The 113,470-nt window shown below is 66.5% G+C and carries 99 protein-coding genes, 1 tRNA gene, 1 other RNA gene and 2 pseudogenes (1 of these 103 cut by a window edge); 63 read left to right on the top strand and 40 right to left on the bottom strand.

Translation table 11 applies throughout. The features are described from left to right. Positions 1-644: the final stretch of a SulP family inorganic anion transporter gene (locus tag QO207_RS00520; RefSeq protein ID WP_301478818.1), read on the top strand. Its footprint begins 994 nt before the window's first position; the window shows 644 of its 1,638 coding nt (coding positions 995-1,638); its start codon lies beyond the left edge, outside the window; it ends in the stop codon at positions 642-644. Between the two features lie 115 nt (positions 645-759). Here the strand turns inward: QO207_RS00520 and QO207_RS00515 are convergent, their stop codons facing one another. From QO207_RS00515 to QO207_RS00485, 7 genes are all read right to left on the bottom strand, one after another. Then, positions 760-1,554: an ABC transporter ATP-binding protein gene (locus QO207_RS00515; protein ID WP_301479391.1), complete on the bottom strand. Its 795-nt coding sequence runs from the start codon at positions 1,552-1,554 to the stop codon at positions 760-762. A 41-nt stretch (positions 1,555-1,595) separates the two neighbouring features. Further along, a complete protein-coding gene (locus QO207_RS00510; protein WP_301478817.1) occupies positions 1,596-2,357 on the bottom strand; it encodes an ABC transporter permease in 762 nt (253 codons plus the stop codon). Further along, positions 2,354-3,112: an ABC transporter permease gene (locus tag QO207_RS00505; protein ID WP_301478816.1), complete on the bottom strand. Its 759-nt coding sequence runs from the start codon at positions 3,110-3,112 to the stop codon at positions 2,354-2,356. Before QO207_RS00505 ends, QO207_RS00510 begins: the two co-directional genes overlap by 4 nt. 3 nt (positions 3,113-3,115) lie before the next feature. Then, positions 3,116-4,327: an MFS transporter gene (locus QO207_RS00500; RefSeq protein WP_301478815.1), complete on the bottom strand. Its 1,212-nt coding sequence runs from the start codon at positions 4,325-4,327 to the stop codon at positions 3,116-3,118. Then, positions 4,314-5,369 (bottom strand): ABC transporter substrate-binding protein, encoded by a 1,056-nt coding sequence (locus QO207_RS00495; protein ID WP_301478814.1) that lies wholly within the window; start codon positions 5,367-5,369, stop codon positions 4,314-4,316. Before QO207_RS00495 ends, QO207_RS00500 begins: the two co-directional genes overlap by 14 nt. A 78-nt stretch (positions 5,370-5,447) precedes the next feature. Continuing rightward, positions 5,448-6,503 carry an ABC transporter substrate-binding protein gene (locus tag QO207_RS00490; protein ID WP_301478813.1) on the bottom strand — a complete coding sequence of 352 codons (1,056 nt, stop codon included), beginning with the start codon at positions 6,501-6,503 and terminating at the stop codon, positions 5,448-5,450. A 17-nt stretch (positions 6,504-6,520) separates the two neighbouring features. Next, positions 6,521-7,675 carry an LLM class flavin-dependent oxidoreductase gene (locus tag QO207_RS00485; RefSeq protein WP_045213251.1) on the bottom strand — a complete coding sequence of 385 codons (1,155 nt, stop codon included), beginning with the start codon at positions 7,673-7,675 and terminating at the stop codon, positions 6,521-6,523. 339 nt (positions 7,676-8,014) lie between these two features. Between QO207_RS00485 and QO207_RS00480 the strand changes: the two genes are divergently transcribed. Further along, positions 8,015-8,746, top strand: a complete 732-nt coding sequence (locus tag QO207_RS00480; RefSeq protein ID WP_301478812.1) for a class II aldolase/adducin family protein — start codon at positions 8,015-8,017, stop codon at positions 8,744-8,746. Positions 8,747-8,902: 156 nt separating this feature from the next. On the opposite strand, the gene QO207_RS00475 is transcribed toward QO207_RS00480, so the two are convergent. The 7 genes from QO207_RS00475 to QO207_RS00445 all read right to left on the bottom strand — a co-directional run bounded on the left by QO207_RS00475 (position 8,903) and on the right by QO207_RS00445 (position 19,664). Next, positions 8,903-9,247, bottom strand: coding sequence for a type II toxin-antitoxin system HicB family antitoxin (locus QO207_RS00475; protein ID WP_301479389.1), 345 nt, complete (start codon positions 9,245-9,247; stop codon positions 8,903-8,905). Positions 9,248-9,539: 292 nt separating this feature from the next. Further along, positions 9,540-10,739 carry an MFS transporter gene (locus QO207_RS00470; protein WP_301478811.1) on the bottom strand — a complete coding sequence of 400 codons (1,200 nt, stop codon included), beginning with the start codon at positions 10,737-10,739 and terminating at the stop codon, positions 9,540-9,542. 32 nt (positions 10,740-10,771) lie between these two features. Beyond that, on the bottom strand, positions 10,772-12,181 hold the full coding sequence (locus QO207_RS00465) for an aldehyde dehydrogenase family protein (protein WP_301478810.1): 1,410 nt from the start codon (positions 12,179-12,181) through the stop codon (positions 10,772-10,774). A 10-nt stretch (positions 12,182-12,191) separates the two neighbouring features. Continuing rightward, a complete protein-coding gene (locus tag QO207_RS00460; protein WP_301478809.1) occupies positions 12,192-13,787 on the bottom strand; it encodes a GMC family oxidoreductase in 1,596 nt (531 codons plus the stop codon). A 46-nt stretch (positions 13,788-13,833) separates the two neighbouring features. Then, a complete protein-coding gene (locus QO207_RS00455; RefSeq protein ID WP_301478808.1) occupies positions 13,834-16,125 on the bottom strand; it encodes a TonB-dependent receptor in 2,292 nt (763 codons plus the stop codon). Between the two features lie 234 nt (positions 16,126-16,359). Next, the gene (locus QO207_RS00450; protein WP_301478807.1) at positions 16,360-17,433 is read right to left on the bottom strand and encodes an ABC transporter substrate-binding protein; all 1,074 of its coding nucleotides are present in this window, start codon (positions 17,431-17,433) and stop codon (positions 16,360-16,362) included. A 14-nt stretch (positions 17,434-17,447) separates the two neighbouring features. After that, the gene (locus QO207_RS00445; RefSeq protein ID WP_301478806.1) at positions 17,448-19,664 is read right to left on the bottom strand and encodes a TonB-dependent receptor; all 2,217 of its coding nucleotides are present in this window, start codon (positions 19,662-19,664) and stop codon (positions 17,448-17,450) included. Positions 19,665-20,091: 427 nt separating this feature from the next. Here QO207_RS00445 and QO207_RS00440 point away from each other — a divergent pair, with 427 nt between their 5' ends. The 4 genes from QO207_RS00440 to QO207_RS00425 all read left to right on the top strand — a co-directional run bounded on the left by QO207_RS00440 (position 20,092) and on the right by QO207_RS00425 (position 23,987). Next, a complete protein-coding gene (locus tag QO207_RS00440; protein WP_301478805.1) occupies positions 20,092-21,489 on the top strand; it encodes a CHASE2 domain-containing protein in 1,398 nt (465 codons plus the stop codon). Beyond that, positions 21,422-21,787 (top strand): hypothetical protein, encoded by a 366-nt coding sequence (locus QO207_RS00435; protein WP_301478804.1) that lies wholly within the window; start codon positions 21,422-21,424, stop codon positions 21,785-21,787. Before QO207_RS00440 ends, QO207_RS00435 begins: the two co-directional genes overlap by 68 nt. Beyond that, positions 21,784-23,142: a M48 family metalloprotease gene (locus QO207_RS00430; RefSeq protein ID WP_301478803.1), complete on the top strand. Its 1,359-nt coding sequence runs from the start codon at positions 21,784-21,786 to the stop codon at positions 23,140-23,142. Before QO207_RS00435 ends, QO207_RS00430 begins: the two co-directional genes overlap by 4 nt. 107 nt (positions 23,143-23,249) lie before the next feature. Continuing rightward, complete coding sequence (locus tag QO207_RS00425) at positions 23,250-23,987, top strand: metallophosphoesterase (protein ID WP_301478802.1); 738 nt, start codon at positions 23,250-23,252, stop codon at positions 23,985-23,987. Between the two features lie 16 nt (positions 23,988-24,003). Here the strand turns inward: QO207_RS00425 and QO207_RS00420 are convergent, their stop codons facing one another. After that, entirely contained in the window at positions 24,004-24,438 is a 435-nt protein-coding gene (locus tag QO207_RS00420; RefSeq protein ID WP_301478801.1) for a CBS domain-containing protein, read from the bottom strand. A 176-nt stretch (positions 24,439-24,614) separates the two neighbouring features. Between QO207_RS00420 and QO207_RS00415 the strand changes: the two genes are divergently transcribed. Beyond that, the gene (locus QO207_RS00415; protein ID WP_301478800.1) at positions 24,615-24,809 is read left to right on the top strand and encodes a hypothetical protein; all 195 of its coding nucleotides are present in this window, start codon (positions 24,615-24,617) and stop codon (positions 24,807-24,809) included. Positions 24,810-24,878: 69 nt separating this feature from the next. Further along, positions 24,879-25,604, top strand: coding sequence for a hypothetical protein (locus tag QO207_RS00410; RefSeq protein ID WP_301478798.1), 726 nt, complete (start codon positions 24,879-24,881; stop codon positions 25,602-25,604). A 33-nt stretch (positions 25,605-25,637) separates the two neighbouring features. Here the strand turns inward: QO207_RS00410 and QO207_RS00405 are convergent, their stop codons facing one another. Together QO207_RS00405 and QO207_RS00400 are read right to left on the bottom strand one after the other, a co-directional pair. Beyond that, positions 25,638-26,231 (bottom strand): hypothetical protein, encoded by a 594-nt coding sequence (locus QO207_RS00405; RefSeq protein WP_301478796.1) that lies wholly within the window; start codon positions 26,229-26,231, stop codon positions 25,638-25,640. A gap of 179 nt (positions 26,232-26,410) precedes the next feature. Continuing rightward, positions 26,411-26,487 (bottom strand) — tRNA-Arg (locus QO207_RS00400). A gap of 657 nt (positions 26,488-27,144) precedes the next feature. Here QO207_RS00400 and gabD point away from each other — a divergent pair. The 3 genes from gabD to QO207_RS00385 all read left to right on the top strand — a co-directional run bounded on the left by gabD (position 27,145) and on the right by QO207_RS00385 (position 31,542). Next, positions 27,145-28,596 carry an NADP-dependent succinate-semialdehyde dehydrogenase gene (gene gabD / locus QO207_RS00395; protein ID WP_081518737.1) on the top strand — a complete coding sequence of 484 codons (1,452 nt, stop codon included), beginning with the start codon at positions 27,145-27,147 and terminating at the stop codon, positions 28,594-28,596. A gap of 201 nt (positions 28,597-28,797) precedes the next feature. After that, on the top strand, positions 28,798-30,078 hold the full coding sequence (gene gabT / locus QO207_RS00390) for a 4-aminobutyrate--2-oxoglutarate transaminase (protein WP_045213232.1): 1,281 nt from the start codon (positions 28,798-28,800) through the stop codon (positions 30,076-30,078). Positions 30,079-30,345: 267 nt separating this feature from the next. Further along, complete coding sequence (locus QO207_RS00385; protein WP_301478794.1) at positions 30,346-31,542, top strand: HDOD domain-containing protein; 1,197 nt, start codon at positions 30,346-30,348, stop codon at positions 31,540-31,542. Positions 31,543-31,546: 4 nt separating this feature from the next. On the opposite strand, the gene QO207_RS00380 is transcribed toward QO207_RS00385, so the two are convergent. Further along, complete coding sequence (locus tag QO207_RS00380) at positions 31,547-32,260, bottom strand: hypothetical protein (RefSeq protein ID WP_301478792.1); 714 nt, start codon at positions 32,258-32,260, stop codon at positions 31,547-31,549. 12 nt (positions 32,261-32,272) lie between these two features. Continuing rightward, a complete protein-coding gene (argH, locus tag QO207_RS00375; RefSeq protein WP_301478790.1) occupies positions 32,273-33,667 on the bottom strand; it encodes an argininosuccinate lyase in 1,395 nt (464 codons plus the stop codon). A gap of 233 nt (positions 33,668-33,900) precedes the next feature. On the opposite strand from argH, the gene QO207_RS00370 reads away from it, so the two are divergent. The 6 genes from QO207_RS00370 (at position 33,901) to QO207_RS00345 (ending at position 39,898) form a co-directional block, all read left to right on the top strand. Continuing rightward, entirely contained in the window at positions 33,901-34,971 is a 1,071-nt protein-coding gene (locus QO207_RS00370) for a sensor histidine kinase (protein WP_301478788.1), read from the top strand. 4 nt (positions 34,972-34,975) lie between these two features. Further along, entirely contained in the window at positions 34,976-35,722 is a 747-nt protein-coding gene (gene algR, locus QO207_RS00365) for an alginate biosynthesis regulator AlgR (RefSeq protein WP_017521347.1), read from the top strand. Between the two features lie 113 nt (positions 35,723-35,835). Then, complete coding sequence (gene hemC / locus QO207_RS00360; RefSeq protein ID WP_301478785.1) at positions 35,836-36,774, top strand: hydroxymethylbilane synthase; 939 nt, start codon at positions 35,836-35,838, stop codon at positions 36,772-36,774. Next, complete coding sequence (locus QO207_RS00355; protein ID WP_301478779.1) at positions 36,771-37,529, top strand: uroporphyrinogen-III synthase; 759 nt, start codon at positions 36,771-36,773, stop codon at positions 37,527-37,529. Before hemC ends, QO207_RS00355 begins: the two co-directional genes overlap by 4 nt. A gap of 27 nt (positions 37,530-37,556) precedes the next feature. Continuing rightward, positions 37,557-38,669 carry a uroporphyrinogen-III C-methyltransferase gene (locus QO207_RS00350; RefSeq protein ID WP_301478778.1) on the top strand — a complete coding sequence of 371 codons (1,113 nt, stop codon included), beginning with the start codon at positions 37,557-37,559 and terminating at the stop codon, positions 38,667-38,669. After that, the gene (locus QO207_RS00345) at positions 38,666-39,898 is read left to right on the top strand and encodes a heme biosynthesis HemY N-terminal domain-containing protein (RefSeq protein WP_301478776.1); all 1,233 of its coding nucleotides are present in this window, start codon (positions 38,666-38,668) and stop codon (positions 39,896-39,898) included. The genes QO207_RS00350 and QO207_RS00345 overlap by 4 nt, the downstream gene beginning before the upstream one ends. Before the next feature lie 47 nt (positions 39,899-39,945). Here the strand turns inward: QO207_RS00345 and QO207_RS00340 are convergent, their stop codons facing one another. Next, positions 39,946-41,031 carry a sorbosone dehydrogenase family protein gene (locus tag QO207_RS00340; protein WP_301478774.1) on the bottom strand — a complete coding sequence of 362 codons (1,086 nt, stop codon included), beginning with the start codon at positions 41,029-41,031 and terminating at the stop codon, positions 39,946-39,948. A gap of 116 nt (positions 41,032-41,147) precedes the next feature. Here QO207_RS00340 and QO207_RS00335 point away from each other — a divergent pair, with 116 nt between their 5' ends. From QO207_RS00335 to QO207_RS00325, 3 genes are all read left to right on the top strand, one after another. Then, a complete protein-coding gene (locus QO207_RS00335; RefSeq protein ID WP_301478771.1) occupies positions 41,148-41,633 on the top strand; it encodes a disulfide bond formation protein B in 486 nt (161 codons plus the stop codon). A gap of 256 nt (positions 41,634-41,889) precedes the next feature. Next, positions 41,890-42,357: a sigma D regulator gene (gene rsd, locus QO207_RS00330; protein ID WP_301478769.1), complete on the top strand. Its 468-nt coding sequence runs from the start codon at positions 41,890-41,892 to the stop codon at positions 42,355-42,357. A 669-nt stretch (positions 42,358-43,026) separates the two neighbouring features. Further along, a complete protein-coding gene (locus QO207_RS00325) occupies positions 43,027-44,262 on the top strand; it encodes an AlgP family protein (RefSeq protein ID WP_301478765.1) in 1,236 nt (411 codons plus the stop codon). Between the two features lie 3 nt (positions 44,263-44,265). Here the strand turns inward: QO207_RS00325 and QO207_RS00320 are convergent, their stop codons facing one another. Continuing rightward, complete coding sequence (locus QO207_RS00320) at positions 44,266-44,730, bottom strand: TIGR02444 family protein (RefSeq protein WP_301478763.1); 465 nt, start codon at positions 44,728-44,730, stop codon at positions 44,266-44,268. A 47-nt stretch (positions 44,731-44,777) separates the two neighbouring features. Here QO207_RS00320 and QO207_RS00315 point away from each other — a divergent pair, with 47 nt between their 5' ends. The 6 genes from QO207_RS00315 (at position 44,778) to QO207_RS00290 (ending at position 51,488) form a co-directional block, all read left to right on the top strand. Continuing rightward, positions 44,778-46,688, top strand: coding sequence for an ATP-binding cassette domain-containing protein (locus QO207_RS00315; protein ID WP_301478761.1), 1,911 nt, complete (start codon positions 44,778-44,780; stop codon positions 46,686-46,688). Next, positions 46,688-47,251, top strand: coding sequence for a mechanosensitive ion channel family protein (locus tag QO207_RS00310; protein ID WP_301478759.1), 564 nt, complete (start codon positions 46,688-46,690; stop codon positions 47,249-47,251). Before QO207_RS00315 ends, QO207_RS00310 begins: the two co-directional genes overlap by 1 nt. A 15-nt stretch (positions 47,252-47,266) precedes the next feature. Next, positions 47,267-48,025 (top strand): TerC family protein, encoded by a 759-nt coding sequence (locus QO207_RS00305; RefSeq protein WP_253442201.1) that lies wholly within the window; start codon positions 47,267-47,269, stop codon positions 48,023-48,025. 258 nt (positions 48,026-48,283) lie between these two features. After that, entirely contained in the window at positions 48,284-48,913 is a 630-nt protein-coding gene (locus tag QO207_RS00300) for a LysE family transporter (RefSeq protein ID WP_301478757.1), read from the top strand. 128 nt (positions 48,914-49,041) lie between these two features. Beyond that, on the top strand, positions 49,042-50,943 hold the full coding sequence (locus QO207_RS00295; protein WP_301478755.1) for a cytochrome c/FTR1 family iron permease: 1,902 nt from the start codon (positions 49,042-49,044) through the stop codon (positions 50,941-50,943). 74 nt (positions 50,944-51,017) lie between these two features. Continuing rightward, the gene (locus QO207_RS00290) at positions 51,018-51,488 is read left to right on the top strand and encodes a YaiI/YqxD family protein (protein ID WP_301478753.1); all 471 of its coding nucleotides are present in this window, start codon (positions 51,018-51,020) and stop codon (positions 51,486-51,488) included. 142 nt (positions 51,489-51,630) lie between these two features. Here the strand turns inward: QO207_RS00290 and elbB are convergent, their stop codons facing one another. Beyond that, positions 51,631-52,284, bottom strand: a complete 654-nt coding sequence (gene elbB, locus QO207_RS00285; protein WP_301478751.1) for an isoprenoid biosynthesis glyoxalase ElbB — start codon at positions 52,282-52,284, stop codon at positions 51,631-51,633. Positions 52,285-52,437: 153 nt separating this feature from the next. On the opposite strand from elbB, the gene QO207_RS00280 reads away from it, so the two are divergent. Beyond that, complete coding sequence (locus tag QO207_RS00280) at positions 52,438-53,676, top strand: sterol desaturase family protein (protein ID WP_301478749.1); 1,239 nt, start codon at positions 52,438-52,440, stop codon at positions 53,674-53,676. Positions 53,677-53,689: 13 nt separating this feature from the next. On the opposite strand, the gene QO207_RS00275 is transcribed toward QO207_RS00280, so the two are convergent. Continuing rightward, a complete protein-coding gene (locus QO207_RS00275; RefSeq protein WP_301479388.1) occupies positions 53,690-54,250 on the bottom strand; it encodes a DedA family protein in 561 nt (186 codons plus the stop codon). Positions 54,251-54,483: 233 nt separating this feature from the next. On the opposite strand from QO207_RS00275, the gene hemB reads away from it, so the two are divergent. Continuing rightward, entirely contained in the window at positions 54,484-55,503 is a 1,020-nt protein-coding gene (gene hemB / locus QO207_RS00270; protein ID WP_301478748.1) for a porphobilinogen synthase, read from the top strand. 20 nt (positions 55,504-55,523) lie between these two features. Continuing rightward, positions 55,524-57,731 carry a polyphosphate kinase 1 gene (gene ppk1, locus QO207_RS00265; RefSeq protein ID WP_301478746.1) on the top strand — a complete coding sequence of 736 codons (2,208 nt, stop codon included), beginning with the start codon at positions 55,524-55,526 and terminating at the stop codon, positions 57,729-57,731. Positions 57,732-57,943: 212 nt separating this feature from the next. Here ppk1 and ppx read toward each other — a convergent pair whose 3' ends face one another. Further along, positions 57,944-59,446, bottom strand: a complete 1,503-nt coding sequence (ppx, locus tag QO207_RS00260) for an exopolyphosphatase (RefSeq protein ID WP_301478744.1) — start codon at positions 59,444-59,446, stop codon at positions 57,944-57,946. 190 nt (positions 59,447-59,636) lie between these two features. Between ppx and trxA the strand changes: the two genes are divergently transcribed. The 4 genes from trxA (at position 59,637) to QO207_RS00240 (ending at position 64,111) form a co-directional block, all read left to right on the top strand. Beyond that, positions 59,637-59,963: a thioredoxin TrxA gene (gene trxA, locus QO207_RS00255; RefSeq protein ID WP_015475045.1), complete on the top strand. Its 327-nt coding sequence runs from the start codon at positions 59,637-59,639 to the stop codon at positions 59,961-59,963. A 238-nt stretch (positions 59,964-60,201) separates the two neighbouring features. Then, positions 60,202-61,464, top strand: a complete 1,263-nt coding sequence (rho, locus tag QO207_RS00250) for a transcription termination factor Rho (RefSeq protein WP_184586340.1) — start codon at positions 60,202-60,204, stop codon at positions 61,462-61,464. Between the two features lie 105 nt (positions 61,465-61,569). Then, positions 61,570-63,036 carry a 4-hydroxy-3-polyprenylbenzoate decarboxylase gene (gene ubiD / locus QO207_RS00245; RefSeq protein ID WP_301478742.1) on the top strand — a complete coding sequence of 489 codons (1,467 nt, stop codon included), beginning with the start codon at positions 61,570-61,572 and terminating at the stop codon, positions 63,034-63,036. Positions 63,037-63,142: 106 nt separating this feature from the next. Further along, the gene (locus tag QO207_RS00240; RefSeq protein WP_301478741.1) at positions 63,143-64,111 is read left to right on the top strand and encodes a CDP-6-deoxy-delta-3,4-glucoseen reductase; all 969 of its coding nucleotides are present in this window, start codon (positions 63,143-63,145) and stop codon (positions 64,109-64,111) included. Between the two features lie 108 nt (positions 64,112-64,219). On the opposite strand, the gene QO207_RS00235 is transcribed toward QO207_RS00240, so the two are convergent. Continuing rightward, a complete protein-coding gene (locus tag QO207_RS00235; protein WP_301478739.1) occupies positions 64,220-65,149 on the bottom strand; it encodes a LysR substrate-binding domain-containing protein in 930 nt (309 codons plus the stop codon). A 259-nt stretch (positions 65,150-65,408) separates the two neighbouring features. Between QO207_RS00235 and QO207_RS00230 the strand changes: the two genes are divergently transcribed. The 7 genes from QO207_RS00230 (at position 65,409) to QO207_RS00200 (ending at position 73,847) form a co-directional block, all read left to right on the top strand. Next, complete coding sequence (locus QO207_RS00230) at positions 65,409-66,527, top strand: ABC transporter ATP-binding protein (RefSeq protein WP_301478737.1); 1,119 nt, start codon at positions 65,409-65,411, stop codon at positions 66,525-66,527. 12 nt (positions 66,528-66,539) lie between these two features. Continuing rightward, positions 66,540-67,466 carry an ABC transporter permease gene (locus QO207_RS00225; protein ID WP_301478735.1) on the top strand — a complete coding sequence of 309 codons (927 nt, stop codon included), beginning with the start codon at positions 66,540-66,542 and terminating at the stop codon, positions 67,464-67,466. Further along, positions 67,466-68,272 carry an ABC transporter permease gene (locus tag QO207_RS00220; RefSeq protein WP_174824627.1) on the top strand — a complete coding sequence of 269 codons (807 nt, stop codon included), beginning with the start codon at positions 67,466-67,468 and terminating at the stop codon, positions 68,270-68,272. The genes QO207_RS00225 and QO207_RS00220 overlap by 1 nt, the downstream gene beginning before the upstream one ends. A 21-nt stretch (positions 68,273-68,293) precedes the next feature. Beyond that, positions 68,294-69,328 carry an extracellular solute-binding protein gene (locus QO207_RS00215; protein ID WP_301478733.1) on the top strand — a complete coding sequence of 345 codons (1,035 nt, stop codon included), beginning with the start codon at positions 68,294-68,296 and terminating at the stop codon, positions 69,326-69,328. A gap of 176 nt (positions 69,329-69,504) precedes the next feature. Further along, positions 69,505-70,965 carry an amidase gene (locus QO207_RS00210; protein WP_301478731.1) on the top strand — a complete coding sequence of 487 codons (1,461 nt, stop codon included), beginning with the start codon at positions 69,505-69,507 and terminating at the stop codon, positions 70,963-70,965. A gap of 29 nt (positions 70,966-70,994) precedes the next feature. Next, entirely contained in the window at positions 70,995-72,314 is a 1,320-nt protein-coding gene (locus tag QO207_RS00205; RefSeq protein ID WP_301478729.1) for a malonyl-CoA decarboxylase, read from the top strand. Positions 72,315-72,323: 9 nt separating this feature from the next. Beyond that, on the top strand, positions 72,324-73,847 hold the full coding sequence (locus tag QO207_RS00200) for a malonyl-CoA synthase (protein ID WP_301478727.1): 1,524 nt from the start codon (positions 72,324-72,326) through the stop codon (positions 73,845-73,847). Positions 73,848-74,449: 602 nt separating this feature from the next. Here the strand turns inward: QO207_RS00200 and QO207_RS00195 are convergent. After that, positions 74,450-75,427, bottom strand: a complete 978-nt coding sequence (locus QO207_RS00195; RefSeq protein WP_301478725.1) for an NADPH:quinone oxidoreductase family protein — start codon at positions 75,425-75,427, stop codon at positions 74,450-74,452. A 213-nt stretch (positions 75,428-75,640) separates the two neighbouring features. Between QO207_RS00195 and QO207_RS00190 the strand changes: the two genes are divergently transcribed. The 4 genes from QO207_RS00190 to QO207_RS00175 all read left to right on the top strand — a co-directional run bounded on the left by QO207_RS00190 (position 75,641) and on the right by QO207_RS00175 (position 81,180). Further along, positions 75,641-76,003 (top strand): flagellar basal body-associated protein FliL, encoded by a 363-nt coding sequence (locus QO207_RS00190; RefSeq protein ID WP_301479386.1) that lies wholly within the window; start codon positions 75,641-75,643, stop codon positions 76,001-76,003. A 230-nt stretch (positions 76,004-76,233) separates the two neighbouring features. Beyond that, positions 76,234-77,307 (top strand): HlyD family secretion protein, encoded by a 1,074-nt coding sequence (locus QO207_RS00185; protein WP_301478724.1) that lies wholly within the window; start codon positions 76,234-76,236, stop codon positions 77,305-77,307. After that, positions 77,304-80,054, top strand: coding sequence for a ribosome-associated ATPase/putative transporter RbbA (gene rbbA / locus QO207_RS00180; RefSeq protein WP_301478722.1), 2,751 nt, complete (start codon positions 77,304-77,306; stop codon positions 80,052-80,054). The genes QO207_RS00185 and rbbA overlap by 4 nt, the downstream gene beginning before the upstream one ends. A gap of 1 nt (position 80,055) precedes the next feature. Next, on the top strand, positions 80,056-81,180 hold the full coding sequence (locus QO207_RS00175; protein WP_301478720.1) for an ABC transporter permease: 1,125 nt from the start codon (positions 80,056-80,058) through the stop codon (positions 81,178-81,180). Between the two features lie 167 nt (positions 81,181-81,347). Here the strand turns inward: QO207_RS00175 and QO207_RS00170 are convergent, their stop codons facing one another. Next, positions 81,348-83,207 (bottom strand): diguanylate cyclase, encoded by a 1,860-nt coding sequence (locus QO207_RS00170; RefSeq protein ID WP_301478719.1) that lies wholly within the window; start codon positions 83,205-83,207, stop codon positions 81,348-81,350. A 44-nt stretch (positions 83,208-83,251) separates the two neighbouring features. Next, positions 83,252-83,713, bottom strand: coding sequence for an EVE domain-containing protein (locus QO207_RS00165; protein ID WP_301478717.1), 462 nt, complete (start codon positions 83,711-83,713; stop codon positions 83,252-83,254). A gap of 339 nt (positions 83,714-84,052) precedes the next feature. Here QO207_RS00165 and QO207_RS00160 point away from each other — a divergent pair, with 339 nt between their 5' ends. After that, positions 84,053-84,187 (top strand): hypothetical protein, encoded by a 135-nt coding sequence (locus tag QO207_RS00160; RefSeq protein WP_128082560.1) that lies wholly within the window; start codon positions 84,053-84,055, stop codon positions 84,185-84,187. Between the two features lie 34 nt (positions 84,188-84,221). Here the strand turns inward: QO207_RS00160 and QO207_RS00155 are convergent, their stop codons facing one another. The 4 genes from QO207_RS00155 to QO207_RS00140 all read right to left on the bottom strand — a co-directional run bounded on the left by QO207_RS00155 (position 84,222) and on the right by QO207_RS00140 (position 85,607). Further along, entirely contained in the window at positions 84,222-84,851 is a 630-nt protein-coding gene (locus QO207_RS00155) for a 5-formyltetrahydrofolate cyclo-ligase (protein ID WP_301478715.1), read from the bottom strand. A 9-nt stretch (positions 84,852-84,860) separates the two neighbouring features. Next, positions 84,861-85,039: non-coding RNA, 6S RNA (ssrS, locus tag QO207_RS00150), on the bottom strand. Positions 85,040-85,071: 32 nt separating this feature from the next. Then, positions 85,072-85,401 carry a cell division protein ZapA gene (locus tag QO207_RS00145; RefSeq protein WP_301478713.1) on the bottom strand — a complete coding sequence of 110 codons (330 nt, stop codon included), beginning with the start codon at positions 85,399-85,401 and terminating at the stop codon, positions 85,072-85,074. Continuing rightward, positions 85,398-85,607: a TIGR02449 family protein gene (locus tag QO207_RS00140; protein ID WP_017521390.1), complete on the bottom strand. Its 210-nt coding sequence runs from the start codon at positions 85,605-85,607 to the stop codon at positions 85,398-85,400. Before QO207_RS00140 ends, QO207_RS00145 begins: the two co-directional genes overlap by 4 nt. Positions 85,608-85,788: 181 nt before the next feature. On the opposite strand from QO207_RS00140, the gene QO207_RS00135 reads away from it, so the two are divergent. The 6 genes from QO207_RS00135 (at position 85,789) to QO207_RS00110 (ending at position 91,938) form a co-directional block, all read left to right on the top strand. After that, complete coding sequence (locus QO207_RS00135; protein WP_192432290.1) at positions 85,789-86,343, top strand: UPF0149 family protein; 555 nt, start codon at positions 85,789-85,791, stop codon at positions 86,341-86,343. Positions 86,344-86,351: 8 nt separating this feature from the next. Next, complete coding sequence (gene pepP / locus QO207_RS00130; protein ID WP_301478710.1) at positions 86,352-87,686, top strand: Xaa-Pro aminopeptidase; 1,335 nt, start codon at positions 86,352-86,354, stop codon at positions 87,684-87,686. Position 87,687: 1 nt separating this feature from the next. Further along, positions 87,688-88,872: a 2-octaprenyl-6-methoxyphenyl hydroxylase gene (ubiH, locus tag QO207_RS00125; RefSeq protein ID WP_301478708.1), complete on the top strand. Its 1,185-nt coding sequence runs from the start codon at positions 87,688-87,690 to the stop codon at positions 88,870-88,872. A 19-nt stretch (positions 88,873-88,891) separates the two neighbouring features. After that, positions 88,892-89,374, top strand: coding sequence for a DUF4442 domain-containing protein (locus tag QO207_RS00120; protein ID WP_301478706.1), 483 nt, complete (start codon positions 88,892-88,894; stop codon positions 89,372-89,374). A 50-nt stretch (positions 89,375-89,424) separates the two neighbouring features. Continuing rightward, positions 89,425-90,642 carry a 2-octaprenyl-3-methyl-6-methoxy-1,4-benzoquinol hydroxylase gene (locus QO207_RS00115; RefSeq protein ID WP_301478704.1) on the top strand — a complete coding sequence of 406 codons (1,218 nt, stop codon included), beginning with the start codon at positions 89,425-89,427 and terminating at the stop codon, positions 90,640-90,642. A 294-nt stretch (positions 90,643-90,936) separates the two neighbouring features. After that, positions 90,937-91,938 (top strand): extracellular solute-binding protein, encoded by a 1,002-nt coding sequence (locus QO207_RS00110; RefSeq protein WP_301478702.1) that lies wholly within the window; start codon positions 90,937-90,939, stop codon positions 91,936-91,938. A gap of 14 nt (positions 91,939-91,952) precedes the next feature. Here the strand turns inward: QO207_RS00110 and QO207_RS00105 are convergent, their stop codons facing one another. After that, positions 91,953-92,291: a hypothetical protein gene (locus tag QO207_RS00105; protein ID WP_301478700.1), complete on the bottom strand. Its 339-nt coding sequence runs from the start codon at positions 92,289-92,291 to the stop codon at positions 91,953-91,955. A 176-nt stretch (positions 92,292-92,467) separates the two neighbouring features. Between QO207_RS00105 and QO207_RS00100 the strand changes: the two genes are divergently transcribed. The 4 genes from QO207_RS00100 (at position 92,468) to gcvP (ending at position 98,690) form a co-directional block, all read left to right on the top strand. Beyond that, positions 92,468-94,087: an iron ABC transporter permease gene (locus QO207_RS00100; protein ID WP_301478699.1), complete on the top strand. Its 1,620-nt coding sequence runs from the start codon at positions 92,468-92,470 to the stop codon at positions 94,085-94,087. Positions 94,088-94,199: 112 nt separating this feature from the next. Continuing rightward, positions 94,200-95,282: a glycine cleavage system aminomethyltransferase GcvT gene (gene gcvT, locus QO207_RS00095; protein ID WP_301478697.1), complete on the top strand. Its 1,083-nt coding sequence runs from the start codon at positions 94,200-94,202 to the stop codon at positions 95,280-95,282. Positions 95,283-95,348: 66 nt separating this feature from the next. Beyond that, complete coding sequence (gene gcvH / locus QO207_RS00090; protein WP_184590601.1) at positions 95,349-95,738, top strand: glycine cleavage system protein GcvH; 390 nt, start codon at positions 95,349-95,351, stop codon at positions 95,736-95,738. Between the two features lie 75 nt (positions 95,739-95,813). After that, positions 95,814-98,690 (top strand): aminomethyl-transferring glycine dehydrogenase, encoded by a 2,877-nt coding sequence (gene gcvP / locus QO207_RS00085; RefSeq protein WP_301478694.1) that lies wholly within the window; start codon positions 95,814-95,816, stop codon positions 98,688-98,690. A 370-nt stretch (positions 98,691-99,060) separates the two neighbouring features. Here the strand turns inward: gcvP and QO207_RS00080 are convergent, their stop codons facing one another. The 6 genes from QO207_RS00080 to QO207_RS00055 form a co-directional block, all read right to left on the bottom strand. Further along, positions 99,061-99,384: a DUF2388 domain-containing protein gene (locus QO207_RS00080; RefSeq protein WP_184590598.1), complete on the bottom strand. Its 324-nt coding sequence runs from the start codon at positions 99,382-99,384 to the stop codon at positions 99,061-99,063. Between the two features lie 111 nt (positions 99,385-99,495). Next, positions 99,496-99,813: a DUF2388 domain-containing protein gene (locus QO207_RS00075; RefSeq protein WP_301478692.1), complete on the bottom strand. Its 318-nt coding sequence runs from the start codon at positions 99,811-99,813 to the stop codon at positions 99,496-99,498. Between the two features lie 74 nt (positions 99,814-99,887). Then, positions 99,888-102,242, bottom strand: coding sequence for a tetratricopeptide repeat protein (locus tag QO207_RS00070; RefSeq protein WP_301478691.1), 2,355 nt, complete (start codon positions 102,240-102,242; stop codon positions 99,888-99,890). Between the two features lie 232 nt (positions 102,243-102,474). Continuing rightward, the gene (locus QO207_RS00065) at positions 102,475-103,755 is read right to left on the bottom strand and encodes a cytochrome c (protein WP_301478690.1); all 1,281 of its coding nucleotides are present in this window, start codon (positions 103,753-103,755) and stop codon (positions 102,475-102,477) included. After that, complete coding sequence (locus QO207_RS00060) at positions 103,752-105,341, bottom strand: GMC family oxidoreductase (RefSeq protein WP_301478688.1); 1,590 nt, start codon at positions 105,339-105,341, stop codon at positions 103,752-103,754. Before QO207_RS00060 ends, QO207_RS00065 begins: the two co-directional genes overlap by 4 nt. A 2-nt stretch (positions 105,342-105,343) precedes the next feature. Beyond that, positions 105,344-105,850: a sugar dehydrogenase complex small subunit gene (locus tag QO207_RS00055; protein ID WP_301478687.1), complete on the bottom strand. Its 507-nt coding sequence runs from the start codon at positions 105,848-105,850 to the stop codon at positions 105,344-105,346. A 218-nt stretch (positions 105,851-106,068) separates the two neighbouring features. Between QO207_RS00055 and QO207_RS00050 the strand changes: the two genes are divergently transcribed. The 3 genes and pseudogenes from QO207_RS00050 (at position 106,069) to QO207_RS00035 (ending at position 108,782) form a co-directional block, all read left to right on the top strand. Then, positions 106,069-106,863: a thymidylate synthase gene (locus QO207_RS00050; RefSeq protein ID WP_045213093.1), complete on the top strand. Its 795-nt coding sequence runs from the start codon at positions 106,069-106,071 to the stop codon at positions 106,861-106,863. Positions 106,864-107,182: 319 nt separating this feature from the next. Next, positions 107,183-108,337: pseudogene (locus tag QO207_RS00045) on the top strand (iron-containing alcohol dehydrogenase); the annotation flags it as partial. Between the two features lie 10 nt (positions 108,338-108,347). Then, positions 108,348-108,782, top strand: coding sequence for an acyl-CoA thioesterase (locus QO207_RS00035; RefSeq protein ID WP_367620471.1), 435 nt, complete (start codon positions 108,348-108,350; stop codon positions 108,780-108,782). Between the two features lie 418 nt (positions 108,783-109,200). On the opposite strand, the gene QO207_RS00030 is transcribed toward QO207_RS00035, so the two are convergent. Beyond that, a complete protein-coding gene (locus tag QO207_RS00030; RefSeq protein ID WP_301478685.1) occupies positions 109,201-109,881 on the bottom strand; it encodes a helix-turn-helix transcriptional regulator in 681 nt (226 codons plus the stop codon). Between the two features lie 199 nt (positions 109,882-110,080). Here QO207_RS00030 and QO207_RS00025 point away from each other — a divergent pair, with 199 nt between their 5' ends. From QO207_RS00025 to QO207_RS00005, 5 genes and pseudogenes are all read left to right on the top strand, one after another. Next, positions 110,081-110,437 (top strand): helix-turn-helix domain-containing protein, encoded by a 357-nt coding sequence (locus QO207_RS00025; RefSeq protein ID WP_301478684.1) that lies wholly within the window; start codon positions 110,081-110,083, stop codon positions 110,435-110,437. Between the two features lie 2 nt (positions 110,438-110,439). Next, positions 110,440-110,874: a hypothetical protein gene (locus QO207_RS00020; protein ID WP_301478683.1), complete on the top strand. Its 435-nt coding sequence runs from the start codon at positions 110,440-110,442 to the stop codon at positions 110,872-110,874. Then, positions 110,874-111,188, top strand: coding sequence for a hypothetical protein (locus QO207_RS00015; protein WP_301478682.1), 315 nt, complete (start codon positions 110,874-110,876; stop codon positions 111,186-111,188). The genes QO207_RS00020 and QO207_RS00015 overlap by 1 nt, the downstream gene beginning before the upstream one ends. Next, positions 111,130-113,250 (top strand): DNA-binding protein, encoded by a 2,121-nt coding sequence (locus QO207_RS00010; RefSeq protein WP_367620470.1) that lies wholly within the window; start codon positions 111,130-111,132, stop codon positions 113,248-113,250. Before QO207_RS00015 ends, QO207_RS00010 begins: the two co-directional genes overlap by 59 nt. 14 nt (positions 113,251-113,264) lie before the next feature. Next, a pseudogene (locus QO207_RS00005) lies at positions 113,265-113,470 on the top strand (ATP-binding protein); the annotation flags it as partial.

Below are 113,470 nucleotides of genomic sequence, written 5' to 3'. Positions count from 1 at the left end.
TGATCCTGCTGTTCCTCGCGCCGCTGGCGTCGAACATCCCGCTCTGCGCGCTGGCAGCGATCCTCTTCGTGGTGGCCTGGAACATGAGCGAGGCGCGGCACTTCCTGTTCATGCTCAAGCGCGCGCCGCGTGCCGACGTGACGATCCTGCTGGTGACCTTCCTGCTCACCGTGTTCAGCGACCTGGTGATCGCGGTGAACATCGGCGTGATCCTCGCCATGCTGCACTTCCTGCGGCGCATGGCGTCCTCGGTGGAAGTGCATGCCGACGACGGCCCGGAGTTGGAGGTGGAACTGCGCGGCCGCGGCCTCGGTGAGCTGCCGCTCGGCGTGCTGGTCTACAGCATCGAGGGGCCGCTGTTCTTTGGCGCCGCGGAAACCTTCGAACGCGCCCTGGCCAAGACCCACACCGACCCGAAGGTATTGATCATCCGCCTGCGCCACGTGCCGTTCATGGACATCACCGGCCTGCAGACCCTGCAGGAAGTGATCGAGCAGCTGCAGCGGCGCGGCATCGAAGTGCGCCTGTGCGAGGCCAATGCGCGTGTGCTCGGCAAGCTGCGCAAGGCGGGAGTGCTGGAGGAGATTGGCGCGGGGTATCACCCGGATTTCCCGGCGGCGCTGAGCGCGAGTGTCGAGCCCTGATCGAGCTTGGGTGCTCGCTACGGACTAACAGACGGCGTAGGAGCGGACTCCGTCCGCGATAGGTTCGCCACGCGCCTGAAGCCAATCGCGGACGGAGTCCGCTCCTACGCCACGTTCACCCCTGCATCAGCTCCGCCAGCAGTTCATCCTTGAGCCTGGCCAGCCGCGCATGCCCACGCTCCCGCGGATGCGGCAGATCGACCCGCACCTCATGGCGGATCCGCCCCGGTCGCGCGTCCATGACGATCACCCGGTCGCCCAGGTACAGCGCCTCTTCCACGTCGTGGGTGACCATGATCATGGTGCTGCGCTGCTGCACCCAGATGCGCTGCAACTCGTGCTGCAGGCGCACGCGGGTGAGGGCGTCGAGGGCGCCGAAAGGTTCGTCGAGCAGCAGCACCTTGGGCCGGGTGATCAGCGCGCGGGCAATGGCGGCGCGCTGCGCCATGCCGCCGGAGAGCTGGTGCGGGTAGGCCTGCTCGAAGCCGGTCAGGCCCACCAGTTCCAGGTGCTCGGCAACCCGCTCGCGCTTCTCGGCGCGGCTGAGCTTCTGCTGCTTCAGCGCCAGGGCGACGTTCTGCTCCACGGTCTTCCAGGGGAACAGCCGGTGGTCCTGGAACACGATGCCGCGCTCCAGGCCGGTGCCGGTCACGGCCTGGCCGTCGAGGAGGATGCGCCCGCTGTAGTCGTTCTCCAGGCCGACGATCAGCCGCAGCAGCGAGGATTTGCCGCAGCCGCTGGCGCCGACGATGCTGACGAACTCGCCGGGGCGCACCGCCAGGTCGATGTTCTCCAGCACCGGCAGGCTGCGGCCGTCGATGGAATAGGCCTTGCTCAGGCCCTGGATGGCCAGCGCGCCGTGTTGCGCCTGCTGGGCCGGAAGGAGGGCGGGATCGAGGATCGCGTTCATGGTCTGGGCACTCATAACGAATAGGCCGAATCTGGAAAGCGCTAGCGCAGGTTGCGCCAGCGCAGCAGGTGGCGCGCGGCGCGGGCGAACAGCTGGTTCATGGCGTAGCCGAGCAGGCCGATGCTGAGCACGCCGATCACCACGATCTCCATGCGCGAGCCGGTCTCGGCGTTCATCATCAGGTTGCCCAGGCCCATGCCGGTGGAGAGGAACAGCTCGCAGCCCACCGAGCTGACCCAGGCGAAGGCCAGCGCGTGCAGCACGCCGTTGCTCAGGCTGGGCAGCGCGCCGGGCAGCAGCACCTCGCGGAACTGCTGCCAGGGGCCGAAGGCATACAGGCGGCCGACTTCGCGGTAGCGCTTCTCCACGTCGCGGAAGCCCTCGAAGGCGTTCAGCGTCATCGGGTAGAAGGCGGCGAGGCTGACAATCAGCACCTTGGACGGCTCGCCGCTGCCGAACCACAGGGCGATCAGCGGGATCAGGCCGAGGATCGGCACCTGGCGAATGGTGTGGTAGAGCGGCGCGAACACCCGCTCCAGCGGCCGCGACAGCGCCATGCCGGCGCCCAGCGCGAAGCCGGCGAGCACGCCCAGCAGCAGGCCGAGGCAGGTGCGTTGCAGGCTGGCGGAAACGCTCAGCCACAGTTCGCCGGTCCTGATCAGCTCGACGAAGCCGGCGCCGATGCGCTCCAGCGGCACGAAGGCATAGGCCGCGCTGGCGCCCTGCTGCGACTGCCAGTGCCAGGCGGCGATCAGCAGCGCCGGCAGGACCAGCCCGCGAAGACTCTTGAGAATGCGGATCATGGCGTCGGTCTCCAGCGCAGCAGGCGCTTCTCCAGCAGGCGGAAGGCGAAGTCGAGGACGAAGCCAATGGCCCCGGTGACCACCACGCCGACCATCACGATGTCGATGCGCAGCATCTGCCGGCTCAGCTCGATCATCTGCCCCAGGCCGCTGTCGGCGGCGAGCAGTTCGGCGGCCACCAGCACCATCCAGGCGCGGCTCAGGCTGATGCGCAGGCCGGTGACGATGGGCGGCGCGGCGGCGGGGAAGGCGACGTCGCGCAGCAGGCTCCACAGCGGCAGGCGGTAAACGCTGGCGACCTCGAAGTAGCCACGCGGAATGCCCTTCACGCCTTCGCTGGCGGCCAGCGCCACGGGGAAGAACGCAGCCTTGGTGACGATCAGGATCTTGAAGGTCTCTTCGACGCCGAAGAACAGGATGAACATCGGGATCAGCGCAATCGACGGCACTTGGCGCAGGGTCTGGAACAGCGGCGCGCAGTAGGCTTCCACGGTCTTCGACAGGGCCATGGCGGTGCCGAACAGCAGCCCGCCGACGGCGCCGATGGAGAAGCCGATGGCCAGGCGCGACAGGCTGTTCACCACATGCTCGCGCAGTTCGCCGCTGGCCAGCAGGTCCTTGAAGCTGGCCCAGACCTCCGCCGGCGGCACCAGCAGTTGCGGCGGGAACCAGCCGGCGCGGGCGGCGACGAACCAGGCCAGCAGCAGGAGCAGCGGCGAGGCGAACCAGCTCAGGCGATCAAGGGTTCTGGTCATGTCTCAACCCTCCTGGCCGAGCAGCGGCCCGGCGTTCTGGCGGCGCTGCTTGCGTTGCCAGCAGAACAGCGCGGCCAGCAGCACCAGGGGAATCCAGCAGAGGAACAGGTTGCCCAGCCCGACGAAGTGGCTGATCGCCCCACCCAGCAGCGCGCCGGAAAAACTGCCAGACATGGAAGCGAGGTTGAACAACCCGGAAATCTTGCTCTTGTCCATGGCGTGCTCGCCCAGCTGGGCCATGTTCACCAGGTGGATCAGCGCCGCCGCGGCGCTCAGCAGCACGCCGCCCAGGGCCAGCAGCCAGTAGTCGCGGGCGACGCCAAGCAACAGCAGGGCGGCCAGCGCTGCGCTGAGGCTGCCGACGTAGGCCAGACGCCGGCCGCTGCGTTCGATCAGGTAGCCGAAGCCGAAAAGGCCGAGCACCGAGGCCAGGCCCTGGATCATCACCAGGCTCACCGCCTGGCCCTGGGAGAGGCCGGCGACTTCCATCGCCAGCAGCAGGATGAAGGTGCCGAACAGCGCGCTGGTGGCGGCGCTGAGCAGCTCCACCAGGCAGCTCTCGGCGATCTCGACGTTGGCCAGCATGGCGCTGACCTGTTGCAGCAGCCCGCCGCTGGCGGCGGCCACCGGCAGGTCTTCGCTGGGCGCCTCGCCTTCCCAGAAGCCGAGGCTGTAGAAGGCCATCAGGCCGAAGCACAGGCCGATGGCGGCAAAGCCCCAGGTGAAGCTCGCCGCGCCGCTCAGCCAGTTGCCCAGCAGCGGGCCGAGCAGGCCCATTCCCAGGGTCAGCGAGCCGCGGTACCAGCCGGCCTTGTCGTTGCCGATGCGCTTGAGCTGACGGAGGAAGGCGCTGTTCATGGCGACAATGCGGAAGGGGATGCACAGGCCGATCAGCAGTCGGGCGAAGGCCAGCCACAGCCAGCCGCCGAACAGTGGGATGGCCAGGTTCAGCAGCATCGGCCCGAGGCTGGCGAGGAAGTACACCCGGCGCGCGCCGAAGCGGGCGATGACGAAGCCGGCCGGCAGGGTGAGGATCACCATGCCCAGTGCCTCCATGGCCGAGATGATGCCGATCTGCATGGCGTTGGCGCCGATGCTGATGGCGTACAGCGTGGTGACGATCTTCGCCATGCCGATGGTGGCGCCGCTGAACGCCGCCAGCAGCATGAAGTTGAGCAGGAAGGCGGCGGGCCGCGCCGGGCTAGATGGCGACATCGATCTTCCCCAGCAGGGCTTCCAGCGGGCGCGGGTCGATCCAGTCGTCGACGCTGAAATCGGCGCCGATGAACTGCCAGCGCTGGAGGAACGCGGTGAGGTCGCGCAGGGCGTTGACCGAGCGCTCCGCCAGGTTGGTCTGCAGGCGCAGGTGGGCGTCCTCGCCGTAGGCGCTGGCGACCCAGAACTCGCTGGTGTTCAGCTCACGGGCGAGGAAGCGCCGGGTCTCCTCGGGGTGTGCCCAGGCCCATTGCTCGGCGCGCAGCACGGTATCGAGCACCAGCACGGCGGCATCGAAGTGTTCATCCAGCAGCTTCTGGTCGACGGTCAGGGTGCGCGGCGTGCCGATGTTCGCGCGCACCAGCGGCTCGGGGTGCGAGCCGACGTCCATCACCACGTGCAGGCCGAACTCGTGGGCCAGTTGCAGGCCGTGGGCGCCCTTGAGGAAGATGGCGTCGATGTCGCCGCGCAGCAGGCCGATCAGCTCGTTGTTGCGCTGCACCACGCGGTTGCCCTTGAGCGCCACCTGGGCGCCGAACAYGTGGCGCACCGGGTCGTCGCTGAAGGTGCCGCCGTAGGGGTAGTCCACCAGCTCGACGTCGCGCACCTCCAGGCCTTCCAGGCGCAGGGCGTTTTCCAGGCCGCGCAGGGACTGGGCGCGGGTGAAGTCGATCTGCACGTTGGCCCACTTCGGCAGGCCGAAGCGCCGATGGCGCAGGTCGCGGATGCTGCGCACGCCGCTGTCCGGGGCGCTGACGATGAGCTGCACCTCGTCGCTCCAGGACAGCCCGACCACCCGCGTGCGCGCGCCGCTGGCGCGGGCCCAGATGGCCGGGATGTTGCCGCCGTGGCGCACGGAGTAGGGCAGGTGATGGTCGAAGTGCGCCTCGCGCACCTCTCGTTCGGACGACTCGCGCAGCGACTGGATGCGCGTGCCGAACGGGCGGAAGGCCTGGGCCAGGCGCCCGGATTCGACGGCGATGCCGAGGCCCGTGGGAACGGGACTGTGGGTGTACCAGAGGGTTTCCAGCGGTGTGCTCATGGGGACTCGGAATTCGATAACTCCCCTCTCCCTTCAGGGAGAGGGGCTGGGGGAGAGGGCTCGCCCTCGTGACGTTGCTCAGCCAGTCTTCTGCGCGAGGCGGCTGCGCAGGGCTTCCAGCGGGCGCGTATCGATCCACTCGCGCACGTCGAAGCGCGCCGGGATGAAGTTCCAGCGCTGCAGGAAGTCGGTGAAGTCCTGCAGGGCGAGGATCGAGCCTTCGTCGAGGTTGGTGCGCAGGCGCAGGTGGGCGTCCTCGCCGTAGGCGGTGGCGACCCAGAACTCGCTGCTGTTGGTTTCCCGCGCCAGGTAGCGGCGGGTGTCGTCCGGGTGCTGGTGCGCCCAGTCTTCGGCACGCAGTACCGAGGCGAGGATCGCGGTGGCGGCGTCGGGGTGCTGTTCCAGCAGGTTGAGGTCGACGCTCAGGGTGCGCGGCGTGCCGTTGTTGGCGCGGATCAGCGGCTCCGGGTGCGCGCCGGTGTCGATCACCGTGTGCAGGCCGAACTGCTGCGCCAGCTGCACGGCGTGGGCGCCCTTGAGGAAGATCGCATCCACTTCGCCACGCAGCAGGCCGACCAGTTCCGGGTTCTGGCTGCGCCGACGGCTGCCGCCGTGGCCGGTGATGCCAACGATGTTGCCCGGCGTCTCGTCGCTGAAGGTGCCCTTCAGGCCGAAGTCCACCAGCTCCAGGTCGCGTACTTCCAGGCCTTCCAGGCGCAGGGCGTTCTCCAGGCCGCGGATCGCCTGGGCGCGGGTGAAGTCGATCTGCGCACCGCTCCAGTCCGGCAGGCCGAAGCGCCGACCCTTGAGGTCGCGCACGTTGCGGATGCCGCTCTCGGCGGTGGTCAGGATCAGCTGCGCCTCATCGGCCCAGGACAGGCCGATCACGCGGGTCTCGCGGCCGCTGGCGCGGGCCCAGATGGCCGGGATGTTGCCGCCGTGGCGTACCGAGTTCTGCAGGGTGTGATCGAAGTGCGACTCGCGCACCGCCTGGTCGGCGGACTCGCGCAGCGACTTGATCTGCGTGCCCTGCTCGGCGAGGGATTCTTCCAGCCAGCCTTTCTGCACGGCGATGCCGAGGCCGGTGGGGACGGGGCAGCGGGTGTACCAGAGGGTATCGAGGGGACGGGACATGTTCAGCTCCTTGTGGCTCAGGCGCGGGCCTTGAGTTCGTGGACGTCGGCGCGTTTTCCCTGCACCAGCGGCAGGACTTCCTGGCCGATGCGCAGGGCTTCTTCCAGGTGCGGGTTGCCGGCGAGGATGAAGGTGGAGAAACCGGCGTCGCGGTATTCGGCGAGGCGTTCGGCGACGTTCTCGTGGCTGCCCACCAGGCCGATTGTCGGCCCCGGCTTGGCCTTGCCGAAGCCGGCCCAGAGGTTGGGGCCGAGGATCAGGTCGTCGAAGCGCTCGACGTTCTGGTGGTAGGCGGTCTGCCGCGCGGCGCCGACGGAGTCCGAGCCGGTGGCGAAGTTCTTGATGAAGGCGCTGGTGCGCGCGTCGATGCGCTCGTACTGGCGGCGCAGTTCGCTCCAGGCGGCCTCTTCGGTCTCGCGGGCGAACAGGTCGATACGGATGCCGAAGCGGATCTCGCGGCCCTGCTTGTCGGCCAGCTCGCGCACCCGCTCCAGGTGCGGCTTGAGCTTGTCGATGGGCTCGGCCCAGTTGAGGTAGACGTCGGCATGTTTCGCCGCGACGTCCAGCGCCGGATCGGAGAAGCCGGAGAAGTACACGCCGGGTTTGCGCACGTTGCGCAGGGCGATCGGCAGCGAGCCGTTCTCCAGCTGGTAGATGTCGCCCTGGTAGGAGAACTGCTCGTTCTTCCACAGGCCGTCGATGATGTCGAGGAACTCGCCGGTGCGCTGGTAGCGCTTGTCGTGTTCGAGGAAGTCGCCGTTGGCGCGCTGGCTGGCGGGGTTGCCGCCGGTGATGATGTTCCACTCCAGGCGATCGCGGGACAGGTGCTGGAGGATCGCCGCCTGCTGCGCGGCGTAGGCCGGCAGGGTCCAGGCGGCCTGGAAGGCGATCAGGAACTTGATCCGGCGGGTCTCGCGGGCCAGCGCGGCGGCGGCGATCCACGGCTCCGGCCCGGTGGGCAGCAGCGCGCCCTCGAAGCCGGCGATCTCGGCGGCCTTGGCCACCTGGGCGATGTAGTCGATGTAGGTGAAACCGTCCGGCTCGCCGTTGGGCAGGCGGCCCGGGGCGATGTTGCCGGGGCGCTCGATATGGCTGCCACGGTTGTTCTTGTCCGAGGCGAGATAGGGACCGTCGCTGCCCAGCGGCAGTCGCCAGAAGAATTCGGTGCTCATGGCCGTGCTCCTTTGCTTTGCGGGGGCAGCGTCGTGCTGCTCGTGCAAGGTCTTGAGCAAGGGCTGTGCCCAAAGCCTGCAGGCCAGGCGGGGCGGGGCTTCCAGGCTGGCGTGCTGCTGTGGCAGCAGGGCGTTTGTCTGTACAGCAGCAGTGGGTCAGCAGGGGATGCTGGGCGGGCAGCAATTTCGCCCGTTCAGGCCGGGTTGGCGGCCTGCTGATGATGTTATCGTCTTCTAACATGTTGATTCGTAGTGGTATTTTTTAGTGGCACAAGTCCTGCTCAGTCAGTGGAACACCGCCACGCGGTTCATCCATCCCCGACTGCCAGGAGGCACTCCATGTCCACCCTCGACCCGCAACTCGCCAGCCAGCTCGAACAGGTCCGCCGCGACTTCGCCAAGGCCTTCCGCGTGCTCAAGGAAAGCCGCACCCTCACCGCCACCAACACCTACCAGGCTTACGTGCGCGTGCCGGGCAGCGACCAGGTGATCGCCGTCCACGCGCCGAACCCCTGGGCCGACGACCAGGAAATCCGCGCGGTGGTGGCTACCTACGATGGCGAAGTGATCCTCGACGAAAGCATCCCCGGCGCGACCCCGCTCAGCGGCCGTGGTGCAGGCGGCAACGGCAAGCGCTACGCAGCCATCTTCCAGGCGCGGCCGGAAGTCAACGTGGTGATCCACGTACACACCGCCTACCTCGGCGGCTGGGCCAGCGCCCACCGCGTGCTGCCGATCCGCTACGCCGCCTCCCAGCGCGTGACCCTGGCCCGCGAGCTGCCGATCTACATCGACCGCCGCCAGCCCGAGCCGCTGTTCATCCTCGACAAGCTCGCCGAGAACCCGCACACCCCGGCCATCCTCGAAGCCAACGGCGGCGCGACCTTCTGGGGCGATGACCTGATCAAGGCGTCCAAGCTGATCCTGTTGCTGGAGGAAGGCGCCTACTTCCAGGGCCTCGCCGAAAGCCTCGGCGGCTCCCAGGAATTCGGCCCCGGCGTGCTGGAGCAGCAGTGGAAGATGACCGGCCTCTGGGAGCAGGGCCAGAAGCTGCTGGGCGCGGCGGCCTGAGTTTTTTCCCGGTATGAAAAAGCCCTCTTGCGAGGGCTTTTTTGTGGGCGCGGAGTACGGTTCTTCGTAGGAGCGAGCTTGCTCGCGAACCGCGACCTCAGCGGGGGTTGTTCGCGAGCAATAACGATGGCGTCCCCCTCGCTCCTACAGGGATGGTCAAGCGCTGGAGCGCTTCCGCGCGGCGCGCTCGAAAACATTCTCCGCCCATTGATTCAGGCTCTTGCCGGACGCCTTCGCTGCGATGGCGGCGGCGGCATGCACCTCCGGCCGGATGCGCAGCATGATCTTCCCGGACGCGGGCTTCTCCGGCTCCACGCCGCGTTCGGCGCAGTCAGCGAGATAGTCCTCGACCGCTTTCTGCAAGGCAGCATGCAGACCACCGACACTGTCGGCATGGAAGCTGATGATGTCGTGCACGCCCAGCAGGCGACCGACAAAAAGGTCGTCACGGTCGTCGAACTCGATGCGGGCGGTGTAACCCTTGTAGGTCATGCGGCTCATGTTTCCACTCCGGCCCGGCGCAGGAACTCGCGAGCCCTCTCGCTCCTCCACGACTCCGCCCAGAGACAGGATCAGGGCTTCGATGTCGGCAAACACGATCCCTGCGCTGGTTGGCGTGCGAAAGAGCATGGCGAGGGTCTTGCGGTGGCGGTTCTGCATCATTGAATGCTATCGCCAAATGATAGCATTCAATGTCGGCATCCCGTGCGGGTCAGGCTCGAAACGTCGCGCTGTCCTGTAGGAGCGGGCTGCTTCTTGAAAGAACGAATGGGGCGCTCTTGCAGTCGCTGGCTCAGGCCTGGCCGACCGTTGCCTGCGGCTCCGAAGCGCGCCAGCGCAACCCCAGCGGCAGCAGGAACAGCGGCAGCAGGCTGGCGACGATCAGCACGGCGAAGAACGGCAGGCGCGAGGGCAGGCTGAACAGCGGGAACAGCAGCACCGGGCCGAGGAACATCGACAGGTACAGCGCCTGTTCGGCCACGCCGCCGGCGCCCATCACATCGCCGCCGCGGCTCATGCGCGGGATGCTGGTGAACACCCAGGCGACCACGAAGCTGCCGAAGAAGCCCTGGGCGATCTTCGCCACGATGGCGGTGCTCGGCGCGATGCCGGGGATGAACACCACGACTTCCAGCACCACACCGATCAGTGCGCCGCCAACCACCGCCAGCGGGCCGAGGAAGCGCAGGTTGAGCACGAAGCCGGCCAGCAGCCCGGCCAGCACGCTGGAGAGGATGCCGATGGTGGATATCACGCCGATGGTCGCGGGCGCCACGCCCAGGCCGTGGATGAAGTAGTCCGGGGTGATGGTCACCAGGCCCAGGGCGACGGTCAGCGGCGCGCCCACGGCCAGCGCCAGGCGCAGTACCGAGGGCTCGGCGTAGAGCCGCAGGGTCTGGCGCAGGGAGTGGCGCTCGCTGCGGCTGGCGAGGTTGACCGCCGGCAGCAGCGGCGTGGCCAGCAGGAGCACCAGCAGCACCGCCGCATGGCCGCTGAACGCGGTGCGCCACTCGCCGTGCTGGCCGCCGACATAGGGCGCCACGGCGAAGATGGCGATGGCGCCGCCCAGCGGCGAAGCCACCGACCAGAACGCCAGCGCCGTGGTGCGGCGGCGGCCTTCGGTGGTATGCACCAGCAGCGCCAGTGCGGCGAGCACCACGCTGATGTAGCCGGCGCCTTCCACCACGCGCAGGGCGATCAACGTGGCGAAGTCTTCGCTGCGGCTGGCCAGGTAGCTGCACGCCGCCGCCAGCAACAGGCCGAAGACGATGGCGCGGCGCTCGCCGACCCGCGCCACGACCCAGGTGACCAGGGGCGACGCGAGGGCGGCGACCACCGCCACCGCCGACACCACCCAGCTGGCCCGCGAAGGGCTGACCGAGAAGGCGTTGGCGACGTCGGCGACCAGCAGGATGGTCTTGCCGTGGCACGCCGCGATGATCACGGCGAAGGCCAGGGTGAGCAGTATCGAGGGCCAGCTTCCGGCACGCATCGGGGAATCCTCTTGAAGGGGAAAGCGGCGCCTCAGCGCCGCGAAATGTTCAGTACCTGGAGTTCGCTGAAGGCTTCGTAGCCGCGCTGGCCGCCTTCGTAGCCGAGACCGCTCCACTTGTGCCCGCCCTTGGGCGCGCCGGGCTGGATGTGGCCGTGCTGGTTGACCCAGGCCAGGCCCGCTTCCAGCCGTGCGGCGATGGCTTCGCCGCGCGCCAGGTCACGGGTCCATACCGAGGCGCCGAGGCCGTAGGGGCTGGCATTGGCCTGGGCGATGGCGTGTTCCACGTCGTCGAACGGGATGACCGGCAGCACCGGGCCGAACTGCTCCTCGTCCACCAGCGCGACGCCGGCAGCGATGCCGCTGACCAGGGTCGGCGGGTAGAAGTAGCCGGGGCCTTCCGGTTGCACGCCGCCGCTGTGGATGCGCGCGCCGCGTACCCTGGCGTCCTCCACCAGGGCGATGACCCGCTCCAGTTGCTGCGCGTTGGTCAGCGGGCCGAGCTCGGTCTGCGGGTCCAGGCCATGGCCGAGGCGGGTGCGTTGCGCGCGCTCAGCCAGGGCGGCCAGCAGCGGTTCGAACAGGCTGCTGTGGACATACAGACGCTTGATCGCGAAGCACACCTGGCCGCTGTTCCAGAAGGCACCCCAGAACAGCGGTTCGACGATGGCGTCGAGGTCGGCGTCCTCCAGCACCAATGCCGCGTCGTTGCCGCCCAGCTCCAGGGTCAGGCGCTTGAGGTCGTCCGCTGCGCGGGCGTACAGGCGTTTGCCGGTGGCAACGCTGCCGGTGAAGGTCACGTGGCGTACGCCGGAATGCCGCACCAGATGCTCGCCAACATCACCCGCACCGGCGACCACATTGAGTACGCCGGCCGGAAATACTTCCGCCAGCAGACCCGCCAGCAGCAGGGTGGACAGCGGCGTGTGCTCCGATGGCTTGGCGACCACGGTGTTGCCGGCATGCAGGGCCGGGGCGATCTTCAGCACTAGCAGGATCAGCGGGACGTTCCACGGGGTGATGGCAGCGACCACGCCATGCGGCCGGCGGCTGATCTTCACCAGGCGCTCGCCGTCGTCACGCAACGCGGTGTCGGCGGGCAGGTCGAGGTGCGCGTGGTGCTCGAAGGTGGCGGCGACGCCGGCCACTTCCTCCAGGGTCGAGCGCAGCGGGCGGCCCTGTTCGCGGGTGATCAGTTCGGCCAGCGCCTTGGCATTCTCGCGCACGCGCTCGGCGGCGCGGGCGAGGCTCTGGCGGCGGATGTCGAGATCGGCGGCCCAGGCCGGGAAGGCATGGCTTGCGGCTTCGACTGCCTGGTCGACCTGTTCCAGGCTGGCGCGGGCGGCTTCTCCGACCAGCTCCTCGCTGGCCGGGTCGATCACCCGGTCGTAGTGCGCGGCCGCCTGCGGGCGGCCATCGATCAGCAGTTCATGACGGGACATGGCGGGCTCCTCAGGCGCCGCCCAGGATGGCGTCGGCGATCTTCTCGGCGAGCATCAGGGTCGGCAGGTTGGTGTTGGCGGTGGGGATCACCGGGATGATCGAGGCGTCGGCGACGCGCAGGCCTTCGACGCCATAGACGCGGCCGGCGCTGTCGACCACGGCTTGCGGGTCGTCCGCGGCGCCGATGCGGCAGGTGCCGCTGGGGTGCCAGACGCCGCCGATGTGCTGGCGCAGATAGGCCTCCAGCGCGGCATCGTCGCTGAGCAGCGCTTCGAGGGTCGGCCCGCCGGGCTGCGGCACGGCAAAGGGTGTGAGCGCCAGTTGCAGGTCATAACGCGCCAGCACCGGGTGCTTGAACAACCGCTGGATGGTGCGCAGCGCCACGCGGGCGCGCTGCAGGTCGCGCGGGTCGGAAAGCAGGTTGAAGTCGACCTGGGGCGGGCTCGTCGGGTCGCGGTCGCGCAGGGTCAGGCGGCCGCTGGAGCTGGGCTTGTTGATCCAGAACAGCGCGTGGGCGACGCCGCGCTCGGCGTCTGCACCGACCGCCAGGTAGAGGTCCGATGGCGTCTGCGGATCGACGCCCGACGACACACGGATACCCAGCTGGTGCGAGGTGCCGGGGCGCGCCAGTACCGCGTCGGAACGGGCCGAATCGCTGAGCGTGGCGAAGGTGCCCAGCGAGCTGTGCTCCCACAGGTTGCCGCCGACGCCGGGGCGATCCGCGAGCACTTCGATGCCCAGCTCCTGCAACTGGCTGGCCGGGCCGATGCCGCTGCGCAGCAGGATGGCGGGGGAGTGCAGGGCGCCGGCAGCGAGGATGACTTCACCGGCCTGGATGGAAATCCGTTCGCCATCGCGCAGCAGTTCGACGCCGGTAATGCGCTTGCCGTCGCGTTGCAGGCCGAGCACCTGGCTGTCGGTCCACAGTGTCAGGTTGGGCCGCGCGCGCACCTGTTCGCCGAGGTAGCCACGGGCAGCGGAGACGCGCTGGCCCTGTTCGAGATTCACTGCCGGGGCGAAGTAGCCATCGTCGAACACGCCGTTCTGGTCGCCGATGTCGCGCAGGCCTTCGGCTTCCAGCGCCGAGACCACGGAGCGGGTGAAGGGTGTCCAGTCGCGGGTTGACACGCGGCTGATCGGGATCGGGCCGTCGTGGCCATGCAGCGGGCCGGCGTAGTCGGTATCGCGTTCGAGCTTGCGGAAGTAGGGCAGCACGTCGTCCCAGCCCCAGCCATTGGCGCCCAGCGCCGCCCACTGGTCGTAGTCGCGTGGCAGGCCGCGGTTGGCCACCAGCACGTTGACGCTGGAGCCGCCGCCGAGCACGCGGGCCTGTTCGAGGTAGCGCTCCGGACGCTCGACGCCTTCGGGCTGGGCGCCGTGGCGCACGCTCAGCTCCGGCCAGAAGTAGCGCTCGCGCAGTTCCAGGCGCAGGCGGAAGGGATTGTGGCCGTCGAGGATTTCCGCGGGCGTGGCGTGCGGCGGGGTATCCGGGCCGGCTTCGATGAGCAGGACGCGGCGCTGCGGGGCGGCGGACAGCCGGCTGGCGAGAATGCTGCCGGCGCTGCCGCCGCCGACGATGAGGTGGTCGTAGTGGACTGTGGTCATGGGGCCTCCGGGCCCGGCGCTCCCGCGCCGGGCTCACGCTGGGTGTTCAGAAGCCGACGGAGATGCCGGCGACCAGGGCGCGCGGGGCGCCCTTGAAGTACTTGGGCGCGCCGTAGAAATCGCCATCGGCCGGGTCGGCGGAGACCGTCCCCGAGTTCACGCCCGACAGGTAGTGCTTGTCGAAGACGTTGTTGAGGTTGAGCGTCAGGGTGGTTTCCTTCAGCGCGCTGCCCAGGTCCTTGAGGCGGTAGCCCAGGTTGGCGTCGAACACGGTGTAGCCGCCGATCTTCTCGTTGTTCGCCAGGTCGCCGTAGAAGCTGCCGGTGTGGCGGCCGAGGAAGTTGGCGTAGAAGGTCTGGTTGTCGTAGCCGATACCGGCGCTGAACAGGTTGCGCGGGGTGTCGTAGAGCTGGTTGCCGCGGGTGTCGAGGCTGGCGCCGCCGGCGCTGTAGTCGTCGTCCTGGGTGGAGCGCAGGTAGGTCCACGAGGCGAAGTAGTTGAAGTTCGCCGGCAGCAGGCCGTTGAGCGACAGCTCCAGGCCCTTGGTGGTGACGTCGCCGGCGTTGAAGTAGGAGGTGACGCCGGAGACTTCCTCGAACGCCGCCTGGCGGTCCTTGAACTTGTCGTAGAACAGCGCGGCGCTGAGCAGCAGGTCATCGGTGCTGTAGCGCCAGCCGATCTCTTGGTTCCAGGTGACTTCCGGCTTCTGCTTGTCGCCGCCGTCGGCCTGGCCATACACCGAGGCTACCGCCGGGGTGCGCATGTTCGAGGTGGTGTTGTAGTAGAGCTGCTGCTGCGGATCGAGCTGGTAGCTCAGGCTGAGGCTGGGCAGGAAGCGGTTGTAGTCGGCGCTGCCGGTGTAGCCGCTGAGGCGATCGTCACCCTTGTTCTGCGTGTGCTGCCAGGCCAGGCCGCCGGTGAGGACGAGCTGCGAGGTGATGTCCCAGGTGTCCTGCAGCCAGAGCTTCTGGGTGGTGATCTCGTTGCGCTGGTCGGTGAAGTAGATGGCGTTGCCATCACCGTCGCGCAGCTTGTGGCTGCCGTCGATACCGGCGGGTTTGCCGTTGCCCTTGATCTCGACGACCGGGAACTGGTTGCGCGCGTGGGTGTAGTCGGTCCACAGGCCCAGCTGCAGGGTGTGGTCGTCGGTGACCAGGAAGTCCAGCGTGTTGGTCGAGCCGATGCGGTACTGCGTCGGGTAGACGCTGAGCGCGCCGGTCACCAGCGGGTCGATCCTGTCGCCGTCGCCATTGAGGTCGGCGTTGACGTTGTTCTCGTTGACCGGCACCACGGCCACGGCGGCGGTGCCGTCGGTGACGCGGACGAAGTACGGGTCGACCTTCAGCTGGACCTTGTCGGACAGGTTGAACAGCCCGTTGAGCGCGTAGGTCTGGATCTTGAAGTCGGCGCGCGAGGCCGCCGCGCTCTGGCCGGGGATGGTCACGTCGGGCACGCCGTTGGTGCCGTTGCCTTTGGTCGGGAAGATGTCCCGCGGGTAGCCCTGGTCGTACTTGTCGGCGCGGTACTCGGCGAGCGTCGGGTGGTTGTAGCTGTTGGTGCGCATCAGGAAGCTGGAGAACAGCCCGTTGATGCGGTTGCCGTTGCCCCACTCGTACTGCAGGTTGCCCTCGTAGCGGTTGGAGGACAGCTCGCCGCCGCTGTTGTCCCAGAGGTCGGCGGTGGTGCGCGAGGCCGAGAGCCAGGCGGAGAAGCCATTCACCTCGCCGGTGTTGACCCGCGCGAAGGTGCGGAACAGGTTGTCGCTGCCGACGTTCTGCTTGACCAGCAGGCCGCTTTCCCGGGTCGGCGCCACGGACCTGATCAGCACGCTGCCGCCACTGGCGGTGAGGGTCGGGGCGTTGATCGAGGAGGAGCCGTAGAGCACCGACACCGACTCGTAGTTTTCCGGGTCGCCCATGAAGTCGGCGTGGGGCGTGAGGAACTGCGGGTCGTTGAGCGGGATGCCGTCGCGGACGAAGCCGATCTGGTCCTGGGAGAAGCCGCGGATGTTCAGCCCGCCTTCGGTGATGCCGCTGTTGTCGCCGCCGCTGACGTGGACGCCGGGCAGGTACTTGAGGGCGCCGGTGACGGCGCTGTCGAGGCCGACGAATTTCTCCAGCTGGGATTTGGTCAGCGTGCCCTTCGATACGGGCGCCACTTCCTTGCGGGCGTCGCCAACCTGGGTCTCCTGGCTCTGCCCCTCGACGGTCACGGTGCTGAGCGTGACGCCCTCGGGGGATTTCGACTCATCGGAAAGTGCAACTTCCGCGTTGAATAACAGGGCGCTGGACAAGGCTATTGCCAGCGGTTTGAGACGGAACTCTCTTGCATGTTTCATGGCAGTCACTCGGGGCTTTTAATTCGTTATGAGTGAGCCAGAGCAAGCACTGTGCCATGCGTTTTAGAGCGGTTTCAGGCCCTTTCAGGGTGTTTTTCTGCTGTTGCCGCAGCAACTGCTTTTGCAGTGGTGCTGGGGCAGCTACTTGTCATGATCAGTTGCGGAGGTAGTTGCTGTTAAAACAATAAAGCCCCGATAACGGGGCTTTATTGTTCGAGTGGATAACGGGACGGATCAGGGCTGGCTGGCGACGGTTTTCCCCTGCTCTTTCCAGAAGCCCTGGAGCTGCTGGTTCTTCAACCCCTGCTCGACGAACCTGGGCTCCAGCAGGTCTTCCACCTTCACCTCGTTGCGGATCAATTTCGCCTTCAGGCTGTAGGCGATGCCGTCGCTGTAGTGCTGGCGCAGGGCGTCGTCGTAGAGCGGGGAGAAGTGCGCTGACCACGGCTCGCCGGAGACTTCGCGCTGCAGCACGCTCAGCGGTACGCCGGAGCGCGCCTGGGCCTGCTGGTACTCGGCCTGGTTGGCGTCCTGGGAGACCCACCACGCGGCTTTCAGGTAGGCGTCCACCACCAGCTGGGTGAGGTCGGGATGGTCTTTCACGAAGTCCTTCGCGCCCCAGACTTCGGCGCGCATTTTCCAGTCCGCCGGCGCTTCCTTGCTCGACCAGATGATGCGGCCGACCTGCTTGTCTTCCAGCAGGAAGGCGTCGCTCAGGGTGAAGAAGGCATCCACTCGCCCGGCGCTCAATGCCGCGGCGCCGGCCTGGGGGTTGAGGTTGAAGATGCGGAAGTCCTCGAAGCCCAGGTGGTTGGCCTCCAGCAGCTTGGCGAACGACAGCTCCCACGGCCGACCACGGTGCAGGGCGATGCGCTTGCCCTTGAGGTCGGCGATGGATTTCGCCGTGGAGCCCGGCGGCACCACCAGGTAGACGTTGTTGCCGATGCCGCCGGGGACGATCAGCTGGGTCTGCACGCCCGAGGCGTTGGCGATGATCGACGGCAGGTCGCCGTAGAAGGCGAAGTCGATGCGCTTGTTGGCGAACTCCTCGTTGACGAAGGTGCCCACCGAGCCGGTGGCGGCGGGCACCCATTCCAGCTTGATGCCGCGCTGGGCCAGTTGCTGCTCCAGCCACTTGTCGCGGTCGATCACGTAGGACGGGCCGTTGAAGGTGATTTGCCCGGCGTTGGCGTAGGCCACCGTGGCGATGCGCAGGGTGGTCGGCTGCTCGGCGGCCAGGGCGTGGCCTGCGAGCAGCACGGCGGCGGCCGGCAGCAGCCGGCGCAGCGCGCGATGCAGAAGGTTCATGGGGATTACCTCGCTCAGAAGTCGGTGGTGACCGAGACGCCGAAGGTGCGCGGGTCGCCGTACATGACGGCAGCGGTCTGGTAGCCGGTGGGCAGGGTGTGGTTGCGGTATTCCTTGTCGCTGAGGTTGTTCACGTAGGCGGTGATGCGCGTGGTCTCGCCCGGCAGTTCGTAGGTCACCCGTGCGTTGCCCAGGGTGTAGCCGCCGGTGCGCATGTTGGCGCCTTGGTCGTTGGTGAAGAAGTACTGGCGGCTGCGGGTGTTCCAGTCGGTGCCGAGCACCACCGCGCCACCGACGTTCAGCGGGATGCGGTAGTCGGCGCCGATCACCGCCGAGACGCTCGGCGCGCGGACGAAGTGGTTGCCGGAGAAGTCGTCGCTGCCCGAGGTGTAGTCGGTGAACTCGGTGTGCAGCAGGCCCAGGCCGAAATTGACGTGCAGGTTCTGCACCGGGATGGCTTCGAGCTCGAACTCGGCGCCGTAGGCCTCGCCCTGGGCGCCGTTGGCCAGGCGCGAGACGGTCTGGTTGTTCACCGCGGTGACGATGTTGAGCTGGATGTCCTTGTAGTCGTAGTAGAAGACGCTGGCGTTGGCGTTCAGGCGGCCGTCGAACCACTCCGACTTCAGGCCCAGCTCGTAGGAGGTGAGGTATTCCGGGTCGACCTTGGCCACGGTGGCCTGGCTGGTGACGCCGGCGTTGTAGCCGCCGGAGCGGAAGCCGCGGGCATAGCGGAAGTAGGCGCGGGCGTTATCGGAAATCCGGTACTCGGGCGTCAGGTCCCAGCTGTAGTCGCTCCAGGTATTACTCTCGTCCTGGGTGGCGTTGACGATCAGCGGCGAGTCGACGTTGCCCGGCTGCCACCAGTGGCCGTCGCCGAAGCTGGCGGCGCCCTGGTTGACCAGGCGCGACAGGTCGATGTCCTTGGTCTCGCGGGTCCAGCGCAGGCCGGCGGTGAGGCTGAAGTCGTCGGTGAAGTTGTAGGTGGTGCTGCCGAAGATGGCGTAGCTCTCGGTCTTCTGGTCGTAGCTGACGTTGTTGTAGTAGCTGGGGATGTAGGCGTTGGGCAGCGCCGCGTTGGCGTTCTTCGATTCCAGGTCTTCGTTGAAGTAGTGGAAGCCCAGCACCCAGTTCAGCCGGTCAGTGCGCGGCGAGGCCAGGCGCAGTTCCTGCGACCACTGCTGGCTGTCGGCGTAGCTGTAGCTGCGCTGCAGTTCCAGCGGGGTGTTGTCGCTGTCGGTCCAGCCGTCGCGGGTGAAGTGCTCGAAGGCGGTGATGGAGGTCAGCTCCAGGTCGCCCAGCTGCCAGACCAGGTTGAGGTTGCTGCCGGCCTGGTCGATCTCGGCCTGGTACTTGGCGTTGAAGTTGGCCTTGCCCAGCTTCGGGTCGATGGCATAGCCGAACTGGTTGGTGCCGTCCGCGCGGGTCCCATAGCTCACCGTGTTGTAGCTGGCGGTGTCGTGGTAGTGGCGGGCGTGGACGTTGAGGTTGGCGTCGAGGTTGTCGTTCACCCGCGCGGCCAGTTGCAGGCGCACGGCGTCGTCTTCCAGCGCGCCCTTGTCGTTGCCGTCGTTCTGGTTCTCGGTGTAGCCGTCGCGGCCCTGGTGATGGAAGGACAGGCGCCCGGCCAGCTTGTCGTCCACCAGCGCGTCGCTCACCGCGCCTTCGACGATGCGGTTGGCGTAGTTGCCCAGGTCGACCTTGAAGTAGCCCTCGGGGCTGAAGGTCGGCTTGCGCGAGATGAAGTTGATCGCGCCACCCGTGGTGTTCTTGCCCCACAGCGTGCCCTGCGGGCCGCGCAGCACTTCCACGCGCTCCTGGTCGAACAGCGGGAAGCCGGTGGCGCTGATGTTGGCGATGTACACGTCGTCGACGTAGATGCCGATCGGGCTGACCGTGTTGGCGCCCTGGTCACCGGTACCCAGGCCGCGAATCCACCAGCGCGGGCGGCCGTGGCCGTCAGTGGTGCCGGCGGAGGCGTTGGGGGTGTAGCGGGTCACTTCGCTGGCCGATTGCAGGGAGGCGTCGCGGATCTTCTCGCCACTGAGCACGGTGATCGGCGCCGGCACTTCCTGTACCGATTCCTCGCGCTTCTGCGCGGTGACCACCACCTTGCCGAGGGTCGGCGCGGCGTTGGTCTCTTCGCTGCTCTGGGTATCGCCGTCGGCCGCGTGGACCGCGACGCTGGCCAGGCTCGCCAGGATGGCAAGGGAAAGGGTGGTGCGTTTGAACATGGTGTCCCCAGGGGGCGGCGAAAGGACGGCTGGCTCTGTAGTGCTCGGTCGTCGCCGCAAGGCATGAAGCTGTTATTGCGTTGCTCTTGTGCTGGCTCACGCGTGATAAGGCCGAAAGGCTTGCCGGAGACATCGCAACATCCGTACCGCTTTCCTGTTGCGCGATAACTGGCTGATGGATAAGGAGTTTTTCTTGTGGCTGCGGAGCCTGTGCTGCTGGGGCAGCAGCCCATGCTGGGCCGTCGCTGCCTGGGCAGCAGCGTTGCAGCAGCGGGCCCGCAGGCTGGAGATTTGTGAACTGGTTCGTTATTCTCTGGGTGATGGCCAAGCGATATCACTGTTGTGCTGGGCCGGTTTTCCAGGGATGAACATGTTGTTGAAGTACGCCAGGGACGGGCTCTCGCCGCGTCGGCTCATGCGCCTTGCGATGATTCGCTGGTTGCTCTATGCCCTGCTGGGCTACTGGGCGCTGCAGAGCGATCCATTCGGTTTCTCCGCCGCCACCGACAAGGCACTGGCGAGCCAGCTCGGCCGCCTGGCGTCCTTCGTCGCGCCACAGCCGATGGCGCCGATCACCGTGGTCGCCATCGACTACGCCAGCATCGAAGGGCTGCATAACGGCGGCCAGGGCTGGATGACCGCCAACGACTGGCCGCTGACCTACGCCGACCACCGCCGCATCCTCCGCGACCTCAGCGCGCCCCGTGGCGAGCAGGCACCGGCGGCGATCTTCTACGACATCTTCTTCGAGCGCCCGCGGGTGGTCAGCGGCGCGCTGGAACCGCTGGGCCGACAGCTGCGCCAACTGCAGGACGACCCCGCACGATCACAGGTCATCCTGGCCGGCGGCGGCAGTTTCATCCCCATGTCGCAGGCGGCTTACGATGGCCTGCAGCAACCCCGGCTGGCGGTATCGGCCTGGGACGGCATGGGTGATTTCTATCCGCTGCGCACCAACCTGGGCAACGATTCCGCCGAGCACTTCAGCGCCGCTGCCGCGCTCTACCAGGTGCTGTGCGAGACCCGCGGCCAGGACTGTTCCTGGCTGAAACAGGAGGACCTGGGCAACCTCGCCGTGCAATGGCCGCTGCTGCGCGATGGCGACTGCGACCATCGCTGGCTGAATGTCGGCCGCGACCTCTGGGCAGGTATCGGCCGGGTGGTCGGTTTCGATACCGGCACGAGTACTTATTCCGCGGCCTGCCTGCCGATCCATCAGGTGCGCCTCGCCGAACTCTACGGTGAACATCCGGCCAGCCTGCGGCCGCCGGGCCTGGCGCCGGGCGAGCCTTACGCGGTGCTGGTCGGCGTGGTGATGCCGAGCCTGCGTGACTACGTGCCGTCGCCGCTGTTCGGCCAGGTAGCAGGCGTCTACCTGCACGCCAGCGCGCTGGAAAACCTGCTGCGTGACGACGCCGACTACTTGCATGAGGCCGATCTGAAATGGGTCGCTGTGCTGGCCATGGGAGTGATTATCGGCGGCTTCATGTTCGCCTTCGCCCAGCGCCGTCGCCACCCGCTGCTGGAACGCCTGTTCGCCAGCGCCGAGGAAGACCTTCCGCTGGGCCGGCGCCTGCTGCGCACGCTGCGTTTCGGCTCGGTGTTCGGCCTGTGCGTCGGCACCTGCTACGCCATCTTCGTACTCAAGTTCAAGGCGACGCCCGAAGGCTGGCTGTCGCTGATCGGCCTCATGCCCTTCCTGCTCGAAGTCGTGCTGGAAGGCGAAAGGAAGCACACCGCCAAGGAGAACCCGAGCAATGAAACCGAGGATTTTGGCTGCCAGCCTGCTGCTGGCGGGATTGAGCCTGGGACAGGCGCTGGCTGACGGCCTGCACATCACCGCGCTGGTCGACCCGGCCTACACCGAAGTCCAGGCGCGCAGCAGCGGCCAGTACCGCAATGTCGGCGAGCTGGGCTTGCTGCACTTCCCGCTCGCGGCCAAGGCGGCCGGCAACGGCGCGCTGGAGTTCCAGCAGGGCGGCGAGACCTGGACCATCTCCCGCGCCGACGTGGTGCTGGCCGACGAGAAACTGGTGGTGGACGCCTGCAGCACCATCCCCGCGACCCTGCCCGGCGATGCCCGTTCGGCCAGCGTGAAAGGTGCCGGCGAGGGCTGCAAGTGAGGCGCTGGCAGTGGCCGCTGCTGGCAATCGCTTTGCTGGTGCTGGGCGGTTGCGCCAGCGATGGGCGCTACAGCACGCTGCAGCCGATGGAGGGCGTCGATCGCAAGGTCGACATCAGCGACGTGCGCACCCTGCGCCAGATGGACCGCACCCCGGTGCAGGACCCCGGCCTGCTCAACTATGTGCAGAACATCCGTCATCGCCTGGAGACCGCCCACGGCCAGCCGTGCGATTGCACCGTGCTGGTGGATTCGTTCGGCGGCTATGAAGCCTATTCGCTGTCCACCCGCACCGTCGTGGTCTCCGCCGGGCTGATTGCCCAGGCCGGCTCCGAGGATGAAGTCGCCGCGGTGATCGCCCACGAACTGGGCCATGTCTACCAGGGCGACACCACCAAGGGCACGCTGCAACAGACCGCCCTGCAGGTGGTCAAGGCCGGCGGCTGGGCTGCCGGTGCCGGCGGCTACACGATGATGTTCGGCGAGACGGTGGACGACGTCGCCAAGGGCCTGATCTACCACCGCTTCAACGAGCAGCAGGAAGTGGCGGCCGATGCCTTCTCGGCGCAACTGCTGGTCAAGGCCGGCTACTCGCTGGACGGCCTGAAGATGGCCGTGCGCCGGCTCAATGCCTACAGCGCCGGTGCCTTGCAGGCGCGCAGCAGCGAACCGCCGCCGCAGTGCATCACCAGCAAGAAGGGCGTCTACACCTTCAACTTCAAGAAGTGCGGCAAGCAACTCTCCGGCTCCGGCGCCAGCGTCTACCAGTCGGCCCCCGCGCGCCTGAAACCGGTGATGGACTACGCCGCCAGCCTGCCCGACGAGCAGCGTCGCCGCCGCCCGGCCGGGCCGCCGCCGAGCTTCGCTTCGGTGAACTACCTGTTCGGTCTCAACAGCCTGGTCTCCAGCGAACGCAAGCAGTTGGTCGCCGCGCTGACGCGGGTGCAGGCGCAACCGCTGCCGCCAACCCTGGCGGGCAATGTCGCGGTCACCAACAAGCTGGCCATGGCCTACAACATTGCCGGTGACAAACAGCGCGCCGCCGACAACCTGTCGCGCAGCCTGCAGAGCAGCGGCCGCACTGCCTGGACCTTCAACTACCTGTTCAAGCAGGCCGACCGCAGCGGCGACAGCCGCCAGGTGCTGGAAGCGATCAACGCCTCCCACGAGGAACTCGGCTACATGACCCAGCTGCTGCCGATCGAGTACTACCTGGCCAAGCGGCACAAGCTGCAGGTCTACGAAGTGGTTTCCTATGGGCGCTGCCTGTCGAACCTGGTGGACGACCTGAACACCTACAACGCCTGCGCCAAGTTCGAGAAGTACGCCAGCAACTCCGGCGCTGCCCAGTGGTGAATCGGCTCCCGCCCGGCCCTTCGTGGCGGGCGGGACTTTCGTCGCACGGGCTCAGGAATGCCATCTGCGGCTGCTAAGCTGGCCCCTCGCACGTCCTGGAGTTGGCAATGAACACGCTCTTGCCGGAGCAACCCCTCAAGCGTTTCCCGCGCAACCTGCACGGCCGCGATTTCGTGGTGGGGGATGTGCACGGCCATTTCGAATTGCTGCAGCGCCTGCTCGACCAGGTCGGCTTCGATCCGGCTGCCGACCGCCTGTTTGCGGCCGGCGACCTGGTGGACCGCGGCCCCTATTCGCCGCAGGTCATGGACTGGCTGGCCAAGCCCTGGTTCGCCTCGGTGCGTGGCAATCACGAGCAACTGGTGATCGACGTGGTGCTGGCCGGCGATGACCGCGACCTGCATTTCCGCAACGGCGGCAGCTGGCTGTACAAGCTCACCCCGGTGACCCGCGAGCGCATCGCCCGGCGCCTGCAGCAACTGCCGCTGGTGATCGAAGTCGAACTGGGGGAGGGCCGTCGCGCCGGCATCGTCCATGCCGAGGCGCCGGTCTCGCCGGCCTTTCCCGACTGGGACAGCGGCGTCGCCGCGCTGGCCGGCGAGCTGGGCGAGACCGCCCGGCGCAATGCCGTCGGCCTGGCGATGTGGGCGCGCACGCGGATCGAAAAGGAAGATGCCACGCCCATCGCCGGGCTGGAGCGCCTCTACGTCGGCCACACCGCGCAGAGCGAAGTCCGGCCGCTGGGCAACACCCATTATATCGATACCGGCAGTGGCTATGCCGACGGGCACCTGAGCCTCGTCGACATGCACAGCGGCAAGGTGGAAACGGCGACCGCCCGCTGAGCGGCCGCCGGGGCGATCACTCGCCGCGGATGTACTGTTCCAGTTGCTGGATCAGCTCGGCCTGTTCGGCGATGGCGGCCTTCACCAGGTCGCCGATGGACAGCAGCCCGAGCAGCTCGCCATTCTCCACCACCGGCAGGTGGCGCAGGTGGCGCTCGGTCATGATGCCCATGCACTTGTCGACGTTGAGGTGGGTATCCACGGTGATCACCGGTGCGGTCATCACTTCGCGGATGGCGGTGTCGTCCGAGGCGCGACCCTTGAGCGCCAGGCGGCGGGCATAGTCGCGCTCGCTGAAGAAGCCGACCAACTGGTTGGCTTCCACCACCGGCAGGCCACCGAGGTTCTTGTCCGCCATCAGGCGCAATGCATCGATCACCATCGCGTCCGGGGCGATGGTGTAAACCTGCTGGTCCGCCTTGGCGTTCAACAGCTGAGCCACAGTCTTCATTCCTACCCCCTGTTCGTCGTCTCACGGCGCGAGGCCCGTGGTCCATAGAGAATCGTGGACGAATCGCAATCCGGCAAGGCCGGAAAGCGGCGTCCGCCGCACCGAAAGCGCCATCGATCACTGGGGCGACTTATACTCAGCTTCCTGCTTCCTTTTCCCCCCACGAAAGACCGGCCATGACTGACGAAGAGCGCGACCTCCACGAGCCCGAACACGACCACCTGCTGGACCTCGACGACGATCTCGACGGCCTGCTGGAGGAGGACGCGGCGTTCTTCGAGGACCAGCCCGGCGACCACGAGGAGGATGACGAGGACGCCGAGGAATACCAGTCCGGCCTGGACGACGGCGAAGACTGGGAAGAAGACTGACCCGCAAGCGATAGGCAGGCGTCATCCGGCGCTGGCAGAATGCCGGCAGATCAATAAAGAGAAGGCACCATGCGCTACGTCACTCTCGCCCTGGCCATCACCCTGCTCTGCGGCTGCTCCTCGGCCGTGCGCACGGACGATCGCACTGCGCCCATCGCTCTCTACCGCGATACCCGCCATGTCCTGGTGGTGAACTTCCAGCCCGACGCCAGCGTGGCCGCCAACCCGCGCTGGAATGCGCTGAAGACCAGCTGGCGCGAGGCGCTGCGTGAGGAGGCGGATTCCGCCGATTACCAGCTCAGCGTGCAGGACGGCGAACCGCGCGCCACCGATACCCTGTCCACCCTGGTGGTGATCGAGGTTGGCGCGGGCCACAGTGCGAACAATCGCGCCGGCAGCGATGGCCAGGAGTGGATCACCTCCACCGTGCGCTACCACGACGGCCTCACCGGCCAGTTGCTCGCCTCGCGCCGCTACGACAGCGAGGCCGATGGCGACCTGTTCAGCTCCATGGGCTCGTCCGAGGTGGACGCCGTGTCCGAGCAGATAGTCGACGAGATCACCGGCGCCCTGCTGGTCGCTCGCCCCGGCACCAGCCAGCCGCTGCCGCGCCCGGCCACCACGCCGGTGCAACCGCCGGAAGCCGTGCCGCAGCCGGTCGCGCCCACCGCGGCGGAAACCGTCGCCCACGTCTCGCGCCCGCTGACCCAGGAACAGCAACTGATGGAACTGCAGCGGCGCAACCTGCCGTACGAGGAATACCGCGACGAGTACCGGCGGATCATGGGGCGCTGAATTCGCCCCGTGCCATGAGGTGATGGTCGGCGGCTAGAACCAGCCGCCGCCCGACAGTTCCTGCTGGCAGCTCTTGTACTGCGCGCCGTACAGGTAGGCGCGGGCCTGGACCTTCTGCGACACGGTCTTCAGCCACGGCTTGGCGTCGTAGCTGCGCTGGCGATAACCGCCCCAGCCCTCGTGGTAGTTCAGGTACTGGCCGTAGGCGTCCCACTTGGACACGCCGTTCACGCTGTAGCTCTTGTTCATGTACCAGCCCATGAAGTCCAGCGCGTCGGCGAAGTCGTCGCGATCGGCGCCCCAGCTTCCCGCTTCCTTCTTGTAGTCGGCCCAGGTCTCGTCCTTGGCCTGTGCATAGCCGTAGGCGGAGCTGACCCGGCCCCAGGGGATGAAGCCGAGGAAGTAGTAGCGCGGCGGCAGGGCGTCGTGGCGGAAGGAAGACTCCTGGTACATCATCGCCATCGGCACCTGGACGGTCCCGCCCCAGCGCTTCTGCACCTGCAGCGCCGCTTCGTGCCATTTCGGCTTCTCGCGGAAGATCTCGCAGAGGTTTTCCGGGTTCGCCGGAGGCTTGGTGGTGCAGCCGGCAAGGGCCAGGAGCAGGGCCGGCAGAAGAAGCCGAAACATGGGCGGTGAGTCCTTTTCTCGCGCGATGGCGCAAGGCTTATACAGCCTCTGCTGGCGAAGCGGAATCGCAGGGCGTCGAGGGCGCCAGCATCCCTTGCCGCCAGAAACAGGAAAGCCCGCTCAAGGCGGGCTTTTCGGGTGGTTTCGCCGGCTGCCGGCGGCAGTCGCGAAACGGAAGATGGCGCACCAGGCGGGATTCGAACCCACGACCCCTGCCTTCGGAGGGCAGTACTCTATCCAGCTGAGCTACTGGTGCGTAATGCCGCGGCTGGCGCGGCAGGCGGCAATCATACTCATCTCCCGTGCGGGCGTCCAATGCGGGTACGCTCGTTCATGATATCGAACGAAAACAGCCGCTTGTCGGTAGAAAACCACCGAAAACCAGTTGCTGGCGGATACCTTCGTGGGTTTTGTCGAACAAGCTATTGCCCTTTGCAGTCGAGGGCCCTAGGATTCGTTTGAGATTTCAAACGCCTCCCCATCACAACAACAGGAGACCGGAGCATTGGCATCACACCAGCCGGCCATCAGCCTGCGGGATGACAGTCTTCCGTTGCACCCACCGCATGTCCCTTGTGACAGGTCTCCGTGCGGCTTCCGTCGATCAGCGTACCGGAAGGTTGTAGGGCAGTCGTACTCCTGGGCCGAGCCCGGGAATCTGTGCGTGAACGAGTTCAACCAGACCGGGCAATGACCCCGGCCTGCGTTTTTTCGTGTCCGCATGCCGAGCGAACTAAGAGCCGTTCGCCGGGCGTCGCCCCATTTGCAGGGCGACATTCGCCTCCAGCGTCGATACTGATCGGCCGGAGCGAATGAACGGCAGAGACCACGGTCTCTCCCATCCAGACAACAAGGCAGGCGGGGCTCGTGTCAGACCCGCCGTCCACAGGCTTTCCTCGAAAGGAGACAGGTCATGCAACTCAATGATGCCAAGCTGTTCCGCCAACAGGCTTACATTGACGGTTCCTGGGTCGACGCCGACAACGGCAAGACCATCAACGTGAACAACCCGGCTACCAACGAGATCATCGGCACCGTGCCGAAGATGGGTGCCGACGAAACCCGTCGCGCCATCGAAGCTGCCGACAAGGCCCTGCCGGCCTGGCGTGCGCTGACCGCCAAGGAACGCGCCAACAAGCTGCGCAAGTGGTTCGACCTGATGATCGCCAACCAGGACGACCTGGCTCGCCTTATGACCATCGAGCAGGGTAAGCCGCTGGCCGAAGCCAAGGGCGAGATCGCCTACGCCGCCTCCTTCCTCGAGTGGTTCGGCGAAGAAGCCAAGCGCATCTACGGCGACACCATTCCGGGCCACCAGCCCGACAAGCGCATCATCGTGATCAAGCAGCCGATCGGCGTGACCGCGGCCATCACCCCGTGGAACTTCCCTTCCGCGATGATCACCCGCAAAGCCGGCCCGGCCCTGGCCGCTGGCTGCACCATGGTGCTCAAGCCCGCTTCGCAGACCCCGTACTCCGCCCTGGCCCTGGCCGAACTGGCAGAGCGCGCCGGCATTCCGAAGGGTGTGTTCAGCGTCGTCACCGGCAGCGCCGGCGAAGTCGGCGGTGAGCTGACCAGCAACCCGATCGTGCGCAAGCTGACCTTCACCGGCTCCACCGAGATCGGTCGCCAGCTGATGGCCGAATGCGCCAAGGACATCAAGAAAGTGTCCCTGGAACTGGGCGGCAACGCTCCGTTCATCGTCTTCGACGATGCCGACCTGGACGCCGCCGTCGAAGGCGCGCTGATCTCCAAGTACCGCAACAACGGCCAGACCTGCGTCTGCGCCAACCGCCTGTACGTACAGGACGGCGTGTACGACGCCTTCGTCGAGAAGCTGAAGGTCGCCGTGGCCAAGCTGAACATCGGCAACGGCCTGGAGCAGGGCATCACCACCGGCCCGCTGATCGATTCCAAGGCCGTGGCCAAGGTCGAAGAGCACATCGCCGACGCTGTTTCCAAGGGCGCCAAGGTTCTCACCGGCGGCAAGCCGCACGCCCTGGGTGGCACCTTCTTCGAGCCGACCATCCTGGTCGACGTACCGAAGTCCGCCCTGGTGTCCAAGGACGAAACCTTCGGCCCGCTGGCGCCGGTGTTCCGCTTCAAAGACGAGGCCGAAGTCATCGCCATGTCCAACGACACCGAGTTCGGCCTGGCTTCCTACTTCTACGCCCGCGACCTGGCCCGCGTATTCCGCGTGGCCGAGCAGCTGGAATACGGCATGGTGGGTATCAACACTGGCCTGATCTCCAACGAAGTCGCGCCGTTCGGCGGCATCAAGGCCTCGGGCCTGGGCCGTGAAGGTTCGAAGTACGGCATCGAGGACTACCTCGAAGTCAAATACCTCTGCCTCGGCGGTATCTGATCCGTTCTTTCCGTGGGCGCGGGGTGGCAGGCAAGAGCTGACAGCCACCCTCGCGTCGGCGTTTTCCGGTGGTAGCACCGGACAACCCGTCCGGCGGGCCGCAAGTGCCACGACAGTCGATCATCGTATGCTGTCGTGTGTGGCTTCTCCCCGCTTTCATCCTTTGATCCGGTCGCCCGATGAGCGGCCACTGAGGAAGCTATGAGCAAAACCAACGAATCCCTGCTGCAACGTCGTCAGGCCGCCGTACCGCGCGGTGTAGGCCAGATCCACCCGGTCGTCGCCGAGCGCGCCGAGAACTCCACCGTGTGGGACGTCGAAGGTCGTGAATACATCGACTTCGCTGGCGGCATCGCCGTACTGAACACCGGCCACCTGCACCCGAAAGTGGTTGCCGCCGTTCAGGAACAGCTGACCAAGCTGACCCACACCTGCTTCCAGGTGCTGGCGTACGAGCCCTACATCGAGCTGGCCGAAGAAATCGCCAAGCGCGTTCCGGGCAACTTCCCGAAGAAGACCCTGCTGGTCACCTCCGGCTCCGAAGCCGTTGAAAACGCCGTCAAGATCGCCCGTGCCGCCACCGGCCGCGCTGGCGTGATCGCCTTCACCGGCGCCTACCACGGCCGTACCATGATGACCCTGGGCCTGACCGGCAAGGTCGTTCCGTACTCCGCTGGCATGGGCCTGATGCCGGGCGGCATCTTCCGCGCCCTGGCTCCGTGCGAACTGCACGGCGTGAGCGAAGACGAGTCGATCGCCAGCATCGAGCGCATCTTCAAGAACGACGCCCAGCCGCGTGACATCGCTGCCATCATCATCGAGCCGGTTCAGGGCGAAGGTGGCTTCTACGTCAACTCCAAGGCCTTCATGCAGCGCCTGCGCGCCCTGTGCGACGAGCACGGCATCCTGCTGATCGCTGACGAAGTACAGACCGGCGCTGGCCGTACCGGCACCTTCTTCGCCACCGAGCAACTGGGCATCGTTCCGGACCTGACCACCTTCGCCAAGTCCGTTGGCGGTGGTTTCCCGATCTCCGGCGTTTCCGGTAAAGCCGAAATCATGGACGCCATCGCTCCCGGCGGCCTGGGCGGTACCTACGCCGGTAGCCCGATCGCTTGCGCCGCGGCCCTGGCCGTGCTGAAAGTGTTCGACGAAGAGAAGCTGCTGGAGCGTTCGCAAGCCGTTGGCGAGAGCCTGAAGGCTGGTCTGCGCGACATCCAGGCCAAGCACAAGGTCATCGGCGACGTTCGTGGCCTGGGTTCGATGATCGCCATCGAGCTGTTCGAAGGCGGCGATCACAACAAGCCGGCCGCTGAACTGGTCAGCAAGATCGTGGTTCGTGCCCGTGAGAAAGGTCTGATCCTGCTCTCCTGCGGTACCTACTACAACGTGATCCGCTTCCTGATGCCCGTCACCATCCCTGACGCGCAGCTGGAAAAAGGCCTGGCCATCCTGGCTGAGTGCTTCGACGAACTGGCCTGAGCCTCGTTGCTCTAACCCGTTCGATGAAAGGCCCGCGCAAGCGGGCCTTTCTTTTTGTCCGGCGTATTTTCTTCGCACTCGTTTTGTAAGAAATGTCCGCCGAATTTGATGGCGAGCATGGGAAAGCTCGTGGGCTTTGGACTACGCTGCGCAGTATCCGAAGGCCGTTGGCCGGCGGCATCCGAAGGACCGGGCATTCAGCAGGAAGCGCTCTGGATCGGTTGTTCCCGCCCCGCGACGGCGTCCGTCCCGAACGAGGTGTGACCCATGAGCCTTTCTCCCGGCGTGCTGGTGGCTGCCAGCGATCCCTGGAGCCGTGAGCTGCTCGGCCAGTTGGTGCTGAGCGTCCGTTGCGACGCCGCCGTCGAATTCTGCGAAGACGGCTTGGCGGCCATCGAGGCCTGTCGCCGGCACCCCTTCGCCCTGATCCTCGCCGAGCGCGAGCTGCCTGGCAGCGACGGCCTGGAGCTGCTGCGCCATGTGCGCATGCGCCGCCGTGGGCCGGTTGCCCAGCCCTTCATCCTGATCAGCTCCAAGGCCGACGCTGCCAGCGTGCGCGCTGCCCTGCCGCTGGCGCCCACTGCTTACCTGGTCAAGCCATTCAACGCCGAGAACCTGCGCGAACGCCTGCGTTCGCTGCTGCTGGCGCCGGGGGAAAACATCGTCTGCGAACTGCCGACCCTGGAGCAGAGCCTGTCGCTGGAGCGCTTCCTGCAGACCGAACGCGATGCCACTGAAGGCGCGCCGCTGATGGGCGAGGTCGGCGCCGCGGTGAGCCGTTGCATGGAGGCGAGCGACATCAACCTGGAGATGCTCGAACAGGAGTTCGGCCACGATCCGCAGATCACCGCCTGCCTGATCTCCGCCGCCAACAGCGCCGCGCGGCATGTCGGCATGCCCTGCCAGACGCTGATGCAAGCGCTGTCGCGCCTGGGCGTGGCGCAGGCGTTGAACCTGATGCTGGCGGTGGCGTTGCAGCGCGCCGCAACCCTCAACGATCCGCTGCTCAAGGAGCGCGCCGAGCGCTTCTGGGAGCTATCCCGACATACCGCCGACGCCGCCTTCGCCCTGGCCGAGTCGCTGGACGCCGACGCCGACCGCTGCTTCACCGCCGGCCTGCTGCACTGCCTGGGTGACCTGGCGTTGCTGCGCAGCCTGCAGGACTGGCACAGCGCTGGCGGGGCACTGGACGAGGCGGAAGTGGACAAGGCGCTGAAGCAGCACGGCGCCAGCTTCGGCTCCGCGCTGCGCACCCGCTGGCGCCTGCCGCTGGAGCTGCGCAACCTGATCGCGGCGGCCTACGCCATCGATAACGGCGTGTTCAGCCGCGAGGCACTGATCGTCAATCTGGCCTCCAGTGCGGCGCGTCTGCCGGAAGATCAGCTGCCTGGTCTGGCCGAACACAAGGCCGCCCGCATGCTGCGGCTGACGCCGGCGCAGCTGGGTTACCTCGGGCGCAGCTGACGGGTCAGGACGGGTCGTAGTAGTACTTCTGCGCCCAGGCGTAAGGGCGCTGGCGTGCGCTGCACCAGTCGACGAAAGTGCCTTCGGGCTGTGCCGAGTAGTGCTGCCAGTCGTCCAGCATCGCTGACAGCTGCGCGCCTTCCTCGGCTTGTCGGGCGAACGGGTTGGCGTTGGGAGCTTCGCTGATCAGTCGAGTCGCGAGGTCGAGTGCTTCGCGCGCCTCGGCCGGCTCGCCGATGAAGAAGCCTTCGTCCAGATGGTGCATGGCGTAATCCGCGGCGCCCAGGGCGAAACCGATCAGCCGGTAGCGCACCGCGACATCTTCCGCACAGGCCGCCAGTGCCCGGCGCAGCAGGTCGCCATCGTTCTCCAGCAGCCCCAGCCAGCGCAGCGGTGCATGGGCCTCCGGCTCGCTGTCGATCCAGGCGCGCAGCGTCGGCAACAGGAAGCGCGCAAGCAGCGGCTGGGCGAGGAACTGGTGGGCTTCGCGGGTCTGGGCGTGCAGTTCGACTATCTGCAGGGCCAGTTCGCGGGCGGGCGGGGTGTTCGGAACAGGAGCATTGCGCAGGAAGATTTCGAGGGCGGCGAACGCCTCGCGGCGCAGGCCTCGGCTGCGGGCGCGGGCGTAGTCCGCCAGCGCCTGCAGGCCGGGAAGGCTCGCCAGTTCATCGGCGAGCCGTTCCAGTCCTTCGAAGTTGTCCTGGTTCCAGTAGTACATGGAACGCTGCGCTTAGCGCGTGGCCAGCAGTTCCTTGCCGCGCACGACGGCGGCGCGGACCTGGTTCGGGGCGGTACCGCCGATGTGGTCGCGGGCGTTCACCGAGCCTTCCAGGGTCAGCACGGCGAACACGTCGTCGTCGATCTGGTCGCTGAACTGGCGCAGCTCGTCCAGGCTCATCTCGGCCAGGTCCTTGCCGCTGTCCACGCCGTACTTCACGGCGTGGCCGACGATCTCGTGGCAATCACGGAACGGCAGGCCACGGCGCACCAGGTAGTCGGCCAGGTCGGTGGCGGTGGAGAAGCCGCGGCGGGCCGCTTCGCGCATGATCTCGCGCTTGGGCTTGATCGCCGGAACCATGTCGGCGAAGGCGCGCAGGCTGTCGCGCAGGGTGTCGGCGGCGTCGAACAGCGGTTCCTTGTCTTCCTGGTTGTCCTTGTTGTACGCCAGCGGCTGGCCCTTCATCAGGGTCAGCAGGCCGGCGAGGTGACCGAATACGCGGCCGGACTTGCCACGCACCAGCTCCGGGACGTCCGGGTTCTTCTTCTGCGGCATGATCGAGGAGCCGGTGCAGAAGCGGTCGGGCAGGTCGATGAACTGGAACTGCGCGCTGGTCCAGAGCACCAGCTCTTCGGAGAAGCGCGACAGGTGCATCATCGCCACGGCAGCGGCGGCGCAGAATTCGATGGCGAAGTCACGGTCGGACACGCCATCCAGCGAGTTGCCGGAGATCGCTTCGAATCCCAGCAGTTCGCAGGTGATGGCCCGGTCGATCGGGTAGGTGGTGCCGGCCAGCGCGGCGCTGCCCAGGGGCATGCGGTTGGCGCGCTTGCGGCAATCGACCAGACGCTCGTAGTCGCGGCTGAGCATTTCGAACCAGGCCAGCAGGTGGTGGCCGAAGGTCACCGGCTGCGCGGTCTGCAGGTGAGTGAAGCCGGGCATGATGGTATCGGCTTCGGCGTCCGCCAGGCCCAGCAGGCCCTGCTGCAGGCGGGTAATTTCGGCGAGGATCAGGTCGATCTCGTCACGCAGCCACAGGCGGATGTCGGTGGCCACCTGGTCGTTGCGCGAACGGCCGGTGTGCAGCTTCTTGCCGGTGACGCCGATGCGGTCGGTGAGGCGCGCCTCGATGTTCATGTGCACGTCTTCCAGGTCGACGCGCCAGTCGAAGGTGCCGGCCTCGATTTCGCTCTGGATCTGCTTCAGGCCATCGATGATGGTGTCGCGCTCGCCGTCCGTGAGCACGCCGACCTTGGCCAGCATGGTCGCGTGGGCCATGGAGCCCATGATGTCGTGGCGGTAGAGGCGCTTGTCGAAGTCGACGGAGGCGGTGAAGCGGGCGACAAAGGCATCGACGGGTTCGCTGAAGCGGCCGCCCCAGGACTGGTTGGTCTTCTCTACGCTCATGGATCTCTCTTCCGGAAACGGGCAGGCGCGGCGCGCGGCCTGCATGAAAGGCAAAGTGCGACGATAATAGCAGGCTGAAGGACAAAACCGGCGGCGCTTTGGCGGGTTGCGGCAGGGGAGCGGCGGTGAATAGTCGCAGGGGCCGTGGCCGTTCTTTGCGCTGCCCGACAATTCCAGGCTATTGCTCGCACGCGGCGCTTGCCGCCGTGCGGGCGCTTGCGGAAACTGCGGCGATGCCCATACCGACGAAGACCGGCGACAAGCCGGCGCCCAACGACGACTTCTTCATCCCCGAACTCTGCCAGCCCGAGGCGCTGTTCAGCCTGGTGCTGCTGGCCGAGCTGCTGGTGCTGGTGCTGGTCCTCGCCGAGCCGATGACGCCCAGCTTCAACTGGGTGCGCCTGGCGCTGTCCTCATTGTTCGTGCAGTGGATCGTGCTGCTCTCGGCCGGCCTGCTGTGCCAGCTGCGCCCCTTCATGGCACGCTGGCCGGCGTGGCTCTCCGGGCTGCTCAGCTGCGCGCTGGTGGTCCTGCTGACGCTCGCCTGCACCTGGGTGGCGGATTACTTCTCCCTCGGTGGGCCGATGTCGCGCACCGGCGAGGTCAACCTCTACCTGCGTCATGCATTGATTGCGCTCATCATGTCCACGCTGTTGCTACGCTACTTCTATCTCCAGAGCCAATGGCGACGGCAGGAACAGGCTGAGCTGCGGGCGCGGATCGAGTCGCTGCAGGCGCGCATCCGTCCGCATTTCCTGTTCAACAGCCTGAACAGCATCGCCAGCCTGATCGAGATCGATCCGGGCAAGGCCGAGCTGGCGGTGCTGAATCTTTCGGATCTTTTCCGCGCCAGCCTGGCCAAACCTGGAACATTAATTTCCTGGGGAGAGGAACTTGAGCTGGCCAGACGCTATCTTTCCATAGAGCAGTTCCGTCTTGGCGACCGGTTGCAGATGGACTGGCAGGTGAGCGACGTGCCCGATGGCGTGCCGATTCCCCAGCTGACGCTGCAGCCCTTGCTCGAGAACTCTTTGATTTATGGCATCCAGCCGCGCATCGAAGGCGGTCTGGTGAAAGTTGAGGCGGACTACCGTGACGGTGTGTTCCAGCTCTGCGTGAGCAACCCGTACGACGAATCGATCGAGACCCTGCCCACGAAGGGGACCAAGCAAGCCCTGCAAAATATTGCGGCGAGACTTGCGGCACTTTTCGGGCCAAAAGCTAGTCTCACCGTCGAGCGCCGTGACGGACGGCACTTCACCTGTCTACGCTATCCATGTGCGCGTCTCATGCAGGAAGCCTGAGCTTATGAATGTCCTGATCGTCGATGACGAACCCCTGGCGCGAGAGCGCCTGGCCCGGCTGGTGGGGCAACTGGACGGCTATCGCGTCCTCGAGCCCTCCGCCAGCAACGGCGAAGAAGCGCTGACGCTGATCGACAGCCTGAAGCCGGATATCGTCCTGCTCGATATCCGCATGCCCGGCCTGGACGGGCTTCAGGTGGCCGCCAAGCTGTGCGAGCGCGAAGCCCCGCCGGCGGTGATCTTCTGCACCGCCCATGATGAATTCGCCCTGGAGGCGTTCCAGGTCAGTGCGGTCGGCTACCTGGTCAAACCGGTCCGCAGCGAGGACCTGGCCGACGCCCTGAAGAAGGCCTCGCGGCCCAACCGCGTGCAGCTGGCGGCGCTGACCAAGCCCCCGGCCGCCGGTGGCCCCGGCCCGCGCAGCCACATCAGCGCGCGGACCCGCAAGGGCATCGAGCTGATCCCGCTGGAAGACGTGATCTTCTTCATCGCCGATCACAAGTACGTGACCCTGCGCCACGCTGGCGGCGAAGTGCTGCTGGACGAGCCGCTGAAGGCGCTGGAGGACGAGTTCGGTGATCGCTTCGTGCGCATCCACCGCAACGCGCTGGTTTCCCGCGAACGCATCGAGCGCCTGCAACGCACCCCGCTGGGGCACTTCCAGCTGTACCTGAAAGGTCTCAATGGCGATGCGCTGACCGTCAGCCGCCGCCACGTCGCCGGAGTCCGGCGACTCATGCACAACCTGTAGCGACACAGTGCCGCAGCGCCTGGAGCCCGGGGGGCAGCCCCCGGGCTTTTCGTTTGCGCGAGCTGTTATCATGCGGGCACTTTCTTGCACGCTTCCTTTGCCTGGAAATGCCCATGTCTCGCGAAATCCGTATCGCCACGCGCCAGAGCGCCCTGGCACTCTGGCAGGCCGAATACGTCAAGGCCCGCCTGGAACAGGCCCATCCCGGCCTGACCGTGACCCTCCTGCCGATGACCAGCCGCGGCGACAAGCTGCTCGACGCGCCGCTGGCGAAAATCGGTGGCAAGGGCCTGTTCGTCAAGGAGCTGGAAACTGCCCTGCTGGACAACGAAGCGGACATCGCCGTGCACTCCATGAAGGACGTGCCGATGGACTTCCCCGAAGGCCTGGGCCTGTACTGCATCTGCGAGCGTGAAGACCCGCGCGACGCCTTCGTCTCCAACACCTACGCGAGCCTCGACGACCTGCCCGCCGGCAGCGTGGTCGGCACCTCCAGCCTGCGCCGCCAGGCCCAGCTGCTGGCCAGCCGTCCGGACCTGCAGATCCGCTTCCTGCGCGGCAACGTCAACACCCGCCTGGCCAAGCTCGATGCCGGCGAGTACGACGCCATCATCCTCGCCGCCGCTGGCCTGATCCGCCTCGGCTTCGAAGAACGCATCCGCTCCTCCATCAGTGTCGAAGCCAGCCTGCCGGCCGGTGGCCAGGGCGCGGTAGGCATCGAGTGCCGCACTGCCGATGCGGAAATCCACGCGCTGCTGCAACCGCTGCATCACCGCGAGACCGCCCTGCGCGTCAATGCCGAGCGCGCGCTGAACAAGCGCCTCAATGGCGGCTGCCAGGTGCCTATCGCCTGCTACGCCATCCTCGAAGGCGATCAGCTGTGGCTGCGCGGCCTGGTCGGCCAGCCTGACGGCAGCCAACTGCTGCGCGCCGAAGCCCGCGCGCCGTTCGCCGAAGCCGAGAGCCTCGGCGTGAAGGTCGCCGAAGACCTGCTGGGCCAGGGCGCCAAGGACATCCTCGATGCGGTCTACGGCGAGGCCGGCCACCCGTGAGCCGCTGGCGGCTGCTGCTGACCCGGCCCGAAGAGGACTGCGCGGCGCTCGCCGCGACCCTCGCCGAACACGGCATCCACGGCACCTGCCTGCCGCTGCTGGCGATCACAGCGCGGGAGGAAACCCCCGCCGAGCGCAGCCTGATCCTTGACCTGGACCGCTACTGCGCGGTTATCGTGGTCAGCAAGCCCGCGGCGCGCCTGGGCCTGGAGCGGGTCGACCGCTACTGGCCGCAAGCGCCGCTGACCCAGCGCTGGTTCACCGTCGGCGCCGCTACGGCAGCTATCCTCGAAGACTACGGTCTGGATGTCGTGCATCCGCAGGACGGCGACGACAGCGAAGCGCTGCTGGCCCTGGCGGAGTTCGAGCAGGCCTTGCAGGTGCATGATCCGAAGGTGCTGATCATGCGCGGCGAAAGTGGCCGAGAATTCCTCGCCGAGCGCCTGCGCGGCCAAGGCGTGGCCGTGGACTATCTGGAACTCTACCGGCGCGAATTGCCGAGTTATCCCCAGGGTGAATTGCTGCGGCGCATTCAGGGGGAGCGTTTGAACGCCATCGCGGTCAGTAGTGGTCAGGGGCTGGAGCATCTGCAGCAACTGGCCGCGCAGGACTGGCCGCAAGTGAGTGCGCTGCCCCTGTTCGTGCCCAGCCCGCGTGTGGCTGAGCAGGCACGGGAGATGGGCGCGCAGCGAGTGATCGATTGCCGGGGCGCCAGCCCAGCGGCCTTAATGGAAGCGTTGAGAAACGCCGACTAGAACAATTTCCGAGCGAAGGATGGATCTGTGAGCGAAGCCGTCACTCCCCAAGAGACTTCACCGACATCGTCCAGCCCGGCCGCCGCGCCGGCTCCGCGCAAGGGCGGCACTGGCCTCGCCCTGCTGGCCCTGCTGGTGGGGGCCGCCGGTCTCGCCGCGGGTGGCTGGGGCATCTGGCAGGTCCAGCAGCTCAAGGGCGCCGAGCAGCAGCGCGCGGCCCAGCTGGAAGAGGCCCGCGCCCAGGCGCAGGGCGTGCAGAACGCCAACGCGCAGGTGAGCAAACGCCTGGACGAGTTGCCCAACGCCGACGAGCTCGAAGCCCGCCGCCGCCTGGTCGTGGAGCTGCAGGGCGACCAGCAGCAGTTGGCCAAGCAGGTCAAGCAGGTGCTGGGGCAGAGCCGCCAGCAGTGGCGCCTGGCCGAATCCGAACACCTGCTGCGCCTGGCCGCGCTGCGCCTTTCCGCGTTGCAGGACCTCGACAGCGCCACCGAACTGGTACAGGGCGCCGACGACATCCTTCGCGTGACCAACGATCCAGGCGCCTTCGCCGCTCGCGCGCAACTGGCCAAGAGCCTGGAAGCGCTGCGCGCGGCGCCGCGCCCGGACCGCACCGGGCTGTTCCTGCAACTGGGCGCGCTGCGCGACCAGGCCGCCCAGCTGCAACCGCTGAACCCCGCGTTCAAGCCTGGCGAAGGTGGCGCTGGCCCGAGCACCGCCTGGAGCGACGGCAACGATCGCTGGAGCGAGTGGTGGGATCGCGTCTCGCAGTACGTGCGCATCGACTTCAATGCCGGGCAGGACATCCGCCCGCTGCTCTCCGGCCAGCAGCTGGACCGCGTCCGCCTGGCCTTGAGCCTCGCCCTGGAGCAGGCCCAGTGGGCCGCTCTGAACGGCAAGCAGGACGTCTACCAGCAGGCCCTGAAGCAGGCCAAACAGATCGTCGCCGACTTCTTCAACGCCGACCTGGCCGACAGCCGTGCCCTGGTCGCGCGCCTGGATGAGCTCAGTGGCCAGGTCGTCTCCGTGCAGACCCCGGACCTGGGCCCGGCCCTGAGTTCGCTGCAGGCCTACCTGTCGCGCCGCGAGAACGCGGTGCAGCAGCAGGAGGCGGTGGCGCCGGACGCGGGGACCCAGCCATGAGCCGCGTCTATGTCCTGATCCTCGCCGTGGTCCTGGCGGCCACCCTGGTCGGGCTGGCCATCTCCGAGCAGGCCGGCTACGTGCTGATCGCCTACAAGAGCTTCCGCTACGAATCCAGCCTGTGGACCTTCCTCGCGCTGCTGGTGGTGCTCTGGGTGATCTACCTGGTCGTGCGCCTGGTACTGCGCCTGCTGGGCGTCTCCGGCCGCGTGGTGAACCCCTGGTCGCGCTTCAACCGCCGCCGCCGCTCGCAACTGGCCGAAGAGCATGGCCAGCGCGACCTCGCCGAAGGTCACTGGGCACAGGCGCTGCGTCACCTGCGTCGCGCTGCCGAGCTCAGCGACCGCCCGCTGCCGCATTACCTGGGCGCCGCCCGCGCCGCCAACGAGCTGGGCAAGACCGAAGAGTGCGATGAGCTGCTCGACCGCGCCCAGCAGCGCGAGCCGGGCGCCGAGCTGGCCGTGGGCCTGACCCGCGCGCAGTTGCTGATCAACCGCGGCGATTTCAGCCACGCTCGTGTGGTGCTCGACAAGCTGCACCAGGAACACCCGCGCCACCCGACCGTGCTGCGCCTGCTGCAGCAGCTCTACGTCAGCCTGCACGAGTGGCAGGCGCTCTGCGTGTTGCTGCCGGAGCTGCGCAAGGAGCGCGTGCTGCCCAATGCCGAACTGGCCGACCTCGAACGCCGCAGCTGGATGGCGGCGCTTGGCGAAGCCGGCGAACGCGGCCTGGGGGAGGGCGAGAGCAGCCTGCAGCCGCTGACCCAGCGCTGGCAGAACGTGCCTTCGAACCTGCGTGCGCAACCGCAGCTGGTGGCCGCCTACGCCGAGCAACTGTTGCGCCTGGGCGCGCCGGAAGAAGCCGAGGACGTGCTGCGCAAGGCGCTCAAGGAAGGCTACGACAGCCGTCTGGTGCACCTCTATGGCCGTGCCCGTGGTCGCGATGGTGCGCACCAGCTGAAGACCGCCGAAGGCTGGCTCAAGCAGCATGGCGACGATCCCGAGCTGCTGCTGACCCTCGGTCGCCTGTGCCTGCAGAACAAGCTGTGGGGCAAGGCTCGCGAATACCTGGAGGCCAGCCTGGCCCGTCAGCGCAGCGCGGAAACCTGCGCCGAACTGGCTCGTCTGCTGGCGCAACTGGGTGAGGTCGAGCGCAGCAACCAGCTGTTCCAGGAAGGCCTGGGCCTGCTGGCGCCGCCGGTTTCACTGCCGGTGGCAGTGCGCGCCTGATCCTGGCGTGGAAGTGAAAACGGCGCCCCTGGGCGCCGTTTTCGTTTTCAGGGTTTGCCGTAGCTGATGCGATAGATCGCGCCGTTCTGGTCGTCGCTGACCAGCAGTGCGCCATCCGGGGCCACCAGCACGTCGGCCGGGCGGCCGTGGACACTGCCGTCCTGGTCCAGCCAGCCCTCGGCAAACACGCTCTGGCGCTTGAGCGTGCCGTCCTCGTTGAGCTCCACCCGCGCCACGCGATAGCCGATCTTCTGCGTGCGGTTCCACGAGCCGTGCTCGGCGATGAACAGGTTGTTGCGGTACTCGGCGGGGAATTGCTCGCCGGTGTAGAAGCGCAGCCCCAGGGCGGCCACGTGTGGGCCGAGCTTGGCCACGGGCGGCGTGAACGCGGAGCAGGGCTTCTTGCCTTCCTCGGGGTCGGCAATGTCGCCCTGGTGGCAGTCGGGGTAGCCGAAGTCCTCGCCGACCTTGCTGAGCTTGTTCAGCTCGTCATCGGGCTTGTCGTCGCCGAGCAGGTCGCGGCCGTTGTCGGTGAACCAGAGTTGCTTCGTCTGCGGGTGCCAGGTGAAACCGACGGTATTGCGGACGCCATGGGCAACCACTTCGCGCGCGCTGCCATCAGCGTTCATGCGTTGCAGGTTGGCGTACTGGTTGCGGTCCGGGCGGCAGATGTTGCACGGCGCACCGACTGGCACGTAGAGCTTGTCGTCCGGGCCGAAGGCGATGAATTTCCAGCCGTGGGCGGTCTCCTTCGGGAACTGTGCCGGCAGCTCCTCGGCCTTTGGCGGTGCATCGAGGTGTGCCTCGATATCGCGCAGCACGACGATCCGGCTGATCGAGGAAACGTACAGATCGCCCTTGTGGAAGGCCACGCCCACCGGCATCTGCAAACCCTCGCCGAGCGTTCTGACCTTGCCGTCGGGCGTTACCGCATAGACCTTGTCGGCGGACTTGCTGCCCACGAACAGCGTGCCCTTGTCGCCCCAGGCCATGGCGCGGGCGCCCGGCACCTGGTCAGTCAGCAGGCTGATTTGAAAGCCTTCCGGCAAGCGGATGTGGCTGAGGTCGGTGTCGGCAACGGCTGGAAGAGTCGTGAGGGAAAGCAGCGAGCAAAGTAGGAGATGACGACGCATGGCATGGATTCCCGGATGAGTGCCACGGCCAGTCTAGACACTCGCCTTGAACTGATCGCGGTGTTTCCTCTACCGTAGCGGCCTTTCGTGCAACAGCGCTTTTCAGTGGAGCCGCCATGAACCTGGCCAGCCCTCGTTCCCTGTTCTTCCTTGCTTTCCTCGCTTGCGTCGCCCTGCTCGGCACCGGCTTCTACCTGCAGTACGTGGTCGGGCTGGAGCCCTGCCCGCTGTGCATCCTGCAGCGCATCTTCTTCGCCGGCTGCGGCCTGTTCTCGCTGATCGCCGCGCTGCACGGCCGCGCGCCGCGCGTGTACTCGCTGCTGATCCTGCTCAGCGCCCTGGGTGGCGCCGGTACCGCGGGCCGGCAGATCTGGCTGCAGACCCTGCCGCCGGACCAGCTGCCGTCGTGCCTGCCGCCGCTGGACTTCATGCTCCAGAGCATGCCCTACACGCAGATCCTCTACACCATGTTCCACGGCTCGGCCGATTGCGCCGAAGTGACCTGGACCCTGCTCGGCATGAGCATCGCGGAGTGGAGCCTGCTGGCCTTCGTCGGCTACGCCCTGTTCGCCATCGTGCAGTTCTTCCGCCGCCGCGGCTGAGCGTCGCATCGCATTTCGCCATGGCCTGCGCCCCATCGGCGCAGGCCAGAGGCGTCGCGGTCTGTCGATTAAACGCCCGTATGAATTTTCCCGCGGCCGGTGTCTTGAAGGCGGCAACGGGCGGGCATACTCTGGGTTTCCACTCCGTCGGAAAGCCGCCGCCGAACCAGCTTCACACAGCGCGGACGTCGAGAATCGACAGAATATTGTCCCGGGGCGGACCTAGCCGGGACGGCGAAAGGGAAGTGAGGACAACATGCTCGAGAGCTGCCGTAATGCCCAGGAACGTTGGGGAGGCGTACACCAGCTGATCGACCGCTGGTTGCGGGATCGACATGAGTTGGTCCGGGCATTCGATTCCCTGGACGGTGTCCAGGCGCCGAAGACCAACGCCGAAAACCTCCAGAGCTTCTGCCAGCTCCTGCTCGACTACGTGTCGGCGGGGCACTTCGAAGTCTACGAACAGCTGATGAACGAGGCCCAGGCCTTCGGCGACACCCGTGGACTCGAACTGGCGAAGCAGATCTACCCGCGGCTGGAAACCATCACCGCGAATGCGCTGAACTTCAACGACCGTTGCGACAACGGCGATTGCCGCGAAGGCACCTGCCTGACCAGCGAACTGAAGACCCTGCGCCAGCAACTGCACGAACGCTTCGAGCTGGAAGACTGCCTGATCGAAGTGCTGCACAACTGTCACGAGCAGAAAGCCGTCACGGCCTGATCGTCGAGTTGCCCGACAACGGCGCGAGCGCTTCAAGCGATCGCGCCGTTTTCGTTTCTGGATTGGGTCGGTGCCGTTCATGCCTATCGCGGACGGAGTCCGCTCCTACGCGGGGGATGAGCCTTGGGTAGGAGCGGACTCCGTCCGCGATGTTTCGAGCCTCGCACCTTGGGCGGCCAACGCTAGAAACTCGCGCCGTTCGGCAGCTTTCAGCGGTGCTCTCGGCGTCTTTTTTTCGTGATGAATCGCTGCTGGAAATGAGCCGCAACGGTGACTGCGAGCGCGTCCTCGCGAGCGTGTTTTCAGCGCGTCGCAATCGCGATTTTCGCGTCGTGCTGGCGTGCCGAGAATGCACCTTGGTGCGCCTTCGTCGATGTTCAGGCGCTTCGTGCGGAAGGCTCTGCGACGGGTGTTTCAGGCCTGCGCTGAAAATTTATTTTTCATCCTCAAACCCACGCACCACGGGCGTTTGCGCGGCCTTGCCGGTTGCGCCAACGGAACCAAGTGCGAGACGCAGCGTCATTGAGTGAGTGAAAAAACGCGCCTTCGCGCACTGTTGAAAACCTCTGAAGCCAATGCCTGCTGCGGCCTGCAGCACAATAGGGACATTGGCGAGAGGCCATCAGCGGGGCTAGTATGGGCGCAACCACGTCCGCCAGGAGGCACGTCATGTCGGCCAACAAGAAACCCGTTACTACTCCGCTGCACCTGCTGCACCAGTTGTCCAACAGTCTGATCGAACACCTCGAAGGTGCCTGCAAACAGGCGCTCGTCGACTCCGAGAAGCTGCTCGCCAAGCTCGAGAAACAACGCGGCAAGGCACAAGAGAAGCTGCATAGCGCGCGCACCAAACTGCAGGACGCCACCAAGGCCGGCAAGGCGAAGGCGCAAGCCAAGGCCAAGTCGAGCATCGCTGAACTGGATGGTGTGCTGGACGTTCTGAAGAACCGCCAGACCGAAACCCGTGCCTACATCGCCAACCTCAAGCGTGACGTGCAGGAGAGCCTGAAGCTCGCCCAGGGCGTGACCAAGGTGAAGGAAGCCGCCGGCAAATCCCTGGCCACCCGCAAGCCTGTCGCTGCCGCCAAACCGGTTGCCAAGGCTGCTGCCAAACCTGCTGCTAAACCGGCCGTGAAAGCTGCCGCCAAGCCTGCTGCCAAAGCCGCTGCTAAACCCGCCGCCAAGCCTGCTGCGAAGCCAGCCGCCCGGGTTGCCGCTGCCAAACCTGCGGCTAAAGCGGCTGCCAAGCCGGCTGCTAAGCCCGCCGCCAAACCGGCTGCCAAGCCTGCCGCAAAAGCTGCTGCCAAGCCCGCTGCCAAACCAGCCGCACGCACCGCTGCCGCCAAGCCGGCCGCCGCGAAGCCGGCTGCCAAGGCTGCTGCCAAACCGGCCGCTAAACCCGCCGCCAAGCCTGCTGCGAAAGCTGCCGCTAAACCGGCTGCCAAGCCTGCTGCCGCCAAGCCCGCCGCTGCCGCCAAACCGGCTGCTGCCAAGCCTGCCGCGAAGCCCGCTGCCGCTGCCAAACCCGCAGCCAAGCCGGCCGCCAAACCTGCTGCGAAAGCCGCCGCTAAACCGGCTGCCAAGCCTGCTGCCGCCAAGCCGGCCGCCGCTGCCAAACCGGCTGCTGCCAAGCCTGCCGCGAAGCCCGCTGCTGCCGCCAAACCGGCTGCCAAGCCTGCCGCGAAGCCGGCTGCCAAACCGGCCGTGAAAGCTGCTGCCAAACCGGCCGCCAAGCCTGCTGCGAAACCGGCTGCTGCCAAGCCTGCCGCCGCCGCCAAACCGGCTGCTCCGGCTACCCCGAGCGCCCCGGCTGCCCAGCCGACCGCTCCGGCCGCTACCCCGGCTGCCAGCGCCACTCCGGCACCGGCTGCTCCGGCCAGCAGCACCTCCTCCAGCGCTTCCTAAGGCTCAGGAGAGGCTCGCCGCGGTGTGCAGGGTTGCCTGTGCATCGCGGCGCAAGCCGCCCGCATCCCCCGCCGCGGCATCCAGCCAGCGCGCCAGCTGTTCCGCTTCGCCCCGTGGCCAGTCCCGCGCCACTGCTTCCAGTCTCTCCAGCAGCACCTTTTCCGCTTCCAGTTCGAGCTGCTTGATCCGTTCCCGCAGCGGCGCCAGCTGCAAATCCCGCTTTGCCGATTCCCGCCAGCGCTGACGCAGCTCTCGCAGCGGCACTACCACTTGTTCGCGCCACTCGCGCGCCGTGCTTTCCAGCGCGTCGATCCGTGCCGGCGAGCAGGCCACGCCAGCGCTTCCCAGCCAGGCTGAGGCGAGCAGCAGGCAGACGTCCGCACCGCCTTCCTGCAGGGCCAGGCAAGCGGCCTCAACCCCAGGGCGGGCGTAGAGTTTCAGTGCATACGACCAGACATCATCAGACATAGAGCACCCACAGCGATTGCCAGGCGAAGCTGATAAACTCCGCCGCCATGATTCGACTACAAAATCTTACGCTACAGCGTGGCCCCCAGCGCTTGCTGGAAGGTGCCGAACTCACCCTGCACGCCGGACAGAAAGTCGGCCTGATCGGCGCCAACGGCGCCGGCAAGTCGAGCCTGTTCGCCCTGCTGCGCGGCCAGCTCGGCCAGGACGCCGGCGATTGCTACCTGCCGGCGGACTGGCGCATCGCGCACATGCGCCAGGAGGTCGATACCCTCGACCGCCTCGCTGTCGACTACGTGCTCGACGGCGACGTGCACCTGCGCAAGATCCAGGCAGACCTCGCCGCGGCGGAAGACGCCCACGACGGCACCGCCCTGGCACGCCTGCACAGCGAGCTCGACAGCGCCGACGGATACACCGCCGATGCCCGCGCACGCAAGCTGCTGGCCGGCCTGGGCTTCACCTCCGAACAGATGGACCGCCGCGTCGGTGACTTCTCCGGTGGCTGGCGGATGCGCCTGAACCTGGCGCAGGCGCTGATGTGCCCGTCCGAACTGCTGTTGCTCGACGAACCCACCAACCACCTCGACCTCGACGCCATCCTCTGGCTGGAAGAGTGGCTCAAGGGATACCCGGGCACGCTGCTGCTGATCTCCCACGACCGCGATTTCCTCGACGCCGTGGTTGACAACATCGCCCACCTCGAACAGCGCAAGCTGACCCTGTACCGCGGCGGCTACTCGGCCTTCGAGCGCACCCGCGCCGAACGCCTGGCCCAGCAGCAACAGGCTTTCGAGAAGCAGCAGGCGCAGCGCGCGCACATGGAAAAGTACATCGCCCGCTTCCGCGCCCAGGCCACCAAGGCACGCCAGGCGCAGAGCCGGATCAAGGCACTGGAACGCCTGGAAGAACTGGCACCGGCCCACGTCGATTCGCCGTTCGACTTTGCCTTCCGCGAGTCCGACAAGATTTCCAGCCCGCTGCTCAACCTCTCCGAAGCCCGTCTCGGCTACGGCGACAAGAGCGTGCTGGAGAAGGTCAAGCTGCAGCTGGTGCCCGGCGCGCGCATCGGCCTGCTCGGCCCCAACGGCGCTGGCAAGTCGACGCTGATCAAGACCTTGTCCGGCGATCTGTCGTTGCTGGCCGGTGAACTCGGCCGCGGCGAGAACCTCGCCATCGGCTACTTCGCCCAGCACCAGCTCGACTCGCTGGACCCCAAGGCCAGCCCGCTGCTGCACCTGGCGCGCATCGCCCCGGCCGAGCGCGAGCAGACCCTGCGCGACTTCCTCGGCGGCTTCGACTTCCGTGGCGAGCGCTGCGACGAGCCCGTGCTGAACTTCTCCGGTGGCGAGAAGGCGCGCCTGGCCCTGGCGCTGATCGCCTGGCAGAAGCCCAACCTGCTGCTGCTCGACGAACCGACCAACCACCTCGACCTGGAAATGCGCCTGGCGTTGACCCTGGCGCTGCAGGAATTCTCCGGCGCCGTGGTGGTGGTGTCCCACGATCGTCACCTGCTCAAGAGCACCACCGACGAGTTCTTCCTGGTGGCCGACGGGCGCATCCGCGAGTTCGACGGCGACCTCGACGACTACGCCCGCTGGCTGGTGGATTTCCGTGCGCGGCAGACGCCGTCGGCACCTTCCGCTCCGGCTGGCGACAAGACCGACAAGCGCGCCCAACGCCAGGCCGCCGCGGCCCTGCGCCAACAGCTCGCCCCGCACAAGCGCGAGGCGGACAAGCTGGAGAAGGAGCTGGGCAAGGTCCACGAACAGCTCGCCGAGCTGGAGCAGCGCCTGGGCGACAGCGCACTGTACGAAGCGGCGCGCAAGGACGAATTGCGTGACCTGCTGGCCCGCCAGGCCACCCTGAAGACCCGCGAGAGCGAGCTGGAAGAGTCCTGGCTGCTGGCCCTGGAAACCCTCGAAGAGCTGCAGCGCCAGCTAGAGGCCAGTGAGTAATGGAGGACGTCAGCCTGCTGGTGGCGTGGAGCGAACCGCTGCTGCGTGGCGGGCAGATCATCCTCGTCCTGGTCTTGGCGTGGCTGCTGCAGCGCATGGTAGCGCGCGCTGTAAGCCGCCTGGGCGAGCGCTACCCGATGCCGCCGGAGCTGCTGCTGCCGCTGCGTGGTGGCCTGCGCTGGCTGATCATGGGCTCGGCGCTGATGCTGGTGCTGGAGCGCCTGGGCGTCTCCGCCGATGTCCTCTGGGCCGCGCTGACCGGCTTCGCCGCCGTCGCGGCGGTGGCCTTCTTCGCCATCTGGAGCGTGCTCTCCAACCTGTTCTGCGCGCTGATGATCTTCACCATGGGTCCGTTCCGCCTGGGGGATCGCGTGGAAGTCATCGAGTCCGCCGACAAGCCCGGCGTGAAGGGGCGGGTGATCGCGATCAACCTGCTCTACACCACCCTGGAAGAAACCAACGAAGACGGCACGCCCGGCGCTCTGCTACAGGTGCCGAACAACCTGTTCTTCCAGAAGGCTATCCGCCGCTGGCGCGGCCCGAATTTCCCCACCACCCCTTAACGGACATCCCCCACTATGGAATGGCTCACAAGCCCCGAGATCTGGGTTGCCTTTCTGACCCTGACTGCCCTGGAAATCGTCCTGGGCATCGACAACATCATCTTCATCTCGATCCTCGTCGGCCGCCTGCCGCCCGCGCAGCAACCCAAGGCGCGCTTCTTCGGCCTGGCGCTGGCGATGGGTACGCGCATCCTGCTGCTGCTCTCGATCACCTGGGTGATGCGCCTGACCGCCGACCTGTTCACCGTATTCGACCACGGCATCTCCGGGCGCGACCTGATCCTGTTCTTCGGCGGCCTGTTCCTGCTGTTCAAGAGCACCATGGAAATCTTCCACAGCCTCGAAGGCGCGGAGGAGGGCGGCCAGCAGGGCGGCAAGTCCCGCGGCTTCATGGGCATCATCATCCAGATCGCGATCATCGATATCGTCTTCTCACTGGACTCGGTGATCACCGCCGTGGGCCTGGTGCAGCACGTGCCGGTGATGGTCGCGGCCATCGTCATCTCGGTCGGCGTGATGATGTTGTCGGCTGGCACCATCAGCGCCTTCATCGAGAAGCACCCGTCGCTGAAGATGCTGGCGCTGTCTTTCCTCATCGTGGTCGGCACCGTGCTGATCGCCGAGGCCTTCGAGATCCACGTGCCCAAGGGCTACGTGTACTTCGCCATGGCCTTCTCGCTGGCGGTGGAGGCGATCAACATCCGCCTGCGCGGCGCCCTGGCGCGCAAGCGCGGCGAGGAGCCGGTGAAGCTGCGCAAGGACGTGCCGAGCTGATCGGTCTGTCTTGAAACGAAAAGCCCGGCCTAGCGCCGGGCTTTTTTTAGGGCTCTTCGTAGGACCGAGGGGGACGCCTAGTCCTAGCTCGCGAACCCTCTAGGCAGCGTAGCCGCTGGGTAGCTCCGTTCGCGAGCAAGCTCGCTCTTACAGGGTTACCCGACCTTCGTCGGCAACGCTGGGCGGCGCCACGCGACTGAGGCACACTGGCTGCCCGTAACAAATTATTGCGCCTGCCCGGGCGCCACGAGGTCCGCAATGCTCGCCAGTACCTGGTTCGCCTTCTTCATCGCCTGCTGGATCATCAGCCTGTCGCCCGGCGCCGGGGCCATTGCCTCGATGTCCTGTGGCCTGCAGTACGGCTTCTGGCGTGGCTACTGGAATGCCCTGGGGCTGCAGATCGGCCTGGCGCTGCAGATCGCCGTGGTCGCTGCCGGCGTCGGCGCGCTGCTCTCGGCTTCGGCGGTCGCCTTCAGTGCGATCAAGTGGTTCGGCGTGGTCTACCTGGTCTATCTCGCCTATCGCCAGTGGACCGCTGCGCCGCAGGTGATGGACGCCGGCGGCGCACGCGCCATCGGCCGGCCGCTGTCTCTGGTGCTGCGCGGCTTCCTGGTCAACGCCAGCAACCCCAAGGCGGTGATCTTCATGCTTGCGGTGCTGCCGCAGTTCGTCGACCCGCACCGGCCGATGGCAATGCAGTACGTGATCATGGGCGCAACCATGATCACCGTCGACCTGATCGTCATGGCCGGCTACACCGGTCTGGCCGCCCGCGTACTGCGCGCACTGCGCTCGCAGCGCCAGCAGCGGATGATGAATCGTACTTTCGCCACGCTTTTCGTGGGGGCCGCCGGGCTGCTCGCAACCGTGCGCCGCGCCCCGGTCTGAGGGCGTTTGCGCCTGCTCCGGAGTTCTCTTGCGAGGGCTCCGGGCGCAACTATGCGGGACATTGTCCTTGCATAGACGGAAACCTGAGGTGACAATTTAACCTCTTTCATTCTCATTTACCTTTCCGTATGCGCCCCTCCAAACTTTTCGTCTGGCTGTTGCCGCTGGTCGGTCTCCTCAGCCTTGGAGCTCAAGCCGACACGGCTGTCGACCCCTCCCAAGCCCTGCACCTGCTCAGCTATCTCGCTGCTGACTATCCGGCCACCGTCACCGACGGCAAGGTCGTGGACGAGAGCGAGTACAAGGAGCAGCTCGAATTCGTCGGCAACCTGCAGTCGCTGATCGTCACCCTGCCGGCCGTTCCCGAACGCGCCGACCTGGAAAAGGACGCTGCCAGCCTGCGCCAGGCCATCGAGCAGCGTCATCCGGGCAAGCAGGTCGCCCAGCAGGCGCGTCACCTGGAGGCGCGCGTCGCCGATATCTACCAGGTGGTGCAGACCCCCGCGATCACTCCGGACCCGACCCGCGGCGCCGAGGTGTACACCCAGCAGTGCTCGATCTGCCACGGTGACGCCGGCAAGGGCGACGGCCCGGCGGGCATCGGCCTGGAGCCGCCTCCAGCCAACCTGACCTCCCGCGCGCGTCTCGACCAGCTCAGCCTGTACGACCTGCGCAATGTCATCGGCCTGGGCGTTTCCGGTACCGACATGCCAGCCTTCGCCGACCAGCTCGACGAGCGCCAGCGCTGGGACCTGGCGTCCTACGTCGCCAGCCTCAGCGCCGGCCAGGCCAAGCCCGATCCGGCCCACGCCTACCCGCTGGCGACCCTCTCGACCCAGACCCCGGCCGATGTCGCCGAGCGCGATGGCGACGCCGCGGCCGAGAGCTTCCGTGCCCTGCGCGCGCATCCGCCGCTGGAACACCGTGGCCCGGCGCAGCAGATCGACTACACCACCGTGACCCTGGACAAGAGCTTCGCCGTGTATCGCTCCGGCGACCACGACCAGGCCTACGACCTGTCGGTGGCGGCCTACCTGGAAGGCTTCGAGCTGGTGGAAAGCTCGCTGGACAACGTCGACGCCGACCTGCGCAAGGCCACCGAGAAGCAACTGATGGCCTACCGTCAGGCGCTGCGTGACGGCCTGCCGGAAGCCCAGGTGGCGCAGCAGCTGGAGCTGGCCAAGGCGAAGCTGGCGGATGCCGCCAAGGCCCTGAGCGGCGACTCGCTGAGCTTCTCCATCAGCTTCATCTCGGCGCTGCTGATCCTCCTGCGCGAAGGCGTGGAAGCGATCCTGGTGCTGGCCGCCATCCTCGCCTTCCTCCGTAACACCGGGCAGGAACAGGCGGTGCGCGGCGTTCACGTTGGCTGGGGCCTGGCCTTCGTCGCCGGCTTCGCCACCTGGGCGGTCGCGGCCTATGTGATCAACATCGGCGGCGCCCAGCGCGAGCTGATGGAAGGCTTCACCTCGCTGTTCGCCTGCGTGATGGTGCTCTGGCTCGGCGTGTGGATGCACGACCGCCGCCATGCCGCTGCCTGGCAGGACTACATCCGCAGCAGCCTGGTCGGTGGCGGTGGCCGCTTCGGCTTCGCCGTGCTGGCGTTCTTCTCGGTCTACCGCGAGCTGTTCGAGGTCATCCTGTTCTACGAGACCCTCTGGCTGCAGGCCGGCCCGGCTGGCCACAACGCGGTGATCGCCGGTGCGGGCACCGCCGTGGTGATCCTGATCGGCATCGCCTGGGTGATCCTGCGCGGTTCGGCGAAGCTGCCGCTGAAACTGTTCTTCACCATCAACGCCGCGCTGCTCTGCGCCCTGTCGGTGGTGTTCGCCGGCCATGGCGTAGTCGCGCTGCAGGAAGCCGGCGTGATCGGTACCCGTCCGGTGCCGTTCTTCGACTTCGACTGGCTCGGCATCAAGGCCGACGCCTACTCGCTGTCGGCCCAGGCCGTGGCGCTGCTGGCGGTGGCCGTGCTCTATGGGCGCAGCTACTTCTCCGAGCGCCGCAAGGCCGCCGAGGTCGCCTCCTCCTGAGGCGATAGCTGAGCGATACACGACGGCCAGTGCGATACTGGCCGTTGTGCTTTCTGGAGATTGGTTTGCCGATTATGCGTATCTGGATCGATGCCGACGCCTGCCCGCGGGCGGCGAAGGAGCTGGTGGCGAAGTTTGCCTTGAAGCGCAAGCTGGAGGTGGTGATGGTCGCCGGCCAGCCCGTGGCCAAACCGCCGTTCGCCTGCGTCAGCCTGATAGTGGTGCCCAGCGGGATGGACGCCGCCGACGATTACCTGGTGGAGCAGGCCGAGCCCGGCGACCTGGTGATCTGCAGCGACGTGCCGCTGGCCGACCGGCTGGTGAAAAAGGGCGTCGATGCGCTGGACCCGCGTGGCCGCGAGTTCGACGAGAAGAACATGGGCGAGCGGCTGGCGGTGCGCAACCTGTTCACCGACCTGCGCGAGCAGGGCCAGGTGGGAGGAGGGCAGGCGCCCTACGGCGACAAGGACCGCCAGGCCTTCGCCAACGGCCTGGACAAGCTGCTGACGCGCCTGCTGCGCGAGGCAGAGGCGCGCAAGGCCTGATCCGGCCTGAAACGAAAACGCCCGGCAGTGCCGGGCGTTTTCGTATGGGTGGGCCGAGCGTAGGAGCGGACTTCGTCCGCGATAGCTCCGCATCGCGCCGGAAACCATCGCGGACAGAGTCCGCTCCTACGGGGGCAAGTCCTCAGGCCAGCTCCAGCACCCGATCGACCGCCTTGTTGATGCCGCTGGCGGCTTCGGCGATGGACTGCGCGAGCATGTAGGCCGGGGTGGTGACCAGCTTGTGGTCTTTGTCCTCGACGATGTTCTCGACGCTGCAGTCGATGTGCTTGGCGCCCATGCTGGTCAGCGCCTGGGCGGTGCCTTCGTCGGTGCCGATGGTGCATTCCACGCCTTCGCCGTAGATGCGCGCAGCCATGGCCGGGGCGATGCAGATCAGGCCGACCGGCTTCTTCGCTGCGGCGAAGGCCTTGGTCAGGGCCAGCACGTCGGGTTGCACCTGGCACTGGTCGCCCTTGAAGGCGAAGTCACTGAGGTTCTTCGCCGCGCCGAAGCCGCCGGGGACGATCAGGGCGTCGAAGTCCTCGACCTTGGCTTCACGCACGTCCTTGATCTCGCCGCGGGCGATGCGCGCGGATTCCACCAGCACGTTGCGCTTCTCGGCCATCTCCTCGCCGGTCAGGTGGTTCAGTACGTGGTGCTGCTCGATGTTCGGGGCGAAGCACTGCACCTGGGCGCCGCGCTGGGAAAGGCGCAGCAGGGTGATCACGCTTTCGTGGATCTCGGCGCCGTCGTAGACGCCACAGCCGGAGAGGATGACGGCAACTTTCTTCTGCATGGACTGCTCCTGTTCGAGGATGCCGGGCGTGTCGCGATATGCCGCCCGGGTTGTCGCCGGCGGTCGGGGCCGGCGCGGAGGGAGGGGCTAGGATCAATCATCAGGGCGCATTGCCCTGAGGCCTTCCCATAAGCATAACGACTCGGCCGCGCCATGAACTATATCCTCTTCGCCGTACCCTTCTTTTTCCTCCTGATTGCGATCGAGCTGCTCGCCGACCGCTGGCGCGGCATGCGCACCTATCGCCTGAGCGACGCGCTGAACAGCCTCAGCGCCGGTGTGCTGTCGACCACCAGCGGCCTGCTGACCAAGGGCCTGGCGGTACTTACCTACGCCATTGCCTGGCAGCACCTGGCGCTCTTCGAGCTGTCCACGCAGAACCTCTGGGTCTGGGTGTTCGCCTTCGTCTTCTACGACTTCTGCTACTACTGGAACCACCGCCTGGGTCACGAGCGCAACGTGCTCTGGGCCGCGCATTCGGTGCACCACCAGAGCGAGGACTACAACCTCTCCACCGCCCTGCGGCAGACTAGCACCGGCTTCATCTTTGGCTGGATCTTCTACCTGCCCATGGCCATCGTCGGCGTGCCGCCGCTGGTATTCCTCACCGTCGGCGCGCTGAACCTGCTCTACCAGTTCTGGGTGCACACCCGGCACATCCCCAAGCTGGGCTGGTTCGAGTGGATCTTCATCACCCCGTCCAACCACCGCGTGCACCACGCGCAGAATCAGGTCTACATGGATCGCAACTACGGTGGCGTGTTCATCGTCTGGGACCGCCTGTTCGGCACCTTCCAGGAGGAGCTGGACGAGGAGCCGGTGGTGTTCGGCGTGACCGTGCCGCTGGCCAGCTGGAACCCACTGTGGGCCAACCTGCAGGTCTATGCGCACCTGTGGAACGACGCGCGCCGCGCCGGCAGCCTGTGGGACAAGCTGCGCATCTGGTTCATGCGCACCGGCTGGCGCCCCGAGGACGTCGCCCAGCGCTACCCCATGGCCAAGCCGGACCTGGCCGCCTTCCGCAAGTTCGAGGTGCCGCTGAGCCGTGGCCGGCAGTGGTACGCCGGGCTGCAGTTCGTCACCTACGTAGTGGTCGGCACCTGGCTGCTGGGCGTCGGGGAGCATTGGCAGGTGCTGCCGCTGCTGATCGGCTGGAGCTGGGTGGCTTTCGGGCTGTACGCCATCGGCTGTTGGCTGGAGAACCGCGGCTGGGCGTTGCGCATGGAGTTGCTGCGACTGGCGCTGAACGTGCCGGCGGTGGCGGCACTGGCCATCTGGGGTGGGATCGAGTTGCCGCAATGGACGCCCTGGGCGCTGGCGGTCTACTCGCTGCTCAGCCTGATCGGGCTGCTGGGCCTGCGGCGCGCCGAGCGCCCGCCGCAGGCGGCCTGATCGGCCGGTAGGGTCACTCGGCCTTGCTGGCCTTGAAGCGGCGACGCAGCCAGAACAGCAGGCCGATCACCACGAAGCCGCCCAGCACCATGAGTTCATACTTCTTGATGTTGCCCAGCACGCCTTCCAGCACGCTGCCGAAGTAGAAGGCAGCGCTGCCCAGCACCGTGGCCCAGACGATCGCGCCGATGCCGTTGAGCAGCAGGTAGCGCGCCGGCGGATAACCGGACAGGCCGATGGCCACCGGCATCACGGTGCGCAGGCCGTAGACGAAGCGGAAGCTCAGCACCCACAGGTCCGGGTGCTTGCGCACGTGCTCCAGGGCCCTGTCGCCCATCTTCTGCCAGCTCGGCTTGCGCGCGAGCAGCTTGCGGCCGTGGCGCCGACCGAGGAAATACCAGAGCTGATCGCCGGCGTAACTGCCGAAGAAGGCCACCGCGACGACGTACTCCAGCTGCATGTAGCCGCGGAAAGCCAGGAAGCCGGCCAGCACCAGAATGGTCTCACCCTCGAAGAACGTACCGAGAAACAGGGCGAAGTAGCCGAAATCCTGCAGGAATTGTTGGAGCATTATCGAGGCAACGCAGCGAAATGAACGCGAAGCCTAACCCGGTTGTCGCCCGGGGGGAAGGCACCCCGGTTCGCACAACTGACCTGGAACAAGTCTGTAGGGCCACTACGCGGCGCCTTGCCGCAGTGGCAGGATGCCGCGACCAAGGGTCACTGTTACCTGTTGTTACCAATCGGTCATAATTCACGGCTATAACTGTCACACTGTGCCTGCTGTATCAGGCCCTGGAGTACGCCGTGAGCTTCATTCCCGCCGATCGAGCCTTCCCCTTCACCCGACTGCGCCGCAACCGTCGTGACGAATTCTCCCGCCGCCTGGTGCGCGAGAACGTCCTGACTGCCAACGACCTGATCCTTCCGGTGTTCGTCCTCGACGGCAAGAATCAGCGTGAAGCGGTGCCCTCGATGCCGGGCGTGGAGCGCATGTCCATCGACCTGCTGCTCAAGGAAGCCGAGGAGCTGGTGGAGCTGGGCATTCCGGCGCTGGCGCTGTTCCCGGTGACTCCGCTGGAAAAGAAAACCCTCGATGGCGCCGAAGCCTTCAACCCGGACGGCATTGCCCAGCGTGCCACCCGCGCCCTGCGCGAGCGTTTCCCGGAGCTGGGCATCATCACCGACGTGGCCCTGGACCCGTTCACCAGCCACGGCCAGGACGGCATCCTCGATGAGGACGGCTACGTTCTGAACGATATTTCTGTCGATGTGCTGGTCAAACAGGCGCTTTCCCACGCCGAAGCCGGCGCCCAGGTCGTGGCGCCCTCGGACATGATGGACGGCCGCATCGGCGCCATCCGCGAGGCCCTGGAATCCACCGGGCACATCAACACCCGCATCATGGCCTACTCGGCCAAGTACGCCAGCGCCTACTACGGCCCGTTCCGTGACGCCGTCGGCTCCGCCGCCAACCTGGGCAAGGGCAACAAGGCCACCTACCAGATGGACCCGGCCAACAGCGACGAAGCGCTGCACGAGATCTACGCTGACCTCGCCGAAGGCGCCGACATGATCATGGTCAAGCCGGGCATGCCCTACCTGGACATCGTCCGCCGCGCCAAGGACGAGTTCCGCGCGCCGACCTTCGTCTACCAGGTCAGCGGCGAGTACGCGATGCACATGGCGGCTATCAACAACGGCTGGCTCAGCGAGGCGGTCATCCTCGAATCGCTGCTGGCCTTCAAACGCGCGGGCGCAGATGGCATCCTGACCTACTTCGCCAAACGCGCAGCACAACAATTGAAAATGAAAAGCGGGGGCTGACCCCGTCGATGAGACGAGCGATGAATACCGAAGGCATTAGCGAAACCGAAGTTATCGAAGCTGACACCACCGCTGAAATCACCGAAGTCGTCGTGGCGGAACCCGCCGAGGCGACGCCGCCGCCCGTCGTCGAGCCGGCGGCCCCGGCGATCAACGTGGACGACAGTGCCCTCTACATTCATCGCGAGCTCTCGCAGCTGCAGTTCAACATCCGCGTGCTGGAGCAGGCGCTGGATGAGTCCTATCCGCTGCTGGAACGCCTGAAGTTCCTGCTGATCTTCTCCAGCAACCTCGACGAGTTCTTCGAGATCCGCGTCGCCGGCCTGAAGAAGCAGATCACCTTCGCCCGCGAACAGGCCGGCGCCGACGGCCTGCTGCCGCACCAGGCGCTGGCGCGCATCAGCGAGCAGGTGCACGAGCAGGTCGCCCGCCAGTACAGCATCCTCAACGACATCCTGTTGCCGGAGCTGGCCAAGCACGATATCCGCTTCATCCGCCGCCGCTACTGGACGCCGAAGATCAAGGCCTGGGTCCGTCGCTTCTTCCGCGACGAGATCGCGCCGATCGTCACCCCCATCGGCCTCGACCCGACCCACCCGTTCCCGCTGCTGGTGAACAAGAGCCTGAACTTCATGGTCGAGCTCGAAGGCCTGGACGCCTTCGGCCGCGACTCGGGCCTGGCGATCATCCCGGCGCCGCGCTCGCTGCCGCGGATCATCCGCCTGCCCGAGGAAGTCGCCGGCGCCGGCGACAACTACGTGTTCCTCTCGTCGATGATCCACGCCCACGCCGATGACCTGTTCAACGGCATGAAGGTGAAGGGCTGCTACCAGTTCCGCCTGACCCGTAACGCCGACCTCTCGGTGGACGCCGAGGACGTCGAGGACCTGGCCCGCGCGCTGCGCGGTGAGCTGTTCTCGCGCCGCTACGGCGACGCCGTGCGCCTGGAGGTGGTGGACACCTGCCCGACGCACCTGTCCAACTACCTGCTCAAGCAGTTCGGCCTGTCCGAGACCGAGCTGTACCGCGTCAGCGGGCCGGTCAACCTGACCCGCCTGTTCAGCGTCACTGGTCTCGCCAGCCATCCGGAGCTGCAGTCGCCGCCGTTCACCCCGACGATCCCCAAGCTGCTGCAGAAGAAGGAAAACCTGTTCAACGTGCTGGGCAAGCTCGACGTGCTGCTGATGCACCCCTTCGAGTCCTTCACCCCGGTGGTCGACCTGCTCCGACAGGCCGCCAAGGACCCCAGCGTGCTGGCGATCAAGCAGACGCTGTACCGCTCCGGCGCCAACTCCGAGATCGTCGACGCGCTGGTGGAAGCCGCACGTAACGGCAAGGAAGTCACCGTGGTGATCGAACTGCGGGCGCGCTTCGACGAGGAATCCAACCTGCAGCTGGCCAGCCGCCTGCAGCAGGCCGGTGCGGTGGTGATCTACGGCGTGGTCGGCTTCAAGACCCACGCCAAGATGATGCTGATCCTCCGCCGCGAGGACGGTGAGCTGCGCCGCTACGCGCACCTGGGCACCGGCAACTACCACGCCGGCAACGCCCGCCTGTACACCGACTACAGCCTGCTGACCGCCGACGTGGCGCTCTGCGAGGACCTGCACAAGCTGTTCAACCAGCTGATCGGCATGGGCAAGACCCTGCGCATGAAGAAGCTCCTGCACGCGCCCTTCACCCTGAAGAAGAACCTGCTGGAGATGATCAACCGCGAGGCCGCCCAGGCGGCCGAAGGCAAGCCGGCGCACATCATGGCCAAGGTCAACTCGCTGACCGACGCCAAGGTCATCCGCGCGCTGTACAAGGCCAGCCAGGCCGGCGTGAAGATCGACCTGGTGGTGCGCGGCATGTGCTGCCTGCGTCCGGGGGTGCCGGGCGTGTCGCACAACATCCAGGTGCGCTCGATCATCGGCCGTTTCCTGGAGCACAGCCGGATCTACTACTTCCTCAATGGCGGCGAGGAGAAGCTCTATCTCTCCAGCGCCGACTGGATGGAACGCAACCTCGACATGCGTGTGGAGACCTGCTTCCCGGTGGAAGGCAAGAAGCTCGTGCTGCGGGTGAAGAAGGAGCTGGAGTCCTACCTCAGCGACAACACCCAGGCCTGGGTGCTGCAGTCTGACGGCAGCTACGTGCGCCAGAGCCCCAGCGGCAATCAGAACGCCCGCAACGCCCAGGCGACCCTGCTGGAGCGCCTGTGCACGCCGGTGATCAATTCGCGTTGATCTGACTGGTGTCTCTGAAAGCCCTGCCTCGGCAGGGCTTTTTCATGTCTGCACAACGGCTTTTCGTAGGAGCGAGCTTGCTCGCGAACCCCGGCCCCGCTGCAGCTTGATGTTCGCGAGCAAGCTCGCTCCTACAGGGACTGCCGTGGCGATGGCGAAATGAAAAGGCCCCGGCGTTTGCGCGCCGGGGCCTTTGTCGTTCGCGGTAGCGATCAGCTCACGCTGAGCGAATAACCCACGCGCTTGAGCCACTCGGCTTCCTGTTCGAAATCCGCCTGGGTCAGCGGGTTGGCCGCCAGCCAGCCGTCCGGGAAGCGCACGTCCAGCGACTTGCCGGAGGCCTTCAGGGCCACCGCCGGCATTTCCTGGGTGCCACGGATGTGGTGGAAGAGGATGGCGAAGCGCAGCACGATGCACAGGCGGATCAGCTTGTCGCCTTCATCACCCAGCTCGTTGAACTTGTCCGCCGGGATGTTGCGGCGGTGGCCGCGCACCAGCAGGGCCAGGGTCAGTTGGTCGACGCGGGAGAAGCCGGCCAGGTCCGAGTGCTCCAGCAGGTAGGCGCCGTGCTTGTGGTAGTGGTAGTGGGCGATATCCAGGCCCAGCTCGTGGACGCGCGCGGCCCACATCAGCAGCTCGCGGTGACCGTCGTCGGTCAGGTCCCAGGCCTTGGCGACCTGGTCCAGGGATTCCAGCGCCTTGGCCTCGACTCGTGCGGCCTGTTCCGGATCGACGTGGTAGCGCTCCATCAGCGCGCCGATGGTGCGCTCGCGGACGTCCTCGTGGTGGTGGCGGCCCAGCAAGTCGTACAGGACGCCTTCACGCAGGGCGCCTTCGGAGTGGGTCATGCGGGTCAGTTCGAGGGCATCGAACAGCGCTTCGAGGATCGCCATGCCGGCCGGGAAGATCGGCCGGCGGTCGGGCTTGATGCCATCGATGTCGAGCTTGTCGACCTCGCCCAGCTTGAACATCTTGCGCTTGAGCCAGGCCAGGCCGTCGGGGTTGATCTCGCCGTTGCCGTGGCCGCCGGCCTGGATCGCCAGGCAGATCGCGCGGATGGTCCCGGAGGCGCCGACGGCCTCGTCCCAGCCCAGGCGGCGCAGGCTGTTCTCGATGCTCATCAGCTCCAGGCGGGCCGAGGTGTAGGCCTGGGCGTAGCGCGCCGGGGTGATCTTGCCGTCCTTGAAGTAGCGCTGGGTGAAGCTCACGCAGCCCATCTGCAGACTCTCGCGCAGCTGCGATTCGAACTGCTGGCCGATGATGAACTCGGTGCTGCCGCCGCCGATGTCGACCACCAGCCGCTTGCCGGGGTTGTCCGGCAGGGTGTGCGAGACGCCCAGGTAGATCAGGCGCGCTTCCTCGCGGCCGGAGATGACCTCCACCGGGTGGCCGAGGATGCGGTCGGCCTCGCGGATGAACTCGGCGCGGTTGCGCGCCTCGCGCAGGGCGTTGGTACCCACGACGCGTACCGAGCCGGGCGGCATGCCGTTGATGAACTGGGCGAACTGCTTCAGGCAGTCGTAGCCGCGCTGCATGGAGTCGGCGGTGAGCAGGCGGTCCTCGCCGATGCCGGCGGCCAGCTGGACCTTCTCGCCCATGCGTTCGAGGATGCGGATCTCGCCGTGATCGGCCTTCGCCAGGACCATGTGGAAACTGTTCGAGCCAAGGTCAATGGCCGCGATCATGGGAAAGGTCTTGGCAGGGGTATGGGGCATAGGGGGAGGTCCGGGAAAATACGGGAGACATCCTGCCATTTTAGGCAGGTAGTGCCAATCAAGGGGTTGTCACCGATCAGAAGTCACCGCGGCAGCGATAGATAGACTCAATCAGCTGCGCCTTTCGGTGCGGGCCGAGGCGGGATATGATGGCGGACACTTTTTCGCATCCGATTGACGGAGAGAATACATGAGCGAACATATCGTCAATGTTACCGATGCCAGCTTCGAGCAGGACGTACTGAAGTCCGACGGTCCTGTGCTGGTCGACTACTGGGCTGAATGGTGCGGCCCGTGCAAGATGATCGCCCCGGTACTGGACGAGATCGCCAAGGACTATCAGGGCAAGCTGAAAGTCTGCAAGCTGAACATCGACGAGAACCAGGACACCCCGCCGAAGTACGGCGTGCGTGGCATTCCGACCCTGATGCTGTTCAAGGGCGGCAACGTCGAAGCGACCAAGGTCGGCGCACTGTCCAAGTCGCAGCTGGCTGCCTTCCTCGACAGCAACATCTAAGTCGAGAACTCCCGAAAAGCCCCGCCAATGAGCGGGGTTTTTTCGTTATTGCCCCTAGACGCTCCGAAACTCGGGTGTTAAATTCGGGCGCACAACGATTATTTCGTTGTCCCCTGCAAGCCGTCGCCGACGCACTTCCTATTCGAATTCCAAGCGATCCTGTCCGTCATCTACGGCGCGGCTCTTCAAGCATCTTGCTTGTTCCCTTTTCCCCTTTCAGCGTATTTACGTCCCTTCTATGAATCTGACCGAACTCAAGCAAAAGCCGATTGCCGAATTGCTGGAAATGTCCGATGCCATGGGCCTGGAAAACATGGCCCGTTCGCGCAAGCAGGACATCATCTTCGCACTGCTGAAGAAGCACGCGAAAAGCGGCGAGGAAATCTCCGGTGACGGCGTGCTGGAGATTCTCCAGGATGGCTTCGGCTTCCTGCGCTCCGCCGATTCCTCGTACCTGGCCGGCCCCGACGACATCTACGTCTCGCCCAGCCAGATCCGGCGCTTCAACCTGCGCACGGGCGATACCATCATTGGCAAGATTCGTCCGCCGAAGGAAGGCGAGCGTTACTTCGCCCTGCTGAAAGTCGACTCGATCAACTTCGATCGCCCAGAGAACGCGAAGAACAAGATTCTCTTCGAGAACCTGACGCCGCTGTTCGCCAACAAGCGCATGAAGATGGAGGCCGGCAACGGCTCCACTGAAGACCTGACCGGTCGCGTCATCGACCTCTGTGCGCCGATCGGCAAGGGCCAGCGCGGCTTGATCGTGGCTCCGCCGAAAGCGGGCAAGACCATCATGCTGCAGAACATCGCGGCCAACATTGCGCGCAACAACCCCGAGTGCCACCTGATCGTCCTGCTGATCGACGAGCGCCCGGAAGAAGTGACCGAGATGCAGCGCACCGTGCGCGGCGAAGTGGTCGCCTCCACCTTCGACGAGCCGCCGACCCGCCACGTGCAGGTTGCCGAGATGGTGATCGAGAAGGCCAAGCGCCTGGTCGAGCACAAGAAGGATGTGATCATCCTGCTCGACTCCATCACCCGTCTGGCCCGTGCCTACAACACCGTGATCCCCAGCTCCGGCAAGGTGCTCACCGGTGGTGTCGACGCCCACGCCCTGGAAAAGCCCAAGCGCTTCTTCGGCGCCGCGCGCAACATCGAGGAAGGCGGTTCGCTGACCATCCTCGCCACCGCGCTGATCGAAACCGGCTCGAAGATGGACGAAGTGATCTACGAGGAATTCAAGGGTACCGGTAACTCGGAACTCATCCTCGACCGTCGCATCTCGGAAAAGCGCGTGTTCCCGGCGATCAACATCAATCGCTCCGGCACCCGTCGCGAAGAGCTGCTCACCGGTGAGGAAGAGCTGCAGCGCATGTGGATCCTGCGCAAGATCCTCCACCCGATGGACGAGATCGCCGCCGTGGAATTCCTCCTCGACAAGCTGCGCCAGACGAAGACCAACGACGAGTTCTTCGACTCGATGAAGCGCAGCAAGTAAGCGCTCTGCGAGACCAACGAGGCCGGGGAAACCCGGCCTTCGTGTTTCTGCCTGGCGGTGATAGGCGGTAGACTGTCGCATCATCCTGCCGCCATCGAGACCCTCATGCAGTATCGCGACCTGCGCGAGTTCATCGCTGCCCTGGAGCAGCGCGGACAGCTCAAGCGCATCCAGGCGCCGGTATCCCCGGTGCTGGAAATGACCGAGGTGTGCGACCGCACCCTGCGCGCCAAGGGCCCGGCCCTGCTGTTCGAAAAGCCCACCGGCTATGACATGCCCGTACTCGGCAACCTGTTCGGCACGCCCGAGCGCGTGGCCCTGGGGATGGGCGCCGAGGACGTCTCCGAACTGCGCGAGATCGGCAAGCTGCTGGCCTTCCTCAAGGAGCCGGAGCCGCCCAAGGGGCTGAAGGACGCCTGGTCCAAGCTGCCGATCTTCAAGAAGGTCATCAACATGGCGCCCAAGGTCCTGCGGGACGCGCCGTGCCAGGAAGTGATCGAAGAGGGCGACGATGTCGACCTGTCGAAGCTGCCGGTGCAGACCTGCTGGCCCGGCGACGTCGCGCCGCTGATCACCTGGGGCCTGACTGTCACCCGCGGGCCGAACAAGGAACGGCAGAACCTGGGCATCTATCGCCAGCAGGTGATTGGCCGCAACAAGGTCATCATGCGCTGGCTCAGCCACCGTGGCGGCGCGCTGGACTTCCGCGAGTGGTGCCAGAAACACCCCGGCCAGCCCTATCCGGTGGCCGTGGCCCTCGGCGCGGACCCGGCGACCATCCTCGGCGCCGTCACTCCGGTGCCGGACAGCCTTTCCGAATACGCCTTCGCCGGCCTGCTGCGCGGGCACAAGACCGAGCTGGTCAAGTGCATCGGCAATGACCTGCAGGTGCCGGCCAGCGCCGAGATCGTCCTCGAAGGGGTGATCCATCCCGGCGAGATGGCCGATGAAGGCCCGTACGGCGACCACACCGGCTACTACAACGAGGTGGACCGCTTCCCGGTGTTCACCGTCGAGCGCATCACCCGCCGGCAGAAACCGATCTACCACAGCACCTACACCGGCCGCCCGCCGGATGAGCCGGCGATCCTCGGTGTGGCGCTGAACGAAGTGTTCGTGCCGATCCTGCAGAAGCAGTTCCCCGAGATCACCGACTTCTACCTGCCGCCCGAGGGCTGCTCGTACCGCATGGCGGTGGTGACCATGAAGAAACAGTACCCCGGCCACGCCAAGCGCGTGATGCTCGGTGTCTGGTCGTTCCTGCGACAGTTCATGTACACCAAGTTCGTTATCGTCACCGACGACGACATCAACGCCCGCGACTGGAACGACGTGATCTGGGCCATCACCACGCGCATGGACCCCAAGCGCGACACGGTGATGATCGACAACACGCCGATCGACTACCTGGACTTCGCCTCGCCGATCTCCGGCCTCGGCTCGAAGATGGGCCTGGACGCCACCCACAAGTGGCCGGGCGAGACCAGCCGCGAATGGGGCCGGGTGATCGAGAAGGACCCGGCGGTGACCCGCCGCGTCGACGAAATCTGGGCGAGCCTGGGCATCGACTGATGTCCGGGGCACCTTGTAGGAGCGAGCTTGCTCGCGAACCCAGCCCCGCTGCGGACCCAGTTCGCGAGCAAGCTCGCTCCTACATGAACAATAACGAGAACAGCGCTTGAAAGTGACCTTGCAACCCTCCGGCGCCCAGCTCGACCTGCGGCCCGGGGAACGTATCCTCGACGGTGCGCGGCGCCTGGGCTACGACTGCCCGCAGAGCTGCCGCAACGGCAATTGCCATATCTGCGCGGCGCTGCTGGTGGAAGGCCGCGTGCGCCAGGACGGCGAGGTGCGCGACCACGGCGAACTCTTCACCTGCCTGGCCGAGCCGCTGGAAGACTGCGTGCTGCACTGGGACGGCGTGCTGGCGCCCGGCGAACTGCCGGTGCGCAAGTTGTCGTGCCAGCTGAGCCTCTGCGAGCCGGTGGGTGGCGATGTCTGGCGCGTGCGCCTGCGTGCCCCGGCTGGCAAGCCGCCGCGCTACCACGCTGGCCAGTATGTGCTGATCGAGCGCGAAGGCAGCGAGCCGGCGGCCTTCTCCCTGGCCTCCGCGCCGCAGGAAGGGCGTGACCTGGAGTTGCATATCCTGGCCCGCGAGAACAGCGCCATCGACCTGCTGGCGCAGTTGCAGCGCGACCGCTTTGCCCGCGTGCAGATGCCCTTCGGCGATGCGCACCTGGCCGACCTGCCGGACGGCCCGCTGGTGCTGATTGCCGCCGGCACCGGCATGGCGCAGATGCACAGCCTGATCGAATTCTGCCGCGCCACCGGCTTCGCCCACCCGGTACACCTGTACTGGGGCGTGCGCCGTCCCGAGGACTTCTACGAGCTGCCGCATTGGGAGCAGTGGGAAAGCGTGCCCAACCTGCATTTGCACAAGATCGTCAGCGACCTGTGCGGCTGGCAGGGGCGCTGCGGTTTGCTGCATGAAGCCGTGTGCGAGGACTTCGCCGAGCTGTCCGGGCTGCGCGTCTACGCCAGCGGTTCGCCGGCGATGGTCTATGGCACGCTGGACGCGCTGGTGGCGGCGGGGATGGACCCGCATCAAATGCGCGCCGACGTCTTCGCCTACGCCCCGCGCGGCTGATCCCAGCCCAGCAAGGACTGCTTTTCGTAGGAGCGAGCTTGCTCGCGAACCGCCCAGCATTGGCATGCCCGGTAACTATGGTTCGCGAGCAAGCTCGCTCCTACAGGTCTACGTCTGCGACTGCGTAAGGTCGTTTCGCGCCGTTAGGTCGGTAGAGAACTCCTCCTGCAACGCCGCGCGAATCCAGTCCTCGAACCAGGCCACGTCGGCGCTCACCGCGCCGGTGGGCAGCAGCAGCTGGTAGCTCTCCAGCGGTATCTCTTCGGGTAGCGGCCGCACCAGCGTGCCGGCCGCCAACTGGTGTTTCACCAGCACCAGGTTGGCCAGGGCGATGCCGTGGCCGGCCTCGGCCATGGACAGCGCGTGGTCGTTGCTGACGTAGAGCACGTCGGAGTTCACCCGCAGGTCCAGCCCGATGCTGGACAGCCAGAGGTTCCACCATTCGCCGTCGTCGACGTGGATCAGCTTGTGCTGCGCCAGTTCGTGCACGCTGCCCAGCGGGCCGTGTTCTTCGAGGTAGGCGGGCGAACAGACCGGGAACACCGCCGGCCGCACCAGGGTGCTGTGGCACTGCGGGTAAACGCCGGGAAGCCCGTAGACAATCCCCAGATCGGCGCTTTTACCGTCCACTTCGGTGAAAGTCGGGTTGGGTTCCACCGCCACCTTCAGGCCGGGGCGCTGCTGGCGCAGGGTCTCCAGGCGCGGCATCAGCCAGCGCTTGGCGAAGGCCGGCACCACCAGGATCTTCAGCCAGCGCGCGGTGCCGCCGGGGGCCAGTTCATGGCCGGCGTCGGCGATCTGCTGCAAGGCTGTGGATATCTTCGCGTAGTAGCGCTGCCCGGCGGGCGTCAGGCTGACCCCGCGCGGGGTGCGCTCGAACAGCTGCACGCCGAGCCAGTCTTCCAGCAGCTTCACGTGACGGCCGATGGCCGGCTGCGTCACATGCAGGTCTTTCGAGGCGGCGACATAGCTGCCCAGCCGGGCGGCGGCCTCGAAGGCGCGGACGGCATTGAGCGGCGGAAGACGCTGGATCGACATGGGTTGGCCTCGTGGTCGGCGCCCGTGTGCCGGGCTGTTAGATTTTTAGCTGTTACTTTTTTTAATATCGAATGTAAGAAAATTGAGCTTTCCGCTCAACCACCTTTCTTCGAATATCGGCTCCAGCAGCATCACCACAATATCGAGCCGAACCCACGGCCAGCGCTGCATCCAGCGACTACTCCAGCCCTGCCAGAACAACTACAAGATCCCCCGGCTGCCAGCGTGCGGCAAACGGGAAGGATGCGGAGGTTTCACCATGAATGCCCTGCACAGCCTGCAGACGGCGGCGGTTTCCATCCGCTCCGTGCGCAAGGTCTACGGCGACCCGGCCAGCGGTCCCGTCGCGCTCAAATGCGTCGACCTGGACATCCGCGACAACGAATTCTTCACCCTGCTCGGCCCCTCGGGCTGCGGCAAGACTACCCTGCTGCGGATGATCGCCGGCTTCGAGTTCCCCACCTCCGGGGAAATCCAGCTCTACGGCGAGAACATCGCCGACCGGCCGCCCTTCGAGCGCCCGGTGAACACCGTGTTCCAGCACTACGCGCTGTTCCCGCACATGACCATTGCCGAGAACCTCGCCTTCGGCCTGGAATCCCACCCGATGGGCCAGCGCATGAGCAAGGCGCAGGTCGCCGAGCGCGTCCGCGAGATGCTCGCCCTGGTACAGATGGAGCGCTTCGCCCAGCGCAAGCCGACCCAGCTCTCCGGCGGCCAGCAACAGCGCGTTGCCCTGGCCCGTGCGCTGGCGCCGCATCCCAAGGTGCTGCTGCTCGACGAGCCGCTGTCGGCGCTCGACCTCAAGCTGCGCCAGGCCATGCGCGAAGAGCTCAAGGCGATCCAGGCCAAGACCGGCATCACCTTCATCTTCGTCACGCATGATCAGGAAGAAGCCCTGACCATGTCCGACCGCATCGCCGTGCTCTCCGAGGGCGAGGTGCAGCAGGTCGGCCGTCCGGACGACATCTACGAAAACCCGCGCAACCGCTTCGTCGCCGACTTCATCGGCGAGACCAACTTCCTCCCGGCGCGGGTCGAGAACTTCGCCGGCGACTGCGCGCAGTACCGCATTCCTGGCGACCAGCTGATCGAGGCCCCGACCCGCGAAGGCCTCAAGGTCGGCGCCGAGGTCACCCTGTCGATCCGTCCCGAGCGGCTGCAACTGGTGGCCGAGGACACTCCGTCCGCCACGCCCTGCAGCGTCGTCCAGCAGATCTACCTGGGCACCGACCTGCAGTACCAGGTCAGCCTCGCCGACGGCTCCCGCCTGACGGTCCGCGCGCCCAACAGCGCCGGCCAGCGTGGTCGCCTGGCGGCCGGGCAACGCGCCGGGCTGCTGTTCGAAAAAGGCAGTGCCAGCGTCCTGGTGGACTGAGCGGGGGTGAGCATGAAGCAGATATCCACAACCGCCGGCAATTCGCTGGAGCGGCGCCAGGCGCTGCGCAGCTTCCTCGGCGTGTCGCCCGCGCTGGTTTCCATCGGGCTGTTCCTGATCGTGCCGATCTTCATCGTGGTCGGTTATTCGCTGATGCAGGCCAACCCCTACGGTGGGGTGAACCCGCACTTCAGCATCGACGCCTACGTCTCGTTGCTGTTCGAGCGCCAGCTCGACGACAGCCTGGCCTTCGCCGACTCCTACGTGATGATCGCCCTGCGCTCCATCGGCATCGCCGCGGCGACCACCGCCATTACTCTGCTGGTGGGCTTCCCGGTGGCGGTGTGGCTGGCGATGCAGCCGGCACACCGTCGCGGCCTGCTGATCTTCCTGATCACCGTGCCGTTCTGGGCCAACCTGCTGATCCGCACCTACGCCTGGATCCTGCTGCTACGCGGCACTGGCGTGGTCAACGGCACGCTGATGAGCCTCGGCATCATCCACCAGCCGCTGAACATGCTCTACACCGACGGTGCGGTGCTGCTGGGACTGGTCTACACCTACGCGCCCTTCGTCGTGCTGCCGATCTACGCCACCCTCGAGAAGATGGACATGCGCCTGCTCGAAGCGGCCCAGGACCTCTACGCCGGGCGCATTCGCACCTTGCGCAAGGTGGTCCTGCCGATTGCCCGTCCGGGCATCCTGGCCGGCGCGATCCTCACCTTCGTGCCTTGCCTGGGCGCGATGATCGCCCCCGAGCTGCTCGGCGGCGGCACCAAGATGATGCTCGGCAACCTGATCTTCCGGCAGTTCAGCGACTCGCGGAACTGGCCCTTCGGCGCGGCGCTGTCGCTGGTGCTGATGGGCGCCGTGATGCTGGTGCTGATGTTCTACGCGATGCGCGCCGAACGCCTGCGCATCGCCCGGGGAGGTGAATGATGCTCTCGCTGCTGACTAAACGTCGCTTGGGTGTGCAGGATTTCCGTGGCTTCGGCGCGCTGAGCTTCCTGTTCTACCTGTACCTCTACGCGCCCATCGTGGTGCTGGTGGTGCTCTCGTTCAACGCCAACCAGTCCGCCACCGTGTGGACTGGCTTCAGCCTCGACTGGTACCGCAGCGCCTTCGCCAACCAGGCGCTGCGCCAGGCCGCCGGCAACAGCCTGCTGATCGCCGTGTGCGCCAGCGTGATCGCTACCGTGATTGCCACCCTGGCTGCGCTGGGCACCTCGCGCGGCGCCAAGTTCAAGGGCCTGCGCCTGTCCATGGGGGCGATCATGCTGCCGCTGGTGCTGCCGGAGATTGTCGTCGGCGTTGCCACCCTGGCGCTGTTCTCCACCCTCGGCCTGTCGCTGGGCTACGGCAACCTGATCATCGCCCACACGGTGTTCTGCATCCCGTTCGCCTACCTGCCGATCCGCGCCCGTCTCAATGACATGGACCTGTCCCTGGAACAGGCCGCCGCCGACCTCTACGCCGGCCCCTGGCGGACCTTCCGCAAGGTGACCCTGCCGCTGCTGATGCCGGGGATCTTCTCCGGGCTGATGCTGGCCTTCATCGTCTCGCTGGATAACTTCGTGATCTCGATGATGGTCTCCCAGGCCGGCACCACCACTTTGCCGATCTTCATCTTCGGCCTGCTGCGCATGGGCGTGACGCCCGATGTGAACGCGGTGTCGACCCTGATCCTCGGTGTTTCCGTGCTGTTCGTAACCCTGTCCTACCTGCTCGGCAAGAAGAAGGCCTGAGCCCACATACCGGAGTAGAAGATGAGCAAACTGATCGCTGCTGTAGGGGCCTCGCTGGCCATGGGGCTGGTGGCCAACGCGCACGCCGCCGAACAACTCAACGTGGTGAGCTGGAGTGGTTATTTCACCCCGCAGATCCTCGAGAAGTTCGAGAAGGAAACCGGCATCAAGGTGACCGTGGATTCCTACGACTCCAACGAAACGCTGCTGGCCAAGCTCAAGCAGGGCGGCACCGGCTACGACGTGGCCATTCCCTCCCACCAGTTCGTGCCGATCCTGATCCAGGAGAAGCTGCTGGAGCGCTTCGACCCGGCCAGCCAGCCGTATTACGCCAACGTCGAGGACAACCTGAAGAAGCCCACCTGGGACCCGGAAGGCGCCTACGCCGTGCCGTTCATCTGGGGTACCACCAGCGTGGTGCTGGACAGCGCCAAGTACAGTGGTCCGGCCGACAGCTACTCGGTGCTGTTCACCCCGCCGGCGGAGCTGCAGGGCAAGATCAACATGTTCGACTCGGCGAGCGAGGTGATCGACACCGCCAGCCTCTACCTGGGCATTCCGCTGTGCAGCGAGGACCCCAAACAGATGCAACAGGTGCTGACCCTGCTGAAGACCCAGAAGCCGTTCGTGAAGACCTACAGCTCCAAGGCCGGCTCGATCCGCGAGAACCTGGCTTCGGGCGAAGTCGACATGTCGATGTTCTGGGGCGGCTCGTCGATGCGTGCGCGTGAGATGAAATCCAGCCTGAAGTACCTCTACCCGAAAGAGGGCGTGATGGCCTGGGTGGACAACCTGGTGATCCCGGCCGGTGCCAAGCACCCGGAGAACGCGAAGAAGTTCATCGCCTTCCTGAGCCAGCCGGAAAACTCGGCGATGACCCAGAACTTCCTCAAGCACCAGAGCCCGATCAAGGGTGTTGAACCCTTCCTCGACGCCAGCCTGAAGGACGCGCCGGAACTGCACATCCCCGAGGGCACCAAGGTGGTGTTCAGCAAGACCTGTGGCGAAGGCGCGATCCGCCTGGCCGACCGTATCTGGACCAACCTGATGCGCTGATCCCGACCGGGAGATCCGCCGATCGACGCTGCTCGCGTCCACCTTGCGTGGGCGTGCCGGCAGCGTTCGGCCCGGCGAACGCGATCTTCGCTACAAGCCCCATCCGCCGATGGGGTCGTTGAACCCGACTGAACCTTCCCGTTGCGGGAAATCCTGATGAAAAAAGGCCTCGTTCCATGAGCCAGAACAACAAGCAAAATGAACTCGTCCAGCTCCAGGCCCACGAACTGGCCCAGCGCATCCGCCTGCGCGAAGTTTCCTGCCGTGAAGTGATGCAGGCGCACCTCGAGCAGATCGAGCGCCACAACCCGGCGGTCAACGCCATCGTCAGCCAGCAGCCGGACGACCTGCTGCTGGCCGCAGCCGACCAGCGCGACGGCGAACTGGCCCGTGGCCAATACCGCGGCTGGATGCACGGCCTGCCCCACGCGGTGAAGGACCTGTCGCTGACCCAGGGCATCCGCACTACCCTCGGCTCGCCGCTGTTCAGCGACTACCTGCCCGAGCGCGACGGCATCATGGTCGAGCGCATCAAGGCGGCCGGCGCGATCATCATCGGCAAGACCAACACCCCCGAATTCGGCCTTGGCTCGCACAGCTACAACCCGATCTTCGGTGCCACCGGCTGCGCCTACGCGCCCGACCGCACCGCCGGCGGCAGCAGTGGCGGCGCAGCGGCGGCCCTGGCGCTGCAGATGGTCCCGGTGGCCGACGGCAGCGACATGATGGGCTCGCTGCGCAACCCGGCGGCCTTCAACAACATCATCGGCTTCCGTCCGTCCCAGGGCCGCGTGCCCTTCGACGACAGCGCCGATCTGTTCATCGACCAGATGGGCTACGAAGGCCCGATGGGCCGCAGCGTGCGCGACGTGGCGCTGCTGCTGTCGGTACAGGCCGGCGGCGACGCCCGTGCGCCGCTGTCGATTGCCGAGAGCGGCGAGCAGTTCGCCGGCTCGCTGGAACGCGACTTCAAGGGTGCGCGCCTGGGCTGGCTGGGCGACCTGGGCGGCCACCTGCCCATGGAAAAGGGCGTGCTGGAGCTGTGCCGCAAATCCTTCGCCGACTTCGAAGCCATCGGCTGCCATGTCGAGGAGACCGCCATGGGCTTCTCGGCGGAACGCCTGTGGGACACCTGGCGTACCCTGCGTCACTGGATGGTCGCCGGCTCCCTCGGCGCCGCCTACGCCGACCCGGCCAAGTGCGAGCTGCTCAAGCCCGAGGCGATCTGGGAAGTGGAGAACGGCCTGAAACTCTCCGCAATGGACGTGTTCCGCGCTTCCGCCGCACGCAGCGACTGGTACCGTGCGATCAGCCGACTGTTCGAGCGCTACGACTACCTGCTGCTGCCCAGCGCCCAGGTGTTCCCGTTCGACAAGAGCTGGGACTGGCCGAAGGAAATCGCCGGCAAGACCATGGATACCTACCACCGCTGGATGGAAGTGGTGATCCCGGCCACCCTGTCCGGTTGCCCGGCGGCCAACGTGCCGGTGGGCTTCAATGAGCAGGGCCTGCCCATGGGCCTGCAGATTATCGGCCGGCACCAGGCCGACATGGCCGTGCTGCAACTGGCCCATGCCTACGAGCAGGCCTCGCGCTGGTACCAGCGCTGCCCGCCGCCGATGCTGGCGAGAGACTGAGTTACTTATCCACAAGCTGAGGGGGACGCATGAATATCAGCTTCTTCCAGGAACTGCTGCAAAGCATCACCGAGCGCGGCCGGCAATTGCTGGAATCGCGCGAGCCGGCGCCGGGCAATGCCCAGGCGCTGGCGCAGGCTTGCCACAAGCTGATCTCCAGCCATGGCGAAGCCTCGGGCGTGGCCCTGGCGCAGCAGGTGCTGTGCGCCTACCGCGACTGCCCGCAGGAGCAGCAGAAGGCCTTCTTCGACACCCTGCTGAAGGACTTCGCACCGCCCCACGACGCGCTGGCGCAGGCCTGCCAGCGCTACCTCGATGAACCGTCGTCGGCCAACACCACGGCATTGTTCGAGGCCAGCGAGCCGCCGCGCCAGGAGCTGTTCCGCCGCCTCAACCAGGCACCTGGCGGCACCGCCGAGCTGATCGCCATGCGCCGCCTGCTGCTGCAGGAACTCAAAGCCAATCCCGAGCTGGCCGCGGTGGATCACGACCTGCAGCACCTGCTGGCGTCCTGGTTCAACCGTGGCTTTCTGGTGCTGCGGCGCATCGACTGGTCGACCCCGGCGTCGATCCTGGAAAAGATCATCAAGTACGAGGCCGTCCACGCCATCAAGGACTGGGACGACCTGCGCAGCCGCCTGCAGCCGGCCGACCGCCGCTGCTTCGCCTTCTTCCACCCGGCGCTGGCCGACGAGCCGCTGATCTTCGTCGAGGTGGCGTTGACCCGTGCGATGCCGGGGGCGATTGCAGAGATTCTGGAAGGTAAGCCGGCTGATGCGTCGGCAGAAGAGCCCGATACCGCGGTGTTCTATTCCATCAGCAACTGCCAGGACGGCCTGCGCGGCATCTCCTTCGGCAACTTCCTGATCAAGCAGGTGGTGGAAGAGCTGGCGCGGGAGATTCCCGGCCTGCGCCAGTTCGTCACCCTGTCGCCGGTGCCCGGCTTCCGCCGCTGGCTCGACAGCCTGGGTGACGACCCGCAACTGGGCGCGCCTGCCGCCGAGCTGCTCAAGGCGCTCAAGCCCGATGCAGCACCGCCGCTGCGCACCGAGCAACCGATGCTGGCGCTGGCCGCCGAATACTTCCTGCATGCCCGCAACGGCGCAGGTTTGCCGCTGGACCCGGTGGCGCGCTTCCACCTGGGCAACGGCGCCCGCCTGGAACGCCTGAACTGGCGCGGCGACCTCTCCGCCAGCGGCCTGCGCCAGGCCGCCGGGCTGATGGTCAATTACCGCTACGAACTGCGCCAGATCGAAAAGAACCACGAAGCCTACGCCAACCAGGGCGCGGTCACCGCCTCACCCGAGGTGCGCAAGCTGGCCACCCTGTCGGCGAAAACAAAACGCTAGGACCTCACCATGAACCAGAGCCTTTTCGCCGAAGTCGGCAAACACCTGCCCAGCGACCTTTCCAAGCCCTTCATCCGCACCCCGGACGGTGGCGGCTACAGCTATGCCGACATGCTGCGCAGCACCTCGCAGTTCGCCCATGCGCTGGTGGAGCTCGGCGTGCAGCCGGGCGACCGCGTGGCCGTGCAGGTCGACAAGAGCCCCGAGACCGTAATGCTCTACCTCGCCGTGCTGCGCGTCGGCGCGGTCTACCTGCCGCTCAACAGCGGCTACACCGGCGAGGAGCTGCGCTACTTCCTCGATGATGCCGAGCCCTCGCTGTTCGTCTGCGCCCCGGCCTTCGAGGCTCAGGCCCGCGAGCTGGCGACAGTCAGCGGCGTGGCCCACGTGGAAACCCTGGGCGATGCCGGCGACGGCTCGCTGATGGCCAAGGTGCACGGCAAGCCGGGGCGCTTCGCCGACGTCGAGCGCGCCGCTTCCGATCTCGCCGCGATCCTCTACACCTCCGGCACCACCGGGCGTTCCAAGGGCGCGATGATCAGCCACGGCAACCTGGTCTCCAACGCCCGCGCGCTGGTGGACTACTGGAACATCAGCAGCGAGGACTGGCTGCTCCACGCGCTGCCGATCTTCCACATCCACGGCCTGTTCGTGGCCTGCAACAGCCTGCTGATGGCCGGCGGCTCGATGCTCTTCCTGAGCAAGTTCGACGCCGCGCAGATGCTCAAGCTGCTGCCCCAGGTGAACCTGCTGATGGGCGTGCCGACCTTCTACACCCGTCTGCTCGACCAGCCCGGCCTGACCCGCGAGGCGGTGGCGCACATGCGCCTGTTCATCTCCGGCTCCGCGCCGCTGACCGCCGAGACCCACAGGGCGTTCTCCGAGCGCACCGGCATGGCCATCCTCGAACGCTACGGCATGACCGAGACCGGCATGAACACTTCCAACCCACTGGACGGCCAGCGCATCGCCGGCACCGTCGGCTTCCCGCTGCCGGGCGTCGAGTTGCGCATCACTGATCCGGCCCAGGCCGAGCCGACCCTGCTGCCGCAAGGCGAGCCGGGGATGATCGAAGTGCGCGGGCCGAACGTGTTCCAGGGCTACTGGCGCATGCCGGAGAAGACCGCCGAGGAGCTGCGCGCGGACGGCTTCTTCATGACCGGTGACATCGGCTTCGTCGACGACCGTGGCTACGTGCAGATCGTCGGGCGCAACAAGGACATGATCATCAGTGGCGGCTTCAACGTGTATCCCAAGGAGCTGGAAGAGATCCTCGACACCCTGCCGGGCGTGGCCGAATCGGCGGTGATCGGCGTACCGCACCCGGACTTCGGCGAGGGTGTGACGGCGGTGCTGGTGGCCAGCAAGGGCCAGGCGCCCAGCGAGGCGCAGGTGCTCGCCGCGCTGGACGGCAAGCTGGCGCGCTTCAAGCAGCCCAAGCGGGTGATGGTGGTCGAGGCGCTGCCGCGCAATGTGATGGGCAAGGTGCAGAAGAATGTGCTGCGGGAGCAGTTCAAGGCGCTGTATTCCTGAACCTCCGGAGTAAGAAAAGCCCCGCTCATGCGGGGCTTTTTCTTTTGTAGGAGCGGAGCTTCTCCGCGAGATCAGCTCCTGCTGGAGATATCAGGTGTGGCCTCGCGTAGGAGCGGACTCCGTCCGCGATGTGCCTGCCTCGCGCCCGGTTTGCCCGCGCCGCTTCGGCGTGCGCATGGGCTTCTTGTTTCGCCCCCTCGGGCGAGTCCCTTTTGGCAAACGTCGGATAGCCGCCCTCCCAAAAGGAACCAAAAGTCTTGCCCCGGACATCCGGTTTTTCGCTTGGGGCGAAAAATACCCTCGTTGAACGGGGCGTTCGGCGTGCGTGGATATTTCGCTGGAAGACCGTAGGGCGCATAACCCGGAACGGCTTATGCGCCGACCCCACCGCGGCGGATAACGCTGGCGCGTTATGCGCCCTACGATCCTGATAGTTCGGAGTGGCCGGTTGTTCGCGAGCAAGCTCGCTCCTACAGCCACGCCCAGCTGCGCAGCGCTTTTCGTAGGTGCGAGCTTGCTCGCGAATCGCCCAGCGCCGGTGCTCCCGCGTAGGAATGAAAAAGCCCCGCATCAGCGGGGCTTTTTCATGGCGCGAGAAGCAATCAGCGAACCGTCACCACCACCTTGCCCACCGCCTTGCGCTGGCCCAGGTGGTTGATCGCGTCGGCGGCCTTTTCCAGGGGGAAGGTCTGCGACACCAGCGGCTTGATCTTGCCTTCGGCAAACCAGGCGAACAGCTGCTGGAAGTTCGCCGCGTTGTCCTGCGGTTGGCGCTGGGCGAAGGAGCCCCAGAACACGCCGACCAGGGAGGCGCCCTTGAGCAGGGTGAGGTTGGCCGGCAGCGCGGGAATGGTGCCGCTGGCAAAACCGACCACCAGCATGCGGCCGTTCCAGGCGATGGAGCGGAAGGCTTCCTCGAACAGGTCGCCGCCCACCGGGTCGTAGATCACGTCCACGCCCTGGCCGCCGGTGAGTTCCTTGAGCTTGTCCTTTAGGCTGCCTTCGCTGTAGTTGATCAGCACGTCGGCGCCGGCGGCCTTGGCCACTTCCAGTTTGGCGTCGCTGCTGGCGGCGGCGATGACCTTGGCGCCCATGGCCTTGCCGATCTCAACCGCGGCCAGGCCGACGCCGCCGGAGGCGCCGAGCACCAGCAGGGTCTCGCCCGGCTGCAGGTTGGCGCGCTGCTTGAGGGCGTGCATGGAGGTGCCGTAGGTCATGCCGAAGGCGGCGGCGCTGGCGAAGTCCATGCCGTCGGGGATCGGCATCACGCTGTAGCCGGGTACGGCGACTTCTTCGGCGAAGCTGCCCCAGCCGGTCAGCGCCATCACGCGGTCGCCGGGTTTCACGTGGCTGACTTTCTCACCGACGGCGCCCACCACCCCAGCAGCCTCGCCACCCGGGGAGAACGGGAAGGGCGGCTTGAACTGATACTTGCCCTCGATGATCAGGGTGTCGGGGAAGTTCACCCCGGCAGCGTGCACCTGCAGCAGGACTTCGTTCTTCTTCGGCTCGGGGCTGGCGATCTCTTCCAGCACCAGGGTTTCGGCGGGGCCGAAGGCTTTGCACAGCACGGCTTTCATGAGGACGTACTCCGTTGGAGGTTCTTCTTGGTGAGTAGAGGGCCAGTGTAGGAGCGCAGGCACAGGGGGCAAATCACCATGGCCTGGGCTTATGCCCCGATATAGCTTGGGCGGCGGCGCGAGTGTGGCTATCCTTTGCCCATCGAATCCGGAGACATCGCCTTGAGAGCTTTCCTCGCCCTGTTGCTGGCCTTTTCCTTCAGTACCTTCGTCATGGCTTCAGAATCCGAAGAGGCCAAGCCGGAAGACGCCAACAAGCCTGTGTTCGTCGACCTCACCCCGGCGCTGGTGGGCAACTACGGCAGCGGCCCGCGCCTGAAGTACTTCAAGGCCGACATCGCGCTGAAGGTCACCGGCAAGGAGGCCTCGGAGAAGGTCGAGCACCACGAGCCGCTGATCCGCAACCAGCTGGTGATGCTGTTCGCCCAGCAGACCGACGATTCCCTCGGCAGCGTCGACGGCAAGGAGAAGCTGCGCCAGGAAGCCCTCAAGCAGGTGCAGACCGTGCTGCAGCAGGAAGAAGGCAAACCGCTGGTGGACGACCTGCTGTTCAACAACCTCATCGTCCAGCCCTGACTCCCTCCGGGAATCGCCTGCATGAGCGCGACTCATCTGCGCACGGCAGGCGCTTCTCCCGCCCGGCTGCGGCTGCTTGCCGCAATGCCGGGCTGAAAGCCCCGCCTCACATGGTGCGTAGGAAATTTCCGGCGCGCGCCTGACCTGAATCAAACCCCGTTTGCCGCTGCTCGCCGAACATCCCCTCATGATCCGCTCGAATTCGAGCGCCTGGACAAAGGGGAATTCGGATGACAGGAAACGCAAAAAGCTGGCGCAGCCGCGGCCTCGCGGTGCTGGTGCTGGCCGTGCTCGCCGCGCTGGCCTGGCAGACCTTCAAGCCTGCCGGCCTCCCGGAAGGCTTCGCCAGCGGCAACGGGCGCATCGAGGCTACCGAGGTCGACGTGGCCACCAAGCTGCCCGGCCGCGTGGCGGAAATCCTGGTGGACGAAGGCGACTTCGTGAAGGCCGGCGAGGTGGTGGCGAAGATGGACACCCAGGTGCTCCAGGCCCAGCTCGCCCAGGCCCAGGCGGAAGTGCGCCGGGCGCAGAATGCGCGCCTTACCGCCGAATCGCTGGTGGCTCAGCGCACCAGCGAGAAGTCCACCGCCCAGGCCGTGGTCGCCCAGCGCCAGGCCGAACTCACCGCCGCGCAGAAGCGCTTCACCCGTACCGAACAGCTGGTCAAGCGTAACGCCCTGCCGCAACAGCAACTGGATGACGACCGCGCGGTGATGCAGAGCGCCCAGGCAGCGCTGGCAGCTGCACGTTCCCAGGTGGTCTCGGCGGATGCCGGCATTTCTGCCGCGCGCTCCCAGGTGATCGAGGCGCAGTCGGCCATCGAGGCCGCCACCGCGAGCGTCGAGCGCCTGCAGGCGGACATCGACGACAGCCTGCTCAAGGCCCCGCGCAATGGCCGCGTGCAGTACCGCGTGGCGCAGCCGGGCGAGGTGCTGGCAGCCGGCGGCAAGCTGCTCAACATGGTCGACCTGGCCGACGTCTACATGACCTTCTTCCTGCCCTCGGGCCAGGCCGGCAAGGTCGGGCTGGGCCAGGAAGTGCACCTGGTGATCGATGCCGTGCCCGAGTACGTGATCCCGGCGAAAGTGTCCTACGTCGCCAGCGTCGCGCAGTTCACGCCCAAGACCGTGGAGACCGCCAACGAGCGCGAGAAGTTGATGTTCCGCGTCAAGGCGCGCCTCGATCCGGGCCTGCTGGAGAAGTACATCACCTACGTGAAGACCGGCGTACCGGGCATGGCCTACCTGCGCCTCGACCCGCAGGTGGAATGGCCGGCTGAGCTGCAGATCAAGGTCCCGCAATGAACGCCGCCAACTGTGTGGCCCGTCTGGCTGGCGTCTCGCTGCGCTACGGCGAGACCCGCGCAGTGGACGACATCAGCCTGGAAATCCCGGCCAACCGCATGGTCGGCCTGATCGGCCCGGACGGCGTCGGCAAGTCCAGCCTGCTGGCGTTGCTGGCCGGCGCGCGGAAAATGCAGGACGGCGAAATCCAGGTGCTCGGCGGCGACATGCGCGACGCGCGCCATCGTCGCGCCGTGTGCCCGCGCATCGCCTACATGCCGCAGGGCCTGGGCAAGAACCTCTACCCGACGCTCTCGGTGTTCGAGAACGTCGACTTCTTCGGCCGCCTGTTCGGCCACGACAAGGCCGAGCGCGAGCGGCGCATTGCCGACCTGCTGCACAGCACCGGCCTTGCGCCCTTCGCCGAGCGCCCGGCGGGCAAGCTCTCTGGCGGCATGAAGCAGAAGCTCGGGCTGTGTTGCGCGCTGATCCATGACCCCGACTTGCTGATCCTCGACGAGCCCACCACGGGCGTCGATCCGTTGTCGCGCAACCAGTTCTGGGAGCTGATCGCGCGCATCCGCGCCGGCCGCGAAGGCATGAGCGTGCTGGTGGCCACCGCCTACATGGAGGAGGCCGAGCGCTTCGATCACCTGGTAGCAATGGACGAGGGCAAGGTGCTCGCCACCGGCACACCCGCCGAGCTACGCGAGCAGACCGCCACACAGAATCTCGAAGAGGCGTTCATCGCGCTGCTGCCCGAGAGCAAGCGCGCTGGCCACCACAAACTGGTAATTCCGCCGCGCCCGCAGCCTGACGGCGCGCCGCAGATCGCCATCGAGGCCGAGGGGCTGACCTGCCGCTTTGGCGATTTCGTCGCGGTGGACCGCGTCAGCTTCCGCATCGAGCGCGGGGAAATCTTCGGCTTCCTCGGTTCCAACGGCTGCGGCAAGTCCACCACCATGAAGATGCTTACCGGCCTGCTGCCGGCCAGCGAAGGCACCTGTGCGCTGTTCGGCCAGCCGGTGAACGCCAACGACATGGCGACCCGCCGGCGCGTCGGCTACATGTCCCAGGCCTTCTCGCTGTATGCCGAGCTGACGGTGCTGCAGAACCTCGAACTGCACGCCAAGCTGTTCCACATCCCGCATGAGCAGATCGGCCCACGCGTCGCGGAAATGCTCCAGCGTTTCGACCTGGGCAAGGTCAGCAACGAGCTGCCCGACAGCCTGCCGCTGGGTATCCGCCAGCGCCTGTCGCTGGCCGTGGCGGTAATCCACAAACCGGAAATCCTCATCCTCGACGAGCCCACCTCGGGCGTCGACCCGGTGGCCCGCGACGGCTTCTGGGAGCTGATGGTGGAGCTGTCGCGCAACGACGGCGTGACCATCTTCATCTCCACCCACTTCATGAACGAGGCCGAGCGCTGCGACCGCATCTCGCTGATGCACGCCGGCAAGGTGCTCGACAGCGACACCCCGCAGGGGCTGATCGACAAGCGCGGCCTGCCGACCCTGGAAGCCACCTTCATCGCCTACCTGGAAGAGGCCGCCGGCAGCGCGCCGGTGGCCGACGCCACGCCCACTCCGGAGCGCGCTACCCAGGAAAATTCAGCCTTGCCCGCTCGCTACAAGGGCAGCGACCGCTTCAGCTGGCTGCGCCTGTTCAGCTACGCGCGCCGCGAGGCCATGGAGCTGCGCCGCGACCCGATCCGCCTGACCCTGGCGCTGGTGGGCACCGCGCTGCTGATGTTCATCATCGGCTACGGCATCAACATGGACGTCGAGGACCTCACCTACGCAGTGCTCGACCGCGACCAGACCACCACCAGCCAGACCTACGCGCTGAACATTTCCGGCTCGCGCTACTTCATCGAGAAGGCGCCGATCCAGACCCCCGAGGAGCTGGAGCGGCGCTTGCGTAGCGGCGACATCAGCCTGGCGGTGGAGATCCCGCCAAACTTCGGCCGCGACCTCAAGCGCGGCGCCGACCCGGCCATCGGCGTATGGATCGACGGCGCCATGCCGACCCGCGCCAACACCGTGCTCGGCTATGTGCAGGGGCTGCACGCCAGCTACTTGGCCGACCTTGCGCGACAGAACGGCAACGCCGCCGCCAGCGCCGCGGCGAGCACCGAAGTGCGCTTCCGCTACAACCCCGACGTGGAGAGCCTCAAGGCCATGGTGCCGGCGGTGATCCCGCTGCTGCTGATCATGATTCCGGCGATGCTGACCGCCCTGGGTGTGGTGCGCGAGAAGGAGCTGGGTTCGATCACCAACCTCTACGTCACCCCGGTCACTCGCCTGGAGTTCCTGCTCGGCAAGCAGCTGCCGTACATCGGCATGGGCATGATCAACTTCGTGCTGATGCTGGCCATGGCTGTGCTGCTGTTCCAGGTGCCGCTCAAGGGGAGCTTCCTGGCGCTGCTGGTCGGCGCGTTCCTCTATGTGGTGACCAGCACCGGCCTCGGCCTGCTGCTCTCGACCTTCATGAAGAGCCAGATCGCCGCGGTGTTCGGCACCGCCATCGCCACCATGATCCCGGCGATCCAGTTCTCCGGGCTGATCCACCCGGTGTCCTCGCTGGAAGGCGCGGCAGCGGTGATCGGCCAGCTCTACCCGACCTCGCATTTCCTCATCGTCAGCCGTGGCGCCTTCTCCAAGGCACTGGGCTTTGCCGACCTGTGGGTCTACTACCTGCCGCTGCTGGCCATGGTGGTGGTGCTGACGCTGCTCAGCGTGGCCTGCCTGAAGAAGCAGGAGGTCTGAGATGAACAAGCTGGCGAACATCTTCAACCTCGGCATCAAGGAATTCCGCAGCCTGGGCCGTGACTACGCGATGCWGATCCTGATCGCCTGGGCCTTCACCTTGGGCGTCTACAGCTCGGCCACCGGCGTGCCGGAGACCCTGCACCACGCGCCGATTGCCATCGTCGACGAGGACCAGTCGCAGCTCTCCTCGCGTATCGTCAATGCCTTCCAGCCGCCGTATTTCCGGGTGCCGGAAATGATCGGCCACGCACAGATGGACCGCGGCATGGACGTCGGCCTGTACACCTTCACCCTGGATATCCCGCCGGACTTCCAGCGCGACGTGCTGGCCGGGCGGCAGCCGGCGATCCAGGTCAACGTCGATGCGACGCAGACCGGCCAGGCCTTCTCCGGCGCCGGCTACATCCAGAACATCGTCGGTACCGAGGTCGGCGAATTCGTCAGCCGCTACCGCGCCGAGGCGGCGATGCCAGCGGAGCTGGCGGTGCGCATGGAGTTCAACCCGAACCTGACCCAGGCCTGGTTCGGCGCGGTGATGGAGGTGATCAACCAGATCACCATGCTGTCGATCATCCTCACCGGCGCCGCGCTGATCCGCGAGCGCGAGCACGGCACGGTGGAGCACCTGCTGGTGATGCCGCTGACCGCCTTCGAGATCATGATGGCCAAGGTCTGGTCCATGGGCACCGTGGTGCTGGTGGCGGCGGCGATCTCGCTGCAGCTGGTGGTGCGCGGCTGGCTCGACGTGCCGATCAGCGGCTCGGTGGGGCTGTTCCTGCTGGGCGCGGCGCTGCACCTGTTCGCCACCACGTCCATGGGCATCTTCATCGGCACCGTGGCGCGCTCGATGCCGCAACTGGGGTTGCTGGTGATCCTCACGCTGATGCCGCTGCAGATTCTCTCCGGCGGTACCACGCCACGGGAGAGCATGCCGGAGCTGGTGCAGACCATCATGCTGGCGGCGCCGACCACCCACTTCGTCAGCCTGGCCCAGGCAATCCTCTATCGCGGCGCGGACCTGTCCATCGTCTGGCCGCAGTTGCTGGGGATCGTCGGGATCGGTGCGGCGTTCTTCTTCGGCGCGCTGTGGCGCTTCCGCAGGACTATCGGGCAGATGGCTTGACGCTGAACAGTACGCTGCTGCGCCATGCATTTCCCTCACCCTAACCCTCTCCCAGAGGGAGAGGGGACTGGTTCGGTGCATGTTGAAACCATGGCGTAAGCCGGCACAGACGGCTCCCTCTCCCTTCAGGGAGAGGGCGGGGGGAGAGGGCAGCCTCGCACGAAGTCTCAGGAAGACGTGCGCTCTGACATATCCACCGGCCACACACACGTCTGGTTGCGCCCCCTGTGCTTGGCCGCATACAGCGCGCGGTCGGCCTGGGCGATCAGCTGGTCCGGCTCGGCATCCTGCCCCGGCGTGGCGATGGCCACGCCGATACTCACGGTCAACCGACCCAGCTCCGCCGCCGGGTGGGCGATGCCCAGCTCGGCGACGCGCTGGTGCACGCGTGCGGCGACATGCCCGGCGCCGTCCGGGTCGGTGTCGGTGAGGATGATGACGAACTCCTCGCCGCCATAGCGGCAGGCCACGTCGCCTTCGCGTTGCAGGCACTCCTGCAGGCAGCTGGCGACCCGGCGCAGCGCGTCGTCGCCGGCCAGGTGGCCGAGGCAGTCGTTGAAGCGCTTGAAGTGGTCGACATCCAGCATCAGCACCGCCAGTGGTGCGTCGGCGCGGCGCAGGCGGCGCCATTCGCTCTGCAGCTGGCGGTCGAAGTAGCGGCGGTTGTACAGCCCGGTGAGGCCGTCCTGCTGCGACAGCTTCTGCAGCTGCGCCTCCAGTTGCAGGCGCTCGCTGTTGTCGCGGGCCACGGCGATCAGGTACTCGCGCTCGCCCTGGTGGATCAGCTGGGTGTTGATCTCGGCCGGCTGCAGGCTGCCGTCGCGGCGCAGCATCTCGCGCTGGAAGATCATCGACAGGTTCAGCCGGTGGGCCTGCTGCACCAGCTGGATCCAGGCGAAGAAGCCGGGGATCAGTCGCTCCGGGTCCAGGTGCAGCAAACGGCGGAACTCCTCGGCGCTGTAGCCCAGGGCGCTGTAGGTGGCGCGGTTCATGTGCAGCAGCTCGCGCTGTTGCAGGTCGAAGATGAACAGCGCGTCGCGGCTGGAATCGGTCAGGTCCAGCGCCAGTTGCAGGCGCCCGCGGCTGTCGCGCAGGCTTGCCTCGACCTCCTGGCGTTGCTCCGCTTCCTGGTTGAGCAACTCGTTGCTGGCGCTCAGCGCAGTGGCGCGGCGGGCGTTCTCGCGGGCGAGGAACAGCGCCGCCACCAGCAGCAGGCTGATCGCCACGCCCCCGCCGAACACCACCATCGGCAGCGGCGTGGATAGTGACTGCACCAGCGCCTGGGTGGGGCGCAGCTCCAGCTCGAAGCTGCGGTTGTTGAGCAGGCGCAGCGGCAGGCGCAGCAGCTGCTCGGCATCGCTGTCGGGCTGGTCGCGCACGTAGAGCGGTTGGCCGTGCTCCAGCAGACGCACGCTGAACAGGTGGTTGTCGGCCTGCTTGAGCAGGTTGTCCATCAGCGGGCCGACGCGGAACACGCCCTGCATGAAGCCGTCGAACTGCAGCTGGTTGGCGGGATCGCGGATGAATACCGGGGTGTAGAGAACGAAGCCGCGGCCGCCCTGGACCAGCTCGACGCTGTCGCTCAGGCGCGGCTTGCCACTGTCGCGGGCGGCCATGGCGGTGGCGTAGTTGGGGTGCAGCCCGGTGAGCTGGAAATTTAGCGCCGCCTCGTTGCCCTGCAGCGGCTCCAGCCAGCGGATGCGCAGGTCGGGGCCGGACCACTGGATCGATTGGTAGCCGGCAAAGCTGCGCACGTAGAAACGCGCGTCCAGCTCCCATTCGGCGCGCGGCATACGGCCATGGTGGGTCCATAGCTGGGCGATCAGGCTCAGACCCTGGACCTGCTCGTGGAGATTGGCCTCCAACTGGTGCGCCAGGCTGCGGCCCTGGTAGGCCAGGCGTTCCTGCACGCGCTGGCGCTCGCTGCTCGCCAGTTCCTCGCCGAGCCAGGCGCTGGCGAAAAGCAGCACGCAGAGCAGGCCGCCCAGCCCGAGGTAGGTCGCTAATGAGGACTGAAGGCGGCGCATGTGACGAATTCCGGAGGCTTCAACAAGCTAATAGCACATTGCCTCTACTTGTGCGCCAGGCCGACGACGAGTGCCCACTGCTCGGCGGTCACCGGCATTACCGACAGGCGGCTGCCTTTCTGCACCAGGGGCATTTCCTCAAGGCCTGCCTGGGCTTTCAGCGCGGCCAGCGGCAGCACCGAACGGAAGGCCTCGACGAAGCCGACGTCGCGGGCTGTCCAGGGGTTCTTCTCGGCGCTGGCCTTGGGGTCGTGGTAATGGCTCTTGGGGTCCAGCGCGGTCGGGTCGTCGTAGGCTTCGCCCTCGATCTGCGCAATGCCGGCGATGCCCGGCTCCGGGCAGCTGGAGTGGTAGAAGAAGAACAGGTCGCCCGGCTGCATGGCGCGCATGAAGTTGCGTGCCTGGTAGTTGCGCACGCCATCCCAGCGCGCGCTCTTCAGGCGCTTGAGGTCGTGGATCGACAGTTCGTCGGGCTCGGATTTCATCAGCCAGTAAGCGCGTGCCATCCGCGAGGGTCTCCTTGTGTGAAACGGTTGTGTGAAACGGATTGGGCGAAGTGGGCAACGAGGCCCATGAGGATCAAGGGTAGGCGTTTCCCCTGCGACAAGCTGCCAACTCGCCGGAAACTTGCTGTAGGAAGAATATGTGGGAATTCGGCATGAACATTGCCTGAATGTGCGCGAAGTTTTGCAGGGCGGAGATCGTCCGACGATCGGTTGGCGTCAGAATTGCGGGATGCCTTTCATTGTCGGAGAATGCCGCCGTTTTCAGCTTGGCCCGCCGGACGGATAAAAAAACCACCGCCGGTCATCGTGGACAGTTTGCCTGGAAGGGGGAGGCAATCGATGAAACGCAAGCCAGATCTTTTGTGGGTGTTGGTAATACTTTTCGGCCTTGGGGTCGTCACCACCGGTTACACCCAGAGCCTTTGGGAACAGCGCCAGGGCAACGCCCCGGTGCAGGTCACCCAGCAGCCCTGATCCAGTTCGCCTGAATCAGTGGCATCCGCCACGGTTATCGCAAGGAACGCGATTCCGTCGCCAGACGGCCATACCAGCCGCCGTCCGTCACTATGCCCAGCAGCGGCACATCCCAGCTCGCCAGCTCCAGCTTGTCGACCTTCTGGCACTCGTGCGCCAGGCCCAATAGCGTCGGTTTCTGCCAATTTTTGCGCATGCCCAGGTAGGCCAGGGTCCGGTCGTAGAAGCCTTTGCCCATGCCCAGCCGGCCGCCCTGCGGATCGAAGCCCACCAGCGGCAGCAACAGCAGGTCCAGCGCCCAGGCCGGCCGCTGGCGCCGTCGGTCGGCCTGCGGTTCGGCAATGTTGAAGCGGTTGCGCACCCAGCGCTCGCCGATGCCCACCTGCTGGAAGGTCATGTGCGTGCGTGGCCAGTCCGAGAGCACCGGCAGATAGGTCGCCTTGCCGCGCTTCTGCGCAGCCTTCATCAATGGACGCGGGTCGATTTCGCCATCAGCCGGCAGGTACAGGGCAATGTGCTTCGCCCGGCGGAACAGCGGATGCTGCGCGAGCTGGCGATACAGGGCCTGGGCGGCGAGGCGTTGCTGCAGGGGAGTGAGTGCGCGTCTGGCCTGGCGCAACTGGCGGCGCAGGGCAGGGCGGGAGAGACCAGCAGAGTGGATCATGGAAGGGTAAAGCTCCCCGGACATGCCGCTGTCGGGTTAGCCCTTGAACCCGAGAGTTCAAGGTGGTGGTTGCAGTAGGCTTTAAGGCTTTCCGTCGTGCGGACATGCACACCAGCCCAACTGGCAACCCCCGTTGTTGCAATTATCGGCTCAGGGACATCACCGACTGGCCAACACACCAGGGAGCGAGGCCGATTATACCCCAAGGAAATTTCCCTGGTCAGACTTCACCCTGCTCTTTATCGGTGGTAAGGGGCTCGGTGGTCAGCGCGCGATCAACGCGCTCGAGCAGTTCACGCACGCGCTCGCGGGTGGAGCCGCTGTCGGTCTCGACGCGCTCCTGCTTGTGCAGCAGCTCGTGGGTGATGTTCAGGGCAGCCATCACCGCGACGCGGTCAGCACCGATCACTTTGCCGCTGGAGCGGATCTCGCGCATCTTGCTGTCCAGATAGCGCGCGGCGCTTTCCAGGTTGACGCGCTCGTCCGCAGGGCATGCGATGCAGTACTCCTTGTCGAGGATTTGGACGTTCAGGGTGTTCGACTGGCTCATGAGTCCTGCTCCAGGGCTTTAAGACGCAAAATCATCGCTTCGACCTTCTGCCGAGCCAAATCGTTCTTCTCGATCAGATGGGCGCGTTCTTCCCGCCAGCTTTTCTCGTTCGCCCGCAGCAGCCGGTTCTCGGCCTTGAGCTGTTCCAGGCGCTGGAGCAGCAGGTCGAACTTGGCGATCAGCGCGTGCAGGTCGGCGTCTTCCATGGGCTCTCGCTTGGGAGTTGCTTTAGTAATCGAGAACTATATAGGACTGCCGTGGGGGTGGGTCAACGCACGGCTGCCCGGCGCTTCGTCACATGGTCTTGCTGTGTGCGCCGGTGCTAGGATAACGGACCATATTCTAAGCGCGGCGCCTGATGGCGCCTAGCCGTCATCCGGGTTCGACATGTCCACTTCCAGCTCCGCCTACACCGCTTTCGCCGCCCTGCTCGCCGAGGCTGCCCTGCCGATTTCCCCCGCCGAACTGCACGGCCACCTGCTTGGCCGTGTTTGCGCAGGCTCCGGCTTCGACCAGGGCGAGTGGCTGCAGGCCGCTGGCGAGCTGCTCGGCGGCGAGCCGGGCGAGCGCCTGGGCGCGGCCCTTGGCGGCCTGCTGGGCATGGTCCAGCAGGATTTCACCCAGGGCGAGATGGCCGTGGTGCTGATGTTGCCCAACGACGACGAGCCGCTGCTGGAGCGCGCTACCGCGCTGGGCCAGTGGTGCCAGGGCTTCCTCGCCGGCTTCGGCCTGGCGCTGCGTTCCCCCAGCCTGTCCGACGAAGCCGACGAAGTGCTGCAGGACATCGCCGCCATCGCCCAGGTCGGCGGCCAGCTGGAAGAATCCGAAGACGGCGAGGCCGACTACATGGAAGTGCAGGAATACCTGCGCGTCGCCCCGCTGCTGCTGTTCTCCGAATTCGGCAAGGTGCCGGCACCGGCCGAGAAACCCTCCCTGCATTGAGGTCGCGCATGATCCGTATCGCCAAGTCGGAATACGCCCGTCGTCGCAAGGCGCTGATGGCGCAGATGGAACCCAACAGCATCGCCATTCTCCCGGCGGCGCCGATGTACATCCGTAACCGCGACGTCGAGCACGTCTACCGCCAGGACAGCGATTTCCAGTACCTCACCGGCTTCCCCGAGCCGGAAGCGGTGATGGCGCTGATCCCCGGCCGCGAGCACGGCGAGTACGTGCTGTTCTGCCGCGAGCGCGATCCGGAGCGTGAACTGTGGGACGGCCTGCGCGCCGGCCAGGACGGTGCCATCGCCACCTTCGGCGCCGACGATGCCTTCCCCATCGGCGATATCGACGACATCCTCCCTGGTCTGATCGAAGGCCGCGACCGCGTGTATTACGCGCTGGGCGCCAACCAGGAGTTCGACCGCCGGCTGATGGAGTGGATCAACGTGATCCGTTCCAAGGCGCGCCAGGGTGCGCAGCCGCCGAACGAATTCGTCGCTCTCGACCACCTGCTGCACGACCAGCGCCTGTACAAGAGCGCCGGCGAGGTGAAGGTGATGCGCTACGCCGCGGAAGTCTCCGCCGGCGCCCACATCCGCGCCATGCAGGCCTGCCGTCCGGGGCTCCACGAGTTCCACCTGGAAGCCGAGCTGGAATACGCCTTCCGCCTGGGCGGCGCGAAGATGCCGGCCTACGGCTCCATCGTCGCCACTGGCCGCAACGCCTGCATCCTGCACTACCGGGAGAACGACGCGCAGATCAAGGACGGCGACCTGATCCTGATCGACGCCGGATGCGAGATCGACTGCTACGCCAGCGACATCACCCGCACCTTCCCCGCCAGCGGCGTCTTCAGCCCCGAGCAGAAGGCCATCTACCAGCTGGTGCTGGACGCCAACATGGCGGCCTTCGACTTCATCGCGCCGGGTCGCCACTGGAACGAAGCCCACGAGGCCACCGTGCGGGTCATCACCGCCGGCCTGGTGGAACTGGGCCTGCTCAAGGGCGATGTCGACGAGCTGATCGAGCGCGAAGCCTACAAGGCCTTCTACATGCACCGTGCCGGCCACTGGCTGGGCATGGACGTGCACGACGTCGGCGAATACCGCGTCGGCGGTGAATGGCGCGTGCTCGAACCGGGCATGGCGATGACCGTCGAGCCGGGCATCTACATCTCCCCGGACAACACCGACGTGCCGAAGAAGTGGCGCGGCATCGGCGTGCGCATCGAGGACGACGTGGTGGTGACCAGGACCGGCTGCGAAGTGCTGACCAACGGCGTGCCGAAGACCGTCGCCGAAATCGAGGCGCTGATGGCCGAAGCCAAGGCCCAGGCCGCCTGACATGCAACGTACGCAACTGGCCATCATCGGTGGCGGACTGGTGGGCGCAAGCCTCGCGCTGATCCTCCAGGCTGGCGCCCGCGCGCGCGGCTGGCAGATCGTGCTGGTCGAGCCCTTCGCTCCCGGTGACGCCTACCAGCCGAGCTACGACGCGCGCTCCACGGCGCTGTCCTTCGGCAGCCGGCAGATCTACGAACGCTTGGGGCTCTGGCAGCAGATCGCCCAGCGTGCCGAACCGATCACCCAGATCCACGTCTCCGACCGCGGCCGCTTCGGCTCCGCGCGCCTGACCGCGGTGGAGGAGGGCGTCCCGGCGCTCGGCTACGTGGTGGAGAACGCCTGGCTCGGCCAGACCCTCTGGCACGCGTTGGACCCGCAGGTGGTGAGCTGGCGCTGCCCCGCCGAAGTCCGGCGGATGGACGCCCTGGGCGACGGCTACCGTCTGACCCTGGACGACGATTCGCAGCTGGACTGCGACCTCGCCGTGCTGGCCGACGGCGGCCGCTCCGGTCTGCGCGAGCAATTGGGCATCAATGTGCGCTCCTCGTCCCACGGGCAGACTGCGCTGATCGCCAACATCAGCCCGTCCGAAGCCCATCGCGGGCAGGCCTTTGAACGCTTTACCGAGAACGGCCCGCTGGCCTTGCTGCCGCTGCCGGAAAACCGCTGCGCGCTGGTCTGGACTCGTACCGGCAGCGACGCCGAGCGTCTGCGCGAGTTGCCCGACGGGGCCTTCCTCGCCGAGCTGCAGGAAGCCTTCGGCTATCGCCTCGGCGCCCTGCGCCAGGTCGGCGTGCGCTACGGCTACCCGCTGAGCTTGACCGAGGCCGACGAGCAGATTCGCCCGCACCTGGTGGTGCTCGGCAACGCCGCCCACAGCCTGCACCCGATCGCCGGGCAGGGCTTCAACCTGTCGCTGCGCGATGCCCAGGCACTCGGCGACCGCCTGCTGCAGGAGCAGGCCGCACCGGGCGATTTCGCCGTGCTGCAGCGCTACCTCGAAGGCCAGCGCCTCGACCAGCAGATGACCGTCGGCTTCTCCGACCGCGTCACCCGGCTGTTCTCCAATACCCAGCCGCTGCTGGCCACCGGCCGCAACATCGGCCTGCTCGGCCTCGACCTGCTGCCCCCGGCCAAGCGCTGGTTCGCCCGCCAGGCCATGGGCCTGGGCGCCCGGCCGGTCTGAGTCGATGCCCGTACCGTCGATGCCAGTCCGCAAGAGCCCGCACCGCGCCCGTCTGCTGCGTTTGGGCCTGAACCTCTACCCGCCGTACCTCGGCGCCGGGGTGCGGGTGCGCCACATCAGCGCGGACTTTCGCGAGGTGCGGGTGAAGATGGGCCTCAACCTGTTCAACCGCAATTACGTCGGCACCCAGTTCGGCGGCAGCCTGTACAGCATGACCGACCCCTTCTTCATGCTGATGCTGATGGAGAACCTGGGGGGCGACTACATCGTCTGGGACAAGGCTGCCAACATCGAATTCGTCAGCCCCGGCAAGGGCCCGGTGTACGCCGAGTTCCGTATCGACCAGGCGCTGCTCGACGAGATCCGCGAGCGCACCGCCGACGGTGCGAAATACCTGCCGCGCCTGCACGCCGAAGTGCGTGACGGCGAAGGCACCCTGGTGGCGCGGGTGCAGAAGACCCTGTACGTCCGGCTCAAGCCGCGCGCGCGGCAGGCCGCTTGAATTTCGATGCCCGCGCCGAAGCTGCGCGGGCCGCTGAAGAAGGAACGCACATGCACGCGGATCTGGTTATCGTCGGGGCGGGAATGGTCGGCAGCGCGCTGGCCCTGGCCCTGGAAGGCAGCGGGCTGGACATCCTGCTGCTGGACGGCTCGCCGCTGAGCGTCGCACCGTTCGACCGCGAAGCGCCCTTCGAGCCGCGCGTCAGTGCGCTGTCCGAGGCCAGCCGGCGCATCCTCCAGCGCCTGCACGCCTGGGACGGCATCGCCGCACGGCGCGCCGAACCCTACCGCGAGATGCAGGTGTGGGATGGCTCGGGTACCGGGCAGATCCACTTCAGCGCCGCCAGCGTGCATGCCGAGATGCTCGGCCACATCGTCGAGAACCGTGTGGTGCAGGATGCCCTGCTGGAGCGCCTGCACGACTCCGCTCTCGGCCTGCTGCCCAATGCGCGCCTGGAACAGCTGCGCCACTCCGGCGACGACTGGCTGCTGAGCCTTGCCGACGGCCGCGAAATCCGCACGCCGCTGGTGGTCGCCGCCGACGGCGCCAATTCCGCCGTGCGCCGCCTGGCCGGCTGCGCCACCCGCGAGTGGGATTACCTGCACCACGCCATCGTCACCAGCGTGCGCTGCGAGAAGCCGCACCAGGCCACCGCCTGGCAGCGCTTCACCGACGACGGCCCGCTGGCCTTCCTGCCGCTGGCGAAGGAGGGCGACGCGCACTGGTGCTCGATCGTCTGGTCGACGACGCCAGAGCAGGCCGAGAAGTTGATGGCGCTGGATGACGAAGGTTTCTGCAAGGCCCTGGGCCTGGCCTTCGAACATAGACTGGGCGCCATCGAACATGCCGACCGCCGCCTTTGCATACCGCTGCGCCAGCGTCACGCCAAGCGCTACGTGGAGCCGGGACTGGTGCTGATCGGCGACGCCGCGCACACCATCCACCCGCTGGCCGGGCAGGGCGTGAACCTGGGCTTCCTCGATGCCGCGGTGCTCGCCGAAGTCATCGAACATGCCCACGCCCGTGGCGAGAACATCGCCGAGGAGCGTGTGCTGAGCCGCTACGAGCGTCGGCGGATGCCGCACAACCTGGCGATGATGGCGGCGATGGAGGGCTTCCAGCGCCTGTTCCAGGCCGACCCGCTGGCCGTGCGCTGGCTGCGCAACGCCGGGCTGCGGCTGGTGGACAAGCACCATGAGGCCAAGGGTGTTTTCGTGCGGCAGGCGCTGGGGCTTTCCGGTGATCTGCCGGAGCTGGCGCGGGTGTAACTCAAGGTGGCCTGCGGCCCCTCACCCTAACCCTCTCCCGGAGGGAGAGGGGACTGACTGGCGCAAGCGGATGGGTCAGGGCTCGCCGGCTGACTCCGCGATATCCATCTGCTCCGAATAGCTCCCTCTCCCTCTGGGAGAGGGCTGGGGTGAGGGGCTCTTGGCCTGCATCGCCACTCTTCCCCGCGACCCCAAACCACACCCCATCGAAACACCCCGACACAAACACGCGGCTCGATAGCAAATGAGGTTCCTTATCATTTGCGGGATTTCTTCCCCGCAAAGGACAAGCTCATGCTCGCGCGCAAAGGTCTTCTCGCCACCCTCCTGCTGGCCGCCCTCGGTAGCACCGCCCAGGCCGCCGACGAAGTGGTGGTCTATTCCTCGCGCATCGACGAGCTGATCAAGCCGGTATTCGACGCCTACACCGAGAAGACCGGGGTGAAGATCAAGTTCATCACCGACAAGGAAGCGCCGCTGATGGCGCGGATCAAGGCGGAAGGCGCGAACACCCCGGCCGACCTGCTGCTGACCGTGGATGCCGGCAACCTCTGGCAGGCCGAGAAGATGGGCATCCTGCAGCCTTTCGACTCGCCGACCCTGGATGCCAACATCCCGCCGCAGTACCGCTCCGGCACCGACAGCTGGACCGGCCTGTCGCTGCGCGCGCGGACCATCGCCTATTCGACCCAGCGGGTGAAGCCCGAGGAACTGTCGACCTACGAGGAGCTGGCCGATGCGAAGTGGGAAGGCCGCCTGTGCCTGCGCACCGCGAAGAAGGTCTACAACCAGTCGCTGACTGCGACGCTGATCGAGACCCACGGCGCCGAGAAGACCGAACAGATTCTCCAGGGCTGGGTGAACAACCTGGCCACCGACGTGTTCTCCGACGATAACGCGCTGCTGCAGGCCATTGCCGCTGGCCAGTGCGACGTCGGCATCGTCAACACCTACTACTACGGGCGCATGCACAAGGACAATCCGCAACTGCCGGTGAAGCTGTTCTGGCCGAACCAGGGCGACCGTGGCGTGCACGTCAACCTGTCGGGCATCGGCCTGACCAAGCACGCGCCGCACCCGGAAGCGGCGAAAAAGTTGGTGGAGTGGATGACCGGGCCGGATGCGCAGTCGCTGTTCGCCGGCATCAACCAGGAATTCCCGGCCAACCCGAAGGTGGCACCGTCGCAGGAAGTGGCAGCCTGGGGTGAGTTCAAGGCCGACAGCATCCCGGTGGAGATCGCCGGCAAGCGCCAGGCCGAAGCGATCAAGCTGATGGACCGCGCTGGCTGGAACTGATCGCTGGCGGCGCCTCAGCGGGCGCCGCTGTCATCCTGGTGGATAACGGAGAGGGCTGTGCCGTCGTCTGCCAGCAGGCAGACGAATACGCCATCGGACTGTTCGCCGCGGCGCAGCTGGGCGGTCAGGCGCTTGCCGGCGTGCTGATCGTCGACCGAGCCGTCGTAATCCTCGACGACAATCGAGCCGGGTTCGATCCAGGTCTTCTGCCAGCGCTCCTGCAGCTTCGGGTCCTCGGCGACCTTGCTGATGGCCATCGCCAGGCAGGATTCGACGGGCGTGGATTCTTCGGCCAGGGCCAGGCTGCACAGCGGGATCAGCAGCAGGGCTGGAAGTTGGCGACGAGACAACATGGGACTTTTTCCTTGGGGAAGGCAGTGGCACAGTGGCCGATTCGACCGCCGTACCTTGCTCTTTATCCCCGCTCGCCGAGGATCGGGCGAATTCGATTCCAATGATGGAAGCTTCCGCCTGTAACGCGGCGGCATTTCCTACGAACACCCTCTGAAGTCCTGGAAACACGCCACGCATGCGCGCCAACCGCTGGTATCCCATCACATTCGCCGTCGCCGCCCTGGTCCTGCTGCCCATCAGCGTCCTGCTGCTGAGCTGGGCGGAGATCGACCGCGAAATCTGGTCGCACCTGTGGGAAACCCAGATGACCCGCCTGCTGGGCAATACCCTGGTGCTGGTGGCGGGCGTGGGCGTCGGCGTGACCGTGCTCGGCGTCAGCCTCGCCTGGCTCACCAGCCTCTGCGAATTCCCCGGTCGGCGCTGGCTGGACTGGGCGCTGATGCTGCCGTTCGCGGTGCCGGCCTACGTGCTGGCGTTCGTCTTCGTCGGCCTGCTGGACTTCTCCGGGCCGGTGCAGACGCTGCTGCGCGAATGGTTCGGCAGCGGCCTGCGGTTGCCCCGCGTGCGTTCCACCGGCGGCGTGATCACGGTACTGGTGCTGGTCTTCTACCCCTACGTCTACCTGCTCGCGCGCACCGCCTTCCTCGCCCAGGGGCGCGGCCTGATGGAAGCGGCGCGGGTACTCGGGCTGTCGCCGCTGGCGGCCTTCTGGCGCGTCGCCCTGCCCATGGCGCGGCCAGCCATCGGCGCCGGGCTGGCGCTGGCGATCATGGAGACCCTGGCGGACTTCGGCACCGTCTCGGTATTCAACTTCGATACCTTCACCACCGCCGTCTACAAGACCTGGTATGGCTTCTACAGCCTTTCCAGCGCCACCCAGCTGGCCAGCCTGCTGCTGTTGTTCGTCATGCTGGTGCTGCTGGGCGAGCGCTACAGCCGTGGCCGCAGCGGTACGGCCAACGAGCGTCCGCGCGGCGCGGCGTTGTACCGGCTGCACGGCTGGAAGGCCTTCGCCGCCAGCGCCTGGTGCCTGCTGGTGTTCGCCTGCGCCTTCGTCATCCCGGTGCTGCAACTGGTGGTGTGGGTCTGGCAGAAGGGCCGCTTCGATCTCGACGAGCGTTACTGGGGGCTGATCCTGCACAGCCTCTACCTTGGCGGCCTGGCGGCGCTGATCACGGTCGGCGTGGCGCTGCTGCTGGTCTTCGCACGGCGCCTGTCGCCGACGCCAGCGGTGCGCTCGGCGGTGGGTATCTCAAACCTCGGTTATGCGCTGCCCGGCTCGGTGCTGGCGGTGGCGATCATGCTGGCCTTCAGCTGGCTGGACAATCACGCGGTGATCCCGCTCTCCAGCGCCCTGGGTGGCGCTGGCAAGCCACTGCTGCTGGGCAGCCTCGGGGCGCTGCTGGTGGCCTACCTGATCCGCTTCATGGCGGTGGCCTACAACCCGCTGGAGGGCGCGCTGGCGCGGATTCGCCCGTCGCTGCCGGAAGCTTCCCGCAGCCTGGGTGTCGGCGGTGTCGGCCTGTTCCTGCGCGTATACCTGCCGCTGCTGCTGCCCGGAGCGCTGAGTGCCGCGCTGCTGGTATTCGTCGATGTACTCAAGGAGATGCCGGCAACTCTGCTGATGCGTCCGTTCGGCTGGGATACCCTGGCCGTGCGGGTCTTCGAAATGACCAGTGAAGGGGAGTGGGCGCGCGCCGCGCTGCCGGCCCTGACGCTGGTGCTGGTGGGGCTGTTCCCGGTGATCGGCCTGATCCGTCGCTCCGCGCGCCAGAGCGGTTCTTCGCGGCCCTGAGAATCGGCCGTCGGACAAGCTGTCCAGAGGCCGGTCATGCGACTACAATGCGCGCGTTTCGTGCGGGCCGTACTCGCGCTCCGCACCCGCCTCGCCCGGAAGGAGAACACCCATGGGACAGCGCACGCCGCTCTATGATTTGCACGTCGCCCTCGGCGCCAAGATCGTCGATTTCGGCGGTTGGGACATGCCGTTGCACTACGGCTCGCAAGTCGAAGAGCACCACCAGGTACGTCGCGATTGCGGCGTGTTCGACGTTTCCCACATGACCGTGGTCGACGTCACCGGTCCGCAGGCCAAGGAATACCTGCAGCGACTCCTGGCCAACGATGTCGAACGACTGCAGGTTCCGGGCAAGGCGCTGTACAGCGGCATGCTCAACGAGCGCGGCGGGGTGGTCGACGACCTGATCGTCTACCTCGGCGTGTACGGCTACCGCGTGGTGGTCAACGCCTCCACCCGCGACAAGGACATGGCCTGGATGCAGGCCCACACCGAAGGCTTCGACGTCACCCTCACCGAGCGCCCGGACCTGGCGATGCTCGCCGTGCAGGGCCCGAATGCCCGCGAGAAGACCGCTGAGCTGGTTACCCCTTCGCGCGCCGCGCTGATCCGCGAGCTCAAGCCCTTCCAGGGCAAGGCCGACGGTGACTGGTTCATCGCCCGCACCGGCTACACCGGCGAGGACGGCCTGGAAATCATGCTGCCGGCCGTCGAGGCACAAGGCTTCCTCAACGACCTGGTCGGCGCCGGCATCTCCCCCGCAGGCCTGGGCGCGCGCGATACCCTGCGCCTGGAAGCCGGGATGAACCTCTACGGCCAGGACATGGACGAAGACGTCACCCCGCTGGCTGCCAACATGGCCTGGACCATCGCCTGGGAGCCCGAAGGCCGCGACTTCATCGGCCGCAAGGCCCTGGAAGCGCAGAAAGCCGCCGGCGATGCGCCCAAGCTGGTCGGCCTGGTGCTGGAAGAGCGCGGCGTGCTGCGCGCCCACCAGGTGGTTCGCGTCGCCGGCGTCGGCGAAGGCGAGATCACCAGCGGCAGTTTCTCCCCGACGCTCGGCAAATCCATCGCCCTGGCCCGTGTGCCGGCGGCCACTGGCGACCGCGCCGAAGTGGAAATCCGTGGCAAGTGGTACCCGGTACGCGTCGTTCAGCCGAATTTCGTGCGTCATGGCAAAGCCCTGATCTAAATTGCATGATCTAACTTGTATGGGGCGGCACCGCCGCCCGTCGCCCAGTCCCCGAGGAACAACAAGATGAGCAATATCCCCGCCGACCTGCGTTACGCCGCCAGCCACGAGTGGGCGCGCCTGGAAGCCGACGGTACCGTGACCGTGGGCATCTCCGACCATGCCCAGGAAGCCCTGGGCGACGTGGTCTTCGTCGAACTGCCGGAAGTGGGCAAGACCCTCGCCGCCGGCCAGGAAGCCGGTGTCGTCGAGTCGGTGAAGGCCGCCTCGGACATCTACGCCCCGGTGGGCGGCGAAGTCATCGCCGTCAACGAGGTGCTGGCCGACACCCCCGAGGAAGTCAACAACGACCCCTACGGCTCCTGGTTCTTCAAGCTCAAGCCGAGCAACCCGGCCGAGCTGGACAAGCTCCTCGACGCCGCCGGCTACCGCGCTGCCAGCGACGCCGACGCGTAAGACACTGCTGTAAACACAGGCCTCGACTCGTCGGGGCCTGTTCTTTTTACGGACCGACCTTTCGAGACCGTGGCCATGTCGAACACCCCTTCGCTTTCCCAGCTGCACCAGCCTGATGCCTTCCTCGCCCGCCACCTGGGCCCCGACGCCGCCGAGCAGCAAGCCATGCTCGACACCCTCGGGCTCGGCAACCGTGAGGACCTGATCGCACAGACGGTGCCCCCGGCGATCCGCCTGAACCGGCCGCTGGACCTGCCCACCGCCCTCGACGAGCAGGGTGCGCTGGCCAAGCTGAAGGGCTACGCGCAGCAGAACGAGCTGTGGACCAGCCTGATCGGCACCGGCTACTACGGCACCCTGACCCCCACCGTCATCCTGCGCAACGTGCTGGAAAATCCGGGCTGGTACACCGCCTACACCCCGTACCAGCCGGAGATCGCCCAGGGGCGCCTGGAATCGCTGCTGAACTTCCAGCAGATGACCATCGACCTCACCGGCCTCGACCTGGCCAGCGCCTCGCTGCTCGACGAAGCCACCGCCGCTGCCGAGGCCATGGCCCTGGCCAAACGCGTGGCCAAGGCCAAGAGCAACCTGTTCTTCGTCGACGCCCACTGCCATCCGCAGACCATCTCCGTGGTGCAGACCCGCGCCGAAGCCTTCGGCTTCGACGTGGTGGTCGACGAAGTGGAAAACCTCGGCCAGCACGCGGTGTTCGGTGCGCTGCTGCAGTACCCGGATACCCGCGGCGAAATCCGCGACCTGCGCCCGGTCATCGAAGCGCTGCACGCTCAGCAGGCCCTCGCCTGCGTGGCCAGCGACCTTCTCGCGTTGCTGCTGCTCACCCCGCCGGGCGAGCTGGGCGCCGACGTGGTCCTGGGCAGCGCCCAGCGCTTTGGCGTGCCCATGGGCTATGGCGGTCCGCATGCGGCTTTCTTCGCCTGCCGCGACGACTACAAGCGCGCCATGCCCGGCCGCATCATCGGCGTCTCCAAGGACGCCCGCGGCAACACCGCGCTGCGCATGGCGCTACAGACCCGCGAGCAGCACATCCGCCGCGAGAAGGCCAACTCCAACGTCTGCACCTCGCAGGTGCTGCTGGCCAACATCGCCAGCCTGTACGCCGTCTACCACGGCCCGCAGGGCCTGAAACGCATCGCCCAGCGCGTACATCGCCTGACTTCCGTGCTGGCCGCCGGCCTCGCCGAAAAAGGCATCAAACGCGTCAACCCGCACTTCTTCGACACCCTGACCCTGGACGTCGGCGCCCAGCAGCAGGCCATCCTCGAGCGCGCCCGCGCCGCCCGTGTGAACCTGCGTATCGTCGGTGAAGACCGCCTGGGCGTGAGCCTGGATGAGACCACCAGCGCCGCTACCCTCGCCGGCCTGTTCGACATCATCCTCGGTGTCGGCCACGGCCTGGACGTCGCCCAGCTCGATGCCGGCAAGATCGCCGACGGCATCCCCGTCGACCTGCAGCGCAGCAGCGGCTACCTGAGCCACCCGGTGTTCAACCGCCACCACAGCGAAACCGAGATGCTGCGCTACCTGCGCCAGCTCGAAGGCAAGGACCTGGCGCTGAACCAGTCGATGATCCCGCTGGGCTCCTGCACCATGAAGCTCAACGCCACCAGCGAGATGATCCCGATCACCTGGCCGGAATTCGCCAGCCTGCACCCCTTCGTGCCGCGCGAGCAGGCCGAGGGTTACCGACTGATGATCGAGGAGCTGGAAAGCTGGCTCTGCGCGATCACCGGCTTCGACGCCATCTGCATGCAGCCCAACTCCGGCGCCCAGGGCGAATACGCCGGCCTGCTGGCGATCCGCAAGTACCACGAGAGCCGTGGCGACGCGCACCGCAACATCTGCCTGATCCCGTCCTCGGCCCACGGCACCAACCCGGCCTCGGCGATCATGGCGAGCATGCGCGTGGTCATCGTCGAGTGCGACAAGGGCGGCAACGTCGACCTGGAAGACTTGAAGCGCAAGGCGGCCGAAGCCGGCGAGCAGCTGTCCTGCCTGATGATCACCTACCCGTCGACGCACGGCGTCTACGAGGAAGGCATCCGCGAAATCTGCGAGGTCATCCACGGCCACGGCGGCCAGGTCTACATGGACGGCGCCAACCTCAACGCCCAGGTCGGCCTGGCGCGCCCGGCGGACATCGGCGCCGACGTGTCGCACATGAACCTGCACAAGACCTTCTGCATTCCCCACGGCGGTGGCGGCCCGGGCATGGGCCCGATCGGCGTGAAGAAGCACCTCGCGCCCTTCGTCGCCAACCACCCGGTGATCCGCATCGAAGGCCCGAACCCGCTGAACGGCGCGGTGAGCGCCGCGCCCTGGGGCAGCGCGAGCATCCTGCCGATCAGCTGGATGTACATCGCCATGATGGGCCCGCAGCTGGCCGATGCCACCGAGGTGGCGATCCTCAATGCCAACTACCTGGCGAGCAAGCTCGATGGCGCCTTCCCGGTGCTCTACCGTGGCCGCAACGAGCGCGTTGCCCACGAGTGCATCCTCGACCTGCGCCCGCTCAAGGCACAGACCGGAATCAGCGAGGAAGACGTGGCCAAGCGCCTGATGGACTACGGCTTCCACGCGCCGACCATGTCCTTCCCGGTGCCCGGCACGCTGATGGTCGAGCCCACCGAGAGCGAGTCCAAGCACGAGCTGGACCGCTTCATCGAGGCGATGCTGTCGATCCGCGCGGAGATCGCCAAGGTCGAGACCGGCGAATGGCCGGCCGAGGACAACCCGCTCAAGCGCGCGCCGCACACCCTGGCCGACGTTACCGGGCTGTGGGACCGCCCCTACCAGATCGCCGACGCAATTACCCCGACCGAGCACACCCGTGCCTTCAAGTACTGGCCGGCGGTGAACCGCGTGGATAACGTCTACGGCGACCGCAACCTGTTCTGCGCCTGCGTGCCGGTGGATGACTACCGCGAGTGAGTGCTGTGCTGAAGTGAGTTTGCGCTGAACTGGAAAAGCCGCCTTCGGGCGGCTTTTTCATGGGAGCTTTTCGTAGGAGCGAGCTTGTTCGCGAACGGATTCCCCGGCGGCTCCGGTGTTGGGCGGGTTCGCGAGCAAGCTCGCTCCTACAGGTTGAATCCGGCGTGAGCACCGTAGGGCGCATAACCCGGAACGGGTTATCCGCCGCATGCTCCGGCGGATAACGCTGGTGCGTTATCCGCCCTACAAGGAGATGCCGGCGTCGACGGCTGCGTAGGAGCGGACTTCGTCCGCGATCGCCTTCAGGGCGCGCCGCAGTCGGGCCGGCTCGCGGGCCCGCGGCGAGCGCCACGGGCCGCGGCGCTGGGTGTCACTGGGCGGATGCGTCATCGCGGCGGACGAGGATGGCGTTGGCCAGCTCCATGTCGCTGCGGTCCTGCAGCGCTGCGTCGTCGCTGCGCAGGCGGGTGAGGGCGGCTTCCAGGTACGGACCGCGGATCGCGCCATCGCTGGCGACGAAGGCGCTGGCGTCGTCCTGGGCGGCGACGATCAGCTTGTCGTGTTTGAACGTCAGGTAGGTCGACGCGGTGGTGGCGCCGGACGAGATGATGTCGCGCCAGAAGCCGTCGGCCATGGCCGAGGCGACGGGCAGGGCGATCAGGGCAAAGGCGGTGGCCAGTTTCGCGGTACGCATCGGGTACACCTCCGGAGGGTCCGTGTACTGGTGAGAGGCGCGGCGGCTCGCTGGAGTTCCAACTTTCCACGGGCGGTGTGCGCGAACGGTCGTCGCGCACACCGCGGTCGATCAGCGCTGACCGGCGAGGATCGCCGAGGCCAGTTCGGCGTCGCTGGCCTGCGCCAGGGCCGGGTCGGCGTTGCGCATGTCGTGCAGCGCGGCTTCCAGGTACGGGCCGCGGATGGCGCCGTCGGTGGCGATGAAGCTGGCCGCATCGTCCTGGGCCGGACCGACCAGCTTGTGGTCGTCACGGCTGGTCATGTAGCTCGACGCGGTGGTGGCGCCGGAGGTCAGGACGCCGCGCCAGAAGCTGCGGTCTTCGGCCATGGCCGAGGCGAGGGGAAGCAGGGTGAGGGCTACGACAACGGGGGCGAAACGACGACGCATGATGGTTCCTTGAGTGATTGCGCGCCCTTCAGAACCCCTGGACAGGCGGCGGTTCCCGCCTGCTGTCGGAAATTTCACTCACGTTTCAGCGCCGGATCGTCCGGGTTCTGCTGCTCCAGCTCCGCGGTGAGCTGCTGGACCTTCTGGAACTGCCCGGTCTGCCGCAGGTAATCGAGCAGCGCCAGGCGCGCCACGCGGTTGGACGGGTGGCGCTGCAGCAGCTGTTCCAGCTCGTGGCAGGCGCCGTCGATGTCGCCGCTGTCGTGCAGGGCGATCGCCAGCACGTAGCGGAACTGATCGTCGTCCGGAGCCAGCCGTACCGCTTCGCGCAGTTCCTTGAGCGCCTGCGGGCGCTGGCCCGCGCGCACCAGGGCGAGGCCGTTGACGTGGTGCAGCAGGCCGGATTCGGGGTGCAGGCGCAGGCCGTCGTCGAGCACCTGACGCGCATCGCCCTGGCGGCCGTTGGCTTCCAGCCACTGGTAGAGGGTGACGCGCGCCGGGAGGAAGTCGGGGTTGCGCTGCAGAGCGGTGCGCAAGGCCGGCTCGACGCGTTCCGAGCGGCCGGTTTGTTCGTAGAGCAGCGCAAGATTGAGGTTGGCTTCCGGGCGCTCGGCCAGGTCGAGCTGGACCTGCTCGTACTCCGCCAGGCCTTTCTGCAACTGGCTGTCGATGCCGACCAGCAAGGGCGCTGGCAGCTGTGCCAGCTGCCAGGCGGCAGCGATGCGCACGGCACGGATCGAGTCGGCCAGCAGCGGCGCCAGCAGAGGTAGCTGCTGCTCGGGAGCCGCCAGCGCGGGGAGCGCTTCGATGGCGCTGTGGCGCACCAGCGGGTCGGCATCCCGGAGGCCCAGGGCGACCAGCTCCAGCGAGCGCGGGCTGGGGTAGCTGGGCAGCTCGGCGAGCAGGGTGGCGCGACGGATCGCTGGCAGGTCGGTGGCGGCCAGCAGCAGGTGCAGCGCACGGGAGGCGCCGGGCTTGCCGTTGCGGGCTTTCCACAGCGTCTCGTCGTAGCGCGGCGGCGGGTTGCTGGAGGCATTGGCCTTGGCCGGCAGCTCCTTGGCGAACCACTCGCGGAACTGGTTGCTCAGCTGCTTGCCCGGCATCTCGCGGTGGCAGGCCTGGCAGGCGTCCGGCGCGCCGATGCGCCGTGCGTGGACCGGGTTGGGCAGGGTGAAGCCGTGGTCGTGGCGGTAGTCCTTGACCATGTAGTAGCGCCCGGGCATGTGGCAGGAGGTGCACTGCGCACCGGCGCTGCCCGGCTGGTGGTGATGGTGTTCGGGCGAGTCGTAGTCCTTGGCCAGCAGGCCCTTGCCGTCGATCCCTGCGCGCACCGGCTGGCCGGCCTTGTTGTGGCATTGCAGGCAGACGCCGTTGCCCGGCGCCTTCAGCTCTCCGCTGTGCGGGTTGTGGCAGTCGGTGCACTGCACGCCCTTGGCGAACATCTTGCTCTGGGTGAAGGAGCCCCATTCGAAGACCTCGTCCTTGATCTTGCCGTCGATCTCGTAGAGCTCGCGGGTCAGCGTGCTGGGCAGGTAGTCGTCCATGAACCGGTGGTTGTTCTGGAAACCGTCGGCGATCGGCGCGCGGCGGGCGTGGCAGCGGGCGCAGGTCTCGATGACGGTGGCCTGGCTGGCATTGTGCAGCGGCACGTCGAAGCCCTTGCCGGCGCTGCCGTCGGGCTTCTGTGCCCACTCCAGGTGCTTGGACGCCGGACCATGGCAGGCCTGGCAACCGACGCCGAGGCTGTTCCAGTGGCTGGCGAAGGTGTCGGTCTTGGCGTCGAAATTGCGCTTGAAGCCGGTGGTGTGGCACTCGACGCACATGAAGTTGGCGTTCTGCGCCGGGCGGGTCCAGTGCAGTTCGTCGCGGTAGTCGATGTTCTGCCCGGGCATGAGCTGGAACCACTGCTGCTTGCGGCTATCCCAGGCCACGCCGAGGGCCTGCAAACGGCCACCAGGGTATTCAAGGAGGTATTGCTGCAGCGGTTCGAAGCCGAAGGTGTAGGCGACCTTGAAGTCGGCCGGCTTGCCGTCGGCGCCCGGCGTGTTGACCCAGTAGTCGCCGTCCTTGCGGAAGAAGCGGGTGGTCTCGGTGCTGCCCTTGAAGGTGACGCCCTCGAAGTCGCCCTGCACATTGCCTGCGGTGGCTGGCTTCATCGCCTGGGCGTGATGCGAATTCTGCCAGGCCTTGCTCTGGCCCTGGTGGCAGGACTGGCATTGCTGTTCGTCGACCAGTGTGGGTTCGCTTGGGGGCTTGGCGGCGGTCGTCACCGAGGGTTTAGCCGAGGGCAGTGTCGGCAGCGCGGTGCCGTCCCGTTCCACCCACCACCAGAGGCCGAGGGTGAGCACCAGCAGAATCCCGGCGCAGGCTGCCAGTACGCCGTGGCGAAGGCGCGGCGTCGGGCGGGCAGGCGGCTGGGGTGGTGGCATGGGACTTCCGTTGTTCGCTGACAAGTGTTCTCTGGCAAGCCGGCGCAGCTTCGGCGAGGGGCGCCGGCCTGTCAACGCGAAGCGCTTTGCAGTCGTGGCGCCGGTTGCGTGGATTCGCGGAGCGGTTTCGTAGGGCGCATAACGCGCCAGCGTTATCCGCCGTTGCCGTTGTGCAGTCGGCGGATAACCTGTTCCAGGTTATGCGCCCTACGGTGCAATGCTTCGACCGGTCTTACGGCTGGCGAATCTCGGCGACCCGCGCGCTGTCGACCTTCACGTCGGGATTGCCGAACTGCGCGGTGAGGTAGTTCACCAGGGTGGCGATCTGCTCGTCGTTCAGCGTGCCAGCGAAGCCGGGCATGAACACGTCGTCGTTGCCCACCTTGCGGTGCACGCCGCCGAGTACCACCTGCACCAGGTTGTCCGGCTGCAGGGCGCCCACTGCGCTGTTCTTCAGCAGCATCGGGTAGTAGCCGTCCTTCACGCCTTCGCCGCTCCAGGAGTGGCAGCTGGCGCAGTTGCCGAGGTAGAGGCGGGCGCCGTCGTCGTGCTTCTGCGCGGCGAAGTCCTCGCCGCGCAGGCTGACCACGTCGTCCGCCGGCTCGCCCCAGGCGAAGCGCGCCTTGCGCTCGCCATCGCTGACTGCCGGCACGCTGCGCAGGTAACTGGCGATGGCTTGCAGGTCAGCGTCGCTCATGTACTGGAAGCTGTGTTCCACCGCCTCGGCCATGGGCCCGGCGGCCTGTGCCTTGCCCGGTACGCGGCCGGTCTTGAGGTACTGGGCAATCTCCGCGTCGCTCCAGCCGCCGATGCCGCTGTGGGTGTCGGGGGTGATGTTGAAGGCGTACCAGCCGCCCAGTGCCGCGCCGGAGAGGAAGCCGGTGCTGCGCTCGTCCATGGCCTTTTCCTGGAAGGCCATGCCGCGTGGAGTGTGGCAGGTGCCGCAGTGGGCCAGGCCCTGTACCAGGTAGGCGCCGCGGTTCCAGGCCGGGCTCTGTTTCGGGTTGTCCTGGTAGACCTTGTCGTCGTGGAACAGCAGGTTCCAGATCGCCAGCGGCCAGCGCATGTCCAGCGGCCAGGTGATCTCGGAGTCCTGGTTGGGCTGCGCCACGGCCTGCACGCCGCCTTCGAGGAACCAGGCGTAAAGCGCCTTCATGTCCTCGTCGTTGATCTTCGCGTAGGCGGTGTAGGGCATCGCCGGGTAGAGCCGGGTGCCGCCCTTGGCCACGCCTTCGCGCAGCACACGGGCGAAGTCGTCATAGCTGTAGCTGCCGATGCCGGTCTTCGGGTCGGGGGTGATGTTGGTGGAGTACACCGCGCCCAGCGGCGTGGCCAGCGGCAGGCCGCCGGCGAAGGGCTTGCCGCCCGGCGCGGTGTGGCAGGCCGCGCAGTCGCCGGCGCGGGCCAGGTATTCGCCGCGCTGCAGCAACTCCGGCGGTGCCGGGTCGAGGGCCTTGGCGGCATGGCAGGCCAGTGGAGCGGCCAGCAGGGCGAGCAGCAGGAGACGTTTCATGCCTTGGCCTCCCGCTTCAGGTGCTCGGCCAGGCGCAGGGCCAGGGCGGCGATGGTCAGGGTGCAGTTCACCGAGCCGACGGTGGGCATCACGCCGCTGCTGGCGATGAACAGGTTGGGGTGATCGTGGCTGCGGCACTGGGCGTCCACCACCGAGTCCTTCGGGTCGGCGCCCATCAGCACGGTGCCGGTGATGTGGTTGTTGTTGGCGAAGCTGTCGTCGAACGTCACTTCCTCGCCGCCCAGCAGCTTGGCCGCGTGGGCGTAGACCTCGCGGGTGTGCACCGCGCTCTTGCGCACGTAGTCGTCCATCGCATAGGTGAATTCGGGCTTGGGGATGCCCGCCGTATCGCGCTCGGTGCTGCTGGGCACGATGCGGTTCTCCGGGTGCGGGAGAATTTCGTGGAAGCTGTCGAAGCGGACGAAACGCGCGGCGCGGTCGCGGATCTTCGCCTCCAGGTCGTGGCCGAGCAGCAGCGGCCCGTGGCGGATCAGTTCGGCGGCCACCTGGTCGGTGCGCGAGAGGTTGGACAGGTGGATCTTCTTCGACGCGTACTCGCTGCGGAACGCGCCGTCGCGGAAGCCCACCATGGAGGTCATCTCCTGCGGCCCGCGCCCTGGCCAGAGCTTCTCGTCGGCGTAGAACTGCACGGCGGTGCCGGGGTGGTCCATGAGGTTGCGGCCGACCATGTCCGAGCTGTTGCCGACCTCGGACATGAGCATCAGCTTGGGCGTCTCGATGCCGTTGGCGGCGAGGATGAAGGTGTCGCCCTCGACGCGTATCTCGTTGCCCTGCGGGTCCTTGTACAGCGCCGCGACTATCTGCCCGGCGTCGCCTTTCTCCAGCTTGAACACCACGGCGTTCTCGATCAGCCGCGCGCCGGCGGCCTCGGCCTTCTCGACGTGGACGATGCCGTTGTACATGGCGCCGATGGGGCAGATCGGCATGCAGTTGTTGTTGCCGCAGCAGGTCGGGCGGCCGTCGTAGGGGCGGCTGTTGCGCGCCACCGGTTCGGTGACCACGCGGTAGCCGTTGGCGTTGAGCAGGGTCTTGATGCGCTGCTCGTTCCACGACAGCGGCAGCGGCGGCATCGGGTAGGGCTGGCTGCGCGGCGAGTCGAGCTCTTCGTCTCCCGGGCCCCAGACGCCGAGTTCCTCCTCGGCGCGCTGGTACCAGGGCTCCAACTCGGCATACTCGATGGGCCAGTCTCGGCCCACGCCATACAGGCTGCGCAGCTTGAAATCGTTGGGCAGGAAGCGCCAGGCGGACGCCGCCCAGTGCCAGGTGGTGCCGCCCACCGCGCGGATGTACTGCACGTCGTAGGGATGCTCGCCCTTCTGGATCAGGTAGTGGTTGTCCGGCTTGAACTGTGGGTGCGGGGCGAGCGGGGTAGAGGGATAGGGCGCCTGGTTGTCGGATTTGTCCGCCTGGTTGCGGAAGCGCTCGACGATCTCCCAGCGGCCCATGCGCGGGCCGGCTTCGAGGATCAGTACGTCCTTGCCGGCCAGGGCCAACTGATGGGCGACCAGTGCGCCGGCGACCCCGGAGCCGACCACCACGAAATCCGCGCGTTGTGTCTGCGCCATGCTCAGGCCCCCCGCTCGACGGGCTGGTCGGCCCAGAAGCCCGGTTTGTTCGGGCAGTAGCTGCGGATCACAAGCACGTCGTCCACCGCGCGGAACATCAGCGCCTGTTCGTAGGTAACCACCGTGGCGCTGCGGTCATCGCCGATCTGCCCCAGGTACCAGCCGCCGAGAATCTGCCGCGCCAGCCACTGCTGGCGCTCGCTCCAGCTCACGGGGTCGTCGCCCAGGCGCTCGAGCAGCTCGGCCAGGCCCTGCTTGAGCGCGGTGTCGCGCTGCGTCAAGGCCTGGAACAGCCGCTGGCCGATGCGCGGGTCGAGGTTGCTGCGCCCGGTCAGGCGCTGCGAGAGGGTCATGAAGCCTTCCAGCTCCGCTTCGGCCTGGGGCGTCAGCGCGGCCCAGGTACGTGCGGCGGGGCTGAGCAGCACTCCGCCGAGCGCGGCGCTGGCGCAGGCCACTGCCAGCAGGCGGCGGCGCGAAAGGGGAAAGGCGGGCAGCGGTGCCTCGGACATAGCGACCTCTCTTCAACGGGCGGACGGTGGTGGAGCGCGGTCTGTCGCCGCTTCATTCGGTGGAGCATTTCGCTGGTCGGCCAGGCTGGCGATAGCTGGCCGGGACCCTTAGTATTGCCGCTTGTTCAGATTCTGCCGGGCGATTCGCTCTGCTGGCGGCCCCACCCGGAGCCGCGCCGCAGAGCCTCAACGACCGGCTTTTGGGTGAAACCGCAGCGATGAAACAGTACCTCGACCTCATGCGCCACGTGCGCGAACACGGCACCTTCAAGAGCGACCGCACCGGCACCGGCACCTACAGCGTGTTCGGCCACCAGATGCGCTTCGACCTTGCCGAGGGCTTCCCGCTGGTGACCACCAAGAAGTGCCACCTCAAATCGATCGTCCATGAGCTGCTGTGGTTCCTCAAAGGTTCGACCAACATCGCCTACCTCAAGGAAAACGGCGTCTCGATCTGGGACGAGTGGGCTGATGAGAATGGCGACCTGGGCCCGGTATACGGCTATCAGTGGCGCTCCTGGCCGGCGCCGGACGGCCGCCACATCGACCAGATCGCCAACCTCATGCAGATGCTGAAGAACAACCCGGACTCGCGTCGCCTGATCGTCTCCGCGTGGAACCCCGCGCTGATCGACGAGATGGCCCTGCCGCCGTGCCATGCGCTGTTCCAGTTCTATGTGGCCGACGGCAAGCTCAGCTGCCAGCTGTACCAGCGTTCGGCCGACATCTTCCTCGGCGTGCCCTTCAACATCGCCAGCTACGCGCTGTTGACCCTGATGGTCGCGCAGGTCGCCGGGCTGCAACCGGGCGAGTTCATCTGGACCGGCGGCGACTGCCACCTGTACGCCAACCACCTGGAGCAAACCGACCTGCAGCTGACCCGCCAGCCGCTGCCGCTGCCCACCATGAAGATCAACCCCGAGGTGAAGGACCTGTTCGACTTCCGTTTCGAGGACTTCGAACTGGTCGGCTACGAAGCCCACCCGCACATCAAGGCGCCGGTCGCAGTCTGACCTGCCCTCGTTGAAGAAAAGGCCGGCGCAATGCCGGCCTTTTTCATTTCTGCGCGGTTGATTTCGTAGGAGCGGACTCCGTCCGCGATGTGCAACCGGCTTGCCCGGAGTGGCCGGAAATCGATCGCGGATGAATCCGCTCCTACGTGGAGTGCGACACCGTGCCTGTCCATTCACTTGGTGAATAACTGTTTCGCCTGGCGGTACAAGGTTTCATAGGACTGCATCACGTTGCTATGCTCCCCCGGCTGGCCGCTGTGCAGCGGCCAACGGATTTTCCGCGCTACTCCGAACTACAACGACAAGACCGGGGACCGTCATGCAGCCTTTCAGCTTCGCCACCACCGCGCAGATCCTCTGCGAAAGTGGCTCCGCCGCCCGCCTGGGCGAACTCTGCCGCGAGCGCGGCGCCCAGCGCGTACTCATCGTCACCGACCCCGGTATCACCCGCCTGAACATGCTCGACGGCGTGCTGCCGGGCTTCGCGGCGGCCGGCGTGGCGGTGGAAGTCTTCGATCAGGTGCTCGCCGACCCGCCGGAAAGCATCGTGCTGGAAGCCTCTGACCAGGCGCGCCGAATGGCGGCGCAACTGGTGATCGGCTTCGGCGGTGGCAGTTCGATGGACGTCGCCAAGCTGGTCGCGCTGCTGGCCCACCCGCTGGCAACCCAGGGGCTGAAGGACGTCTTCGGCGTCGGCAATGCCCGCGGCCCGCGCCTGCCGCTGATCCAGGTGCCGACCACCGCCGGCACTGGTTCGGAAGTGACGCCCATCGCCATCGTCACCACCGGCGAGACCACCAAGATGGGCGTGGTCAGCCCGCACCTGCTGCCGGACCTGGCTGTGCTCGACGCCGACCTTACCCTCGGCCTGCCGCCGGCGGTCACCGCCGCTACCGGCATCGACGCCATGGTCCACGCCATCGAGGCGTACACCAGCAAGCTGAAGAAGAATCCCCTGTCCGACCTGCTGGCCCGCGAGGCCTTGCGTCTGCTGGCGCTGAACCTCGACGAAGCAGTGCACAACGGCTGCAACCGCGAGGCGCGCCAGGCCATGTTGCTGGGTGCCTGCCTGGCCGGGCAGGCCTTCGCCAACGCCCCGGTGGCCGCCGTGCACGCGCTGGCCTACCCGCTGGGCGGGCACTTCCACATTCCCCATGGCCTGAGCAATGCGCTGGTGCTGCCCGAGGTGATCCGCTTCAATGCGCCCAACGCCGGCGCGCTGTATGCCGAGCTGGCGCCGCTGCTGCTGGGCGAGCGCCTGCGCAGCGACGCCGACCGCACCGAGCAGTTCATCGCCGAGCTGGCCGACCTCAGCCCACGCAGCGGCCTGCCGTCGCGCCTGCGCGATGCCGGCGTGCCCCAGGACAGCCTGCCGCGCCTGGCCGCCGACGCGATGTTGCAGCAGCGCCTGCTGGTGAATAATCCCCGCGAGGTCAGCGAGAGCGACGCGCTGGCCATCTACCGAGCTGCCTTCWGAGAAACCGATGAGCGAACAGCACCCCAGCCGCGCCGATTACGCGCATTTCCAGCCGATCACCACCCGCTGGCACGACAACGACATCTACGGCCACGTGAACAACGTGACCTACTACGGATTCTTCGACACCGCGGTGAACACCTACCTGATCGAGCGCGGTGGCCTGGATATCCACGACGGCGACGTGGTGGGTTTCGTGGTCAGTTCCAGCTGCGACTACTTCGCGCCGGTGGCCTTCCCCGAACGCATCGAGGTCGGCCTGCGGGTCGGCAAGCTGGGCAACAGCTCGGTGCAGTACGAGTTGGCGATCTTCCGCGAGGGTGAAGAGCTGGCCTGTGCGGCGGGGAAGTTTGTGCACGTGTTCGTGGATCGGCAGAGCAATCGGCCGGTGGCGATTCCGGCGGGGTTGCGCGAGGCGATGGAAGTGTTGGTGCGGGGCTGACCTGTAGGAGCGAGCTTGCTCGCGAACTGCTCAGCGCAGGCGTTTCCGTTTACGTAGGAGCGGACTCTGTCCGCGATGCTTCCACGTTGGGTGTTCTGCGCCGCTTCAGCGTGCGCGTGGGCTTTTTGTTTCGCCCCCTCGGGCGACCTGCTTTGGCAAACGCCCCAAAGTAGGCAAAGGTCTTGCCCCGGACATCCGGTTTTTCGCTTAGGCGAAAAATACCCTCGTTGAAGCGCAGTTTCAGGGGCTGTGGGGAGGTGACTGTTTTGACGTGGGCCAAAAGAAGGGCAGACCAGCTAAACCCCTTGTGCGGCAAGGGATTCAGCCGGATAAGCGTTAGACATGAGTTTGACTAAAAGCGATCAAAAGTAGACAGGGATTGAGCAGTCTTGATCGTTTATTGACGCAGGAATGAGCACTAGGCCATCCAGCGACTACCCCACACCACGCGGCCGATGATCACCAGATCGGACAGGTGCTCTTTGGCAACCATCATCGTCTGATAGGCCGGGTTCGCGCTGATTACAGCCATGCCGCCGCCGATCTGGAGCTGCAGGCGCTTGGCGAACAGGTGGTCACCCAGGAGGATCACGTAGTAGCCCTCCTGATCCACCTCCGTCCGGCTGTGATCGAGGACGACGGTGTCCCCGTCGCGCAGGTCGGGCTCGTTCGAATCTCCCGAAACCCTGATGGCCGAAAGGTTCGCGGGGTCTAGCCCCTTCTTCCGCAGGCTATAGCGCGTGAACGCCAGCTGTGCCAGGACGCGCGCGCCCTCTGTCCAGGAGCCGTGCCCAGCGCTGACACGGGCGTCATAGAGCGGGATGTAAGCGTACTCATCATCCTCTGCAGAGCGGCTCTCTGCTGGGCCTTCGCCGCCAAATGCCAGCCAGAGGGGAGAAGCCCCTGCTGCCTTCGCTATCTGTTCAAGCCGATCAAGGGTTGGGAAGGTCTCACCCGACAGATAACTGCGCAGGGTGGCCTCAGAAAGGCCGCAATCCTTTGCAAATCCTCGCAGGCTCTGCGAGGAAATCGCCTGTTTAAGTCGGATTTTGAAGTATCCGATTCCCCCTGAAGGAATCGGATGCTCAGACATTTCCATGGATTCGCCATCCGTTTATTCGTAAGTCATTGATATTGCTGGAGTTGATAGTTTTTCCTCGCAGCAGTGCGCGAAAAATCAATCGGACGCGAGGAAATCCGTTGCTGTGCGAGGATTTTCTCGCTATGTTTATGCCCTAGGTCACGTTAGACACCCCAAAAAAGCCGCCCTGCATGGCGGCCAGAATGGAAACGTAGGCATGAACAAAACCGAAATCCCCAGCGACCCAAACGTCCGCTGGGAGTGGATCAAGTACCAGCTCCGTGCCAGGGGGCAATCCCTGGCAATGCTGGCCCGCTCCCTGGACCTGTCTAACCAGGCGGTCAAAAACGCCAAGCGGACCCCGTACCCTCGGGTAGAGCGTGCCATCGCCACCGCTCTGGACCTGAGCCCTTTAATGCTCTGGCCGGAGCGCTGGATAGATGAAGAGAACCCGAAGCGTCAGCGTCCGAATCGTTCGGAAACGCTGAAGACCTATATCGGGGAGGCTTCCTGCTCGATTCAAGGTAACAGATACGCTGTCCTTTCGCAGCGTAAAGCTACGGCGGGAGCATAGACATGGCCCGCCGCAAAGACGACCGAACACTAGACATTTTTGAAGTCCCGCAGCCGGTTCGCGTACTCCCTGGCGAGTGCAACTTCGGCATCCAGGTCAGCGAGCTGGTGAGCGAAACCCTCAAGGCGTCCGACCTGGACCGCTACGAAGTCGCCGCCCGCATGTCCCGCCTTTCTGGCGATGACGTGAGCAAGTTCATGCTCGACGCCTGGTCGAGCCCGGCCCGCACCGATCACAACCTGCCTCTCTACCGCGTCGCCCTCCTGGAGGACGTCTGCGCGAGCCATCTGCTGACCGACTGGTTGGTCGGCGTGCGCGGCGGCCGCGTGGCCTATGGCCGCGACGCACTGCTGGCTGAACTGGGCCGCCTGGAGCGTACCCGCGAGGCAGCGGGCCGGCAGGCGCGCGAACTCAAGCGACTGCTGGGGGATTCGTGATGAAAAACGCCAACCTGAAGGCGCTGCTGGACAACCTGCGGAACGCCACTGAGTTCCTCAATTCGACCAAGGAAGACACCGCTTCCGACTTCAACGGCACTGGCCGTGCCGCCCTGGAATGGGTGCAGACCGCCGCCCTTGAGCTGGGCAACGCTCTGATCGCACTGCATGAGGCCGTCGAGTACCTGGACGAAAACAGCCTCAATCAGATCGCTGCAGGTTCGAAGCTTCACCTTCTGATGCGCGACGCGCTCGATGCCGTCGCAGCAAGGCCCGCCGAGCAGCTGGAAACAGTCGGAGACGACCATGAGTGAATGGTTCTCTGCGCAAGAGCTGGCCGGCCTTGCAGGCGTTCCAGGCACCGCCAGGAACGTCAAAGCGATGGCAGAGCGTGAGGCTTGGAACGGCCGCCGCCGCGATGGCTCCAAAGCCACCGAGTACCACGTTTCGTGCCTTCCCCCGGAAACCCGCGCTGCGCTGCTGAATACCGCCCTGGGCGAGGTTGCCGCCAAGGTCGTCCGCGCCGAGGTCCAGCTGTCCCTGGTGGAAACCAACCGTCAGCAGCTGGTGGCCGATGCCCGCCAGGGCGTCCTGCATGCCGTTGACCTGATGATGGGCCGCACTGGCTACAGCCAGAAGAAGGCCATCACTCTGATGATCGACATGGCACGCCTGGAGAAGCTGGAGCCCCAGTTGCTGGCGATGCTGAAGATGGCCCGCGATCCGCGCGGCCGTCCGAGCAGCGACGGCCTGCCGAGCGTCCGCAGCCTGGAGCGCTTCCTGGAGCAGGGCGAAAAGGGCGAACTGGTCCCGAAGATTCGCCAGAAGGATATGAGCGTGCCGGACTGGGCGCCGGCCTTCATGGGCGTCTATCAGGGGCCGGAAAAGCGTAGCGCCCGCGCCGCTCATGACCTGCTGAAAAAGCACTGGCAGGGCGAGATGCCCAGCCTGGACCAGGTGTATGCGTTCCTGCGCAAGGTCGGCAACGTCAGCCGCGAAGTCGGCCGCATGGGTGAGCACGAAATCAAGGCCCTGCGCCCCTTCATCCGCCGCGACTTCAGCAAGCTGCTGCCGACTGACGTCTATTCGTGCGATGGCCACACCTTCGACGCCGAGGTCCAGCACCCGCTTCATGGCCGTCCGTTCCGGCCGGAAATCACCGTCATCATCGACGTCCGCACCCGCCGTGTCGTTGGGTGGTCTGCCGGTCTGGCCGAGAGCGCCCTGGTGGTAATCGACGCGCTGCGCGACGCCTGCACCAGGCACGGCATCTGCGCCATCTTCTACGTGGACAACGGCTCCGGCTACGTCAACTACATGATGCGCGACGAGGCTGTCGGCCTGATGGGCCGCCTCGGCATCGACATGAAGCACAGCCTGCCCTACAACTCTCAGGCGAAGGGCGTCATTGAGCGCGTCCACCAGAGCCTGTGGATTCGCGCTGCGAAGGAACTGCCGGGCTACATGGGCCGGGACATGGACCGCCAGGCCAAGCTGGCGACCTTCAAGCTCAGCCGCAAGGCGATCACCAAGGGCGGCGCCATGCCGCTGATGCCTTGGGAATCTTTTGTCGCGTTCTGCGAAGAGCAGGTAGCCGCCTACAACGACCGCCCGCATAGCAGCCTGCCGCGCATCACCGACCCGAACACCGGCCGCCGCCGCCACATGACCCCCAACGAGGCATGGGAGGCCCATGAGGCCGAGGGCTTCAGCGCGATGCGCGTTACCGACGACGAGGCCCGCCCGCTGTTCCGGCCCCAGGTGCTGCGCACCGTCCGCCGCTGCGAACTGGAGTTCATCGGCAACCGCTACTTCGCCCGCGAGCTGGAAGAGTTCCACGGTGAGCAGCTGGCGGTCGCCTACGACATCCACGACGCCAGCAAGGTGTGGGTGTACGACAGCGAAGGCCGTTTCCTCTGCACCGCCGAGCTGGGCGGCAACAGCCGCGACTACATGCCGGCTTCCTACGTCGAGCGTGCCCGCGAGAAGCGCTCAGACGCACGGGAAAAGCGCGCCCTGGCTCACCTGGACGAAATCCGCGCCGAGCGTCAGGGCGGTTACGCCCTGGAGATGGACGCCCCGCTGACCATCCCCGGCCTCGGCACGATCACACCCGAGCAACTGAAGGTCCGCAGCGCCGCGACCTTCGACGTGCAGGCGGAACGGATTGAAGAGCCGGCCGCCATCGCCACCCCAGCCCCGGAAGCGTCCGCTCAGGTGCTGCACCTGCCGACCGCCCCCGGCCTGCGTTATCGCCGCTGGTGCGAGCTGGCCGAGCGCCAGAGCGCTGGCCTGCCCATCGAACCCGAGTTCGCCCAGTGGTTCGCCGTTTACCCCAAATCCAAAGAGTTCGCCGCGCAACAGCGGCAAGCATGAAAGGAGCGTTAGTCATGACCATCCAACAAAGCATCCCCACCCCCACCGGCATGGCCGAAATCGCCAACATCGCGCTCTGTGACATCGCCCTGGAGAAAGCGCTGTCCCGCACCGCAACCCTGCCGGGCATGGTGTGTTTCTTCGGCCCCAGCGGCTTTGGCAAGAGCGTATCCGCTGCCTGGGTAGCCAACCGCCGCCGCGCCTACTACGTGCAGGCCAA

Origin of the sequence: Pseudomonas sp. CAN1, from assembly GCF_030462585.1 — a bacterium.
In the GTDB taxonomy this organism is placed as follows: Bacteria; Pseudomonadota; Gammaproteobacteria; order Pseudomonadales; family Pseudomonadaceae; genus Pseudomonas.
The sequence above is the reverse complement of the archived record's forward strand: the minus strand, read 5'-3'. Positions and strand labels throughout refer to the sequence as shown.

Bases quoted from the DNA above. Each gene is read 5' to 3' on its own strand.
- QO207_RS00515 (WP_301479391.1), bottom strand. From the start codon at position 1,554: ATGAACGCGATCCTCGATCCCGCCCTCCTTCCGGCCCAGCAGGCGCAA.
- QO207_RS00510 (WP_301478817.1), bottom strand. From the start codon at position 2,357: ATGATCCGCATTCTCAAGAGTCTTCGCGGGCTGGTCCTGCCGGCGCTG.
- QO207_RS00505 (WP_301478816.1), bottom strand. From the start codon at position 3,112: ATGACCAGAACCCTTGATCGCCTGAGCTGGTTCGCCTCGCCGCTGCTC.
- QO207_RS00500 (WP_301478815.1), bottom strand. From the start codon at position 4,327: ATGTCGCCATCTAGCCCGGCGCGGCCCGCCGCCTTCCTGCTCAACTTC.
- QO207_RS00490 (WP_301478813.1), bottom strand. From the start codon at position 6,503: ATGTCCCGTCCCCTCGATACCCTCTGGTACACCCGCTGCCCCGTCCCC.
- QO207_RS00485 (WP_045213251.1), bottom strand. From the start codon at position 7,675: ATGAGCACCGAATTCTTCTGGCGACTGCCGCTGGGCAGCGACGGTCCC.
- QO207_RS00480 (WP_301478812.1), top strand. From the start codon at position 8,015: ATGTCCACCCTCGACCCGCAACTCGCCAGCCAGCTCGAACAGGTCCGC.
- QO207_RS00475 (WP_301479389.1), bottom strand. From the start codon at position 9,247: ATGAGCCGCATGACCTACAAGGGTTACACCGCCCGCATCGAGTTCGAC.
- QO207_RS00470 (WP_301478811.1), bottom strand. From the start codon at position 10,739: ATGCGTGCCGGAAGCTGGCCCTCGATACTGCTCACCCTGGCCTTCGCC.
- QO207_RS00465 (WP_301478810.1), bottom strand. From the start codon at position 12,181: ATGTCCCGTCATGAACTGCTGATCGATGGCCGCCCGCAGGCGGCCGCG.
- QO207_RS00460 (WP_301478809.1), bottom strand. From the start codon at position 13,787: ATGACCACAGTCCACTACGACCACCTCATCGTCGGCGGCGGCAGCGCC.
- QO207_RS00455 (WP_301478808.1), bottom strand. From the start codon at position 16,125: ATGAAACATGCAAGAGAGTTCCGTCTCAAACCGCTGGCAATAGCCTTG.
- QO207_RS00450 (WP_301478807.1), bottom strand. From the start codon at position 17,433: ATGAACCTTCTGCATCGCGCGCTGCGCCGGCTGCTGCCGGCCGCCGCC.
- QO207_RS00445 (WP_301478806.1), bottom strand. From the start codon at position 19,664: ATGTTCAAACGCACCACCCTTTCCCTTGCCATCCTGGCGAGCCTGGCC.
- QO207_RS00440 (WP_301478805.1), top strand. From the start codon at position 20,092: ATGATTCGCTGGTTGCTCTATGCCCTGCTGGGCTACTGGGCGCTGCAG.
- QO207_RS00435 (WP_301478804.1), top strand. From the start codon at position 21,422: ATGAAACCGAGGATTTTGGCTGCCAGCCTGCTGCTGGCGGGATTGAGC.
- QO207_RS00425 (WP_301478802.1), top strand. From the start codon at position 23,250: ATGAACACGCTCTTGCCGGAGCAACCCCTCAAGCGTTTCCCGCGCAAC.
- QO207_RS00420 (WP_301478801.1), bottom strand. From the start codon at position 24,438: ATGAAGACTGTGGCTCAGCTGTTGAACGCCAAGGCGGACCAGCAGGTT.
- QO207_RS00415 (WP_301478800.1), top strand. From the start codon at position 24,615: ATGACTGACGAAGAGCGCGACCTCCACGAGCCCGAACACGACCACCTG.
- QO207_RS00410 (WP_301478798.1), top strand. From the start codon at position 24,879: ATGCGCTACGTCACTCTCGCCCTGGCCATCACCCTGCTCTGCGGCTGC.
- QO207_RS00405 (WP_301478796.1), bottom strand. From the start codon at position 26,231: ATGTTTCGGCTTCTTCTGCCGGCCCTGCTCCTGGCCCTTGCCGGCTGC.
- gabD (WP_081518737.1), top strand. From the start codon at position 27,145: ATGCAACTCAATGATGCCAAGCTGTTCCGCCAACAGGCTTACATTGAC.
- gabT (WP_045213232.1), top strand. From the start codon at position 28,798: ATGAGCAAAACCAACGAATCCCTGCTGCAACGTCGTCAGGCCGCCGTA.
- QO207_RS00385 (WP_301478794.1), top strand. From the start codon at position 30,346: ATGAGCCTTTCTCCCGGCGTGCTGGTGGCTGCCAGCGATCCCTGGAGC.
- QO207_RS00380 (WP_301478792.1), bottom strand. From the start codon at position 32,260: ATGTACTACTGGAACCAGGACAACTTCGAAGGACTGGAACGGCTCGCC.
- argH (WP_301478790.1), bottom strand. From the start codon at position 33,667: ATGAGCGTAGAGAAGACCAACCAGTCCTGGGGCGGCCGCTTCAGCGAA.
- QO207_RS00370 (WP_301478788.1), top strand. From the start codon at position 33,901: ATGCCCATACCGACGAAGACCGGCGACAAGCCGGCGCCCAACGACGAC.
- algR (WP_017521347.1), top strand. From the start codon at position 34,976: ATGAATGTCCTGATCGTCGATGACGAACCCCTGGCGCGAGAGCGCCTG.
- hemC (WP_301478785.1), top strand. From the start codon at position 35,836: ATGTCTCGCGAAATCCGTATCGCCACGCGCCAGAGCGCCCTGGCACTC.
- QO207_RS00345 (WP_301478776.1), top strand. From the start codon at position 38,666: ATGAGCCGCGTCTATGTCCTGATCCTCGCCGTGGTCCTGGCGGCCACC.
- QO207_RS00340 (WP_301478774.1), bottom strand. From the start codon at position 41,031: ATGCGTCGTCATCTCCTACTTTGCTCGCTGCTTTCCCTCACGACTCTT.
- QO207_RS00335 (WP_301478771.1), top strand. From the start codon at position 41,148: ATGAACCTGGCCAGCCCTCGTTCCCTGTTCTTCCTTGCTTTCCTCGCT.
- rsd (WP_301478769.1), top strand. From the start codon at position 41,890: ATGCTCGAGAGCTGCCGTAATGCCCAGGAACGTTGGGGAGGCGTACAC.
- QO207_RS00325 (WP_301478765.1), top strand. From the start codon at position 43,027: ATGTCGGCCAACAAGAAACCCGTTACTACTCCGCTGCACCTGCTGCAC.
- QO207_RS00320 (WP_301478763.1), bottom strand. From the start codon at position 44,730: ATGTCTGATGATGTCTGGTCGTATGCACTGAAACTCTACGCCCGCCCT.
- QO207_RS00315 (WP_301478761.1), top strand. From the start codon at position 44,778: ATGATTCGACTACAAAATCTTACGCTACAGCGTGGCCCCCAGCGCTTG.
- QO207_RS00310 (WP_301478759.1), top strand. From the start codon at position 46,688: ATGGAGGACGTCAGCCTGCTGGTGGCGTGGAGCGAACCGCTGCTGCGT.
- QO207_RS00305 (WP_253442201.1), top strand. From the start codon at position 47,267: ATGGAATGGCTCACAAGCCCCGAGATCTGGGTTGCCTTTCTGACCCTG.
- QO207_RS00300 (WP_301478757.1), top strand. From the start codon at position 48,284: ATGCTCGCCAGTACCTGGTTCGCCTTCTTCATCGCCTGCTGGATCATC.
- QO207_RS00295 (WP_301478755.1), top strand. From the start codon at position 49,042: ATGCGCCCCTCCAAACTTTTCGTCTGGCTGTTGCCGCTGGTCGGTCTC.
- QO207_RS00290 (WP_301478753.1), top strand. From the start codon at position 51,018: ATGCGTATCTGGATCGATGCCGACGCCTGCCCGCGGGCGGCGAAGGAG.
- elbB (WP_301478751.1), bottom strand. From the start codon at position 52,284: ATGCAGAAGAAAGTTGCCGTCATCCTCTCCGGCTGTGGCGTCTACGAC.
- QO207_RS00280 (WP_301478749.1), top strand. From the start codon at position 52,438: ATGAACTATATCCTCTTCGCCGTACCCTTCTTTTTCCTCCTGATTGCG.
- ppk1 (WP_301478746.1), top strand. From the start codon at position 55,524: ATGAATACCGAAGGCATTAGCGAAACCGAAGTTATCGAAGCTGACACC.
- ppx (WP_301478744.1), bottom strand. From the start codon at position 59,446: ATGCCCCATACCCCTGCCAAGACCTTTCCCATGATCGCGGCCATTGAC.
- trxA (WP_015475045.1), top strand. From the start codon at position 59,637: ATGAGCGAACATATCGTCAATGTTACCGATGCCAGCTTCGAGCAGGAC.
- rho (WP_184586340.1), top strand. From the start codon at position 60,202: ATGAATCTGACCGAACTCAAGCAAAAGCCGATTGCCGAATTGCTGGAA.
- ubiD (WP_301478742.1), top strand. From the start codon at position 61,570: ATGCAGTATCGCGACCTGCGCGAGTTCATCGCTGCCCTGGAGCAGCGC.
- QO207_RS00235 (WP_301478739.1), bottom strand. From the start codon at position 65,149: ATGTCGATCCAGCGTCTTCCGCCGCTCAATGCCGTCCGCGCCTTCGAG.
- QO207_RS00230 (WP_301478737.1), top strand. From the start codon at position 65,409: ATGAATGCCCTGCACAGCCTGCAGACGGCGGCGGTTTCCATCCGCTCC.
- QO207_RS00225 (WP_301478735.1), top strand. From the start codon at position 66,540: ATGAAGCAGATATCCACAACCGCCGGCAATTCGCTGGAGCGGCGCCAG.
- QO207_RS00220 (WP_174824627.1), top strand. From the start codon at position 67,466: ATGCTCTCGCTGCTGACTAAACGTCGCTTGGGTGTGCAGGATTTCCGT.
- QO207_RS00215 (WP_301478733.1), top strand. From the start codon at position 68,294: ATGAGCAAACTGATCGCTGCTGTAGGGGCCTCGCTGGCCATGGGGCTG.
- QO207_RS00210 (WP_301478731.1), top strand. From the start codon at position 69,505: ATGAGCCAGAACAACAAGCAAAATGAACTCGTCCAGCTCCAGGCCCAC.
- QO207_RS00205 (WP_301478729.1), top strand. From the start codon at position 70,995: ATGAATATCAGCTTCTTCCAGGAACTGCTGCAAAGCATCACCGAGCGC.
- QO207_RS00200 (WP_301478727.1), top strand. From the start codon at position 72,324: ATGAACCAGAGCCTTTTCGCCGAAGTCGGCAAACACCTGCCCAGCGAC.
- QO207_RS00195 (WP_301478725.1), bottom strand. From the start codon at position 75,427: ATGAAAGCCGTGCTGTGCAAAGCCTTCGGCCCCGCCGAAACCCTGGTG.
- QO207_RS00190 (WP_301479386.1), top strand. From the start codon at position 75,641: ATGGCTTCAGAATCCGAAGAGGCCAAGCCGGAAGACGCCAACAAGCCT.
- QO207_RS00185 (WP_301478724.1), top strand. From the start codon at position 76,234: ATGACAGGAAACGCAAAAAGCTGGCGCAGCCGCGGCCTCGCGGTGCTG.
- rbbA (WP_301478722.1), top strand. From the start codon at position 77,304: ATGAACGCCGCCAACTGTGTGGCCCGTCTGGCTGGCGTCTCGCTGCGC.
- QO207_RS00170 (WP_301478719.1), bottom strand. From the start codon at position 83,207: ATGCGCCGCCTTCAGTCCTCATTAGCGACCTACCTCGGGCTGGGCGGC.
- QO207_RS00165 (WP_301478717.1), bottom strand. From the start codon at position 83,713: ATGGCACGCGCTTACTGGCTGATGAAATCCGAGCCCGACGAACTGTCG.
- QO207_RS00160 (WP_128082560.1), top strand. From the start codon at position 84,053: ATGAAACGCAAGCCAGATCTTTTGTGGGTGTTGGTAATACTTTTCGGC.
- QO207_RS00155 (WP_301478715.1), bottom strand. From the start codon at position 84,851: ATGATCCACTCTGCTGGTCTCTCCCGCCCTGCCCTGCGCCGCCAGTTG.
- QO207_RS00145 (WP_301478713.1), bottom strand. From the start codon at position 85,401: ATGAGCCAGTCGAACACCCTGAACGTCCAAATCCTCGACAAGGAGTAC.
- QO207_RS00140 (WP_017521390.1), bottom strand. From the start codon at position 85,607: ATGGAAGACGCCGACCTGCACGCGCTGATCGCCAAGTTCGACCTGCTG.
- QO207_RS00135 (WP_192432290.1), top strand. From the start codon at position 85,789: ATGTCCACTTCCAGCTCCGCCTACACCGCTTTCGCCGCCCTGCTCGCC.
- pepP (WP_301478710.1), top strand. From the start codon at position 86,352: ATGATCCGTATCGCCAAGTCGGAATACGCCCGTCGTCGCAAGGCGCTG.
- ubiH (WP_301478708.1), top strand. From the start codon at position 87,688: ATGCAACGTACGCAACTGGCCATCATCGGTGGCGGACTGGTGGGCGCA.
- QO207_RS00120 (WP_301478706.1), top strand. From the start codon at position 88,892: ATGCCAGTCCGCAAGAGCCCGCACCGCGCCCGTCTGCTGCGTTTGGGC.
- QO207_RS00115 (WP_301478704.1), top strand. From the start codon at position 89,425: ATGCACGCGGATCTGGTTATCGTCGGGGCGGGAATGGTCGGCAGCGCG.
- QO207_RS00110 (WP_301478702.1), top strand. From the start codon at position 90,937: ATGCTCGCGCGCAAAGGTCTTCTCGCCACCCTCCTGCTGGCCGCCCTC.
- QO207_RS00105 (WP_301478700.1), bottom strand. From the start codon at position 92,291: ATGTTGTCTCGTCGCCAACTTCCAGCCCTGCTGCTGATCCCGCTGTGC.
- QO207_RS00100 (WP_301478699.1), top strand. From the start codon at position 92,468: ATGCGCGCCAACCGCTGGTATCCCATCACATTCGCCGTCGCCGCCCTG.
- gcvT (WP_301478697.1), top strand. From the start codon at position 94,200: ATGGGACAGCGCACGCCGCTCTATGATTTGCACGTCGCCCTCGGCGCC.
- gcvH (WP_184590601.1), top strand. From the start codon at position 95,349: ATGAGCAATATCCCCGCCGACCTGCGTTACGCCGCCAGCCACGAGTGG.
- gcvP (WP_301478694.1), top strand. From the start codon at position 95,814: ATGTCGAACACCCCTTCGCTTTCCCAGCTGCACCAGCCTGATGCCTTC.
- QO207_RS00080 (WP_184590598.1), bottom strand. From the start codon at position 99,384: ATGCGTACCGCGAAACTGGCCACCGCCTTTGCCCTGATCGCCCTGCCC.
- QO207_RS00075 (WP_301478692.1), bottom strand. From the start codon at position 99,813: ATGCGTCGTCGTTTCGCCCCCGTTGTCGTAGCCCTCACCCTGCTTCCC.
- QO207_RS00070 (WP_301478691.1), bottom strand. From the start codon at position 102,242: ATGCCACCACCCCAGCCGCCTGCCCGCCCGACGCCGCGCCTTCGCCAC.
- QO207_RS00065 (WP_301478690.1), bottom strand. From the start codon at position 103,755: ATGAAACGTCTCCTGCTGCTCGCCCTGCTGGCCGCTCCACTGGCCTGC.
- QO207_RS00060 (WP_301478688.1), bottom strand. From the start codon at position 105,341: ATGGCGCAGACACAACGCGCGGATTTCGTGGTGGTCGGCTCCGGGGTC.
- QO207_RS00055 (WP_301478687.1), bottom strand. From the start codon at position 105,850: ATGTCCGAGGCACCGCTGCCCGCCTTTCCCCTTTCGCGCCGCCGCCTG.
- QO207_RS00050 (WP_045213093.1), top strand. From the start codon at position 106,069: ATGAAACAGTACCTCGACCTCATGCGCCACGTGCGCGAACACGGCACC.
- QO207_RS00035 (WP_367620471.1), top strand. From the start codon at position 108,348: ATGAGCGAACAGCACCCCAGCCGCGCCGATTACGCGCATTTCCAGCCG.
- QO207_RS00030 (WP_301478685.1), bottom strand. From the start codon at position 109,881: ATGGAAATGTCTGAGCATCCGATTCCTTCAGGGGGAATCGGATACTTC.
- QO207_RS00025 (WP_301478684.1), top strand. From the start codon at position 110,081: ATGAACAAAACCGAAATCCCCAGCGACCCAAACGTCCGCTGGGAGTGG.
- QO207_RS00020 (WP_301478683.1), top strand. From the start codon at position 110,440: ATGGCCCGCCGCAAAGACGACCGAACACTAGACATTTTTGAAGTCCCG.
- QO207_RS00015 (WP_301478682.1), top strand. From the start codon at position 110,874: ATGAAAAACGCCAACCTGAAGGCGCTGCTGGACAACCTGCGGAACGCC.
- QO207_RS00010 (WP_367620470.1), top strand. From the start codon at position 111,130: ATGCCGTCGCAGCAAGGCCCGCCGAGCAGCTGGAAACAGTCGGAGACG.